At 72.1% G+C, this 84,670-nt stretch carries 79 protein-coding genes and 4 pseudogenes; 52 read left to right on the top strand and 31 right to left on the bottom strand.

All coding sequences use genetic code 11. The features are described 5' to 3' along the window. Positions 1-84 (top strand): annotated as a pseudogene (locus ACH5AO_RS34570) (transposase); the annotation flags it as partial. A 7-nt stretch (positions 85-91) separates the two neighbouring features. Here the strand turns inward: ACH5AO_RS34570 and ACH5AO_RS34565 are convergent. Then, a complete protein-coding gene (locus tag ACH5AO_RS34565) occupies positions 92-571 on the bottom strand; it encodes a hypothetical protein (protein WP_398931704.1) in 480 nt (159 codons plus the stop codon). Between the two features lie 486 nt (positions 572-1,057). Here ACH5AO_RS34565 and ACH5AO_RS34560 point away from each other — a divergent pair, with 486 nt between their 5' ends. Further along, positions 1,058-1,342: a DUF397 domain-containing protein gene (locus ACH5AO_RS34560; RefSeq protein ID WP_398931701.1), complete on the top strand. Its 285-nt coding sequence runs from the start codon at positions 1,058-1,060 to the stop codon at positions 1,340-1,342. A gap of 170 nt (positions 1,343-1,512) precedes the next feature. Here the strand turns inward: ACH5AO_RS34560 and ACH5AO_RS34555 are convergent, their stop codons facing one another. Beyond that, on the bottom strand, positions 1,513-2,031 hold the full coding sequence (locus tag ACH5AO_RS34555) for an ATP-binding protein (RefSeq protein WP_398931699.1): 519 nt from the start codon (positions 2,029-2,031) through the stop codon (positions 1,513-1,515). Positions 2,032-2,407: 376 nt separating this feature from the next. Here ACH5AO_RS34555 and ACH5AO_RS34550 point away from each other — a divergent pair, with 376 nt between their 5' ends. The 5 genes and pseudogenes from ACH5AO_RS34550 (at position 2,408) to ACH5AO_RS34530 (ending at position 7,338) form a co-directional block, all read left to right on the top strand. Continuing rightward, on the top strand, positions 2,408-3,232 hold the full coding sequence (locus tag ACH5AO_RS34550; protein ID WP_398931714.1) for a helix-turn-helix domain-containing protein: 825 nt from the start codon (positions 2,408-2,410) through the stop codon (positions 3,230-3,232). Between the two features lie 99 nt (positions 3,233-3,331). Continuing rightward, entirely contained in the window at positions 3,332-4,792 is a 1,461-nt protein-coding gene (locus ACH5AO_RS34545; protein ID WP_398931697.1) for an aldehyde dehydrogenase family protein, read from the top strand. Positions 4,793-4,854: 62 nt separating this feature from the next. Next, positions 4,855-5,496 carry a PadR family transcriptional regulator gene (locus ACH5AO_RS34540; protein ID WP_398931695.1) on the top strand — a complete coding sequence of 214 codons (642 nt, stop codon included), beginning with the start codon at positions 4,855-4,857 and terminating at the stop codon, positions 5,494-5,496. 74 nt (positions 5,497-5,570) lie between these two features. After that, positions 5,571-6,574 (top strand): annotated as a pseudogene (locus ACH5AO_RS34535) (ATP-binding cassette domain-containing protein). Positions 6,575-6,579: 5 nt separating this feature from the next. Further along, complete coding sequence (locus tag ACH5AO_RS34530; protein WP_398931712.1) at positions 6,580-7,338, top strand: ABC transporter permease; 759 nt, start codon at positions 6,580-6,582, stop codon at positions 7,336-7,338. Between the two features lie 7 nt (positions 7,339-7,345). Here ACH5AO_RS34530 and ACH5AO_RS34525 read toward each other — a convergent pair whose 3' ends face one another. Beyond that, positions 7,346-7,672, bottom strand: a complete 327-nt coding sequence (locus tag ACH5AO_RS34525; RefSeq protein ID WP_398931693.1) for a hypothetical protein — start codon at positions 7,670-7,672, stop codon at positions 7,346-7,348. Then, positions 7,669-7,980: a hypothetical protein gene (locus ACH5AO_RS34520; RefSeq protein WP_398931691.1), complete on the bottom strand. Its 312-nt coding sequence runs from the start codon at positions 7,978-7,980 to the stop codon at positions 7,669-7,671. The genes ACH5AO_RS34525 and ACH5AO_RS34520 overlap by 4 nt, the downstream gene beginning before the upstream one ends. A gap of 121 nt (positions 7,981-8,101) precedes the next feature. On the opposite strand from ACH5AO_RS34520, the pseudogene ACH5AO_RS34515 reads away from it, so the two are divergent. From ACH5AO_RS34515 to ACH5AO_RS34505, 3 genes and pseudogenes are all read left to right on the top strand, one after another. Continuing rightward, positions 8,102-8,896 (top strand): annotated as a pseudogene (locus tag ACH5AO_RS34515) (Scr1 family TA system antitoxin-like transcriptional regulator). Continuing rightward, complete coding sequence (locus tag ACH5AO_RS34510) at positions 8,889-9,110, top strand: DUF397 domain-containing protein (RefSeq protein WP_398931689.1); 222 nt, start codon at positions 8,889-8,891, stop codon at positions 9,108-9,110. Before ACH5AO_RS34515 ends, ACH5AO_RS34510 begins: the two are co-directional and overlap by 8 nt. 236 nt (positions 9,111-9,346) lie before the next feature. After that, positions 9,347-10,546, top strand: coding sequence for an RNA-guided endonuclease InsQ/TnpB family protein (locus ACH5AO_RS34505; RefSeq protein WP_398931687.1), 1,200 nt, complete (start codon positions 9,347-9,349; stop codon positions 10,544-10,546). Positions 10,547-10,701: 155 nt separating this feature from the next. Here ACH5AO_RS34505 and ACH5AO_RS34500 read toward each other — a convergent pair whose 3' ends face one another. Further along, a complete protein-coding gene (locus tag ACH5AO_RS34500; protein WP_398931685.1) occupies positions 10,702-11,979 on the bottom strand; it encodes an ion channel protein in 1,278 nt (425 codons plus the stop codon). A 101-nt stretch (positions 11,980-12,080) separates the two neighbouring features. Here ACH5AO_RS34500 and ACH5AO_RS34495 point away from each other — a divergent pair, with 101 nt between their 5' ends. The 3 genes from ACH5AO_RS34495 to ACH5AO_RS34485 all read left to right on the top strand — a co-directional run bounded on the left by ACH5AO_RS34495 (position 12,081) and on the right by ACH5AO_RS34485 (position 14,493). Further along, the gene (locus ACH5AO_RS34495) at positions 12,081-12,842 is read left to right on the top strand and encodes a MerR family transcriptional regulator (RefSeq protein WP_398931683.1); all 762 of its coding nucleotides are present in this window, start codon (positions 12,081-12,083) and stop codon (positions 12,840-12,842) included. A 189-nt stretch (positions 12,843-13,031) separates the two neighbouring features. Continuing rightward, positions 13,032-13,901, top strand: coding sequence for a DedA family protein (locus ACH5AO_RS34490; protein WP_398931681.1), 870 nt, complete (start codon positions 13,032-13,034; stop codon positions 13,899-13,901). 82 nt (positions 13,902-13,983) lie between these two features. Continuing rightward, positions 13,984-14,493 carry a hypothetical protein gene (locus tag ACH5AO_RS34485; protein WP_398931679.1) on the top strand — a complete coding sequence of 170 codons (510 nt, stop codon included), beginning with the start codon at positions 13,984-13,986 and terminating at the stop codon, positions 14,491-14,493. Between the two features lie 130 nt (positions 14,494-14,623). On the opposite strand, the gene ACH5AO_RS34480 is transcribed toward ACH5AO_RS34485, so the two are convergent. Both ACH5AO_RS34480 and ACH5AO_RS34475 read right to left on the bottom strand, forming a co-directional pair. After that, positions 14,624-16,318 (bottom strand): threonine/serine exporter family protein, encoded by a 1,695-nt coding sequence (locus tag ACH5AO_RS34480; protein ID WP_398931677.1) that lies wholly within the window; start codon positions 16,316-16,318, stop codon positions 14,624-14,626. A gap of 153 nt (positions 16,319-16,471) precedes the next feature. After that, positions 16,472-16,963, bottom strand: a complete 492-nt coding sequence (locus tag ACH5AO_RS34475; protein WP_030828087.1) for an inorganic diphosphatase — start codon at positions 16,961-16,963, stop codon at positions 16,472-16,474. 79 nt (positions 16,964-17,042) lie between these two features. On the opposite strand from ACH5AO_RS34475, the gene dacB reads away from it, so the two are divergent. The 6 genes from dacB (at position 17,043) to folE (ending at position 24,883) form a co-directional block, all read left to right on the top strand. Continuing rightward, on the top strand, positions 17,043-18,659 hold the full coding sequence (dacB, locus tag ACH5AO_RS34470) for a D-alanyl-D-alanine carboxypeptidase/D-alanyl-D-alanine-endopeptidase (protein WP_398931675.1): 1,617 nt from the start codon (positions 17,043-17,045) through the stop codon (positions 18,657-18,659). Between the two features lie 264 nt (positions 18,660-18,923). Then, the gene (locus ACH5AO_RS34465) at positions 18,924-20,057 is read left to right on the top strand and encodes a zinc-dependent metalloprotease (RefSeq protein WP_398931673.1); all 1,134 of its coding nucleotides are present in this window, start codon (positions 18,924-18,926) and stop codon (positions 20,055-20,057) included. Positions 20,058-20,252: 195 nt separating this feature from the next. After that, positions 20,253-21,278 (top strand): tRNA lysidine(34) synthetase TilS, encoded by a 1,026-nt coding sequence (gene tilS / locus ACH5AO_RS34460; protein ID WP_398931671.1) that lies wholly within the window; start codon positions 20,253-20,255, stop codon positions 21,276-21,278. Positions 21,279-21,346: 68 nt separating this feature from the next. Continuing rightward, positions 21,347-21,907: a hypoxanthine phosphoribosyltransferase gene (gene hpt / locus ACH5AO_RS34455; RefSeq protein WP_398931710.1), complete on the top strand. Its 561-nt coding sequence runs from the start codon at positions 21,347-21,349 to the stop codon at positions 21,905-21,907. A gap of 188 nt (positions 21,908-22,095) precedes the next feature. After that, entirely contained in the window at positions 22,096-24,135 is a 2,040-nt protein-coding gene (ftsH, locus tag ACH5AO_RS34450; protein WP_398931668.1) for an ATP-dependent zinc metalloprotease FtsH, read from the top strand. Positions 24,136-24,277: 142 nt separating this feature from the next. Then, positions 24,278-24,883, top strand: coding sequence for a GTP cyclohydrolase I FolE (gene folE, locus ACH5AO_RS34445; protein ID WP_398931666.1), 606 nt, complete (start codon positions 24,278-24,280; stop codon positions 24,881-24,883). 403 nt (positions 24,884-25,286) lie between these two features. Here the strand turns inward: folE and ACH5AO_RS34440 are convergent, their stop codons facing one another. The 5 genes from ACH5AO_RS34440 to folP form a co-directional block, all read right to left on the bottom strand. Then, on the bottom strand, positions 25,287-25,775 hold the full coding sequence (locus ACH5AO_RS34440; RefSeq protein ID WP_398931664.1) for a DUF3180 domain-containing protein: 489 nt from the start codon (positions 25,773-25,775) through the stop codon (positions 25,287-25,289). 60 nt (positions 25,776-25,835) lie between these two features. After that, positions 25,836-26,447 carry a 2-amino-4-hydroxy-6-hydroxymethyldihydropteridine diphosphokinase gene (gene folK / locus ACH5AO_RS34435; protein WP_398931662.1) on the bottom strand — a complete coding sequence of 204 codons (612 nt, stop codon included), beginning with the start codon at positions 26,445-26,447 and terminating at the stop codon, positions 25,836-25,838. After that, positions 26,444-26,803, bottom strand: a complete 360-nt coding sequence (gene folB / locus ACH5AO_RS34430) for a dihydroneopterin aldolase (RefSeq protein ID WP_361741840.1) — start codon at positions 26,801-26,803, stop codon at positions 26,444-26,446. Before folB ends, folK begins: the two co-directional genes overlap by 4 nt. Positions 26,804-27,059: 256 nt before the next feature. Further along, positions 27,060-27,563, bottom strand: coding sequence for a nuclear transport factor 2 family protein (locus ACH5AO_RS34425; RefSeq protein ID WP_217128848.1), 504 nt, complete (start codon positions 27,561-27,563; stop codon positions 27,060-27,062). Next, complete coding sequence (folP, locus tag ACH5AO_RS34420; protein WP_398931659.1) at positions 27,560-28,474, bottom strand: dihydropteroate synthase; 915 nt, start codon at positions 28,472-28,474, stop codon at positions 27,560-27,562. Before folP ends, ACH5AO_RS34425 begins: the two co-directional genes overlap by 4 nt. A gap of 559 nt (positions 28,475-29,033) precedes the next feature. On the opposite strand from folP, the gene ACH5AO_RS34415 reads away from it, so the two are divergent. Continuing rightward, positions 29,034-30,362 carry a hypothetical protein gene (locus tag ACH5AO_RS34415; RefSeq protein ID WP_398931657.1) on the top strand — a complete coding sequence of 443 codons (1,329 nt, stop codon included), beginning with the start codon at positions 29,034-29,036 and terminating at the stop codon, positions 30,360-30,362. 174 nt (positions 30,363-30,536) lie between these two features. Here ACH5AO_RS34415 and ACH5AO_RS34410 read toward each other — a convergent pair whose 3' ends face one another. Together ACH5AO_RS34410 and ACH5AO_RS34405 are read right to left on the bottom strand one after the other, a co-directional pair. After that, positions 30,537-31,871, bottom strand: coding sequence for a PH domain-containing protein (locus ACH5AO_RS34410; RefSeq protein ID WP_398931655.1), 1,335 nt, complete (start codon positions 31,869-31,871; stop codon positions 30,537-30,539). Further along, positions 31,868-32,407: a PH domain-containing protein gene (locus tag ACH5AO_RS34405; RefSeq protein WP_398931653.1), complete on the bottom strand. Its 540-nt coding sequence runs from the start codon at positions 32,405-32,407 to the stop codon at positions 31,868-31,870. Before ACH5AO_RS34405 ends, ACH5AO_RS34410 begins: the two co-directional genes overlap by 4 nt. Positions 32,408-32,438: 31 nt before the next feature. Between ACH5AO_RS34405 and ACH5AO_RS34400 the strand changes: the two genes are divergently transcribed. Further along, positions 32,439-33,590 carry an NADH-quinone oxidoreductase subunit D gene (locus tag ACH5AO_RS34400; RefSeq protein ID WP_398931651.1) on the top strand — a complete coding sequence of 384 codons (1,152 nt, stop codon included), beginning with the start codon at positions 32,439-32,441 and terminating at the stop codon, positions 33,588-33,590. Here the strand turns inward: ACH5AO_RS34400 and ACH5AO_RS34395 are convergent. Beyond that, entirely contained in the window at positions 33,555-34,604 is a 1,050-nt protein-coding gene (locus ACH5AO_RS34395; RefSeq protein WP_398931649.1) for an SAM-dependent methyltransferase, read from the bottom strand. The two genes, ACH5AO_RS34400 and ACH5AO_RS34395, sit on opposite strands and share 36 nt — an antisense overlap. A gap of 141 nt (positions 34,605-34,745) precedes the next feature. Here ACH5AO_RS34395 and ACH5AO_RS34390 point away from each other — a divergent pair, with 141 nt between their 5' ends. The 3 genes and pseudogenes from ACH5AO_RS34390 to ACH5AO_RS34380 form a co-directional block, all read left to right on the top strand. Further along, positions 34,746-35,948, top strand: a complete 1,203-nt coding sequence (locus ACH5AO_RS34390) for a sensor histidine kinase (RefSeq protein WP_398931647.1) — start codon at positions 34,746-34,748, stop codon at positions 35,946-35,948. Positions 35,949-36,023: 75 nt separating this feature from the next. Then, on the top strand, positions 36,024-36,695 hold the full coding sequence (locus tag ACH5AO_RS34385; RefSeq protein WP_073936742.1) for a response regulator transcription factor: 672 nt from the start codon (positions 36,024-36,026) through the stop codon (positions 36,693-36,695). 10 nt (positions 36,696-36,705) lie between these two features. Next, positions 36,706-36,930 (top strand): annotated as a pseudogene (locus ACH5AO_RS34380) (ATP-binding protein); the annotation flags it as partial. 18 nt (positions 36,931-36,948) lie between these two features. On the opposite strand, the gene ACH5AO_RS34375 reads toward ACH5AO_RS34380, so the two are convergent. Further along, a complete protein-coding gene (locus ACH5AO_RS34375; protein WP_398931645.1) occupies positions 36,949-38,055 on the bottom strand; it encodes a DUF5937 family protein in 1,107 nt (368 codons plus the stop codon). 137 nt (positions 38,056-38,192) lie between these two features. Continuing rightward, positions 38,193-39,413: a threonine aldolase family protein gene (locus ACH5AO_RS34370; protein ID WP_398931643.1), complete on the bottom strand. Its 1,221-nt coding sequence runs from the start codon at positions 39,411-39,413 to the stop codon at positions 38,193-38,195. Positions 39,414-39,659: 246 nt separating this feature from the next. Here ACH5AO_RS34370 and ACH5AO_RS34365 point away from each other — a divergent pair, with 246 nt between their 5' ends. The 10 genes from ACH5AO_RS34365 (at position 39,660) to ACH5AO_RS34320 (ending at position 48,127) form a co-directional block, all read left to right on the top strand. After that, on the top strand, positions 39,660-40,616 hold the full coding sequence (locus tag ACH5AO_RS34365; RefSeq protein ID WP_398931641.1) for a Rossmann-like and DUF2520 domain-containing protein: 957 nt from the start codon (positions 39,660-39,662) through the stop codon (positions 40,614-40,616). Between the two features lie 70 nt (positions 40,617-40,686). After that, entirely contained in the window at positions 40,687-41,685 is a 999-nt protein-coding gene (gene panC, locus ACH5AO_RS34360; RefSeq protein WP_398931638.1) for a pantoate--beta-alanine ligase, read from the top strand. Beyond that, on the top strand, positions 41,682-43,388 hold the full coding sequence (locus tag ACH5AO_RS34355; protein WP_398931635.1) for an L-aspartate oxidase: 1,707 nt from the start codon (positions 41,682-41,684) through the stop codon (positions 43,386-43,388). The genes panC and ACH5AO_RS34355 overlap by 4 nt, the downstream gene beginning before the upstream one ends. A gap of 5 nt (positions 43,389-43,393) precedes the next feature. Further along, positions 43,394-44,368: a carboxylating nicotinate-nucleotide diphosphorylase gene (gene nadC, locus ACH5AO_RS34350; RefSeq protein WP_398931708.1), complete on the top strand. Its 975-nt coding sequence runs from the start codon at positions 43,394-43,396 to the stop codon at positions 44,366-44,368. Between the two features lie 8 nt (positions 44,369-44,376). Beyond that, positions 44,377-45,174, top strand: coding sequence for a type III pantothenate kinase (locus tag ACH5AO_RS34345; RefSeq protein ID WP_398931633.1), 798 nt, complete (start codon positions 44,377-44,379; stop codon positions 45,172-45,174). Between the two features lie 562 nt (positions 45,175-45,736). After that, entirely contained in the window at positions 45,737-46,297 is a 561-nt protein-coding gene (locus ACH5AO_RS34340; protein ID WP_398931631.1) for a hypothetical protein, read from the top strand. 27 nt (positions 46,298-46,324) lie between these two features. After that, a complete protein-coding gene (locus ACH5AO_RS34335) occupies positions 46,325-46,501 on the top strand; it encodes a hypothetical protein (protein WP_398931629.1) in 177 nt (58 codons plus the stop codon). 146 nt (positions 46,502-46,647) lie between these two features. Further along, entirely contained in the window at positions 46,648-47,049 is a 402-nt protein-coding gene (locus tag ACH5AO_RS34330) for a BlaI/MecI/CopY family transcriptional regulator (protein WP_398931627.1), read from the top strand. Between the two features lie 9 nt (positions 47,050-47,058). Continuing rightward, positions 47,059-47,592 carry an amino-acid N-acetyltransferase gene (locus ACH5AO_RS34325; RefSeq protein WP_398931625.1) on the top strand — a complete coding sequence of 178 codons (534 nt, stop codon included), beginning with the start codon at positions 47,059-47,061 and terminating at the stop codon, positions 47,590-47,592. A gap of 199 nt (positions 47,593-47,791) precedes the next feature. Next, positions 47,792-48,127 carry an Lsr2 family protein gene (locus tag ACH5AO_RS34320; protein ID WP_004928054.1) on the top strand — a complete coding sequence of 112 codons (336 nt, stop codon included), beginning with the start codon at positions 47,792-47,794 and terminating at the stop codon, positions 48,125-48,127. On the opposite strand, the gene ACH5AO_RS34315 is transcribed toward ACH5AO_RS34320, so the two are convergent. Beyond that, positions 48,106-48,840 carry an SCO3374 family protein gene (locus ACH5AO_RS34315; RefSeq protein WP_398931623.1) on the bottom strand — a complete coding sequence of 245 codons (735 nt, stop codon included), beginning with the start codon at positions 48,838-48,840 and terminating at the stop codon, positions 48,106-48,108. The two genes, ACH5AO_RS34320 and ACH5AO_RS34315, sit on opposite strands and share 22 nt — an antisense overlap. Positions 48,841-49,271: 431 nt before the next feature. Between ACH5AO_RS34315 and ACH5AO_RS34310 the strand changes: the two genes are divergently transcribed. Continuing rightward, positions 49,272-51,797, top strand: coding sequence for an ATP-dependent Clp protease ATP-binding subunit (locus ACH5AO_RS34310; RefSeq protein WP_361741896.1), 2,526 nt, complete (start codon positions 49,272-49,274; stop codon positions 51,795-51,797). Positions 51,798-51,895: 98 nt separating this feature from the next. Here the strand turns inward: ACH5AO_RS34310 and ACH5AO_RS34305 are convergent, their stop codons facing one another. Next, a complete protein-coding gene (locus ACH5AO_RS34305) occupies positions 51,896-52,534 on the bottom strand; it encodes an HAD family acid phosphatase (RefSeq protein WP_398931621.1) in 639 nt (212 codons plus the stop codon). Positions 52,535-52,975: 441 nt separating this feature from the next. On the opposite strand from ACH5AO_RS34305, the gene ACH5AO_RS34300 reads away from it, so the two are divergent. Further along, complete coding sequence (locus ACH5AO_RS34300) at positions 52,976-53,674, top strand: M23 family metallopeptidase (RefSeq protein ID WP_398931619.1); 699 nt, start codon at positions 52,976-52,978, stop codon at positions 53,672-53,674. A 19-nt stretch (positions 53,675-53,693) separates the two neighbouring features. On the opposite strand, the gene ACH5AO_RS34295 is transcribed toward ACH5AO_RS34300, so the two are convergent. Beyond that, the gene (locus ACH5AO_RS34295) at positions 53,694-54,290 is read right to left on the bottom strand and encodes a TetR/AcrR family transcriptional regulator (protein WP_398931617.1); all 597 of its coding nucleotides are present in this window, start codon (positions 54,288-54,290) and stop codon (positions 53,694-53,696) included. 137 nt (positions 54,291-54,427) lie between these two features. On the opposite strand from ACH5AO_RS34295, the gene ACH5AO_RS34290 reads away from it, so the two are divergent. The 3 genes from ACH5AO_RS34290 to ACH5AO_RS34280 all read left to right on the top strand — a co-directional run bounded on the left by ACH5AO_RS34290 (position 54,428) and on the right by ACH5AO_RS34280 (position 57,065). Further along, a complete protein-coding gene (locus tag ACH5AO_RS34290) occupies positions 54,428-56,014 on the top strand; it encodes an MDR family MFS transporter (protein ID WP_398931616.1) in 1,587 nt (528 codons plus the stop codon). A gap of 109 nt (positions 56,015-56,123) precedes the next feature. Beyond that, on the top strand, positions 56,124-56,561 hold the full coding sequence (locus ACH5AO_RS34285; protein ID WP_398931614.1) for a helix-turn-helix transcriptional regulator: 438 nt from the start codon (positions 56,124-56,126) through the stop codon (positions 56,559-56,561). 60 nt (positions 56,562-56,621) lie between these two features. Next, positions 56,622-57,065 carry a VOC family protein gene (locus ACH5AO_RS34280; RefSeq protein ID WP_366812873.1) on the top strand — a complete coding sequence of 148 codons (444 nt, stop codon included), beginning with the start codon at positions 56,622-56,624 and terminating at the stop codon, positions 57,063-57,065. A 10-nt stretch (positions 57,066-57,075) separates the two neighbouring features. Here the strand turns inward: ACH5AO_RS34280 and cseC are convergent, their stop codons facing one another. The 5 genes from cseC to ACH5AO_RS34255 all read right to left on the bottom strand — a co-directional run bounded on the left by cseC (position 57,076) and on the right by ACH5AO_RS34255 (position 61,740). Continuing rightward, positions 57,076-58,422, bottom strand: coding sequence for a two-component system sensor histidine kinase CseC (gene cseC / locus ACH5AO_RS34275; RefSeq protein ID WP_398931612.1), 1,347 nt, complete (start codon positions 58,420-58,422; stop codon positions 57,076-57,078). A 9-nt stretch (positions 58,423-58,431) separates the two neighbouring features. After that, positions 58,432-59,130, bottom strand: coding sequence for a two-component system response regulator CseB (gene cseB / locus ACH5AO_RS34270; RefSeq protein ID WP_398931610.1), 699 nt, complete (start codon positions 59,128-59,130; stop codon positions 58,432-58,434). Positions 59,131-59,272: 142 nt separating this feature from the next. Then, complete coding sequence (locus ACH5AO_RS34265) at positions 59,273-59,926, bottom strand: hypothetical protein (RefSeq protein WP_398931608.1); 654 nt, start codon at positions 59,924-59,926, stop codon at positions 59,273-59,275. After that, positions 59,914-60,465, bottom strand: coding sequence for a SigE family RNA polymerase sigma factor (locus tag ACH5AO_RS34260; RefSeq protein WP_398931606.1), 552 nt, complete (start codon positions 60,463-60,465; stop codon positions 59,914-59,916). The genes ACH5AO_RS34265 and ACH5AO_RS34260 overlap by 13 nt, the downstream gene beginning before the upstream one ends. Before the next feature lie 339 nt (positions 60,466-60,804). Further along, positions 60,805-61,740: an A/G-specific adenine glycosylase gene (locus tag ACH5AO_RS34255; RefSeq protein ID WP_398931604.1), complete on the bottom strand. Its 936-nt coding sequence runs from the start codon at positions 61,738-61,740 to the stop codon at positions 60,805-60,807. A gap of 992 nt (positions 61,741-62,732) precedes the next feature. Between ACH5AO_RS34255 and ACH5AO_RS34250 the strand changes: the two genes are divergently transcribed. Next, positions 62,733-63,614, top strand: coding sequence for a hypothetical protein (locus ACH5AO_RS34250; RefSeq protein ID WP_398931602.1), 882 nt, complete (start codon positions 62,733-62,735; stop codon positions 63,612-63,614). A 127-nt stretch (positions 63,615-63,741) separates the two neighbouring features. Here ACH5AO_RS34250 and disA read toward each other — a convergent pair whose 3' ends face one another. Both disA and radA read right to left on the bottom strand, forming a co-directional pair. Further along, a complete protein-coding gene (gene disA / locus ACH5AO_RS34245; protein WP_398931600.1) occupies positions 63,742-64,866 on the bottom strand; it encodes a DNA integrity scanning diadenylate cyclase DisA in 1,125 nt (374 codons plus the stop codon). Between the two features lie 81 nt (positions 64,867-64,947). Continuing rightward, the gene (gene radA / locus ACH5AO_RS34240) at positions 64,948-66,357 is read right to left on the bottom strand and encodes a DNA repair protein RadA (RefSeq protein ID WP_398931598.1); all 1,410 of its coding nucleotides are present in this window, start codon (positions 66,355-66,357) and stop codon (positions 64,948-64,950) included. Positions 66,358-66,647: 290 nt separating this feature from the next. On the opposite strand from radA, the gene ACH5AO_RS34235 reads away from it, so the two are divergent. Next, positions 66,648-68,384, top strand: coding sequence for a hypothetical protein (locus ACH5AO_RS34235; RefSeq protein ID WP_398931596.1), 1,737 nt, complete (start codon positions 66,648-66,650; stop codon positions 68,382-68,384). 49 nt (positions 68,385-68,433) lie between these two features. Here the strand turns inward: ACH5AO_RS34235 and ACH5AO_RS34230 are convergent, their stop codons facing one another. Further along, positions 68,434-69,216 carry a hypothetical protein gene (locus ACH5AO_RS34230; protein ID WP_398931706.1) on the bottom strand — a complete coding sequence of 261 codons (783 nt, stop codon included), beginning with the start codon at positions 69,214-69,216 and terminating at the stop codon, positions 68,434-68,436. 184 nt (positions 69,217-69,400) lie between these two features. On the opposite strand from ACH5AO_RS34230, the gene ACH5AO_RS34225 reads away from it, so the two are divergent. The 4 genes from ACH5AO_RS34225 to ilvD all read left to right on the top strand — a co-directional run bounded on the left by ACH5AO_RS34225 (position 69,401) and on the right by ilvD (position 73,983). Beyond that, positions 69,401-70,342, top strand: a complete 942-nt coding sequence (locus ACH5AO_RS34225) for a Ppx/GppA family phosphatase (protein ID WP_398931594.1) — start codon at positions 69,401-69,403, stop codon at positions 70,340-70,342. Positions 70,343-70,414: 72 nt separating this feature from the next. After that, positions 70,415-71,254 carry a sugar phosphate isomerase/epimerase family protein gene (locus ACH5AO_RS34220; protein ID WP_398931592.1) on the top strand — a complete coding sequence of 280 codons (840 nt, stop codon included), beginning with the start codon at positions 70,415-70,417 and terminating at the stop codon, positions 71,252-71,254. Beyond that, complete coding sequence (locus ACH5AO_RS34215) at positions 71,251-72,018, top strand: TetR family transcriptional regulator (RefSeq protein ID WP_398931589.1); 768 nt, start codon at positions 71,251-71,253, stop codon at positions 72,016-72,018. The genes ACH5AO_RS34220 and ACH5AO_RS34215 overlap by 4 nt, the downstream gene beginning before the upstream one ends. Before the next feature lie 111 nt (positions 72,019-72,129). Then, on the top strand, positions 72,130-73,983 hold the full coding sequence (gene ilvD, locus ACH5AO_RS34210; RefSeq protein WP_398931587.1) for a dihydroxy-acid dehydratase: 1,854 nt from the start codon (positions 72,130-72,132) through the stop codon (positions 73,981-73,983). 184 nt (positions 73,984-74,167) lie between these two features. On the opposite strand, the gene ACH5AO_RS34205 is transcribed toward ilvD, so the two are convergent. Beyond that, the gene (locus ACH5AO_RS34205) at positions 74,168-76,297 is read right to left on the bottom strand and encodes a serine/threonine-protein kinase (RefSeq protein WP_398931585.1); all 2,130 of its coding nucleotides are present in this window, start codon (positions 76,295-76,297) and stop codon (positions 74,168-74,170) included. Between the two features lie 182 nt (positions 76,298-76,479). On the opposite strand from ACH5AO_RS34205, the gene ACH5AO_RS34200 reads away from it, so the two are divergent. The 6 genes from ACH5AO_RS34200 to proC all read left to right on the top strand — a co-directional run bounded on the left by ACH5AO_RS34200 (position 76,480) and on the right by proC (position 81,450). Beyond that, positions 76,480-76,797 carry an SH3 domain-containing protein gene (locus ACH5AO_RS34200; RefSeq protein WP_398931583.1) on the top strand — a complete coding sequence of 106 codons (318 nt, stop codon included), beginning with the start codon at positions 76,480-76,482 and terminating at the stop codon, positions 76,795-76,797. A 441-nt stretch (positions 76,798-77,238) separates the two neighbouring features. Then, complete coding sequence (locus ACH5AO_RS34195) at positions 77,239-77,775, top strand: EamA/RhaT family transporter (protein WP_398931581.1); 537 nt, start codon at positions 77,239-77,241, stop codon at positions 77,773-77,775. 227 nt (positions 77,776-78,002) lie between these two features. Continuing rightward, entirely contained in the window at positions 78,003-78,785 is a 783-nt protein-coding gene (locus tag ACH5AO_RS34190) for a class I SAM-dependent methyltransferase (RefSeq protein WP_398931579.1), read from the top strand. A 32-nt stretch (positions 78,786-78,817) separates the two neighbouring features. Continuing rightward, entirely contained in the window at positions 78,818-79,609 is a 792-nt protein-coding gene (locus ACH5AO_RS34185; RefSeq protein WP_398931577.1) for an ABC transporter ATP-binding protein, read from the top strand. Then, entirely contained in the window at positions 79,606-80,382 is a 777-nt protein-coding gene (locus ACH5AO_RS34180) for an ABC transporter permease (protein WP_398931575.1), read from the top strand. The genes ACH5AO_RS34185 and ACH5AO_RS34180 overlap by 4 nt, the downstream gene beginning before the upstream one ends. Positions 80,383-80,637: 255 nt before the next feature. Beyond that, positions 80,638-81,450 carry a pyrroline-5-carboxylate reductase gene (proC, locus tag ACH5AO_RS34175; protein ID WP_398931573.1) on the top strand — a complete coding sequence of 271 codons (813 nt, stop codon included), beginning with the start codon at positions 80,638-80,640 and terminating at the stop codon, positions 81,448-81,450. A 28-nt stretch (positions 81,451-81,478) separates the two neighbouring features. Here the strand turns inward: proC and ACH5AO_RS34170 are convergent, their stop codons facing one another. Beyond that, entirely contained in the window at positions 81,479-82,063 is a 585-nt protein-coding gene (locus tag ACH5AO_RS34170; protein ID WP_398931571.1) for a cysteine hydrolase family protein, read from the bottom strand. Positions 82,064-82,138: 75 nt separating this feature from the next. Between ACH5AO_RS34170 and ACH5AO_RS34165 the strand changes: the two genes are divergently transcribed. Continuing rightward, a complete protein-coding gene (locus tag ACH5AO_RS34165; RefSeq protein ID WP_398931569.1) occupies positions 82,139-83,143 on the top strand; it encodes a GlxA family transcriptional regulator in 1,005 nt (334 codons plus the stop codon). On the opposite strand, the gene trpS is transcribed toward ACH5AO_RS34165, so the two are convergent. After that, entirely contained in the window at positions 83,074-84,108 is a 1,035-nt protein-coding gene (gene trpS / locus ACH5AO_RS34160; RefSeq protein WP_398931566.1) for a tryptophan--tRNA ligase, read from the bottom strand. The two genes, ACH5AO_RS34165 and trpS, sit on opposite strands and share 70 nt — an antisense overlap. Positions 84,109-84,670: the final 562 nt, after the last annotated feature.

The following is an 84,670-nucleotide window of genomic DNA, read 5'->3' as shown; positions in this document are numbered from 1 at the left end:
ATCCGCCGCTACATCATCTGGCGGAACAAGCACGCCGCCGATCAACGGCTACGCGAGGTCGTCGCCAGGGCGAACGTTGCCTGATGCGGCACTAGGAGCCCAGCCCTTCCGTCGGCAGCCCCGTCGGGAGGGAGTCGCCCTCGGCCTTGGTGTACGTCTCGGTGCCGAGGGCGCCCTCCCAGGTGACCTCCAGGGAGTCCCCGTCGACGGAGCCGACCGTGCCGTTCGCCCGCTCCTCGGTGCCGTCGCCGCACTTCAGGCGGATCGAGTGGGTTCCGGCCCGCTCCCGCGCGGTGCCGCTGCACACGGTGCCGCCCGTGGCGAAGAGGGCGGCCTCCTCGCCGTTGACCATCAGGACCACGGCCTTGCCGCCTGCCGTGGTGAGCCAGCTGCCCTCCAGCTCGCTCGCCGGGGCCGCGCTCGCGCCGGAGCCCCCGGTGCCGCCGCCGGAGTCCGCGGTCGCCGTGGTGGACGGGGTGGGACCGGCCGTGGAGTCGTCCGAGCCGCCGGAGCCGCCTCCGCCGCACGCGGTCAGCAGGAGCGTGCCGGTCAGCCCCGTGGTCACGGCCACGGCCGCGACCCGAGCGCGTCGGGAGCGCGCCCCGCGCGATGACGGCGATGCGGACCGGTACGTCACCGAAGCCTCCGAAGTCACTGCGAGCCCCCTGGCTGTGGCCGGCCCCGTCAGCCGGACGACAGCCGCCAGCTAACAGGACCCGCCCGGCACCTCACCAGCCTCCGTGACACACCTCGCACCGCATGTTCACGAAGGACCGGCGGGCCGGCGCGCACGGGAACGACGCCCGCGGAACGTGGAGGGCACACAAGGGAACACGGTGGAACACAAAGGCTCCCGCGTGCGTCTCTCAGGGAGCGGGGTTCGGCGAAACGTCCGTCGAAACGAGTACCACTCGGCCGTCGAGGCTGTAACCGGGGGAACACTCCGCGTGCACGTGCATCTGCTCGCGCATATGCACGTGAACGAAGCTATGATCCCGGTCAGTTGACCACTGCATCAATGGCCGTACCAGCCAGTGCACCAGCGGGGGAGCGACCTGTGGACCACGATGTGTACGACGGTGACGTGTACGACGGTGCCGACGCGTCCGGCGTGTACAACGGCATGACGGCCACCGGGCTGGACGGTGTGGTCTGGCAGAAGAGCCGGCACAGCAACTCGCAGGGTTCCTGCGTGGAGTTCGCCCGGCTGCCCGGCGGAGAGGTGGCCGTGCGCAACTCCCGCTTCCCCGACGGTCCCGCGCTCGTCTACACCCGCGCGGAGATCGAGGCCATGCTGCTGGGCGTGAAGGACGGCGAGTTCGACCACCTGGTGGCCGGCTGACCGGTGGCGCCGGGGCGCTCCGGAAGGGACGGAGCGGTTCGGGAGGCGCCGGCGTGCTCCGGAGGGGACGGAGTGGCTCAGGGGACGCCGACGTGCTTCGGAAGTGACCCGAGTGGCTCAGGGGGCGCCCACGCGCGTAGAACCGCGGCGCCCGGAAGCGCCGCGGTTCGTCATGCGCCGGGACGGAGGCGGCCGACGGAGCGCGGGAGCCGGAACAGGGCCCAGACCACCTTGCCGCTCGGCACGTCGGCCATCGGGTGCCAGCCCCAGCTGTCGCTGAAGGACTCGACCAGGAACAGCCCCCGGCCCGACTCGGCGGAGGAGTCACCCGGCGCGCGGGCGACGGGGCTGTCGTCGCTGGGGTCGCGCACCGCGCACACCAGCCGCTCGGTCCACCGCATCAGGTGCAGCCGCACCGGCAGGTCCGGTACCGCCGACCGCGGGGCGCCGGCCGGCAGACCGTGCCGCAGGGCGTTGGTGACCAGTTCGGAGACGACCAGGCACACGTCGTCGAAACGGTCACCCAGGCCCCACTGGTCGAGGGTCGTGCGGGTGAACCGCCGGGCGTCCCGGACCGCTTCGTGACGGGCGGGGAGGGCGCAGGAGGCGGCATCGGACGCGGCCGCGAGGTTCAGCGGCGGAAGGCCCTGCCGTAACGGCTCGAGCATGGTCGATCCATTCGTCCCCATGCGAGGCACTCCCGGGAATTCGCGGTCGTAGCGAGGCGGCGGTGGTGCGGAGACCATGGTTTCGGATGCGTACAGCAGATGCAAGGGCAGATGCACGTGCAGCTGACCGAAATCGTCCCTGCCGTACTGGTTTGTTGGCCAATTTTTCCGTCATCTTCCGGTCCTCTTCCGGCTGTTCCCTTGCCTCCTCGTTGCTCCTCCCTTCTCCCTCCGTGCCCGTTCCGTACTCCTTCCCGGCCGGAGCCCCGGCCGGATTCCGTTTCCGTAATCGGGCGAGTACTGCTCGAAGTGTTTTAGTGGCAGACTGCGGGCCCTGAAGACGTTGGGGAGGCTGGCGAACGTGAGCGCGGGAGAGCCGGGATCGGTGGTGCGGCGCATGCTGCTCGGATCACAACTCAGGCGACTGCGTGAGGCGCGGGGGATCACGCGTGAGGCGGCGGGCTACTCGATCCGCGCCTCCGAATCGAAGATCAGCCGGATGGAACTGGGCCGGGTGAGCTTCAAGACCAGGGATGTCGAGGATCTGCTGACGCTGTACGGCATCACGGACGAGCAGGAGCGCCTGTCGCTGGTCTCCCTCGCCAAGGAGGCCAATGTGGCGGGCTGGTGGCACAGTTACTCGGACGTGCTGCCGAGCTGGTTCCCCACGTACGTGGGCCTGGAGGGGGCCGCCTCGCTGATCCGGGCGTACGAGGTGCAGTTCGTGCACGGCCTGCTGCAGACCGAGGAGTACGCCCGCGCGGTGGTGCGCCGCGGCATGAAGGGGGCGAGCGACGAGGACGTCGAACGGCGGGTGACGCTGCGCCTGGAGCGGCAGAAGTACCTGGTCTCGGAGAACGCCCCCGAGTTCCACGTCGTCCTCGACGAGGCCGCCCTGCGCCGGCCGTACGGCGACCGCGCGGTGATGCGCGGCCAGCTCCAGCACCTCATCGACGTCTCCGAGCGGCCCAACGTCCGGCTGCAGGTCGTGCCGTTCAGCCTCGGCGGGCACTCCGGCGAGTCGGGCGCGTTCACCATCCTCAGCTTCCCCGAGTCCGACCTGTCGGACGTCGTGTACCTGGAGCAGCTCACCAGCGCGCTGTACCTCGACAAGCCCGAGGACGTGGCCCAGTACGAGAAGGCGCTCAAGGAACTCCAGCACGACAGCCCGGGCCCCGCGGAGAGCCGGGACCTCCTGCGGGGACTGCTGCACATGTCCTGAGCACGCCACAACTCACGTGAAACACAAGTACGATGACGTTCGATCAGATCACGCGGTCGATCAGTGCTCCGCTGGTGCAGCAAGGGATCGAGGGATCACATGTCGTCGTACTTCACCGACCTGGCTCAGCAGTACATCGACGGTGAGTGGCGCCCGGGCACCGGTTCCTGGGACATCATCGACTTCAACCCGTACGACGACGAGAAGCTCGCGTCGATCACGACGGCCACGGTCGACGAGGTCGATCAGGCGTACCGGGCGGCCGCCCGCGCGCAGAAGCAGTGGGCGGCGACCAACCCGTACGCGCGCCGCGCGGTGTTCGAGAAGGCGCTCAGGCTGGTCGAGGAGCGCGAGGAGGAGATCTCCGAGGCGATCGTCGCCGAGCTCGGCGGCACCCGCCTGAAGGCCGCCTTCGAGCTGCACCTCGCCAAGGAGTTCCTGCGCGAGGCGGTCCACCTGGCGCTGCGCCCCGAGGGCCGGATCGTCCCCTCGCCGGTGGACGGCAAGGAGAACCGCGTCTACCGCGTGCCCGTCGGCGTCGTGGGCGTGATCAGCCCGTTCAACTTCCCCTTCCTGCTCTCCCTGAAGTCGGTCGCCCCCGCGCTCGCGCTCGGCAACGGCGTGGTGCTCAAGCCGCACCAGAACACACCGGTCGTCGGCGGCTCCCTGGTCGCGAAGATCTTCGAGGACGCGGGCCTGCCCGGCGGTCTGCTCAACGTCGTCATCACCGACATCGCGGAGATCGGCGACGCCTTCCTGGAGCACCCGGTGCCGAAGGTCATCTCCTTCACCGGTTCGGACGCGGTCGGCCGCCACGTGGCCACCGTCTGCGCCTCCCTCTTCAAGCGCTCGGTCCTCGAACTCGGCGGCAACAGCGCCCTGGTGGTCCTCGACGACGCCGACCTCGACTACGCCGTGGACGCGGCCGTCTTCAGCCGGTACGTCCACCAGGGCCAGGTCTGCATGGCCGCCAACCGCGTCCTGGTCGACCGGTCGGTCGCCGACGAGTTCACCGAGAAGTTCGTCGCCAAGGTCGGGTCCCTCAAGTCCGGCGACCCGCGCGACCCGGAGACGGTCGTCGGCCCGCTGATCAACTCCCGGCAGGCGGACGCCGTGTCCGGCGTGGTCGAGCAGGCGCTCGCGGAGGGCGCCACCGCCCTGGTCCGGGGCGCGCGCAGGGACAACCTGGTCGAGCCGTCCGTCCTCACCGGCCTGCCCGCCGACTCGGCCCTGCTGCGGCAGGAGGTCTTCGGGCCCGTCGCGTTCCTCGTCCCGTTCGACGGCGAGGAGGAGGCCGTGCGCATCGTCAACGACACCCCGTACGGCCTGAGCGGCGCCGTGCACACCGGTGACGTCGAGCGCGGGGTGAACTTCGCCAAGCGGATCGACACCGGCATGTTCCACGTGAACGACGGCACCGTGCACGACGAGCCGATCGTCCCCTTCGGCGGCGAGAAGCACTCGGGCATCGGCCGGCTGAACGGCGACGCCATGCTGGACGCCTTCACCACGGTGAAGTGGATCTCGGTGCAGCACGGCCGGAGCGGCTTCCCGTTCTGAGCGGGCCTCGAGCGGGCAGGGTGGCCCCCGGGACAGGCCCTCTGGGGGCCTAGGCTGGGCACATGTCAGTGATCCGTCTCCTGGTGCTCGGCGCGGTGCGCCAGCACGGGCGGGCCCACGGGTACCAGGTGCGCAACGACCTGGAGTACTGGGGCGCGCACGAGTGGTCCAACGCCAAGCCCGGCTCGATCTACCACGCGCTGAAGCAGATGGCGAAGCAGGGGCTGCTGCACGCGCACGAGATCGCGCCGTCCACGGCCGGCGGCCCGCCGCGCACGGAGTACGAGATCACCGAGCAGGGCACCGAGGAGTACTTCCGGCTGCTGCGGGAGGCCCTGACCTCCTACGACCAGAAGCCGGACGTGCTGTCGGCGGGGCTCGGGCTCATGGTCGACCTGAAGCGCGAGGAGGCGCTGGCGCTCCTCGAACAGCGGATGCGTTCCATCGGGGAGTGGCGCAAGGCCGTCACCGAGTACTACGTGCCCGAGGACGGCCCCGGTCAGCTGGGCCACATCGGGGAGATCATGGACTTCTGGATCCACTCCGCCGACACCGGCGCCGAGTGGACCCGCGCCCTCATCGAGCGCATCCGGGGCGGCGCCTACACCTTCGCCGGAGAGGGCGAGCCGTTCGTCGGCGTCCTGGCCGAGGGCGAGGAGAACCCGTACGGGACGGGGGAGCGGCATCCCGGGGACGACCGTTAATCAAGTTTGACTAGAGGAGGGCGCGGGTATACGGTCCGGGCTGGTAGTCAAATTTGACTGGCGAGGGAGTTTCTGTGTCCGACGCGGCGATCACCGTCGAGGAAGCACACAAGACATACAAGGGCGGTGGCAGCGGACCCGCACTGGACGGGCTCGACCTCACGGTCGCGCGCGGCACGGTGCACGGAGTGCTCGGCCCGAACGGCGCGGGCAAGACCACCCTGGTGAGGATCCTGGCCACCCTGCTGCGGCCCGACGCGGGCCGGATCGAGGTGGCGGGACACGACGTCGTGCGCGAGGCGTACGCCGTACGGCCGCGCATCGGCCTGCTCGGCCAGCACGCGGCGCTCGACGAGGAACTCGGCGGCCGGCAGAACCTGGAGCTGTTCGGCCGGCTGCACCACCTGGGCGCGCGACGCGCACGCGCGCGTGCCGACGAACTGCTGGAGCGCTTCGAGCTCTCCGGCACCGGACGCAAGGCGGTCAGGCAGTACAGCGGCGGCATGCGCCGCCGGCTGGACCTCGCCGCCTCCCTGATCACCGAACCGGAGGTGCTCTTCCTGGACGAACCGACCACGGGCCTCGACCCTCCCCCAGTTCTCGGCTTCGCTCGAACCGGGGGGACCCCCATGGCCGCGCGGAGGTGTGGGACTCCGTCCGCTCCCTGGTCGGCGGCGGTACGACGGTCCTGCTCACCACCCAGTACCTGGAGGAGGCCGACCAGCTCGCCGACCGCATCTGTCTGGTGGACGCCGGCCGGGTCGTCGCCGACGGCACGCCGGACGAGCTCAAGGCGGCCGTCGGCGGCGACCGCATCGACGTCGTCCTGCGCGACGCCGGACACCTGGGCGCGGCCGCCGCCCTGCTGCCCGTACCGGAGGACGCGGTCACCGTGGACCCCGACCGGCGGCTGCTCAGCGCCCCCGTCACCGACCGCATGGCCGCCCTGGCCGGGGTCGTCCGCGCGCTGGAGGAGGCTGGCGTCGAGGCCGAGGACATCGCCCTGCGCAGGCCCACGCTCGACGAGGTGTTCCTGCGGCTGACCGGGCACGACGACCGGGTGAAGGAGGCCGCGTGACCACCATGACGTACGCCCTGACCGACTCCTGGACCATGACCCGCCGCGAACTCGCCCGCTGGGGGCGGCAGCCGGTCGCGGTGGTGGTGAACCTGGTCTTCCCGGTGATGCTGCTGCTGATGTTCGGCTACCTGGTCGGCGGCGGCCGGGGCGTGAGCGGCGACTACCTCGACTTCCTGGTGCCCGGCATGCTCGCGCTCACCATGGCCTTCGGCCTGGAGGGCACGATGATCGCCGTCACCCGGGACCTCGACAAGGGCGTCATCGACCGCTTCCGCTCCATGCCCATGGCCAACGGCGCGGTCCTGGTGGGCCGTTCCGCCGCCGACATGCTCCAGTCGGTGCTCGGCCTGGCGGCGCTCCTCGCCGTCGCCGCCGCGCTCGGCTGGCGCGCCCAGGGCGGCCCGGCGGGCTTCCTGGGCGCCGTGGGACTGCTGCTGCTGTTCCGGTTCGCCATGCTGTGGATCGGCATCCACTTGGCGCTGGTCGCCGGGAAACCGGAGCTGGTGCAGGCCGTGCAGATCCTGGTCTGGCCGGTCGGCTTCCTGTCCAACGCCTTCGCCGCTCCCGAGTCCATGCCGGACTGGCTGGGCATGGTCGTCGAATGGAATCCCCTGTCCCGGACCGCCACCGCCGTGCGCGATCTGTTCGGCGGCCCCGGCGGCGAACCGGGCCACGTGGGGGCCGCCGTCGTCTGGCCGCTGGTACTGCTGGCGGTGTTCTTCCCGCTGGCGGTACGCCGCTTCGCGCGGCTCAGTCGGTGAGGGGACCTCAGCCACCCGGATTCGTACCGGCGTCGAGATCCGTGTACACGCGCAGGCGGGCGCCCCTGCTCTCCGCGATGCGGCACACGTCGGTCAGGGACTCGCCCATGCGGGCGAGGAGGTAGCGGAGCTGGACGGCGGTCACGCGCTCCTCGTCGTGGAGCATGTCGGCGAGGTGGGTGAGCAGATCGGCCGCCATGTCGAGCTGGACGCCCTCGGCGATGTCGGCGGCCCGGGAGAGGCGTCCACTGCCGTCGGTCAGGAGGTAGCAGGGCTTGCCTTCGGGGCTCGGCCAGGGCAGGAGGCGGGCGGGGGTGAGGGCGTGGTGCGTCATGTGGTCAGTCCCAGGCGGTGAGTCGGGTACGGGGGCAGGTGGACGCCCTGAGGGGCGATCAACAGGGAACAGCGCCGGGCTTGTCGGCGCCGTTCCCGCTCCCGGCGCTCGTGCGCGATGACATAGGGGCGTACGAGGCTGTGGTCCTCGCCGCGGAGGGGGCGTGCGCCGAGCCGGCGCGGGGCCGGGCCCTCGGCGGGCGGGGGCGGGAGGTCGTATCCGTCCCGTGCGTCGAGCCGGCGTCGTCCGGTGGCGGGGGCGATGAGGCCGAGCAGCGGTTCGAGGAGACGGGCGATGAGGCCGAGCATGGGATGACTCCGTGATCGATGTCGCTCTCTGTGGTGATCCGCATACAGAGTGGAACGGCCCGTATTAGGCTCGCCAGGGGGTTCGGGGTGACGGAGCATTTGTCACAGAGGGGTTGATCTCGTGGGCACCAACTACGGCGACTGACTCAAGGAACAGCGCGAGGCGGCCGGGCTGACGCAACAGCAACTGGCCGAGGCCGCGGTCATGACTCGAACGCACATCGCGCACATCGAGGCGGGGCGCCGGGTGCCGTCACGGGAGGACGCGCGGCGGCTGGACAACGCGCTGAACACGGGAAATGTACTGAGTCGCTTCCTGCCGCAGGAGGAAGCGGCGGTCGCCGACTACTTCGAGGCGGCCCGGCTGCTCGAACAACAGGCGGTGATGATCCGGGAGTTCGCCCTGTCGTTCGTCCCGGGCATCCTGCAGACGGAAAGGTACGCGCGTGCGGTTCTGAGCACGTCGTTCCCTCCGGTGAGTGAAGAGGAATGTGACAGGCTCGTTGTCACACGCCTTGAGCGGGCGAAGGTACTGGATGACCCGGTCACGCCCGTAGTGTGGGCGCTGCTGGACGAGGCGGTCCTACGGCGGGTCGTGGGTGGCCCGGAAGTCATGGCGGAGCAGATCACACATCTGGTTCGGCTGGTCGAGCGGCGCCGCGTACGGGTGCATGTGGTCCCCTACGGAGTTGGTGCGTATCAGCTACTCCAGGGCTTGGTCACGCTGATGTCCTTCGAGGACCAACCACCCTTGGCGTACTCGGAGGGCGTCCAAGTGGGCAAGGTGCACGACTCTCCGTCTGTGGTCACACGCCTTGAGGGAGCCTACGATCTGGCACTGAGCGACGCGCTGTCACTCAAGGAGTCCGTCGCCATGATGCAGGCGATTGCGAAGGAGTACGGACGTTGTGACTGAGCCCCTCATAGCGGATGGTGCCTTGCTGGGTGGTTGGCGGAAGTCGTCGTACAGCGGCCCGGAGGGTGGCAGCTGCCTCGAAGTGCTAGATGGCCACCCTGCGGGAGTTCCCGTACGCGACTCCAAGAACCCCCACGGGCCCGCCTTGATCATTCCGGGGTCCGCCTGGTCGGCGTTCGTCACGGCGGTCAGGAGCGGCGGCTTCCCCTCCTGACCAGGGCGCCATGGGCGTGTCGGGCAGCCGGTGCCTGGGCGGCGCCTCGGTCATCGGGTCTCTCCTTCGTGGATACCCCTGCCTTCAGGCAGGGGTGGGGGTACCTCCCGCTTGCGGGGGAGAAACGAAGCTCCTGCGGAGCAGGGAAGGAAAAGCCGGTTAGCCGCCAGGGCGGACCGGTGTCCACCCTCAACTGCCCGCACTCCGTCACAAACTGATGGAGTAGTAGGTGAACCGTGAAGACCCCCCACGTGAAGCGGGCGTTCAAGTACCGCTTCTATCCGACCGATGCGCAGGCAGCCGAGCTGTCGCGCACGTTCGGCTGCGTGCGGAAGGTCTACAACCTCGCCCTCGCGGCGCGCACGGAAGCATGGACGCGGCAGGAACGGGTGAACTACAACCAGACGTCGGTGATGCTGACGGCCTGGAAGAAGACCGAGGAACTCGCGTACCTCAACGAGGTCTCCTCCGTCCCGCTCCAGCAGGCCCTGCGGCACCTTCAGACGGCGTTCACCAACTTCTTCGGCAAGCGCGCCAAGTACCCGCGCTTCAAGTCGCGGAAGAAGTCGCGGAAGTCGGCGGAGTACACCACCAGCGCGTTCCGGTTCCGCGACGGGAACATAACTCTGGCGAAGATGGCGGAGCCGCTCGACATCGTGTGGTCCCGTCCGCTCCCCGAGGGTGCGTCCCCGTCCACGGTGACCGTGTCCCAGGACGCGGCCGGACGCTGGTACGTGTCTTTGCTGTGCGAGGACCCGTCCGTCCAGCCGCTCCCCGCCGCCAACGCGGCCGTCGGCATCGACGTCGGGCTCGACCACCTGCTGACCCTCTCGACCGGCGAGAAGGTCTCCAACCCTCGGCATGAGCGACGTGACCGCGTCCGCCTCGCCAAGGCCCAGCGGCAGCTTGCCCGCAAGGCCAAGGGCGACGGAGCGAACCGGGCCAAGGCCCGCCGGAAGGTCGCGAAGGTCTACGCCCGGATCGCCGACCGCAGGCGTGACCACCTGCACAAGCTCACCACTCGGCTCGTTCGTGAAAACCAAACGATCGTGATCGAGGACCTCACCGTCCGGAACATGGTGAAGAACCGGAGCCTGGCACGCGCCATCAGCGATGCGGCGTGGTCGGAGTTTAGGAGCATGCTGGAGTACAAGGCCCAGTGGTACGGCCGCGAAGTGATCGCGATCGACCGCTGGTTCCCCTCCTCCAAGCTGTGCTCGACCTGCGGCACCTTGCGGGACAAGATGCCGCTGAACGTCCGCACCTGGACGTGTGACAGCTGTGGGACGACCCATGACCGGGACGTGAACGCGGCGAAGAACATCCTGGCCGTCGGGCTGACGGCGTCTGTCTGTGGAGCCGGTGTAAGACCTCAACGGAGTACTCCGGGCGGGCAGTCGGCGATGAAGCAGAAACCCCTACGGCGCGAGCCGTAGGAATCCCCCTCCTTCAGGAGGGGGAGGAAGTCAAGTCCCCGACCGGATTGGCCGGCCCCAGGAAGGGATTGACGGACACGGGGCGCTCGTCGTGCTGCGGGCCTTTGTGGAGTGGCACGGGGTCTCCTTGGTCTCGGGGGTGGGGAGGGGGAAGGTCATCGCACGGCTGTCCCGTCCTCCCGGAGCTGCATCAGCGGGCGGCCCGTCACCAGCAGCCAGGCCGGCAGCGAGGCGACGCACAGGAGGACGAGGATCCCGGGGGAGGCGACCAGGACGGCGGCGACGAACAGGCTCACCCAGCCCTGCCGGGTGATGGCCAGCAGGATCCCCAGCACCCCCGCCGACACGCCCACCGCCGGCTGCACCCCGGGCACCAGCGCGTGCGCGCACAGTCCGAGCGCGGTGCCGACGAACACCGCCGGGAAGATCCGCCCGCCCCGGAAGCCGCAGGACGCGGCGACGAGCAGCGCGGCCAGCTTCACCACCGTCATCGTGGCGAACCCGCCCGCCGACCAGCCGTCGGGATCGCGCGCCAGCTCCGCGATCTCGTCGAGCCCTTTGAACAGCGTCAGGTGCCCGCCCAGTGCCGCCAGGGCGCCCAGCACCACGCCACCGGCAGGGAGCATCAGCATCGGGTGCCGCAGCCGCGCGAAGACCCCATGGACGTACGGGAAGGCGTACACGGCGCACAGGCCGAGCAGCGCGCCCACCGGGGCCACCACGAGGGACGCCAGCAGGTCGCCCCAGCCGGGCCGCCCGAACGGCGGCAGACGCAGGTCGAAGCTCGGCTCCGACACCAGCGTCACGGTGAGCGCACCGGCCCCGGCGGCGGCCAGCGGCGCGAAGAGGCTGTCCCACAGCCGCCCCTTGATCCGCTGCCCGGCCAGCGCCTCGGAGATGACCAGTGCCGCGGCCACCGGCGTACCGAACAGCGCGCCGATCGTCCCGGCCTCCGCCAGCGCCACCCAGCCGCGTTCCTGGGTCTGCGGGAAGAACCTGAGGCCCGCCCAGACCGCCAGCGAGACGTTCACGGCGATGATCGGGTTCTCGGGCCCCAGACTGGGCCCGCCGGCCAGCACGAACGCGGTCGCCAGCAGCAGCCCCGGCAGCACCGCGGGCGGCAGTACCGGCGCGTCGAGACCGGTGGTCGCCGGATCGGGGCCCGCGTGACCCGGTACCTTCCACACGACCAGTCCGACCACGATCCCGGTGGCGACGAGCACCACGAACATCCACGGCACGGAGTACCCGCCGACACCGAGGGAGTCCGGCAGGTCCTGCCAGAGCACGTCCTGCAGCCCCTCGGCCACCGTGCTCACCCCCACCAGGATCAGACTGGTCACCACGCCCACGACCAGCGCGGGGACGACGGTCGGCAGCAGGGCGCGTGCCGGAGCGGCGGGGGGTGCCTGCTGCGAGCTGTCCTGGGCCACGCGCACACGATAAACGGACAAGCCAGACGAATCCGTCACCGGCTTGCACCTCACGCCACGTGAGGTCCCAGGCTGGAGCGCGTACCCAGAAGGGAGCGGAAGTGAGCTACTCCGTGGGACAGGTGTCCGACTTCGCCGGTGTCACCGTGCGCACCCTGCACCACTACGACGACATCGGCCTGCTCGTGCCCAGCGAGCGCAGCCACGCGGGGCACCGGCGTTACAGCGACGCCGACCTCGACCGGCTGCAGCAGGTCCTGTTCTACCGCGAGCTCGGCTTCCCGCTCGACGAGGTCGCCGTCCTGCTCGACGACCCGGACGCGGACCCGCGCGCGCACCTGCGCCGGCAGCACGAACTGCTGACCGCCCGGATCGAGAAGCTGAGGAAGATGGCGGCGGCCGTGGAGAACGCCATGGAGGCACGCAAGATGGGGATCAACCTCACGCCCGAGGAGAAGTTCGAGGTGTTCGGGGACAAGGACCCCGAGCAGTACGCCGAGGAGACCGAGGAACGCTGGGGCGACACCGAGGCGTACGCCGAGTCGCAGCGCCGCGTCGCCCGGTACACCAAGGAGGACTGGAAGCGCGTCCAGGCCGAGGTCGACGACTGGCAGGAGCGGTACACCGCCCTGGTGGCCTCCGGGGGACGGCCGTCAGACGAGGTCGCCATGGACCTCGCCGAGGAACACCGGCAGCACATCAGCAAGTGGTACTTCGAGGTGCCGTACGAGATGCACATGTGCTTCGGGGAGATGTACGTCTCCGACGAGCGGTTCAAGGCGTACTACGACTCCATGCGGCCCGGCCTCGCCGAGCACCTCAAGGAGGCGATCGTCGCCAACGCCGCGCGGCACACCTCCTGAGCGTCGTGGCCCGGCTCACATCCGGGCCACGACCTGCGGGTTGTCTCCCGCACCACGGCTCACAGCTTTCTCCGGGGCGGGGGACAGGGCATCCTGGGTACCCCCGCGGAACCTGGGTCCCGACGGCTGCGTTCATAATTTGGGCAGCCAGCCCAGCCCTTACCCCCCAGCTGCAGGAGCCACATCCCCGTGACCACGCTTGCGCTCGGCCCTGAGTGGCTGAGCCCGGACTACCTGATCGAGACCTTCAGCCTCCCCGGCATCCTGCTGATCGTCTTCGCGGAGTCCGGACTCTTCGCGTTCCTGCCCGGTGACTCCCTGCTGTTCACGGCGGGTCTCTTCGTGGCCGAGGGCAACTACATCAGCCAGCCGCTGTGGCTGGTGTGCACGCTGATCGTGATGGCCGCCGTCATCGGCGACCAAGTCGGTTACATGATCGGCAAGTTCTTCGGACCCAAGCTGTTCAACCGGCCGAACTCCAAGCTCTTCAAACAGGAGAACCTGGAGAAAGCGCACGAGTTCATGGAGAAGTACGGCCCCAAGGCGATCGTCCTGGCCCGCTTCGTCCCGATCGTGCGCACGTTCGCCCCCATCGTGGCCGGCGCCGGCCGCATGAAGTACCGCACGTTCTTCGTGTACAACCTCATCGGCGGTATCGCCTGGGGCAGCGGTGTCACCCTCGCGGGCTACTGGCTCGGGCAGATCGAGTTCATCAAGACCAACGTCGAGCCGATCCTCGTCCTGATCGTCCTGATCTCCGTGGTACCGATCATCATCGAGTACCTGCGCGAGCGCGGGAAGAAGAAGCGCGCCGCCGCCGAGGCCCCGGCCGCCGCCCCCGCCCCGCAGCAGCCCCAGTACCCGGTCATGGACGACGCCACGACCCAGCTGCGCCGCATCACCCCGACCGCCCCGCAGCAGCCCCAGCAGCCCCGGCAGCAGCACTACGGCAACCAGGGGTACCCGCAGCAGGGCTACCAGCAGCAGCCCCAGCAGCCGTACGGCAACGACCAGTACTACGACCAGAACCAGCAGCAGCCCTACAACCGCGGCTACTGAAGCGCCCCGAAGGGGGCGCCCGCGCTGAGGAGCGGGTCGGAAGCGCTCCGGGTCCGGCCGGCGTGAAGGGGTGGGGGCGGAGTTGCGGAGTTACCGATATGTCGGACCGGCCGCGCTGAAAGCCGCCGTCCGGCCCGGTGACGGCGGGCGCCGGATCGGCTCGGCGGCCGACTTCGGCGACTGGATCACGGAGCGATCGGCGGCTGAGCTGACCGAACCGTTCACCTTCGTGGTCGGCACGGACGGTGTGCTCCGGCTGGCACCGCGGCGGAGCGAGCACGTGGCCTGTGCCGGTGGAGACGTGGTTCTGGGCGCCGGAGAGATCGGCTTCGTGCGCGAGGCGGACCGGTGGGCCGTGAGCGAGGTCAGCAACCAGTCCACCGGGTACTGCCCGGACGTCGGCTCCTGGGCGGCGGTCGCCCGCGCTCTGGACGCCGCGGGGATCCGGCGGCCCTCCGGCTTCACCCACGAGGTGGTGTTCCGGCGGTGCCCCGACTGCCAGGAGCACAACATCGTGCGTGAGGACGACTTCGTCTGCGTCTTCTGCGGCAGCGATCTGCCCGCGGCGTGGAACGTGGATCCCACCGTGTGACGGGCGAAGGGCCCCGCCACTCGTCGACGTCGACAACGGCTCCGGCACCGCCACCGCTCGTCCGTGAGATCTCCCCCCGGCCCGTGAACAGTGATCGTTCACAGCCCGGGATCCACTCTCGGCACACGGCCTAGAAGCCCCGCGTCCGCTTCGCCGCCCGGCGCTTCTCCGCGGACCCGATCCGCAGGAAGATCCGCGAGATCTCCGACCCGAGGTTCACCCCGATCGCGATGGCCATGGACAGGGCCACCGCCTTCGTGAGGGAGGTCAGCCCCGATTCGACCTCGTTCTGGGCGATGCCCAGCAGGCCGAAGTACGTGGCGGAACCGGGCAGCAGCGGCCCGATCGCCGCCGTGGTGTACGGCAGCGCGGACGCGAACCGGTACCGGGCCAGCAACTGTCCGAACAGGCCCACGAGGCCCGCCGCCGCGGTCGTGGAGACCACCGGGGAGATGTCGCCCGTGTAGTGCATCGCGCCGTACACCACCCAGGCGACCCCGCCGTTCAGGGTCGCCATCAGCACGGTGGACCGTTCCTGCTGGAGCAGCACCGCGAAGGCCAGGGACAGCACCATCGACGCGGCGATCTGCCACAGCGGGTCGTCGGAGACGCCGAGCGCCGCGTCCGGGTTCAGCCTGGCGCCCAGCTGCACGCCGAAGTACAGCACCGTCAGCACCCCGGCCACGATGCCCACGAAGAAGTACAGGACCTCCAGCAGACGCGCGGACGCCGTGATGTAGAAACCGGTCAGGCCGTCCTGCACACCGGCCACCAGCGCCCGTCCGGGCAGCAGGGCGAACAGCCCACCGGTGATCACCGCGGACGCCTTCACGTCCACGTGCGCCAGCGTCAGCGCCACCCCGATCGCGGCCGGCGGCATCGCGGCCACCGTGAACTGGTAGAACTCCGGCAGTCCGCGCCCCGCGCACAGCCAGGCCAGCCGGTCGCCGAGCATCGCGCCCACCGCGGCCGACACGAACACCAGGAAGCCACCGCCGACGAGCACCGACGCCGCACCCGCAAGCAGCCCGCTCGCCGCGGTCAGCGCCCAGCCGGGGTACGGGTGCCGGTTGCGGCGGATCTCCGCCAGCCGGCGGTAGGCCTCCTCCAGGGAGACGTGCGCCTCGTCGTCGCTGAGGTCGTCCACCAGCTGGTAGACGGCGGCCAGCCGGGTGTAGTCGGGGCTGCGGCGCCGCACCGTGCGCGACGCGGTGACCGGGTCGTCGACCAGGGACGGCTGGTGGGAGATCGACAGCAGGGTGAAGGTGACGTTGGGCTCGCAGCGGTCCAGACCGTAGGAGCGGCACACGGCGAACATCGCCGCCTCCACGTCCTCGGCGCCCTCGCCGCCCGCCAGCAGCAGCTCGCCGATGCGCAGGGTCAGGTCGAGCACGCGCGGCACGGCCGGCCCGGCCTCGTCGTGCCGCTGCACCGGCTCCGGCGCCGGCCGCTCGGTCACCGGCATGCGCAGCATGGTGCGCATCCGGTCCTGCCACGGCACGTCCTTGGCCAGGCTGACCAGCGGGATCCCGCTCGCCGGGGTGAACGCCGCCGACTGCTCCGCGCTGTAGGTGCTCGGCGTGCTGAACGCCGACCCCTCCGTCCCGTCCGGGGGCGGCGGGGACACCTCCAGGCCGTCGGGAACGGCGAACTCGGAGGTCGTCTCGGACTCCGTACCGGTCGCCGGGACGGCCAGCCCCTCGGGGACGGCGAACTCGGAGGTCGTCGACGACTCGGCCTCGGCCGGCGCCGCGACACCGGAGGGAGGAGTGAACGCGCTCCTCGCCTCGTCCGACTGCGGCTTGCGGTCCTCCGCGTCCCTCACCTGCTCCGCTCTCCCTTTACGACACCGTCCGCGACACCCGTCCGCGACACCGTCCGTAAACCTGCCCCGTACAGCCTCAGTATGCGCACGCACGGCAGAACGGGCCGCACGCGCGCGCGTGCGGCCCGTTCTGCCGTGCGGCGGCGGGAGGGCTCAGTGGCCGCCCGTCTCCTTGAAACGCTTGTAGGACCGCTCGATCTCCGCCTCGGCGTCCACCCGGCCGACCCAGTTGGCGCCCTCGACCGACTTGCCCGGCTCCAGGTCCTTGTAGACCTCGAAGAAGTGCTGGATCTCCAGGCGGTCGAACTCGGACACGTGGTGGATGTCCCGCAGGTGCTCCACGCGCGGGTCCGTCGACGGGACGCACAGCAGCTTGTCGTCGCCGCCGGCCTCGTCCGTCATCCGGAACATGCCGATCGCGCGGCAGCGGATCAGGCAGCCCGGGAACGTCGGCTCGTCCAGGATGACCAGCGCGTCCAGCGGGTCGCCGTCCTCGCCGAGGGTGTTCTCGACGAAGCCGTAGTCGGTCGGGTAGGCGGTCGAGGTGAAGAGCCGACGGTCCAGGCGGATCCGACCCGTCTCGTGGTCCACCTCGTACTTGTTCCGCGAACCCTTCGGGATCTCGATCGTGACGTCGAACTCCACCGGACGCTCCTCCATGATCAGCACATAGTTCTGGTGGTTAAGTGTCCCTCACGCAGGTGTGTGATCGCGAAAGGGGCTGGTGGTCGTGCCAGAGCTGAGGCCTTGGCGGGCCGCGGGACCGCATGTCGCGCGGATCGCGGACGCCGTACGGCCGCGTCTCGCCCGGGCCGCGGAGACCGTACGGCCGCGTCTGGCGCGCGTCGCCGAGGCCGTCGGGCCCCGGTCCGCGCGGCCGGACCGGCCGGGATCACCGCGGGTCCCGCGGCCGAAGACCTGGCAGTTCACCGCGACCGCCGCCACCGCCGGTCTGGCGCTGGCCGCGGGTGTGGTGACCGCCGCCGGTCCCTGGGACTCCGCGGGCCAGCGTACGGCCGAGCGGGACCGGGCCGTGGCCTTGGAAGCCGCGCGTGGCGCAGATCACGGCGGCGGCCGCGCCCACGCCGGTACGCCGCCCCACGGGTCCCAGGCCGCCCCGCCGGCCGTCCCCGTGCTCACCGGCCTCGACGGCACCGCCGCCACCGTGAGGTCGGCACCCGGCGGCGAGGCCCTCGGCACCGTTCTCGACCCGCTGCTGGGGGATCCCGCGCTCGGCAGCCGTTCCGCCGCCGTGGTCGACGTGGCCACCGGCGAACGGCTCCACGCCACCGGCTCCGGGAAGGCGCTCGTCCCCGCCTCCACCACCAAGATCGCCACCGCCGTCGCCGCGCTCTCCGCGATGGGCGCCGACCACCGCATCACCACCCGCGCGGTGTACGAGCCCGACACCGAGGAGGTCGTCCTGGTCGGCGGCGGCGACCCCACGCTCACCGCGCGGGAGGACGCCGGGGAACTCGCGAGCCTGCGCGACCTCGCCGAGCGCACCGCCGCCGCCCTGGCCAAGCGCGGGGTGCGCGAGGTGACGCTGTCGTACGACACGACCCTCTACGAGGGCGCCACGCTCCACCCGATCGGGGTCAACCCGAACATCGCCGCCGTCACCCCCCTCATGGTCGACGAGGCCCGCACCGACGGCTCCACCAGCGGCCCGGCGCCGCGGGTCGCGGACCCGGCGGCCGACGCCGCGCGGAGGTTCGGCGAACTGCTGGGGGAACACGGGGTCAAGACCACGCCGCCCGGCCCGTCGAAGGCCACCACCCGCGCCTCCACCCTCGCCGCGGTCTCCTCGCCCCCGCTGGCCGCCCTCGTCGAGCGGATGCTGACCCACAGCGACAACGACCTCGCCGAGGCCCTCGCCCGCCACACCGCCCTGGCCACCGGCGAGAGCGCCGACTTCGCCGGCGCCGGTGCGGCGATCACCGCCCGCCTGGAGCAGCTCGGACTGTCCACGAAGGGCGCGGACATCAAGGACGGCAGCGGCCTCGACCGGCGCGACAAGCTCACCGCCGACCTCCTCACCGACCTGCTCGTCAAGGCCGGCGACCCGACCCACCCCGAGCTGCGCCCCGCCCTCACCGGCCTGCCCGTCGCCGGCTTCACCGGTACCCTCGCCGGCCGCTACACCGACGGCGCGGCCGGTGTCGTACGCGCCAAGACCGGCACGCTCACCGGCGTGAACACCCTGGCGGGCACGGTCGTCGACAAGGACGGCCGCCTGCTGGCCTTCGCCTTCCTGGCGAACGGCACCACCGACCCGACAGCGGCCCAGTCGGCCCTCGACAAGGCGGCCACGGCCCTGGCGGAGTGCGGCTGCCGCTGACCCCTTCAGGGGCGCGGGGACCAGTAGGGGCGCGGGGAACTGCGCAAGGGGGTCTGGGGCGGAGCCCCCAGGGACGATGGAGGTACCTCCCGCTCGAGCGAAGCCGAGAGCGGGGGAGGGAAGGGGCGGCGGGGGGCGAGAAACCGAGAGCTACGAGGAACGGCCCGCGCCCGCCGGTCACCCACCCCGGCGCCGACGCTCCCGGACCACCTCGGTCACCTCGCCGTCCTGCCCGAAACCGGGCCACTCACGTACCGTTGACGCATGACGAGCATCGGTGGTGCTGCCTCTTCCGGGATGGTCGACTGGAACCTCGCGGTCGCGACCGCGACCCGCCTCATGCGGCCGGGCCCCGACGTGAGCCGCGACGAGGCCAGGGCCGTCGTCGCGGAACTGCGCCGGCACGCGAAGGCCTCGGAGGAGCACGTCCGGGGCTTCACTCGTCTGGGCACCGAGGAGACCCACGACACCCCCGTCCTCGTCGTCGACCGCCCCGGCTGGGTCCGGGCCAACGTCGCCGGCTTCCGCGAACTGCTCAAACCGCTCCTCGACAAGATGCAGGAACGACGCGGCACCGGCCCCGGCAACGTGGTCCTCGGCGCCGTCGGCGGCAAGGTCACCGGCGTGGAGCTGGGCATGCTGCTGTCCTTCCTCGCCTCCCGCGTCCTCGGCCAGTACGAGACCTTCGCCCCCGCCACCCGCGACCTCCCGGCCGGTGCGAACGGCGGCGGCCGGCTGCTGCTCGTCGCCCCCAACATCGTCCACGTCGAACGCGAACTCGACGTCGAACCGCACGACTTCCGCCTGTGGGTGACCCTCCACGAGGAGACCCACCGCACCCAGTTCACCGCCGTGCCCTGGCTGAGGGACCATCTGGAGGGGGAGATCCAGTCGTTCCTGGGGGAGACCGACGTCGATCCCATGACCGTCCTGGAACGCGTCCGCGAAGCCGCCCAGTCCCTCGTCGGCGGCCGCCCCGAGGGCGAGGAGGGCGACGACGGGCACTCCCTCGTCGAACTCGTGCAGACCCCCGCCCAGCGCGAGATCCTCGGCCGCCTCACGGCCGTGATGTCCCTCCTGGAGGGGCACGCCGACTTCGTGATGGACGGCGTCGGCCCCCAGGTCGTGCCGAGCGTCGCCGAGATCCGGGAGAAGTTCCAGCAGCGCCGCGCCAAGGGCGCCTCCCGCCTCGACATGGCCCTGCGCAAGCTGCTCGGCCTGGACGCCAAACTCCGTCAGTACCGCGACGGCGAACGCTTCGTGCGGGCCGTCGTCGAGGAGGTCGGCATGGACGGCTTCAACCGGGTGTGGACCTCGCCCAACACGCTCCCCACCAAGGCGGAGATCGCCAAACCGGCGGACTGGATCACCCGGGTGCACCGCAAACCGGAAGCCTGAGCACCGCGCACCGTCATGCTCCGCGCACGGCCGACGGCAGACAAACGCCCCTCCAATCACCCGTCCGAGGGACCGTGAGCCCTGAGTAGGCGTGCAATGCTCGGGGAACGGCCCGGTTCTGTCACCATCTACACACTCTGAGTGACCGAACCTCGGGCTCAGCCCCCCCCGACAATTTCATGAAGGGAACCGGACATGGGTCCCCATCCTGCGGTCGCGGCGATACGTCTGGCGGTCCGCCGCGTCCTGAACGACATCCTCGACGACCACGGCCGGGCCCCCGGCCGCACACCGCACGAACGGCCCCCCTCGCCGCTCGTGCTCGTGGCCTGCTCCGGCGGCGCGGACTCCATGGCGCTCGCCTCCGCCCTCGCCTTCGAAGCCCCCCGCCTCGGCGTCCGCGCCGGCGGCGTCACCGTCGACCACGGCCTCCAGGCGGGTTCCGACCTGCGCGCCGCCGAAGTCGCCTCCCGCCTGCGCGAACTCGGCCTCGACCCCGTCGAGTCCGTCGCGGTCACCGTCGGCCGCGACGGCGGACCCGAGGCCGCCGCCCGGGACGCCCGCTACGCCGCCCTGGACGCCGCCGCCGAACGGCACGGCGCCGCCGCCGTCCTGCTCGGCCACACCCGCGACGACCAGGCCGAGACCGTCCTGCTCGGCCTCGCCCGCGGCTCCGGCATCCGCTCCCTGTCCGGAATGGCCGCGGTCTCGGGGGCCGGCGGCCGTTACCGGCGCCCCTTCCTCCAGCTCGACCGGCAGACCGCCCGCAAGGCCTGCATGGTCCAGTCCCTGCCCGTCTGGGACGACCCGCACAACGCCGACCCCGCCTACACCCGCTCCCGGCTCCGCCACGAGGGCCTGCCCGCCCTGGAGAAGGCCCTCGGCAAGGGCGTCGTCGAGGCCCTCGCCCGTACGGCCCAGCTCTCCCGCGACGACGCCGACGCCCTCGACGCCTGGGCCGGCCGGGTGGCGGCCGGCGTCCGCGACGCCGACGGCCGACTGGAGTGCGCCGCGCTGCACGACCTGCCGCCCGCCGTGCGCCGCCGGGTGCTGCGCCGGGCCGCCATCGAGGCCGGAGCGCCGGCCGGTTCGCTGTTCGCCCGCCACATCGAGGAGGTCGACCGGCTGATCACCGGCTGGCGCGGTCAGGGGGCCATCAATCTCCCCGGCCGGGTCGTCGCCCGTCGGCAGGGTGGCAGACTGGTGATTCGGCAGGGCTGAATCCGGACCCCACCGACCCGTACGAGCCGCGGGACGGACCGGACCGGCCGGTGGGACGACCGAAAGTGATGCGGGTGGACGCGAAAGACATGGGTGCCGACCTCGAGAAGGTGCTCATCACCAAGGAAGAGATCGACGCCAAGCTGGCGGAGCTGGCGGCGAAGATCGACGCGGAGTACGCGGGCAAGGACCTGCTGATCGTCGGCGTGCTCAAGGGCGCGGTGATGGTGATGGCGGACCTCGCGCGGGCGCTGTCCACCCCCGTCACGATGGACTGGATGGCCGTGTCCTCGTACGGGGCGGGCACCCAGTCCTCCGGTGTGGTGCGGATCCTCAAGGACCTCGACACCGACATCAAGGGCCGGCACGTCCTGATCGTCGAGGACATCATCGACTCCGGACTGACCCTGTCCTGGCTGATCTCCAACCTCGGCTCGCGCGAGCCCGCCTCCCTCAAGGTGTGCACGCTGCTGCGCAAGCCCGACGCCGCCAAGGTCGCCATCGACGTGGAATGGGCCGGCTTCGACATCCCCAACGAGTTCGTCGTCGGCTACGGCCTCGACTACGCCGAGAAGTACCGCAACCTCCCGTTCGTCGGTACGCTCGCGCCCCACGTCTACGGCGGCTGAACCTCGGGGCCCGGTCCGCCGTACGGTGATCGGGAACCCCGGCGGGCTCCGCGGCGTTGGAGCATGCGTGGACGCGATCGCCGGCTGTCCCTCGCAGCTTCGGGGGACAATGCTGGGGTACCGTCCGAAGAACAGTCTTTATCAAACTCACTATGGCAGGAGGGACGGGGCGGCACCGCTCCGTATGGATGGACGTGAAGCGATACTTCCGTGGGCCGGTCATGTGGATCGTGCTGGCCGTCCTCGCCGTGGTCGTGTTGATGCAGGTCGTCGGCTCGTCCGGCGGCTACAAGACGGTGGACACCGGCGAGGTCGTCCAGGCGATCAACGAGAACAAGGTCGAGTCGGCCAAGCTGACCACCGGTGACGAGCAGACCATCAAGGTCCAGCTCAAGGACGGCGTCGAGGTCAAGGACAGCTCGAAGATCCAGGCGAGCTACATCGGTGACCAGGGCGTCACCATCGCCAGCACCCTGCAGGACAAGTTCCAGAACAAGCAGATCCCGGACGGCTACACGGTCTCGCCGTCCAAGCAGAACCCGTTCGTGAGCATTCTGCTGTCCCTGCTGCCCTTCGTCCTCATCGTGGTCGTCTTCCTGTTCCTGATGAACCAGATGCAGGGCGGCGGCTCCCGCGTCATGAACTTCGGCAAGTCCAAGGCGAAGCTCATCACCAAGGACACCCCGAAGACGACGTTCGCCGACGTCGCGGGATCGGACGAGGCGGTGGAGGAGCTCCACGAGATCAAGGAGTTCCTGCAGGAGCCGGCGAAGTTCCAGGCCGTCGGGGCGAAGATCCCCAAGGGCGTCCTGCTCTACGGCCCGCCCGGTACGGGCAAGACCCTGCTCGCGCGTGCCGTCGCGGGCGAGGCCGGTGTGCCGTTCTACTCGATCTCCGGTTCCGACTTCGTCGAGATGTTCGTCGGTGTCGGTGCCTCCCGGGTCCGTGACCTGTTCGAGCAGGCCAAGGCCAACGCCCCCGCGATCGTCTTCGTCGACGAGATCGACGCGGTCGGCCGCCACCGCGGCGCCGGCCTCGGCGGTGGTCACGACGAGCGCGAGCAGACCCTGAACCAGCTCCTCGTCGAGATGGACGGCTTCGACGTCAAGGGCGGCGTGATCCTCATCGCCGCGACGAACCGGCCCGACATCCTCGACCCGGCGCTGCTGCGTCCCGGCCGCTTCGACCGCCAGATCGCGGTCGACCGCCCCGACATGCAGGGCCGTCTCGAGATCCTCAAGGTGCACCAGAAGGGCAAGCCGGTCGCCCCGGACGTCGACCTCTCGGCCGTCGCCCGCCGCACCCCCGGCATGACCGGTGCCGACCTGGCCAACGTGCTCAACGAGGCCGCGCTGCTGACCGCGCGCAGCGATCAGAAGCTGATCGACAACAAGATGCTGGACGAGGCGATCGACCGTGTGGTCGCGGGCCCGCAGAAGCGGACCCGGATCATGTCGGACAAGGAGAAGAAGATCACCGCGTACCACGAGGGCGGACACGCCCTGGTCGCGGCGGCCTCCCCGAACTCCGACCCCGTCCACAAGATCACGATCCTCTCCAGGGGCCGTGCCCTCGGCTACACGATGGTGCTCCCGGACGAGGACAAGTACTCGACCACGCGCAACGAGATGCTGGACCAGCTCGCCTACATGCTGGGCGGCCGCGCGGCCGAGGAGCTCGTCTTCCACGACCCGACCACCGGTGCCGCCAACGACATCGAGAAGGCCACCGGTGTGGCCCGCGCGATGGTCACGCAGTACGGCATGACCGAGCGGCTCGGCGCCATCAAGTTCGGCGGCGACAACACCGAGCCGTTCCTCGGACGTGAGATGGCCCACCAGCGCGACTACTCGGAAGAGGTCGCCGCGCTGGTCGACGAAGAGGTCAAGAAGCTCATCGAGACCGCGCACAACGAGGCGTGGGAGATCCTCGTCGAGAACCGTGACGTCCTCGACAACCTGGTCCTGGCCCTCCTGGAGCGGGAGACGCTGGGCAAGGAGGAGATCGCCGAGATCTTCGCGCCGATCGTCAAGCGCCCGCCCAGGCCCGCCTGGACCGGCTCCTCCCGCCGTACGCCGTCCACCCGTCCGCCGGTCCTCTCCCCCAAGGAGCTGGCCCTGACGAACGGGGCGAACGGCGCGACGCCGGCCATCACCACCGCCAAGAGCACCGCGGCGGACCCCGCCCCGGCTCCGGAGCGGACCCCGGAGGAACGCCCCGAGAGCTGATCCCGAGGCTCCCGGTGGCCCCACCGGGCCCGGAATGGATGCCGCGCCCCCCTGGTTCTAGCCTGGGGGGCGCGGCATTTCACGTACCCGCAGTTGAGACGCGTGCCCCTCACGCGTGAAGACACAGGAACGAGGCACCCAGATGACCGACCCCGTGACGCTGGACGGCATGGCCCCCGTCGGAGAGTTCGACGAGAAGCGGGCCGAGAACGCCGTGCGCGAGCTCCTGATCGCGGTCGGTGAGGACCCGGACCGGGAGGGCCTGCTGGAGACTCCCGCGCGGGTGGCGCGGGCGTACCGGGAGATCTTCGCGGGGCTGTGGCAGAAGCCCGAGGACGTGCTGACGACGACGTTCGACCTCGGCCACGACGAGATGGTGCTGGTCAAGGACATCGAAGTCCTGAGCAGCTGTGAGCATCATCTGGTGCCGTTCGTCGGGGTCGCCCACGTCGGTTACATCCCATCGGTCGACGGCAAGATCACGGGCCTTTCGAAACTGGCTCGGCTCGTGGACGTCTACGCCCGGCGCCCGCAGGTGCAGGAACGACTCACCACGCAGATCGCGGACTCCTTGATGGACATCCTGGAGCCGCGTGGGGTGATCGTGGTCGTGGAGTGCGAGCACATGTGCATGTCGATGCGGGGAGTGCGGAAGCCCGGGGCGAAGACCATCACGTCGGCCGTGCGGGGGCAATTGCGCGACCCCGCCACCCGCAACGAGGCGATGAGCCTGATCATGGCGCGCTGACGCGGCGTGCGCCGATACGGGTGTGCCTGAGCGGGTGTGCCCGAGGACGTGGGCCGGCGCGGGCGGGTCCGGGGCTCCGCGTTGTCTCGGACGGGCTTCGGGTTCCGGGCCGGCGTGGGTGTGTCCGGGATTCTGGACCGATGCGGGCTTGCTTGAGGCTCCGTGGTGATGCGGGTGTGTTTCGCGTTCCGGATCGGCGTGGGTGCGTCCGGGGTTCTGGACCGATGCGGGTGGGCCTGAGGTGGTGGGCCGAGGCGGGTGGGCTTCGCGTTCCGGACTGGCGTGGGTGCGTCCGGGGTTCTGGACCGATGCGGGCGGCCTGAGGTTCCGTGGTGGTGCGGGTGGGCTTCGGGTTCCGGGCCGGTGTGGTGCGTCCGGCGCCCCGGACCGATGTGGGCGCGTCTCAGGCCGCCGGTGCCGTGCCCGGGCCGCCCGTGTCGTCGTCCTCCGGGAGCTTGCAGACGCGCTCCAGGAAGATGGCCGCCGCTATGACGCCGATGCCCGCCAGGACCGAGAGGCCGGCGTAGATGGCCTGGTCACGGCGGGCGGGGATGTCCAGGGACTCCAGCAGGAAGACGCCCGTGCCGCCGTACACGCCGGCGACGAGCGCGGCCACCAGGGCGCTGGCCTGCCCGAACACGACCGCGCGGGCCGCCATCAGGGGGTCGACCCCCTTGGCGCCGGCCTGCCGCTCGCGCTGGGCCTTGAGGCGGGCGCGGAGGGACAGCGCGGTGGCCGCGAGGACCACCGCGATCAGGGCGAGGACGATGGGCGCGGCCACGGGCACGCTCGGCAGCGTGCCCAGCGAGTTCCAGAGGCGGGCGCCGGCCCAGGACAGGATGCCGGCCACGACGAAGACGCCTGCCAGCACCCTGATGCGCAGTTCTTTCACGGTGTCCCTTCGCGTTCCCCCGGACGGTGCCCCGGAATGTGGTCGTCTCGACCTTAACGGCTACTCGGGCAGCCGGAGTTCCAGGTCGGCGCGGGGCGTGACGCCCTCGCGGGTGACCGCGTCGAGGAGATCGGCGACCGGGCCGCGGCCGGGGAGTTCCGCCTCGGGGTCGACGTCGTGCCAGGGGGCGAGGACGAAGGCACGCTCGTGGGCGCGGGGGTGCGGGAGCGTGAGGTGCGGGTCGTCGGAGTGGAGGTCCGCGTAGGAGACGATGTCCACGTCCAGGGTGCGCGGGCCCCAGCGCTCGTCCCGGACCCGGTGGAAGGCCTCCTCGACCGCGTGTGCCCGCTCCAGCAGGGAGGACGGGGGCAGGGTGGTCTTCAGGACCACGACCGCGTTGAAGTACGAGGGCTGGCTGCCGGGCTCGACGCCCCACGGCTCCGTCTCGTAGACGGGGGAGACGGCCTTGACCCGGATGCCCGGGGTGTCCTCCAGGGCGTCGACGGCCCCCTGGAGGGTCTCCAGGCGGTTGCCGAGGTTGGCGCCGAGGGAGACCACGGCCCGTTTCGGATTGTGCAGGGTGGTGTCGGCGGCGTCGACCCGCTCGACCACGGAGGCGGGGACGGGCTGGACGGTCGGATCGGTGTGGCCCCGGTCGGACGGCCTGGTCATACGCGGCTCCGGGTGATGGTGACGGTCACGTCGTCGAAGGGCACGGTGATCGGCGCGTCCGGCTTGTGGACGCACACCTCGACCTCCTGCACCACGTCGTGCTTCAGACAGACCCGGGCGATGTGCTCGGCGAGCGTCTCGATGAGGTCGACGGGCTCGCCCTGGACGACCGCCACGACCTCTTCCGCCACGATGCCGTAGTGCACGGTCTTCGTCAGGTCGTCGTCGGCCGCGGCCGGCCGGGTGTCCAGGCCGAGGACGAGGTCCACGATGAAGGTCTGGCCCTCCTCGCGTTCCTTGGGGAACACACCGTGGTGCCCGCGGGCCTTCAGGCCGCGCAGCGCGACACGATCCACGCGAATCACTCCTGCAGTCGTCGGTCCGGCCGGTCGGTGCCTGTGCGGGCGGCACACCGGTCTGCACTTGAATCTACCCGCGGGCACCGACAGCGCCGGTGGCCCGGGGCGCGGGTACGGGCCGGTGGCCGGGGAGGTCACCGCCCGTTTCCCCCGGCGAGGCCGGGGGTTCACGGCGGGGCGGCCCCTGCCCGTCCCGCCGTGAGGCCGGCCGCTTCCGGTGAGGGGCGACGGGCCCTGGGGTCCGTCTACCCGTTCAGGCCGGAGTGTCGTCGTCCTCGTCGTCCTCTTCCTCGGCGAGCACCGGGGAGGCGTGGTGGGACCAGAGCTTCCAGCCGGACGGGGTGCGCCGGAACACGTTGGTGGCGACGACGAGCTGGCCGACCAGGGGGCCGAGTTCCTCACCGGCCTCGGGGGCGGGGCCACCGCTGAGGATGTTCTCGGTGCAGGTCACCAGGGCGGTGTCGCCGGTGACGGAGACGTGCGTGTCGGTGAGGAAGAACTGGATGTAGTCGGTGTTCGCCATGATCAGGGCGTACGACCTGAGCACCTCGCCGCGTCCGGTGAGCACCGGCCAGCCGGGGTGCACGCAGGAGACCACGCCGGTGTCCGCGGGGTCGTGGTACGACTCGTCGACGCCGAGGTCGCCGGGGGTCAGCCAGAGCGACGCGACCTCTTCGAAGTCGCCCCTCTCGAGTGCCTCGTAGAAGGCGGTGTTGGCGGCCTCGACGTGCTCGACGTCGGTGTGGGGCGCGCTCACCGGGCTCCTTCCGCGCCGTGCGCGCCGGGTGCGAGGGGTGCGGTGTCCGCCGTGCGCGCCTGCGTGATGGCGCGGGCGACCCGTACGGCGTCCGCGGTGGCGCGCACCTCGTGCACGCGGACCGCCCAGGCGCCGGCCTGTGCGGCGAGGGCGGAGACGGCGGCGGTGGCCGCGTCGCGTTCCCGCGCGGGTGGGGGCGCGCCGTCCGGGCCGGCCAGGACGTGGCCGAGGAACCGCTTGCGGGAGGCGGCGACGAGGACGGGGTGGCCGAGGGCCAGGACGCGGTCGAGGCGGGCGAGGAGGGCCAGGTCGTGGCCGGCACCCTTGGAGAAGCCGAGGCCGGGGTCGACGATCACGCGGTCGGCGGCGATTCCGCCTTCCAGGACGGCCTCCACGCGCGCGTGGAGTTCTTCGGCGACCTCCGCGACCACGTCGGCGTACACGCCCTTGATGGTGTCGCCCTCCAGGAAGCCGCGCCAGTGCATGACGACGAAGGGGGCGCCGGCGGCGGCGACGACGGGGATCATGGCGGGGTCGGCGAGTCCGCCGCTGACGTCGTTGACCAGGGCGGCGCCGGCCGCGAGGGACTGTTCGGCGACGGAGGCGCGCATGGTGTCGACGGAGATCGTGACGCCCTCGGCGGCGAGGCCGCGGACCACGGGGATGACGCGCTTGAGTTCCTCGGCCTCGTCGACGCGGGTGGCGCCGGGCCGGGTGGACTCGCCGCCGACGTCGACCAGGTCGGCGCCCTGGGCGACCAGGTCGAGGCCGTGCTTGACGGCGGTCGTCGTGTCGAACCAGCGGCCGCCGTCGGAGAAGGAGTCAGGGGTGACGTTCACGACCCCCATGACCGCGCAGCGGTCCCGGTGAGGAAGGCCCGCGACCTGGCGGGGTCCGCTGTGGTTGCTCATATGTTCAGCGTAGGCCCAGCGAGGGGCGAGGGGGTGCCCCGGGCCTGACGGGGCGGCCGGGGCTCCTCCGGGGCACGGACACGGGGTGCCCGGGCCCCGCGGCCGGCCGTGGCGGGGGAGGGGTTCCGGCCGTCCACCGCCGCCTCGTCGCCGGGTTCCCGGACGTCCGGTCCGGGTCCCCCGGGGCTGTGCCTCGCCGCCGTCTCCGGGCGGCCCGTGGCGGCGGAGGACGGGGAGCGCGCCCCGGCCGGCAGCGCGCCCCGCGGTTCCGCGTGGGGTCTTCGCGCCGGCGCCGATGCGGGCCTCCGGTGACATCGCGCCCTTCGGGGCGGTGTTTCGGGGGAGGGATTCACCGCGCGGGCGAGACAGCCGGGGAAACGGGAGTTCGCCGGGTGAAGTTCGGAGGACGGTTCGCGCGGGAATAAATGATCTTGATGATTGGGCAATGCGTCTATTCACGTGGGGCGTGCGTTCCTGATGCCTTGTGAAAGCCTCGGTACAGCTTTGTTTTTACGGGGCGGGGCACCAACATTCGCCTACGCGCGGTAAGTTTCTGGCCATGCCACGTGGACGTCACCGCCATTCCCCGCCCCTGCACAGGATGCTGCCCCCATCGGCGATCGCGGGCGTGTCCGTCGTCTGCGCCCTGGGGCCCTGGGTGTTCACGCAACCGATGGTGCTCCGTGTCCTGGCCGCGGCCGCCGCGGCCACGGCGATCGGCGGCGCCGTCGTCATGCGGTACTGGGACACCCAGGCGGGCAAACGCGTCGCCGAACTCACGCGCGCGCGTACGAGCGACGAATGGCGTTTCGAGGAGCGGATCGCCGAACTGGAGTCCGACCTCGAGGAGTCGCGCGAACTGCGGACGAAACTGGAGCAGCGGTTGCGCGCCAAGCGCGCGGAACTCGCCGGGCTGCGCAACGAGCACGCGGCTCTGCTGCGGCGGTACGCCGCGTCGGAGGTCGACCGAGCGAGCGTCCTGGAGGAGCGCCGGGTGCTCGAGATAGAGGCCTCGGCTCCGGCCCACGCCCTGCCCGCGGGACCGTCGGAGGCACCCGACGACGCGGAGGAGCCCGTGGCGGAGGCGTCCGTGGCGGTGGCGTCCGGGACGCCGGAGCAGGACGAGACCGTCACCGGAGAGGCGCCGGCGGCCCCCTCGGTCTTCTCGCCGCAGGGATCGAAGCTGTTCCTGCGCGCCGACGCGGCGTTGACGAAGCTCGCGGGCGATGCGAACGCGGCGGACGCTGCGGAGGACGGCGTCGGCACGGACGTACGGACCGACGAGGCGTCCGGCCCGGCCGACGACGCCCGGACCGGTGGCACGCCGGAGGGTGACGGCTCCCCGGAGGACGACGACGCTCCCACGGGCCCCGAGGACGACGGTTCCCCGAAGGGTGAGGACACCCCCGAGGGTCCCGAGGACGACGGCCCCGAGCCCACGAGGCGTTCCGAGCAGGAGAGGGCGCAGGAGGGCGAGGCCGAGGGACGGACCGGGGTGGCCGACGAGCACGAGCGCACGACCGCCTCCCCCGCGTCGGACGCTTCCCCTGCCCAGTCCGTGCGGCAGCCCTCCGGGCACTTCACCGTGCCGACGGCGGTGGCGGTCGTACCGCAGACCGCACCGGTACGGCGACCGGTGTCCGAGGGCGGTTTCGACTTCTTCGGGACGAAGAAGGACACGGGCGGTGCCGCCCTGGACGCCGTGCAGAACGAGGACCTCGCCGACGTCGTCGGCCAGGAGGCGCTCGCGCTGCACAAGGCGGACGCCGAGGCGCGGTTCAAGCCCGCCGACGAGGAGGCGCGCGGTGTCGGCCAGGTCATCGACCTGACGGCGCACGACGAGACGGAGCACATCGACGTCGAGGGCCTGCGCAGCGCGAGCGCCTGAACCGCCGGCCACCCCGACGGGCCCCGCGCACACCGCCGGGGCCCGTCGGCGTTCCGCCGCGCCCGTACGCGTCCGCACGCGCACACCGCGCGGAACGCCGACCGGGACGGGCTCCCGCGACCGGCGCACGGTCTTCGGTCCTTCCCCGCCCCCCGTGCACCGTGCCCGTGCGGGTCAGGCCATCCAGCGGTCCGGGCGGGCGTCCCTGCGGCCGGTGCGGGAGCGCTCCGCCTGGGAGCGCAGGAGGGCGGCCGCCTCCGCGGCGTCCCTCAGGCGGGCCGTCACCGACTTGTTCGCGCCGGTGTCCACGTGGACGTCCGCGACGCCCAAGGCCCGCCGCCAGGGGCCCTGGACCAGCCGTACGCTCTGCACCTTGGCGTGCGGCACCAGGGACAGGCCGCGTCGCAGCAGTCCGTGGCGGGTGACGAACACCGCGTCGGTGACGGCGAGTCCGTAGCCCCGCCACCACAACGGAACGCGCCACCGCGCGCGGCGCGGCGGCCGGGAGAGCGCCTCGCGCGGGGGCACGCCCACCCCGGGCAGCACCCGCGCGACGACCGACTCGGCGAGCTCGCGCGGAGCGACCGGCAGCAGCAGGGAGTTGGACGAACCCGCCACGTCCAGCTCCACCCGCACCCAGCCCCGCCGCCGCCACAGCAGCGGCTCGACCAGCCGTACGGTCTGCACGCGCCCCGGCGGCACCGTCTCGTGCGCCCGGTCCAGCAGCCCGTGGTCGATGCGCAGCCCGTCGGGCGACTCGCCCAGCGTCCAGTCGTACTCGGCGACGAACCGGCCCACACTGCTCGCGCCCGCGGCGCCGAACAGCGGCACGGCCGCGGCGAGCACCGTCCACAGGCTGTGGGTGGCCGTCCACAGCAGCGGCACCACGACGGCGGCGACGATGAGCCAGCCCCAGGTCGCCCCGGTCAGCAGCAGGGAGACGGCGAGGACGCCCGGCGGCACCCGCAGCATCTGCCGGGACGGCGCCTCGCCCACCTCGTGCGCGGTCTCCGGTGCGAAACCCGCCGCCCGCGCGAGGAGTTCCGCGCGCAGCGCACGCGCCTCGTCGGCGCCCAGGAAGGCGAGTTCGTCCTTCTTGTCGGTGCCTATGACGTCGATCCTGAGCTTCGCCACGCCCGCCACCCGCGCGAGCAGCGGCTGGGTGACGTCGATGGCCTGGATCCGCTCGAGCCGGATGTGCGCGGTGCGCCGGAACAGCAGCCCGGTCCGGATGCGCAGCTCGCCCCCGGTCACCGCGAAGTGGGTGAACCACCAGGTCAGGAAGCCGTAGAGGGCGGCCGCCGGGATGAGCACGGCGAGACCGATCAGCAGGGTGGTGGTCGTCAGCCGGGTCAGCTGGCGCTGCGCCTGGTCGGGGTCGTGCAGCGCCCACCCGATCAGCACCGCGACGGGCGCCCACGCCCGCCTGAGCGGTGTGACGGGGTGCAGCCGCCTCTCGGTCACGGGCGGCCGGCCGGGTGCGTCCCCGTGGACGTCGGGGGCCGTCACAGCCCCGCCGATCGGGCCTCGCCGAGCTCGGTGAGCCGGTCGCGCAGCCGTTCCGCCTCGGCCGGGTCGAGGCCGGGGATGGTGGCGTCGGTCGCCGCCGCGGCCGTGTGGAGCTGCACGCTGGCCAGCCCGAAGTGCCGTTCCACGGGCCCGGAGGTGACCTCGACCAGCTGCATCCGCCCGTACGGCACGACCGTCTCCTCGCGCCACAGCACGCCCCGGCTGATCAGCAGGTCGTCGGCGCGCTCCGCGTACCGCCAGGAACGCCAGTTCCGCTCCAGCATCACCCAGCCCCAGACCAGCAGGGCCAGCGGCAGCAGCGCGAAGGCGGCCCAGCCGGGCCCGGCCAGCAGCCCCGGTACCAGCGCGGTGGCCAGGGTCAGCAGCCCCAGCCACATCACCAGCAGCAGCCGCCGCATCCGCAGCAGCCCCGGGGGCAGCGCGATCCACGCCGGTCCCTCGCCGTCCCGGTCCGCCGGTCCGCCCGTTCCCGCCGTCCCCGCCGTCCCCGTGTCGTGCGGGCTCCCCGTCTCCATGGGCCCAGCGTACGTAGGGGAGACTGTGTTCATGACTCCTACGACGGAGACCATGGTCGGTATCGGCGGCGCGGCGGAGAGCACCGACATGGTGCTCAACATCGGACCCCAGCACCCGTCCACGCACGGCGTGCTGCGGCTGAAGCTCGTCCTGGACGGCGAGCGCATCGTCCGCGCGGAGCCCGTGATCGGCTACATGCACCGGGGTGCGGAGAAACTGTTCGAGGCCCGCGACTACCGCCAGATCATCATGCTGGCCAACCGCCACGACTGGCTGTCGGCGTTCTCCAACGAGCTGGGCGTGGTCCTCGCCGTGGAGCGGATGCTCGGCATGGAGGTCCCCGAGCGCGCGGTGTGGCTGCGCACGCTGCTCGCGGAGCTGAACCGGGTGCTCAACCACCTGATGTTCCTCGGCTCCTACCCGCTGGAACTGGGCGGCATCACCCCGATCTTCTACGCCTTCCGGGAGCGCGAGGAGCTCCAGCACGTCATGGAGGAGGTCTCCGGCGGGCGCATGCACTACATGTTCAACCGCGTGGGCGGCCTCAAGGAGGACCTCCCCGCCGGATGGACCACGCGTGCGCGCGGCGCCGTCGCCGACGTCCGCTCCCGCATGGACCGCTTCGACGACCTGGTGCTCGGCAACGAGATCTTCCGCGGCCGCACGCGCGGCGTCGGCGTACTGTCCCCCGACGCCGTGCACGCGTACGGCGTGAGCGGGCCGATCGCGCGCGGCTCCGGCGTCGACTTCGACCTGCGCCGCGACGAGCCGTACCTCGCCTACGGCGAACTGGGCGACGTCCTGAAGGTGGTGACCCGCGCGGAGGGCGACTGCCTCGCCCGCTTCGAGTGCCTCCTGGAGCAGACCCACAACGCCCTCGACCTCGCCGACGCCTGCCTCGACCGGCTCGCCGAGCTGCCCCCGGGCCCGGTCAACCAGCGGCTCCCGAAGGTGCTCAAGGCGCCCGAGGGGCACACGTACGCGTGGACCGAGAACCCGCTCGGCATCAACGGCTACTACCTGGTCAGCAAGGGCGAGAAGACCCCGTACCGGCTGAAGCTGCGCTCGGCGTCGTACAACAACATCCAGGCGCTCACCGAACTGCTGCCGGGGACGCTGGTCGCGGACATGGTGGCGATCCTCGGGTCAATGTTCTTCGTCGTCGGGGACATCGACAAATAGGTCCCGTACGTCCGCGTCCCCCACCGGCTGCACCAGCCACCCGAAGTCGCCGAGTCCGCCCGGCGCGGTGAGTTCGGCGGCCTCGCCGGCGCCCGCGAGGGCGCGCACGTACCCGGCCGGGTCGGTGGACGCCAGCGTGAGCGGGGGGCGTGCGCCGCTGAGGCCCAGGGCGCGCAGGGCGTCCCGCTGGGTCAGCAGGCGCGTGCCGGGGAGCGCGCAGGCCGCGGCGCACGCGTCCAGGGCGACGTGCGCGGTGAGGTCGCACGACCCGTCCGGCACGGGCGTCGTCTCCCGCCCCTCCCGGAACGCGGTGAGCGTCCCGAACGGCGGCCGCGCGGCGGCCGTGTGCGCGTAGTCCACGGCGACGGCGAGCCCCCGCGCGAGCGTGCCGACGGCCGATGCCCAGGCCCGGTCCCGGGGCAGCCCGATCTCCGCGCGGAGCCCTTCCGCGGCACCCAGCGGCCACCACCGTGCCAGCCACGCGGCCTCCGCGCCCGCGACCGGCTCCCCGAGCCGCTCCGTCCCGTCCTCCCGCACCAGCACCAGCCGCGGCATGCCCGAGGGGTCCACCTCGGCGACGTCCACGGGCACGTTGTCCAGCCACTCGTTGGCGAAGAGCAGTCCCGTGATCCCCTCCGGGGGCTCGGCCCGCCACTCGATCCGGTGATCCAGTCCGGCGGGCCGCCCGGCGAGCTCGACGGCGTACGCGCGCACGCGCGGCGCCACGCCGGCGGGCAGCGCGGCGAGGACGCCGGTGACCAGCTCGCCCCGCCCGGCCGCCATGTCCACGAAGTCGAGCACCGCCGGCCGCCCCAGCGCCTCGTCGACCCGGCACAGCAGCCGCGCCACCGCGCGGGCGAACAACGGCGAGGCGTGCACGGACGTACGGAAGTGCCCGGCCGGGCCCGCGCCGGGCCCGCGGTAGAAGCCGCCAGGACCGTACAGGGCGTCCTGGGCCGCCGCCCGCCAGCCCCGCCCACCGCCCTCCACGGCCCCTGCCGTCACCGGTTCCACACCTCCGCCGTCACCCTCGTCACCGGCCCAGGTTAAGCGCGCGGACGTGCCGGCCCTCCACCTTGCGGAGTACACGCGCCGACCGGGGATCGGTCCTCCGGTTGACCCCTGCACGCATTTCGCTTCCCTACGCTGGGTTACGTGCAGCTCCTCTACGATTTCCTCCGCAGACACCCGACGTGGGTCGACGGCTTCTGGGCCGTGGTCCTGTTCGGGATTTCGGTCCTCGGCGGGGTGACCATGGCGGAGTCCCGGGGGGAGGAGCTGCCCGCGCTCACCGTGCCGGTCGTGCTGCTGCTGTCGCTGGTCGTCGCGCTGCGCCGCCGGATGCCCGAGCGGATGCTGGTCCTCGCCCTCGTCGTGGGCGCGGGGCAGCTGATCACGGACGTGGCGGTACTGCCCGCCGACTTCGCCCTGCTGGTGATCGTCTACACGGTCGCGGCGGTCGGGGCGCGCTGGTCCTCCCGTCTCGCGCTCTCCGCCGCCCTGGTCGCGGCCCCGCTGGCACAGTTGCGCTGGCCCGACCCCGAGGCGAGTACGGCGCAGAACATCGCCATAGCGATCTTCCAGGCGGTGCCGTTCGCCCTCGCCTGGGTGCTCGGCGACTCCATCCGCACCCGCCGCGCGTACTTCGCACAGCTGGAGGAGCGGGCCGCCCGGCTGGAGAAGGAGCGCGAGGCGCAGGCCAAGGTCGCGGTCGCCGCCGAACGCGCCCGGATAGCCCGCGAGCTGCACGACGTCGTCGCCCACAACGTGTCGGTGATGGTGGTGCAGGCCGACGGCGCCGCCTACGTCCTCGACGCCGCCCCCGACCAGGCCAAGAAGGCCCTGGAGACGATCTCCTCCACCGGCCGCCAGGCCCTCGCCGAGATGCGCCGCCTGCTGGGCGTGCTGCGCACCGGCGAGCACCAGGAGGCCGGGGAGTACGTGCCGCAGCCCGACGTGCGGCAGATAGAGGACCTCGTCGAGCAGTGCCGGGGGTCCGGACTGCCGGTGGACTTCAAGGTCGAGGGCACTCCGCGCCCGCTGCCCAGCGGCGTCGAGCTCACCGCGTACCGCATCGTGCAGGAGGCGCTCACCAACACCCGCAAGCACGGCGGGCCCAACGCGGGCGCCAGCGTGCGCCTGGTGTACTTCGACGACGGTCTCGGCCTCCTCGTGGAGGACGACGGCAAGGGCGCCCCGCACGAGCTGTACGAGGAGGGCGGCTTCGACGGGCAGGGCCACGGCCTGATCGGCATGCGCGAGCGGGTCGGTATGGTCGGCGGCACCCTGGACGCGGGCCCGCGTCCCGGCGGAGGATTCCGCATCAGTGTGCTGCTGCCGCTCAAACCCGCGCATTGACGCCCACGCACGCCCCCTGTTGACACCTGTCACACCCCCCTGCGACGACCTGACGACCGAATGGAAGAGGCCCCGATGACGATCCGCGTGATGCTCGTCGACGACCAGGTGCTGCTGCGCACCGGGTTCCGGATGGTGCTCGCCGCCCAGCCGGACATGGACGTCGTGGCGGAGGCGGGCAACGGGGTCGAGGCCCTGGAGGTGCTGCGGTCCACCGCCGTCGACGTGGTGCTGATGGACGTCCGCATGCCCAAGCTCGACGGCGTGGAGACGACCCGCCGGATCTGCGCGGACACCGACCCGCCGAAGGTGCTGATCCTCACCACCTTCGACCTCGACGAGTACGCCTTCTCCGGGCTGAAGGCGGGCGCGTCCGGCTTCATGCTCAAGGACGTGCCGCCGGGCGAACTGCTCGCCGCGATCCGCGCGGTGCACAGCGGCGACGCCGTGGTCGCCCCGTCCACCACCCGCCGGCTCCTGGACCGGTTCGCGCCGATGCTGCCCAGCACGGGCAAGCAGCCCGAGCACAAGGAGCTGGAGCGCCTCACCGAGCGTGAGCGGGAGGTCATGGTGCTGGTCGCGCAGGGCCTGTCCAACGGCGAGATCGCGGCCCGCCTGGTGCTGTCCGAGGCGACCGTGAAGACCCACGTGGGGCGCATCCTGACCAAACTGGGCCTGCGCGACCGCGTACAGGTGGTCGTCCTCGCCTACGAGACGGGTCTGGTACGGGCCGGCGGACACGGCTGAACGGACGGCCCCGCGTCGGGAGAGCTGGGCGGTGCGGCGACTCGACCACTGCCTGGAGCGGCTGAGCGAGCCGGAGTTCGCCGAGCACCTGTGGACGGACCACACCACGGTGCCGAAGACGGCGGACCGCATCGCCGTCCTGGCCGGACTGACCCTGCTCCCCGATCATGAGGGCCGGCTGCGGACCCGGCTGCGGCAGGCGGGCGTGGGCGTCCGCCACATCCGCTTCGACTGACGGACACCGTACGCGCCGTCAGCGCAGGATCCCCTCCAGGAAGTCGCCGCCGAGCCGGGCCACCACCGCCACGTCCAGCTGGTGCAGCACGTACCGCCCACGGCGGCGGGTGGTGACCAGGCCGGCCTTCTTCAGCACACCCAGGTGCCGGGATATCTCCGGCGCCGTCATGCCGTGCATCCGGACCAGCTCGCCGGTGGTGTACGCGCTGCGGGCGAGGTTGCGGCACAAGCGCATGCGGACCGGGTGGGACAGCGCGGTCATCCGCAGGGCCAGCTGCTCGACCGTCGGCGGGGCGGTCGGCTCGGCGGAGCCGACCGGGTAGTGCAGCACCGGCTGCCAGCCGTGCCGGTGCAGCACCATCAGGTGCGGCCGGCCGAGACCGGTCGGGATCAGCAGCAGCCCGCCGTCACCCGTGGCCGTACGCCCCTCGCCCAGCTTGTCGACGGTGATCCGCCCGGCGGCCTCGTCGAGCGTCACCGCGGGCGACACCGCCGCCAGCGCCTCGGCCAGTCCCTTGCGCCGGAGCAGGTCGGTCTTGAGGCGGGTGTCCGCGGCGAGCTGATGCCGCAGCCGGGACCACGCCTCGGCGAAGAACGCCTCGTCGCAGTCCCGCAGGAACTGCCGCAGCCAGGTCCTGATCCGCGGCGGGTCGGCGAGCAGCCGCTCGGTGAACTCCGCCTGGCGCGGCCCCCGCGCGGCGGCCAGTTCCAGCGAGCGGCGCCGCAGTTCTCCGTCGGTGAGCGGGCCCGCGCCCGGAGCGCCGTAGGGAAGCGCGCAGGTGAACTCCAGGGCGGCGTCCACGAACTGCTCGTCGGAGAGCTTGTCCAGCAGGTCCAGTTCCTCGTCGAGGGTCCCGCCCGGGAGCGTCGTGCGGCCCGGCAGGCCGGCGCTCGGCAGGAACAGGTCGGAGAACGTCGTGCGCCACAGGAAGTCGGCCTCGCACATCCGGTCCGCGAGGTGCGGGTCCAGCCGCGCGGTCACACCCGTCACCCAGCCCTGGAGCCCCGGGTGGTGCCCCGGTTCGGACAGCGTGTGCAGCGCCATGCCGAGCTCGGCGAGGGGCGAGGGCACGACGGCGACGCGCTCCTGCCGGAGACCGGCGATGTCTATGTCCACGCTCATGCATCACATGATGCAGGGGTTTGTCGCCCCCGCCGCCCCTTCCCGTTCCCGTCCCCCGGGGGCGCTGCCTCCGGACCCCCGCTCCTCAAACGCCGGAGAGGCTGTCCTTTCAGCCCGTCCGGCAGAAATTCAGCCCCTCAGGCCGCCCGCAGCCGCCGCGCGAACTCCTCCGCCGCCTCCCGCACGTCCCCGACGCTCCACTCCAGGCCGTCGGACCGCACGTACACCTCCGTGGCGGACACCCCCGGCCCCTTCGGGTCCCAGGAATTGGCGAAGAGCATCGCCCCCGTCTCCTCCGCCGCCGCGATCGCCGCCTCGGCGACCACATCCGCCTCGTACGGCAGCCACACCTGGAAGTCGTGGGTGTGTGGCACCTCCGGGTGGACGCGGAACCAGGGCAACCCCCCTGCCTCCAGGCCCTCGCGCAGCGCGGCGGCCACCACGCGCGCGTGCCGGACGTACTCCGGCAGCCGGGGCAGCTCCCGGTCCAGTCCGATCAGCGCCGACAGCGCGGTCGGGAACTGCTGGAACACGTTGCCCCCGTACCGGTGCCGCCAGGCCTTCGCCTCCTCCACCAGCGTCGAGGGACCGGCGAGGGCCGCGCCGCCGAACGCGCCGAGGGACTTGTAGAACGACACGTAGACGCTGTCCGCGAGGCCCGCGATCTCCTCCAGCGGCCGGCCGAAGTGCTCGGCGCACTCCCACAGCCGGGCCCCGTCGACGTGCACGACCGCCTCGCGTTCCCGCGCGGCGGCCACCACCTCGGTCAGCTCCTCCCACATGGGCAGCACGAAACCGGCGTCCCTGAGCGGCAGCTCCAGCATCAGCGCCCCGAAGGGCTCCTCGAAGTCGCGCACCTCTTCGGCGGTGGGAAACCGGGGCTCGCTCGTCAACCGCACCGGCCGCAACCCGCTGACCTGGCTGAACGCGTTCCGCTCGTGCACCTCGGGGTGGCTGAGCGGGTGCAGCGCGACCGCAGGGTCGCCGGTGCGGCCGGCCCAGCAGCGCAGCGCCACCTGCTGGGCCATCGTGCCGGTCGGGAAGAACGCGGCGGCCTCGGTGCCGAGCAGACCGGCGACCCGCTCCTCCAGGGCCTCGACGACACCGTCGCCGTAGACGTCGGACGTCTCGTCGAGGTCGTACACGCTCCCCGCGTCCTCCAGCAGCGCCAGCCGCTCCCGGAGCGGGGCGAGGAAGCCGAGGCGCGCGAGCACGCGCGGGGCGCCGCGCCAGGCGGCGATCCGCCGTTCGCGCAATGCCGGCCGCGACGCGCCGTCCGCCTCCGGGCCGGGCTCCCGCTCGTCCCGCACCGCCGTGGTGTCGTTCGTACCGTCCGTATCACTCATGCGCGCGATCATCCCGCGCCCCGTCCGCGCGGACACCCCCCGGGTCCGTACGCGCAGGTCCGTACGCGCAGGCCCGTACGCGCGGAGGTCCACGCCGCACGCGCGCGTGCCGCACCATTTCCGCACGCGCGTGTGCCACGACGGCGCACGGAAACCCACAGCCTGTGGACAACCGGCCGCCCCCGGAACCGATCGCGTTAACATGACGAGAAATCGTCCGGTACCCCGAGCGGACTGGAACGGGAAGGCCGCCGTCGCGTGAACACAACCCCACAGCCAGATCCCCGAAGCCGCCCCGCGCGGCTCACCGTCGGCGTCGTCGGCGCCGGACGCGTGGGTCCCGTCCTGGCCGCGTCCCTCCAGCTCGCCGGGCACCGCCCGGTGGCCGTCTCCGCCGTCTCCGACGCCTCCCGCAGGCGCGCCGAGCGGATGCTCCCCGACGTGCCGGTGGTGCCGCCCGCCGAGGTGCTCCAGCGGGCCGAGCTGGTCCTGCTGACCGTCCCGGACGACGCCCTGCCCGAGCTGGTCGCCGGACTCGCCGACACCGGCGCGGTGCGGCCGGGCCAGCTGCTGGTGCACACCTCCGGGCGGTACGGCGCGAAGGTCCTCGACCCCGCCCTGCGGGCCGGCGCCCTGCCGCTCGCCCTGCACCCCGCGATGACGTTCGCCGGCACCCCCGTCGACGTGCAGCGCCTCGCCGGGTGCTCCTTCGGCGTCACCGCCCCCGAGGAGCTGCGGCTGGCCGCCGAGGCCCTCGTCGTCGAGATGGGCGGCGAGCCGGAATGGATCGCCGAGGAGAACCGCCCGCTCTACCACGCGGCCCTCGCCCTGGGCGCCAACCACCTGGTCACCCTGGTCGCCCAGTCCCTGGAACTGCTGCGCACCGCCGGTGTCGAGGCCCCCGACCGGATGCTCGGCCCGCTGCTCGGCGCCGCCCTGGACAACGCCCTGCGCTCCGGCGACGCGGCCCTCACCGGCCCGGTCGCGCGCGGCGACGCGGGCACGGTCGCCGCGCACGTCACCGAGTTGCGCCGGCACGCCCCGGGGGCCGTCGCCGGCTACCTGGCGATGGCCCGCGCGACCGCCGACCGCGCCCTCGCCCACGGCCTGCTGAAACCGGAACTCGCCGAGGACCTCCTCGGAGTGCTCGCCGACGGAGCCGGCGGAGCCGCCGGGGCCGACGGCACCGGAAGCACCCCGGGGGAGGACCGATGAGCGACACGCCCCCGCACCCCGCCCACCCCACCCCCGCGACGACGCGCGCGTCCCGGAACGGAGTCACCCGATGACCGCCACCCTGCTGCGCACCGCCGCCGAACTGCACGCACGCGCGCGTACCGGCCGCCGCGCCGTCGTGATGACCATGGGGGCCCTGCACGAGGGCCACGCCACGCTGATCCGCACCGCGCGGGGCATCGCCGGCCCCGACGGCGAGGTCGTGGTCACCGTCTTCGTCAACCCGCTGCAGTTCGGCGCGGGCGAGGACCTGGACCGCTACCCGCGCACCCTGGACGCCGACATCGAACTCGCCGGACAGGCGGGCGCCGACGCCGTCTTCGCCCCGTCCGTGGACGAGGTCTACCCGGGCGGCGAACCCCAGGTCCGCGTCACGGCCGGCCCCATGGGCGAACGCCTGGAGGGCGCCGCCCGCCCCGGCCACTTCGACGGCGTGCTCACCGTCGTCGCCAAACTGCTCCACCTCACCCGCCCCGACGTCGCCCTGTACGGCCAGAAGGACGCCCAGCAGCTCGCCCTGATCCGCCGCATGGTGCGGGACCTGAACTTCGGCGTCGAGATCGTCGGCGTACCCACCGTCCGCGAGGAGGACGGGCTCGCCCTGTCCAGCCGCAACCGCTACCTCTCGCCCGCCGAACGGCGCACCGCGCTCGCCCTGTCCCAGGCCCTGTTCGCGGGCCGCGACCGGCACGCCGCCCAGCAGGCGCTGCGCGCGCGGGCCAGCGAGGTGCCCGCCACGCGCGCGCGTGCCGAGGCGCTCAGCGCCATAGGGGAGTCCCGCGCGGCGGCCGACGCGCACGCCGTCGCCACGACCGCCGGCGGCCCGGCGGCCGTCCGCACCGCCGCCCGCCTGGTCCTCGACGAGGCCGCCCGCCTCACGCCGCCCCTCGACCTGGACTACCTGGCCCTGGTCGATCCCTCCGACTTCACCGAGATCGGCGACGACTTCACCGGAGAGGCCGTCCTCGCGGTGGCCGCCCGCGTGGGCGCCACCCGCCTGATCGACAACCTCCCCCTGACCTTCGGAACCTTCGGAGCCGCCTCGTGACCACCACAGGCATACGACTGCACGCGCCCGCGCCCGGATGGTCCATCGACGCGGACGTCGTGGTCGTCGGCTCCGGCGTCGCCGGCCTCACCGCCGCCCTGCGCTGCGAGGCCGCCGGCCTGACGACGGTGGTCGTCACCAAGGCCCGCCTCGACGACGGCTCCACCCGCTGGGCCCAGGGCGGCATCGCCGCGGCCCTCGGCGAGGGCGACACCCCCGAGCAGCACCTGGACGACACCCTGGTCGCCGGCGCGGGCCTGTGCGACGAGGAAGCGGTCCGCATCCTCGTCACCGAGGGCCCCGACGCCGTACGCCGCCTCATCGAGACCGGCGCGCACTTCGACGAGTCGGCCGACGGCGACCTGGAACTCACCCGCGAGGGCGGCCACCACCGCCGCCGCATCGCCCACGCGGGCGGCGACGCCACCGGCGCGGAGATCTCCCGCGCCCTCGTCGAAGCGGTCCGCGCACGCGGGATGCGCACCATCGAGAACGCCCTCGTCCTCGACCTCCTCACCGACGCCGACGGCCGCACCGCCGGCGTCACCCTGCACGTCATGGGGGAGGGCCAGCACGACGGCGTGGGGGCGGTCCACGCGCCCGCCGTGGTCCTGGCGACCGGCGGCATGGGCCAGGTCTTCTCCGCGACCACGAACCCCGCCGTCTCCACGGGCGACGGCGTGGCCCTCGCCCTGCGCGCGGGCGCCGAGGTGAGCGACCTCGAATTCGTCCAGTTCCATCCCACGGTCCTCTTCCTCGGCCCGGACGCGGAAGGCCAGCAGCCGCTCGTCTCCGAGGCGGTACGCGGCGAGGGCGCCCACCTGGTGGACGCCGACGGCGTGCGCTTCATGCGGGGACAGCACGAACTGGCCGAACTCGCCCCGCGCGACATCGTCGCCAAGGGCATCATGCGCCGCATGCGGGAGCGGGACACCGAGCACATGTACCTCGACGCCCGCCACTTCGGCGCCGAGATGTGGGAACACCGCTTCCCCACGATCCTCGCCGCCTGCCGCGCGCACGGCATCGACCCGGTCACCGAGCCCGTACCGGTCGCCCCGGCCGCCCACTACGCCTCCGGAGGCGTCCGCACCGACTCCCACGGCCGCACCACCGTGCCCGGCCTGTACGCGTGCGGCGAGGTCGCCTGCACCGGCGTGCACGGCGCCAACCGCCTCGCCTCCAACTCCCTCCTCGAGGGGCTGGTCTACGCCGAGCGCATCGCCGCCGACATCGCGCGCGCCGGAACCCCCCACCCCCGCGTGCCGCAGCCGCTCCCCGCCACCGAGCGCCCCGCCCACCCCCTCCTCCCCCCGGAGGCCCGCTTCACCATCCAGCGGATCATGACCCGGGGAGCGGGCGTCCTGCGCTCCGAGGCGTCGCTCTCCGAGGCCGCCGACCGGCTCCACCACCTGCACGCCGAAGCGCGCGACGCCCTCGACGAGAACGGCAAGACCGCCGAGCCCGGCGTCGACACCTGGGAGGCCACCAACCTCCTGTGCGTGGCCCGCGTCCTGGTCGCCGCCGCACTGCGGCGCGAGGAGACCCGCGGCTGCCACTGGCGCGAGGACCGTCCCGAGCGCGACGACACGGCCTGGCGCCGCCACATCGTCGTACGGCTGAATCCGGACCGATCGCTGGCGGCGCACACCACCGACGGCACAGACTTCCCCCCGACCCTCCCCCAGGCCCAGGAGCAGTGACAGCAGTGACCACCCCCGACCTCCCCCTCGTTCCCTCCGGCGGCTGTGGCGACGGCTGCGCCTGCGGCGCCGACGAGGAGACCTACCTGGAGTGCGGCCTCGACCCCGCGCTCGCCCAGCTCCTGGCCGACGTCGGCCTCGACCCCGTCGAGGTCGAGGACATCGCCAACGTGGCCCTCCAGGAGGACCTGGCCCACGGCGTGGACGTGACGACGGTCGCGACCATCCCGGAGGACGCCGTCGCCACCGCCGACTTCACCGCGCGGGAGGCGGGCACGGTGGCGGGCCTCAGGGTCGCCGAGGCCGTCATGTCGATCGTCTGCACGGAGGAGTTCGAGGTCGAACGCCACGTGGAGGACGGCGACCGCGTGGAGGAGGGCCAGAAGCTCCTCTCGGTCACCACCCGCACGCGCGACATCCTCACGGCGGAACGCAGCGCCCTGAACCTCCTGTGCCGCCTGTCGGGCATCGCGACCGCCACGCGCGCGTGGGCGGACGTCCTCGAGGGCACCAAGGCGAAGGTCCGCGACACCCGCAAGACCACGCCCGGCCTGCGCAGCCTGGAGAAGTTCGCCGTGCGCTGCGGCGGTGGCGTCAACCACCGCATGTCCCTCTCGGACGCGGCCCTGGTCAAGGACAACCACGTGGTGGCCGCCGGCGGTGTCGCCGAGGCCTTCACCGCGGTCCGCGAACGCTTCCCCGACGTCCCGATCGAGGTCGAGGTCGACACCCTGCACCAGCTCCGCGAGGTCCTGGACGCCGGTGCCGACCTGATCCTGCTGGACAACTTCACGCCCGGCGAGTGCGCGGAGGCGGTGGCCCTCGTCGACGGCCGCGCCGCCCTGGAGGCCTCGGGCCGCCTCACCCTCACCAACGCCAAGGCCTACGCCGACACGGGCGTCGACTACCTGGCCGTGGGCGCCCTCACCCACTCCTCGCCGATCCTCGACATCGGCCTCGACCTGCGAGCGGCGGAGTAGGACCGGCCATGCTGCTGACGATCGACGTGGGCAACACCCACACCGTCCTGGGCCTCTTCGACGGCGACGACATCGTCGAACACTGGCGCATCTCCACGGACGCGCGCCGCACGGCCGACGAACTCGCGGTCCTCCTCCAGGGCCTGATGGGCATGCACCCGCTGCTGGGCGACGACCTGGGCGACGGCATCGACGGCATCGCGATCTGCGCGACGGTCCCGTCCGTCCTGCACGAACTCCGCGAGGTCACCCGCCGCTACTACGGGGACGTGCCGGCGGTGCTGGTCGAGCCGGGCGTGAAGACGGGCGTGCCGATCCTCACCGACAACCCCAAGGAGGTCGGCGCGGACCGCATCATCAACGCGGTCGCGGCGGTCGACCTCTACGGCGGCCCGGCGATCGTCGTCGACTTCGGCACGGCGACGACGTTCGACGCGGTCTCCGCGCGGGGGGAGTACGTCGGCGGCGTCATCGCCCCCGGCATCGAGATCTCCGTCGAGGCGCTCGGCGTCCGCGGCGCGCAGCTGCGGAAGATCGAGGTGGCGCGCCCTCGCAGTGTGATCGGCAAGAACACGGTCGAGGCGATGCAGTCCGGCATCATCTACGGATTCGCCGGTCAGGTCGACGGTGTGGTCAACCGGATGGCCCGCGAGCTGGCGGACGACCCCGAGGACGTGACGGTCATCGCGACGGGCGGGCTGGCGCCGATGGTGCTGGGCGAGAGCTCGGTCATCGACGAACACGAGCCGTGGCTGACGCTGGTGGGGCTGCGCCTGGTGTACGAACGCAACGTGTCACGTCTGTGACGCGCGGCGCCTGCGAGGCCTGGTGCTTCGCGGGTGCCCTGTGCTGCTGCGGGCCGGTGCTTCGCGGGTGCCCCGTGCTGCTGTGAGCCCGGTGTTCCGCGGGTGCCCCGGCGTGGGTGTGGGCCGGGGGGTGTTCGCGCGGCCCGGCGCTTGCGGGGTACCCCCACCGCCCACCCGTGCCGCCCCAGCGGCGCGGCTGCCCGCGGCTGACGCGGCGGGCGGCTGCCCGCGGGAGCAGCGGGACGGCTGCCCGCGGCTGACGCGGGGAGCGGCGGCGGTAGCGGTCGGCAGGCGCGTACGGCGGGAAGGGGGCGGGGCGGGGGTGGCCGCCCCGCAGTGGCCGGCGCGTCCGCGCCCCCGACCTCACCGGGAAACGTGATCCGCGCCGGTCCGAGGACGGACACCCCCGACACGGCCCCGACCCACCCACCGGCCGTGGGCGCTGCGCCCGCCCCCACCGGACCGAACGATGCGCCGCAGGCATCCCGCCCACCCGGGTGGCACCCGACGCCACACCAGCACCACACGTCGCGTTTGTCTGATTAGCGCGTATCGTCGGGGCATGCCCACGCCCTACGGACCCCGCGGCGGCATGGCGTTCGGCGCCGAGGAGCTGCGCGTGCTCCGCCGAGCTCTCGCCCTCGCCCTGTACCCCACCTCCACCCCCACCTCCACCCTGGCCGACGACCTCCGGGACTGCCTCCGCCTCGCCGCGGACCTCGACGAGGCGACGCGGGAAAGCGCCCGGCTGCGCGCCTTCCTCCTGGCCGACCTCGGCCGCTACCGCGCCGCCCTCCCCGGCACCGCCGTCGGCTACCTCGCGCTCCTCGAGGAGGCGCTGGGCGCCGGATACCGCCCCCACGCCGACGACCTGGCCGCCCTCCGGGCCCTGCGCGGCAACCCCACCGCCGCCGCCCTCCTGCACCGCTGCCGGCGCACCCTCCTCCTGGCCCTCCCCGGAGGCCGCGCGGCCACCGAGGACCCGCAGAAGAATCCGAACCCGTCCCGGAAGCCCTCCACCCCCGCCCCTCACCCCGCCCGCCCCATCCCCACCCCCGGCGAGGTCTTCCCCCGCCGCAAACCCGCTCCACCCCCGCCGGACCGGCACCTGGCCGTCGGCTGACGGCCCCCGCTGTCCTACCCTGGATCCATGGACTACGTCTCCGCGCTCCTCCCCCCGGCCGTCATGGCCGTCTTCTTCATCGGCGTGATCCGGGTGATCGTGAAGACCCAGGGCGGCGCCAACAAGACCAAGGAGGACGCCGCGGTCGACGCGGCCCTCGCGCGGACACAGGGCCCCCGGCCGACCCCCGAGAACGAAGCCTGACCCCAGCCACCCCCTCCCGGCCCCCGGCCTCCCGGCGTACGACCCAAGGTCGTACGCCCTTTTTGTGCACGTTTTCTGATGATCACGCCCCTCCGGCACGCCATTGTCGTGATCCGCCACTATTGTTCTGAGTTGTGCCTCGCCCATTGGGAGAACTCGAAGACGCGGTCATGACGCGGGTGTGGAAGTGGAACCGCCCGGTGACCGTTCGGGAAGTCCTGGAAGATCTTCAGAAGGAGCGGTCCATCGCGTACACCACGGTGATGACCGTTTTGGACAATCTCCATCAGAAGGGCTGGGTGCGCCGAGAAGCGGAAGGCAGGGCCTATCGATATGAGGCGGTCTCCACTCGCGCCGCCTACGCCGCCGCGCTGATGAACGAAGCGTGGTCGCAGAGTGACAACGCCGCCGCCGCTCTCGTCGCGTTCTTCGGCATGATGAGCGAGGAACAGCGTCGGGCTCTCACCGACGCGGTCCGCATCGTCCAGCTCCCGGAAACCCCCGCCGACGAGAACCCCGGCTCCACAGAGGGCCGGAGCGGACGATAGCGTCCGCACATGTCCGCAGACAGCCCTGAAGCCCCCGCAAAAGCCATCACGGTCCGGCGGGCCCGCACCAGCGATGTCCCCGCCGTACGCCGGCTCCTTGACGCCTACGTCCGCGGGCGCATCCTGCTCGACAAAGCAACGGTGACGCTTTACGAGGACATCCAGGAGTTCTGGGTGGCGGAACGGGACGACAACGCGGAGGTGGTCGGCTGCGGCGCCCTGCACGTGATGTGGGAAGACCTCGCGGAAGTCCGCACTCTCGCCGTGAAGCCGGGCCTGAAGGGCGCGGGCGTCGGGCACCGGTTGCTGGAGAAGTTGCTGGAGACCGCCCGCTGGCTCGGCGTTCGCCGCGTATTCTGCCTGACCTTCGAAGTGGACTTCTTCGGCAAGCACGGCTTCGTGGAGATCGGTGAGACACCCGTCGACACCGATGTGTACGCGGAGTTGCTGCGCTCCTATGACGAGGGTGTCGCGGAGTTCCTCGGCCTCGAACGCGTGAAACCGAACACCTTGGGCAACAGTCGGATGCTTCTGCATCTGTGATCTGTGGGCGGTGCCCTATGTCCGAAACGCGCATGTTTCCGTGCCGGATGCGGGCGGCGGGTCTCCCCCAGGGGTTTGTGTTTTTACGGCAAAAGCGGTTTGCTTTCCGGAGTACTGCAGTACCGCATATAACAAGGGGCGGCGATACGGCGGACGCCGGCACACCCCGGCCCTCAAGTTATCGATGAAAGGAAATCCGGTGGCACAGAAGGTTCAGGTCCTTCTTGTCGACGACCTCGACGGCGGCGAGGCGGACGAGACCGTGACGTTCGCGTTGGACGGCAAGACGTACGAGATCGATCTCACCACCGCCAACGCGGACAAGCTCCGCGGCCTTCTCGACCCTTACGTGAAGGGCGGTCGTCGTACGGGAGGCCGTGCTTCGGGCGGTCGCGGAAAGGCGCGTGCTTCTTCCGGCGGCAGCCAGGACACTGCGGCCATCCGCGCGTGGGCGAAGGAGAACGGTTACGAGGTCAACGACCGCGGCCGCGTTCCCGCGTCCATCCGCGAGGCCTACGAGAAGGCCAACGGCTGACCGTCGGCCCGTACCGCGGCGACCGCATGCGCGCGCCGCAACCGGACTCGGTGGATCTGCGTCGCCACCGTGTCCACCAGCCGCACGAGATCCGGGGGGCCGTCACCGTCCCCCCGTGCACCACTCCTCGTGCCCATCGCCGACAGCGTCGGCAGCGAGGCCTCGGCCTCGTGTCCCGGCTCGGGGGGCCGCAGCCACACGGCGGCCCCCTGCGATCCACCACGGCCCAGGGGCAGCGGCCGGGCGGTGGGACCGTCCTCACCACCGGCACGGGCACCTGCACCTGCAGCATCGGCACCGGCACCAGTAACGGCACCCGCACCGGCGCCAGGGGGCCAGGGAGCGTCCATGAGCCCTCCCGCGCCGATCGCCACCAGGTCCAGCTCCAGCGCGCCCCAGTCCAGCCACTCCAGCAGCCCCGGCACCTCCTCCGCGCCGCCCGCCGCCACCAGCAGCCGCATCCGGCCGTCCCGCAGGGCCACCGGGAACCCCCGCCCGAGCCCTCCCGAGCGTTCCAGGTGCTCCAGCGCCGCGCGTCCCGCCTCCGCGGGCACGTCCAGGACGTCGAAGCGCACCCCCACCGCCAGCCGCACCGGCACCCCGGGCACCGTGGGCCACCCCAGCGCGTTCTCGTACCAGAGCCGCACCTCGTCGTCGCCCGGCGTGAGCGACCGGTCGGGGAACGGCACTGCGGGGGCGACGGACCGGACCATGCCCGGCGCAACGCTCCGGCACCCTTCGGGTTACGCTGGGTGTTCACGCGTGAGCGTGGAGTATCGAACAAGGGGGCGCGCGGGGGTGCGGGGAAGCGCAAGGTTGTTCGCCCGTAGCGGAGGGAACCCGTGCACGCGGCATGGACTGTCCGTAGCAGCGGGTAAGACATCCCTAGTGGGAGGGGGCGACACGCAGGGCGGGACGTCTTCCGTTCGCCATGGGCGTACTGGCGAAGGGGGTAACTGCCTGGCCTGCGGGAACATCGTCTCGCACCATCGGGTTGGAGCAGATGTCGGCGTGAGCGGGGTCAGGAGGCCATCGACGGTGTCGGCAGTTGGAATGAGCGGTCCCCGCTTGCGGGACTAAGCTGCGGAAGGACAGGGAGGGGAAGTTCCCCCCACTGCCTGACCGCTCTGAGGAGCGATTAACGATGTTCGAGAGGTTCACCGACCGCGCGCGGCGGGTTGTCGTCCTGGCTCAGGAAGAAGCCCGGATGCTCAACCACAACTACATCGGCACCGAGCACATCCTCCTGGGCCTGATCCACGAGGGTGAGGGTGTCGCCGCCAAGGCCCTTGAGAGCCTCGGGATTTCGCTCGAGGCGGTCCGCCAGCAGGTGGAGGAGATCATCGGGCAGGGCCAGCAGGCCCCGTCGGGTCACATCCCCTTCACCCCCCGTGCCAAGAAGGTCCTGGAGCTGTCGCTCCGCGAGGCCCTTCAGCTGGGCCACAACTACATCGGCACGGAGCACATCCTGCTCGGCCTGATCCGTGAGGGCGAGGGCGTCGCCGCCCAGGTCCTGGTCAAGCTGGGCGCCGACCTCAACCGGGTGCGGCAGCAGGTCATCCAGCTGCTCTCCGGTTACCAGGGCAAGGAGACCGCCACCGCCGGCGGTCCTGCCGAGGGCACCCCCTCCACGTCCCTGGTCCTCGACCAGTTCGGCCGGAACCTCACCCAGGCCGCTCGTGAGTCCAAGCTCGACCCGGTCATCGGGCGCGAGAAGGAGATCGAGCGGGTCATGCAGGTGCTGTCCCGCCGTACCAAGAACAACCCGGTGCTGATCGGTGAGCCCGGCGTCGGCAAGACCGCCGTCGTCGAGGGTCTCGCCCAGGCCATCGTCAAGGGCGAGGTGCCCGAGACCCTCAAGGACAAGCACCTCTACACCCTGGACCTCGGTGCCCTGGTCGCCGGCTCCCGCTACCGCGGTGACTTCGAGGAGCGCCTGAAGAAGGTGCTCAAGGAGATCCGCACCCGCGGCGACATCATCCTGTTCATCGACGAGCTGCACACGCTGGTCGGTGCGGGTGCCGCCGAGGGCGCCATCGACGCCGCGAGCATCCTCAAGCCGATGCTGGCCCGTGGTGAGCTGCAGACCATCGGCGCCACCACGCTGGACGAGTACCGCAAGCACCTGGAGAAGGACGCGGCCCTGGAGCGCCGCTTCCAGCCGATCCAGGTCGCGGAGCCGTCCCTGCCGCACACGATCGAGATCCTCAAGGGCCTGCGCGACCGTTACGAGGCGCACCACCGCGTCTCCATCACGGACGAGGCCCTGGTGCAGGCGGCGACGCTCGCCGACCGGTACATCTCGGACCGCTTCCTGCCGGACAAGGCGATTGACCTGATCGACGAGGCCGGCTCGAGGATGCGCATCCGCCGGATGACCGCGCCGCCGGACCTGCGCGAGTTCGACGAGAAGATCGCCGGCGTCCGCCGCGACAAGGAGTCCGCGATCGACTCGCAGGACTTCGAGAAGGCCGCCTCCCTGCGCGACAAGGAGAAGCAGCTCCTCGCCGCCAAGGCCAAGCGGGAGAAGGAGTGGAAGGCCGGCGACATGGACGTCGTCGCCGAGGTCGACGGCGAGCTGATCGCCGAGGTCCTCGCCACGGCCACGGGCATCCCGGTCTTCAAGCTGACCGAGGAGGAGTCGTCCCGCCTGCTGCGCATGGAGGACGAGCTCCACAAGCGGGTCATCGGCCAGAACGACGCCGTCAAGGCGCTGTCGAAGGCGATCCGCCGCACCCGTGCGGGTCTGAAGGACCCGAAGCGCCCCGGTGGCTCGTTCATCTTCGCCGGCCCGTCCGGTGTCGGTAAGACCGAGCTGTCCAAGGCGCTGGCGGAGTTCCTCTTCGGCGACGAGGACGCGCTGATCTCCCTCGACATGTCGGAGTTCAGCGAGAAGCACACGGTCTCCCGCCTCTTCGGTTCGCCCCCCGGCTACGTGGGCTACGAGGAGGGCGGCCAGTTGACGGAGAAGGTGCGCCGCAAGCCGTTCTCGGTCGTCCTCTTCGACGAGGTCGAGAAGGCCCACCCGGACATCTTCAACTCGCTGCTGCAGATCCTGGAGGACGGTCGCCTGACCGACTCCCAGGGCCGGGTCGTGGACTTCAAGAACACGGTCATCATCATGACGACCAACCTCGGCACCCGGGACATCTCCAAGGGCTTCAACCTGGGCTTCGCCGCCGCGGGCGACACGAAGACCAACTACGAGCGCATGAAGAACAAGGTCTCGGACGAGCTCAAGCAGCACTTCCGGCCCGAGTTCCTCAACCGCGTCGACGACGTGGTGGTCTTCCCGCAGCTCACGCAGAGCGACATCCTGCGGATCGTCGACCTGATGATCGGCAAGGTGGACGAGCGTCTGAAGGACCGGGACATGGGCATCGAGCTCTCCCAGTCCGCCAAGGAGCTGCTGTCCAAGAAGGGCTACGACCCCGTGCTGGGCGCCCGGCCGCTGCGCCGGACCATCCAGCGGGAGATCGAGGACAGCCTCTCGGAGAAGATCCTCTTCGGCGAGCTGCGTCCCGGTCACATCGTGGTCGTGGACACCGAGGGCGAGGGCGAGTCCCAGACCTTCACCTTCCGCGGTGAGGAGAAGTCGGCCCTGCCCGACGTCCCGCCGATCGAGCAGGCGGCCGGCGGAGCCGGCCCGAACCTGAGCAAGGACGCGTAGCCGCCGCGCTCGGCCCGAACGGAAGAAGGGGTCTGCCCCGGGACACACGTCCCGGGGCAGACCCCTTTTCCGCGACCGCGGCCGCGACCGCGGCCGGTTCAGGAGAGCTGACCGTCGTAGTCCGGCAGCTTGAACGTCTTCTCGGCGTGGCCGCCCGACAGGTCGGTCGCGCTGTTGCCGATGTTGGCGATGATCGTGTAGCCCTTGGCCTCGATGTCGACGCGCTGAGCGGTCTTGTAGTCGGCGACGTTCCTGAACAGGTCGAAGAACCCGCGGACGTACAGGCCGGCGGACTCGTAGCCGGCCTGGTCGAGGTTCCACTCGGTGGGCGCGTGGATGATGCCCGGGCGGGCGGTCACGAAGAACACGGCGACGCCGTGCTCCTGGGCGTACTCCGCGGCCTCCAGGACCGGCTCGTTGGCGGGCTGCGGGAAGCTGAACCCGAAGTCGGTCTCCAGCGCGGTGTTGTCGACGTCGAGGACGATCGCCTGCTTCTCGCCCGGCGCGGCGTCACCGATCCGCTGCTTCAGGTAGGGCAGGGCCTGGTCCATGACCGCCCGGCAGTCCCGCTGCCAGGTGTCGTGGTCGACGTCCGCCGCCGCGGTGGCGGACGCCACCGGGGAAACGGCCGGTGCGGCAGGGGTCGTGGCTTCGGCCGGTGCGGCCAGGGCCACCAGGGCGGCCGCGGAGACGGCGGTGACCGATGCGCGGATCGGCCAGGAGCGTCGGCTTCTCATCTCGTGGGGGTCCTCTCACGTCCGTGACGCTGCCAACGTGTCGTGTGCATGCTCGTCTGCGAGGGTGACGCGAGGTGAACCGTAGGGTTACCGAACGGTAGGCGCCTAGAGGCGTGCGCCACATTCCTGGAATGGCCGAACCCTGCCGCCGGTGACATGCCACACAGGCGCTTTGTCCGGTACTAGGCGGAATAGTGGCGAAACTGCTCGCGCAAAACAGACATTTACCCCATCTCTCTGATCAATCAGCTCTAAATAGGGGGTTTCGCCCGGCAGGTATGGTGCGTCAAGAGATGTACATCTCAGTGCGCATCTACGAGCTTTCGTCGTAAATCACGCCTTTGCGCCGTTATGTCCGGAGGGGCTACCAATGAATCACCACCGAGGCGCGGATCCGTCCGCCGGGTGGTTTTCCTCTGTCCCCCTCCTGATGAGGTGTGTATGTCCCAGCGCGTCACGTCCCGTTCCTCCCGCACCGCGTCCCTGATCCGCACCCGTGCGGCCGTGCTGGCCGCCGGACTGGGGGCCTCGGTCGTCATGGGAGCCGGGGTCGCGGCCGCCGTCGACACCACGGCTGCGTCCGGCGCCGCCGGCGCCGTCCAGGCGCAGGCCACCGCCCAGGCCCAGGCCGCGAAGGCCCAGGCCGCTCAGGCCGAGAAGGCCGCCCAGGCGAAGGCCGCCCAGGCCGCGAAGGCCGCCCGGGCCGCCGCCGAGAAGCAGGCGTCCTGGATCGACCCGGTCAAGAGCTACCGGCTGTCCGCGAGCTTCGCCCAGAACGGCGGCATGTGGGCGCACAAGCACAGCGGCCAGGACTACGCCGTCCCCACCGGCACCACCGTGATGGCCGCGCACGGCGGCACCGTCGTCAAGGCCGGTCCCAACGGCGCCGGCGACGGCCCCGCCTACGGCAACGCGATCGTCGTCAAGCACGGCAACGGCACGTACTCCCAGTACGCCCACCTGTCGCGGGTCGACGTGAAGATCGGCCAGATCGTCAAGACCGGCCAGAAGATCGCCCTGTCCGGCAACACCGGCAACTCCAGCGGACCCCACCTGCACTTCGAGATCCGCACCACCCCGAACTACGGCTCCGCCGTGGACCCGGTGAAGTTCCTGCACTCCAAGGGCGTGACCGTCTGACCCGCACGGGCGGACGGCGCTAGGCGCCCCCGGACCCCCGGTGGGCCTGGGTGATCAGATCGATGGCGACCTCGAGGACGGCCTTGCGCTTCTCCTCGGGGTCGCTTTCGACGTCCTGGAGGACGTGCATCCCCGCGTGCATGGTGAACAGGGCGCTGACGCAGCGCACCTGGTCGACCAGGTCGGCGTCCGGGTCCATGAGGATGTCGCGCAGCCCGAGCATGCGGGTCTTGAACATCTCGCCGATGCGCAGCTCGCGGACCGTCGCCTGGTTCTCCTGCATGAAGCGGAAGAGGGGGGCCGCGCCCGCCAGCGCCTCGCTGTACCGGCGGATGATCTCCTGCTTGGTCTCCAGCGAGTGCGGCTGTCCCCGCCCCCACTCGATCAGTTCCTCCATCGGCCGCGAGAGGTCCTCGAAGATGCCGACGAGGATCTCTTCCTTCGTCTTGAAGTGGTAGTACAGCGCGGCCTTGGTGACGTCCAGGCGCCCGGCGATCTCGCGCAGCGATGTCTTCTCGTAGCCCTGCTCGGCGAAGAGTTCGAGCGCCACGTCCTGGATGCGCTGGCGGGTGTTCCCGCGGCGCCGCTGTTTGGTGCCGTCCATGGTGCCGCCCATCCTCCTACTCGACCCCTCTTGACGAAAACTTACTTGACGCCCGGCTAGTTGCGCGACTACCTTCCCAGTGCAGTGAACTAGCCGGTCGGCAAGTAAGTAGCGGTGGTCACACGACCGTGGCCGGGGGAGAAGGAATCATGGCGGACACACCAGCGGCGGGGGCCGTGGAGACGGACGGCGGCAAACAGCCGAGGAGCGTGCGGGTGGTCCTGCTCGCGCTCATGATCGCGATGATGCTCGCGATGCTCGACAACATGATCATCGGCACCGCGATGCCGACGATCGTGGGCGAGCTGGGCGGACTGGAGCACCTGTCCTGGGTGGTCACCTCATACACCCTGGCCACCGCGGCCGCCACCCCGGTCTGGGGCAAGCTCGGCGACATGTACGGCCGCAAGGCCACCTTCATGACATCGATCGTGATCTTCCTGATCGGCTCCGCGCTCAGCGGCATGGCCCAGGACATGGGCCAGCTGATCGCCTTCCGCGCGGTGCAGGGCCTGGGCGCCGGCGGCCTGATGGTCGGCGTCATGGCGATCATCGGCGACCTCATCCCGCCCCGGGAGCGCGGCAAGTACCAGGGCATGATGGCCGCCGTGATGGCGCTGGCCATGATCGGCGGACCCCTGGTCGGCGGCACCATCACCGACAACTGGGGCTGGCGCTGGGCCTTCTACATCAACCTGCCGCTCGGCGCGATCGCGCTGGCCGCCGTCGGCGCCGTACTGCACCTGCCGAAGAAGCGGGCCAAGGCCGGCATCGACTACCTCGGGGTCGCGCTGCTGACCGTCGGCATCACCGCCGTCGTGCTCGTCACCACCTGGGGCGGCACGGAGTACGCGTGGACCTCCGCGCGGATCATGGAGCTGACCGGTCTGGGCGTCGCGTCCCTCGTGGGCTTCGTGTTCTGGCAGACCAGGGCCGCCGAGCCGGTGGTGCCGCTGCACATCTTCCGCAGCCGCAACTTCACGCTGATGTCCGTCATCGGCTTCATCACCGGCTTCGTGATGTTCGGCGCGACCCTCTTCCTGCCGCTCTACCAGCAGGCCGTACAGGGCGCCTCCGCCACCAACTCCGGCCTGCTGCTCCTGCCGATGCTCGGCGCGATGCTCATCACCTCGATGGTCGCGGGCCGGGTCACGACCAACACCGGCCGGTACAAGGTCTTCCCCGTCCTCGGCAGCGCCCTGATGATCGTCGGCCTGTACCTGCTGTCCACGATGGACACCGGGACCTCCCGCCTCACCTCCGGTGTCTTCATGGCCGTGGTCGGTCTCGGCATGGGCTGTCTGATGCAGATCACCATGCTGGTCGCGCAGAACAGCGTCGAGATGAAGGACATGGGCGTGGCGTCCTCGTCCACCACCCTGCTCCGCACCCTCGGCTCGTCCTTCGGCGTCGCGATCATGGGCGCGCTGTTCAACAACCGCGTCCAGGACGTCATGGCCGAGAAGGCCGGCGCGCTGGGCTCCAAGGTGACCGAGCAGTCCGCCCAGCTGGACCCCGCGCGCCTGGAGAAGCTGCCGGAGGCGGCCCGCGAGGCCTACCAGTACGCGGTGTCCTCGGGCATCCACTCGGCGTTCCTCCTGGGCGCCGTGGTCGCGGTGCTCTCGCTGGCGGCGGCGGTCTTCGTCAAGGAGGTCCCGCTGAAGGGCGCGGGCCCGAAGAAGGACGGCACCGACGACGGCGCACCGGCGGCGATGACGGTGAGCGAGCCCGTCTGACCCTCCTCCCGAGCGGCACGAAGCCCCCGGCGGCGCACCCGCGCTTCCGGGGGCCTTCCCGTGCGCCGGGCCGGACCCGTTGTCAGACCCCCGTGCCACCATCGGGCACATGGACAAGGTGCGGCAGCTGAGGCTGGCCAAGGACGCGATGGACCGGGACTGGGCCGACCCGGACCTCGACCTGGCCGCGGTCGCCGCGCACGCCGGATACTCGCGCTTCCACTTCATACGCGCCTTCCGGGAGAGCTACGGCGAGACGCCGGGCCAGTACCTCACGCACCGCCGCATCGAGCGCGCCGAGGACCTGCTGCGCACCGCGAACCTGTCGGTGACGGAGATCTGCCACCTGGTCGGCTTCAGCAGCCTGGGCACGTTCTCGGCGCGGTTCAAGACCCGCACCGGCCTCACCCCCAGCGAGTACCGCATCCGGCACGTGGGCCGCGGCGCCGCCCTGATCCCGGGCTGTTACGCGATGCACTGGCTCGGCGGACACCGCCCCGCTCCGGACAGGGCCGCGGGACGGCGCAATTCCGGAGAAGCGGGCTGACGACGGCGCCGCCTACGGTGACAGTGCACCGGAGGAACGGCAGCGAAACGGGAGTACGTCATGATCAAGGGGCTCGCCATCACCACCGTCTGGGTCCTCGACCAGGACCGGGCGAAGGAGTTCTACACCGAGAAGCTGGGCCTTGAGGTCCGCACCGACATGACCCTGGGCGAGGGCGGCATGCGCTGGCTCACCGTCGGCTCGCCGAAGCAGCCCGACGTCGAGCTGACCCTGATGGTCCCCGGCGCGGGCATGGACCCCGAGTCCGCCGAGATGATCAAGAAGCTGGTGGCCAAGGGAGCGCTCGGCCCCGGCGTGCTGACCACCGACGACATCCACGGGGACTACGCCGAACTCAAGGACCGCGGGGTCGAGTTCATCCAGGAACCGCAGGAGCGCCCGTACGGCACCGAGGCACTGTTCCGCGACGACTCGGGCAACTGGTTCTCCTTCACCCAGCCCCGCGAGGGCGGCCTCGACACGGACAAGGACTGGTCCTGCTGAACCGATCCCCCTACTGGGCCAGCATGGGATAGCTCCCGGTGTTCGTCGGCGCGTGCTCGGGCAGCCACAGCACGGCGACCGCGCCCTCGGCCGGCGCGTCGTCCGGCGCCCCCGCCGGCCGTACGTTGCGGAAGGTCAGCCGCGCGCCCAGCACCCGGGCCTGGCCCGCCGCGATGGTCAGGCCCAGCCCGTGGCCGCAGCCGGCCCGGTCGGCGCTGCCGGTGCGGAAGCGGCTCGGCCCCTCGGCGAGCAGGGTCTCGGGGAAGCCGGGCCCGTGGTCGCGGACCCGGACGACCCGGCCCTCGACGCTCACCTCGATGGGCGGCCTGCCGTGCCGGGCGGCGTTGGCGAGCAGGTTGAACAGCACCCGCTCCAGGCGCCGCGGGTCGGTGGTGACCTCCGACTCGTGCACCACCCGCACCGTGGCGTCCGGGTCCTTCGCCCTGACCCGCCGGGTGACGAACTCGCCCAGCAGGATGTCCTGCAGTTCGGCCCGCTCGGAGGCGCTGTCCAGCCGGGCCACCTCCAGGACGTCCTCGACGAGGGTGCGCATCGCCTTGGCCCGGTCCAGCACCAGCTCGGTCGGCCGGCCCGGCGGCAGCAGTTCGGCGGCGGTGAGCAGACCGGTCACGGGGGTGCGCAGCTCGTGCGCGATGTCGGCGGTGACCCGGCGCTCGGCCTCCAGCCGCTGCCGCAGCGCGTCCGCCATGGCGTCCACCGCGCTGGCCAGGTCGTCGGTCTCGTCGCGCACCACCCCGCCGATGGCCTCGCGCACCCGGACGTCCGTCTCGCCCTTGGCGACCCGGTTGGCGGCCGCGGCCGCCTTCCGCAGCCGCCGCGACAGATGCCCGCCGATGAACACCCCGAGCGCGCTGCCGCCCAGCACGACCGCGCTGGAGCCGATCACCAGGGCCTGGTCGAGGTCCTTGAGGATGTTCGAGCTGCGGTCCGTGAAACCGGAGTGCAGGGACATCACGTGCCCGTTCTTCAGAGGCACCGCCGCCCAGATGTCCGGCGCCCCGCCCGGCCGCGCGGCCACGTAGGTCGCCCGCCGGCCGGCCTCGGCCTTCTCCCGCAGCTCCTTCGGCAGCTCCGGGTCGTCGATCTTGGTGTTGGGGAAGTTCAGCCGCCCCGACAGCTCGTAGTTGCGCTGGGCGATCATGATGCGCTCGTCCGCCAGGTCGCGCGCGTTGTCCAGCATCGACACCCGGGCCGCGTTGTGCACGACCAGGCTCAGCGCGACCGCCACCAGCGCCCCGACCAGCGCGATGGCGGCGCTGAGCTTCCACCGCAGACCCGTGCCTATGCCCGCCCGGTCGACGCACGCCGCCACCAGGCGCCGGAAGTGCCTCCGCATCGTCTTCTCTCAGGCCTTCAGTTTGTAGCCGAAGCCGCGGACCGTCTCGATGCGGTCCTGGCCGATCTTCGTGCGCAGCCGCTGCACGTGGACGTCGACGACCCGGGTGTCACCGCCCCACCCGTACTCCCACACCCGTTCGAGCAGCCTGTCGCGGGAGAGCACGGTACCCGGCGCCGCGGAGAACTCCAGCAGCAGCCGCATCTCGGTCGGCGTCAGCGCCACCGGCTTCCCCGCCCGGCGCACCTCCATGCCCCCGGTGTCGACCTCCAGTTCGCCGAAGGCCAGCACGCCCCCGTCGCCCGGTCCCGCCGCGTCCTCCCGGCCGCCGTTCGCGCGCTCGAAGCGGCGCAGCACCGCGCGGATCCGGGCCACGAGCACGGCACTGTCGAACGGCTTGGTCACGTAGTCGTCGGCGCCCGCCTCCAGGCCCAGCACCACGTCGATGGCGTCGGCCCGCGCCGACAGCATGATCACCGGCACGGTCGACTCGTCCCGGATGCGCCGGCACAGACTGACCCCGTCGAGCCCGGGAACCATCACGTCGAGCAACGCGATGTCGGGGCGGTCCGTGCGGAACGCCTCCAGGCCCGACAGCCCGTCGGGCATCGCGGTGACCGCGAAGCCGTCCCGCTCCAGGGCGAGCTGGGTGGCCTCGCGGATGACGTCGTCGTCCTCGACGAACAGGACGTGGGTCTGGTCTGCCATCCCGGTGCTCTCAGTCCTCGTGTGATCTCGGATCGGTGCGCGCGTGCTTGTCTCGTCCACCCCGGGGACGCGGGGGCCGCGCCGCGGGTTCACCCGTTCATCGGTGCGGGCGGCCCCGCCGGTTCACGCCGTGGGCCATGTCTCAGCCGGCGGGCACCGGTGACGGTTCCGTACCGGAGACCTGTCCGTAGTCGTTGTGGGTGCGGTACTCCTCGGCGAACCGGCCCGGACCCCAGCGGTACGTGATCACGTTCTCCCCGGACGGGCTCGACACCGGGTCGCCCCGGTCGTACACCTGCTTGGTCACCACCAGGTCCCCGCGGTCGATCTCCGCGTACACCGGGGGCTCCTCGGCCGAGAACACGTTCACGTACGAGCCGCCCTGCTCGCGGTACACGTACGAGCCGACGCCCACCGCGTCCCCGCAGGTCAGCACGTTGACGACGACGTCGTCGACGGCGCCTCGGGTGAGGTTTCCGTAGCTCACGTCGACGGGGTACTCGTCGGCGACGCACGGCTTCAGCGTCCGCTTGACCTCCGCCGAGACCGCCGGATCGGCCTTGACCAGCCGGACCGCGTCCACCCGGTCGGGGGTCCGCGAGGGCTGCGCCGAGGCCGTGGCGGGGGCGCTCGCCACGGCCTCCGCGTGCGCCGGGCCCTCGTCCCGCGCGCCGGTGCCGCCCGTGCCGCAACCGGCGGCGAACAGACCGGCGGCGGCGAGCACGGCCGTCGCCGTACCCGCCGCCCGGGCGGTGCTCCGGGCCCCCGTGGGCCCCGCGCAGGTCAGGCCGCGCAACGCTCCCGCTCCTCACGCTCCAGCGCGCGTGCGTCCAGATCGCGTGCTTCCAGCTCCTCGCGGAGCCGGGCGAGCGCCCGGTGCAACGTGCTCTTGACCGTTCCGGCCGACATGCCGAGGGCGGCGGCCGTCTCCTCCGTGGACATCTGCTCCCAGTGTCGCAGCACCACGACACTGCGCTGCTTCGGGGCGAGGACCTTCATGACGTCCATCAGCAGGGCGCGGTCGGCGTGCTGCTCGGTGGAGTCGTCCACGCAGGCGTCCGGGAGCTGCTCGGTGGGCACCTCCTCCAGCTTGCGGGCCCGCCACCACTCCGTCCGCGTGTTGATCATGACTCGGCGCAGGTAGGCGTCGGCCAGCCGCTTGTCCTCGATGGTCTCCCAGCGGCCGTACGTCCGGACCAGCGCGGTCTGCAGCAGGTCCTGCGCGTCGACGGGGTCCGGGACCAGGCGGCGGGCGCTGCGCAGCAGCGCGTCCTGCCGGGTGCGGACGTACTCCTCGAACGCGAGCACCTCGCCCCGCACCGTGTCCTGCGTCATGGTGAACCGCCTCCCGCTCCCCGTACCGGCCCGCCCGCGCGGGCCGGTTGTCCTGCCGTGTTCCGTAGTCGCGTGCCCTTGTCGAGCACGTGATCGAAGGTACGGAGGCGTTGTCACGGCGCTGTCCGAAGCAGCCTGCGGGAAGCCCTCGGCTGTCCGTCGGTTGTGTAACGGAAGGAGGAACGGGGTAAAGCGGGCCCCCGATTGGGGGCGTTACGGCCCGATATGGCCGGCCGTACCGATGAGGTGTGTGTGGACCGGCTGTACCCGACGTCGGATGTATGTGTGAACCGGCCGTACCCGACCTCGGACGTGTGCGTGGACCGGCCGTACGGGACGTCAGGTCATCGGCAGCCGGTACAGACCGCCCGGCAGCGGCTCCACCAGACCGTCGGCGACCAGACCGTCCAGCGCGCGGGCCCGCTGTACCGGCTCGTGCCACACCCGGTCCAGCGCGGCCTGCGGCACCGGACCGTGCGCCTCCCGCAGCACGGCCAGCAGCCGCCCGCGGACCTGGCGGTCCGTGCCCGCGTACGTCTGGCCCCGGCGTGGCGGGCCGTCGTGGGCGGGCTTGCCCGCCAGCCGCCAGGCGCACTGCGCGGCGATCGGGCAGCGCTGGCACGACTCGTTCTTCGCCGTGCACACCAGCGCGCCCAGCTCCATGGAGGCGGCGGCCCACCGCGCGGCGGTCGCGGCGTCCTCCGGCAGCAGCGCGCGGGCCAGCCGGCGCTCGGCGGCGGTGGTGGCGTTCGGCGGGTACTGCGTACCGGTGACCGCGCGGGCGAACACCCGGCGCACGTTGGTGTCCAGCACCGCGTGCCGCTGCCCGTACGCGAACGACGCCACCGCCGCGGCCGTGTACTCCCCGATGCCGGGCAGCGCCAGCAGCTGGGCGTGGTCGGCCGGTACGTCGCCGCCGTGCCGTTCCGTTATGGCGACGGCGGCACCGTGCAGCCGGAGCGCGCGGCGCGGGTAGCCGAGCCGGCCCCAGGCGCGGACCGCCTCACCGGGCGCCTCCGCGGCGAGGTCGGCGGGGCGCGGCCAGCGGGCCAGCCACTGCTCGTAGACGGGCAGGACCCGGTTCACCGGGGTCTGCTGCAGCATGAACTCGCTGACCATCACCCCCCACGCGCCGGCCTCCGGGCGCCGCCACGGCAGGTCCCGGGCGTGCTCGTCGAACCAGTCGATGACGGGGGAGTGCAGCGGCTCACCGGGAGCACGCTCGGACGCGGAATCGGCGGCGGTGCCGTACGGGGGCTTCGTGGGAGCAGTCATGGCCCTTCGATCCTCCCACGCCGGTACCCGCCGGTGGTGGGAGCGCCACGGCCATGGCCTCCCGCAGGGTGACGGCACACCTGACGATCGGCAGCGGTGCCACGCTCCCGTCCGCTCGTGGCGCCGGGAGCGTGGAACGTGCCCGTCCCGCCGCGTCCGGCCGGGGCCGCCCGCTCCGGGCGGTCCTCTCCCCACCGGCGGTCACCCCCGGACCGACGGCCACGGCCTCCCCGCCTCCGGCACGGCGGGGAGACCCGGCCGAAGCTGTCGCGGTACGGCCCGCCGCTGACCGGCGATGGGGCGGACGGTTTCGCGAGGGGGGCCAGCGGGAGGCGAAGCGGTGGCGGGTGAGGACCTGCACCGGGATCGCCCGGCAGCGGAGGAGGGAGGGGATCGGCCGGCGCCTTCGCCGCACGCGTCCACGCCGCCCGTGCCCTCGACGACGCCGACGGCTTCCCGCCGAAGTCCGGCGACCGTACGAACTCACCGCGCGGGCAAGGGCGGTGGCGGACGGTGCCGACCGGCTCGGCACGCCCGGTCGTACGACGGTGAAGGCGACGACCGGACGAGCGCGCCGGACCGGCGCGAGCGCCGAGGGGCCCGCGACCGTGGCGTGGTCGCCCGGGAACGACCGGTCACCGTACGACGGACACTCCTTGGCCGCACCGGACTTGAACACCTCACCGCGGCATGCGTACGCCACAGTCGTGGCCAGAGGTGCAAGGGCCGCGATCGCGAACGCCCGGCTGTCCGCTCGCCGCGTCCCCACCGGCCGGCCGCGAACAGCACGACGAACACCAGCAGTCCACGAAGTCCATGGTCACGCACGGTAGGCGAGGTGTCGATACGGTCACACCCCGCGATCGTCGTGTGCCGTACCTGACGAAGGACAGGGCGCGCAGGACTCTCACCGGAATGATGATCCGGAAAAGTTGGGCCCGGAGCGGCGGGTGGGACAAGTTAACGCGCCGATCTCTCGTACAGTTTGCGCCGTGGGATCTCTGCGCAATCCGGTCGGGCCGCTTCCCTCCACCATCTACTGGCGGCGGAGGGCCGTACTGCTGTCCGTGCTGGCCCTGTTGGGGTTGTTGATCACCTGGGTGGTGGTCTCCGGCGGCGGGGGCGGCGGCCGTGACAACGGGGCCAACGGCAAGAATCCCGCGCCCTCCATCACTCCGGGACCGTCGGGTTCGGGGCCGGCGATCAGTCAGGCGCCGGGCGGGCGCGACGAGTCGGGGAGCGGGAGTTCCGGCGGGTCGGGCGATTCCGGTGGTACCGGCGGCTCCGGTGGTTCCGGTGGCTCGTCGTCCGGGTCCGGTGGCGACGGGGCCAACGGCGATCCCGCGGACTCCGGTGGCGCCGGGGGATCGGGCGGTGGTGCCGGGGGCAGCGCGGGCGGTGGCCTTGAGGGCGGTACGTCGGCGGGGGTCGGCGCGGGTGACGCGCTGCCGGCCGGATCGGGGTCCTCACTGCCCAACTGCACCGCGAACGCCGTGAAGTTCACTCTGCGCAGTTCCCGCAACACCTATGAGCCGGGGCAGACGCCCACGTTCCTGCTCACCGCGCGGAACATCTCCGGTGGCGACTGCAAGGTCGATCTCGGGCCGGACAACGCGGTGTTGACGATCACCCCGGCAAGCGGCGACGACGCGTACTGGGCGTCGGACGACTGCCCGAAGGGTGCGCGGAGCCTGGTGTTCCGGGTGCCGGCGGAGGACAGCATCACCTACACCGTGAAGTGGGACCGCAAGGCGAGCGCGCCGGAGTGCGCGACGCCCGAGGCCGGGGCGGCCGGCGCGGGGACCTACCTGGTGGAGGCGAAGGCACCGGGCTTCGAGAAGGTGCGCACGTCGTTCGTGCTGAAGGCGGACTAGCCGGCCGGGGCCGGTGCCGGGCGGGAGTGTCGCGCGGCCCGGCGCTTGCGGGGTGCCTCCCCCAGTGCCTTCAAGCCAGGCCTTCAAGGCACTGGGGGAGGCACGATGGCCCGCAGTCGCGACGACCCTAGACGTACCGCTCGAGGATCGAGCTCTCCGCCAGCCGCGACAGTCCCTCGCGCACGCTCCGCGCCCGCGCCTCGCCGACCCCGTCCACCGTCTGCAGGTCGTCGACGCTCGCGGCGAGCAGCTTCTGCAGCCCCCCGAAGTGCTCCACCAGCCGGTCGATGATCGCGCCCGGCAGCCGCGGCACCTTCGCCAGCAGCCGGAAGCCGCGCGGGGACACCGCGGAGTCCAGGGTCTCGGGCGAGCCGGTGTACCCCAGCGCGCGGGCCACCGTCGGCAGCTCCAGCAACTCCGCGTGCGTGAGCACGTTCAGCTCGTGCAGCGCCTCGTCGACCGTGCGGGAGCGCTTGGCGGTGGGCTCGGGCACGTAGTCCCGTACGACCAGTTCGCGCTCCGGCTCCACGCCCGCGATCAACTCGTCGAGCTGAAGGGCGAGGAGACGGCCGTCGGTGCCCAGTTCGACCACGTATTCGGCGATTTCGGTGGCGATGCGGCGCACCATCTCCAGTCGCTGCGCGACCGCCGAGACGTCCCGGACGGTCACCAGGTCCTCGATCTCCAGCGCCGACAGCGTGCCCGCGACCTCGTCGAGACGGAGCTTGTAGCGCTCCAGGGTGGCCAGCGCCTGGTTGGCGCGGGACAGGATCGCCGCCGAGTCCTCCAGGACCCGCCGGTGGCCGTCGACGTACAGCGCGATCAGGCGCATCGACTGGGAGACGGAGACGACCGGGAAACCGACCTGCTTGGAGACGCGGTCGGCGGTGCGGTGCCGGGTGCCGGTCTCCTCGGTGGGGATGGTCGGGTCCGGCACCAGCTGGACGCCCGCCCGCAGGATCTTGGACAGGTCGGACGACAGCACGATGCCGCCGTCCAGCTTGCACAGCTCGCGCAGCCGGGTCGCGGTGAACTCGACGTCCAGCACGAAGCCGCCGCTGCACAGTGCCTCGACGGTCTTGTCGGAACCGAGCACGATGAGACCGCCGGTGTTGCCGCGGAGCACGCGCTCCAGGCCGTCACGCAGGGCGGTGCCGGGTGCCACGGCGCTCAGCGAGGCGCGCATCAGGCCATCGGAACCGGCACTCCCACCGGACTTTCCGGGAGTCGCCGCCCGGTCGTTGGCTGCCACTGCACTCCTCCGGTCGCAGGTTCTGGGGCGCCTTCGCTCCGCACACTCGGTTCGTACGGACGGGCGAGACCTGGGCAAAGTCTACCGGCGGTCCTCCGTCTCCCGTGGGGCCTCTCGGCGACGGGAGCGCGGAAGGACCCGCAGCGCGTCCCCTATGTCCGCCACTTCCAGCACCTTCATGCCCGGCGGGACCTTGCCGGGATCGCCCGGTACCAGGGCGTGCGTGAAGCCCAGGCGGTGCGCCTCGGCGAGCCTGCGCTGGACACCCGTGACCCGTCTCACCTCACCGGCGAGGCCGACCTCGCCGATCGCGACCAGGTTCTTCGGCAGCGGGGTGTCGCTCGCCGCCGACGCCAGCGCGAGCGCGACGGCCAGGTCCGCGGCCGGTTCCGAGAGCTTCACCCCGCCCACCGTCGCGGAGTAGATGTCCCGTTTGCCCAAAGCGCTGATCCGGCCGCGCTGTTCCAGCACCGCCAGCATCATCGACACGCGTGAGGTCTCCAGGCCGGACGTGGTGCGCCGGGGCGAGGGGATCTGCGAGTCGACCGTGAGCGCCTGCACCTCGGCGACCAGGGGGCGGCGGCCCTCCAGGGTGACGGTCAGGCAGGTGCCCGGGACCGGTTCGTCACGACGGGTCAGGAAGAGTCCGCTGGGGTCCGCCAGGCCCGTGATGCCCTCGTCGTGCAGCTCGAAGCAGCCCACCTCGTCCGTGGTGCCGTAGCGGTTCTTGACGCCGCGCACCAGACGCAGGCGCGCGTGCCGGTCGCCCTCGAAGTGCAGGACGACGTCCACCAGGTGTTCCAGCAGGCGCGGCCCGGCGATCGCGCCGTCCTTGGTGACGTGGCCCACGAGGAGCGTGGACATCCCGCGCTCCTTGGAGGCCCGGATCAGCGCGCCGGCCACCTCGCGGACCTGCGCCATGCCGCCCGGGGCGCCGTCGATCTCCGGGGACGCCACCGTCTGCACCGAGTCCATGATCAGCAGGGACGGCTTCACCGCGTCCAGGTGGCCGAGCACGGCGGACAGATCCGTCTCGGCGGCGAGGTACAAGTGGTCGTCGATGGCGTGGATGCGGTCGGCGCGCAGCCGGACCTGGCTCGCCGACTCCTCCCCGGTGACGTACAGCGTGCGGTGCTCCTCGCTCGCCGACTTGGCCGCCACGTCCAGCAGCAGCGTGGACTTGCCCACGCCCGGCTCACCCGCGACCAGCACCACCGCGCCGGGCACCAGGCCGCCGCCGAGCACCCGGTCCAGCTCGGGCACGCCGGTGGAGCGGGCGGTGGCCTGACGGCCGTCGACCTGGCCGATGGGCAGGGCGGAGGTGGTGACCCGCCCGGGCGCCGTCGTACGGACCGCGGGCGCGCCGTACTCCTCGATCGTCCCCCAGGCCTGGCACTCGGGGCAGCGACCGAGCCACTTGGCCGTCTGCCAGCCGCACTCGGTGCAGCGGTAGGACGGTCGGTCCTTGGTGGTCTTGGTACGGGCAGCCATGTGGAAACGGTAACGGCACCCACTGACAACGGGACGTCCGCGCCCTCGCACGCCGCACGGGGCCGGGCGTCCCCGGTCCCTCCGGGGGCCCGGAAGCCCGTCCGGGGCCCTGGGGGAGTCCGGGGGGCGAGGCCGTCCGGGCCGGAACGGGGTCCGCGGCGGCGGCCCGGGGAGCCGGCGAACGGGAAGCGAAAGGTTCCTGTCTCCGATAGAGGGATCGTTTCACCCGTACGGATTAAAAGTGCGCAGGGCTCCCGAAGGTGCCGCCCCGCGCCGCCTACGGTCGCCGGATGACGAGCAGCGGCCCGGAGACCTCGACCCGCACGAGCGGACCCCACCGGACGCACCGGGAAGTGCGCGACCGCGGGGCCGCGCGCACGCTGGCCCAGCGGCCGGCCACCCGCTACGAGTCCGAACTGGACGGCCTGTTCACCTACTGCCTGTCCGTGCTGTGCGACCACGACGCGGCGACCGCCGCCCTGGCCGACGTCCTCGTGCTCGCGGAACGCCGCGGGCGGCACCTCCCCGAGGAACTCGGGAGCCACAGGGCCTGGCTGTACGCCCTGGCCCGCTGGGCGTGTCTGCGCGAGCTGGCCGAGGCCGGGCGGGAACGCCGGGGCACCCGCGCGGGGGGCCGCCCCGGCCGGCGGCGGGCGGCCGGGGCCGCCACCGTCCCGCCCGTCTCCGAGGACGTCCGGCGGCAGCGCCGCCGCGAACTGGCCGAGCTGGCCTGGCCGGAGGCCGCCGGCACCACGCCCGAGCAGCGCGAGGCGCTCGAACTCGCCGTGCGCCACCACCTCGCCGCCCACGAGGTCGCCGCCGTGCTCGGCATGCAGCCGACCACCGCGCGCGAACTGCTCGCCGCCGCGGCCTGCGAGGTGGAACGCACCCGCGCGGCGCTCGCCGTCGTCGAGGCCGGTGCCTGTCCGGGCGTGGCGCACCTCACCGGCGACCGGCAGTTCGTGCTCAGCGCGACCCTGCGCCGCGAGCTCGTCCGGCACGTCGACGACTGCCCGCGCTGCCGCCGCACCGCCGGACGGGCCGTTCCCGGCCGCTGGCCCGGCACCAGCGTCACGCCGGACGCGCTGCCCCTCGTCCCGGCGCCCGGAGCGGCCCTGCACGCCGCCATGGCGCACCACCCGCGCGTGCGCGGCGGCGGGCCCCGCTTCGACCGGCGCGGTTTCCCGATGAACCCCAAGGACCGCGTCGCCCGGCGGGACCGGCTGCGTGCGCGTGCCGTCACGACGACGGTCGTCGCCACCGTCGTCGCCGCCCCGGTGTTCGCCCTGTGGGCCGCCTACCGGAGCACCCCGGTGGGCGAGGCCCAGGACGGCCGTACGGCCTTCGCGCGGGAGGACGGCGGCACCCTCGATCTCGAGGGCGAGGGGGCGGGCGGCTACGAGAGCGCCGGCAACGCGAGCACCCGGCCCGGCATCCGATTCGGTGAGGACGGCGAGCCGGACGTGTCCGTGGAGGTCGTGAGCGTCGCCGGAGCCGAGCGCGAGGACGCCGCCGCGCTGGACGTCAGGGCCGGCCACAGCGGCGACACCACGCTGATCACCCTGACCGCGACGGGCTCCGAACCGGTCCGCTGGTCCGTGTGGACGGGAGCGTCCTGGCTCTATCCGAGCAGGTCGTCGGGCACGCTCGCGCCCGGCGAGTCGGTGACGGTCAGGGTGTACGTCGACCAGCTGCGCGAGCCCTCCGGCCACTGGAGCGCGACCGTGGCGATCTCACCCGCCGGTTCCGCCGTGACCATCGACGGCCACGGCCCCGCACCGTCCACCCCGGGCGGCGGCCCGCCCTCCGGCCGTCCCGGCGGCCCGGGCACCGCGCACCCCGGCACACCGAGCGGCCCGCCCGCGTCGTCGCCCGGCCCGGAGCGGGAGCCCACGGCACCGGCGCCCTCGCAGCCCGCTCCGGAGGACCCGCCGTCCTCACCCGGCCCGGACCCCACGACGGGCGGCCCCACCCCCTCCGACCCGGTGACGACCGGCCCCGAGGAGTCGGCGCCGCCCACCGGGTGAGGCGCCCCGAGCCCGGTCCCGCCCGCCCGGTCCCGCCCGTCCGGGGACGTCAGGCGGGGTCCGCCGGATGCGGGGCCAGCAGGGGCAGCCGCGAGGCCAGCCGCTCCTCGCACAGCTCGGCCAGACGGTCGTAGCCCGCCTTGCCCATCAGCTCGGTCAGCTCCGCGCGGTAGGAGACGTACACCGGGTCCCCGGCGCCGTGCGCCGAGGTGGCCGAGGTGCACCACCAGTGCAGGTCGTGGCCGCCGGGGCCCCAGCCCCGGCGGTCGTACTCACCGATCGACACCTGCAGCACGCGCGTGTCGTCGGGCCGGTCGATCCAGTCGTAGGTCCGCCGGACGGGCAGCTGCCAGCACACGTCCGGCTTGGTCTCCAGCGGCTCCCGGCCCTCCCTCAGGGCGAGGATGTGCAGCGAGCAGCCCATGCCGCCCGCGAAGCCCGGCCGGTTCTGGAAGATGCACGAGCCCTGGAACGGACGGGTCTGACGGTCGCCGTCCTCGTCCTCGGAGACCCAGCCGTTCCGCGTGCCCTCCGCGTGGTGCTGCCAGATGTCCGGTGTGAGCCTCGCCACGTGCTCGGCGACCCGCTTCTCGTCGTCCTCGTCCGAGAAGTGCGCGCCCAGGGTGCAGCAGCCGTCGTCCGCGCGGCCCGCCTGGATGCCCTGGCAGCCGCTGCCGAAGACGCAGTTCCAGCGAGAGGTCAGCCAGGTCAGATCGCAGCGGAAGACCTGCTCGTCGTCGGCCGGATCGGGAAACTCCACCCACGCGCGGGCGAAGTCGAGCCCCTTCTCGTCGTCCACCGGCGCCGGTCCCGGCGCCCGCGGTGCTGTCATCCGCGAAGAACCCTCGGCCGGTCCGGCCTCCTTGTTCTTCCTGGCCTTCTTGTCCGTCTTGTCGTCCTTCGCCTTTTTCGTCTTTGGCACCCGTCCAGGGTAAGTCGCCCACGCCCCCGCCGGGACCGGCCCGGTCACCGCGGGCAGGGCATCACACCGCGCGGCGGGCAGTAGCGTTCGGTGCATGAGACTCGGTGTCCTCGACGTGGGTTCGAACACGGTGCACCTGCTGGTGGTGGACGCGCACCCCGGCGCGCGCCCGCTGCCCGCGCACTCGCACAAGGCGGAACTGCGCCTCGCCCAGCTCCTCGACGCCGACGGGGCCATCGGCGCCGACGGGATCGACCGGCTGGTCGCGGTCGTCCACGACGCGCTCCGGGCGGCCGAGGACAAGGGCGTCGAGGAACTGCTGCCGTTCGCGACCTCCGCGGTGCGCGACGCGTACAACGCCGACGACGTGCTCACGCGCGTGTGCGAGGAGACCGGGGTCGAACTGCAGGTGCTCAGCGGCGACGAGGAGGCCCGGCTCACCTTCCTCGCCGCCCGCCGCTGGTTCGGCTGGTCGGCCGGGAAACTCCTCGTCATCGACATCGGCGGCGGCTCCCTGGAGATCGCCTACGGCATGGACGAGGAGCCCGACGCCACGGCGTCCCTGCCGCTCGGCGCCGGCCGGCTCACCGCCGCCCGGCTGCCCGGCGACCCGCCCGAGCCGGACGACGTGCGCGCGCTGCGCCGCCACGTCCGCACCGAGATAGCCCGCACGGTCGGGGAGTTCAGCCGCTTCGGCGCACCCGACCACGTGGTGGCCACCTCCAAGACCTTCAGGCAGCTCGCCCGCATCGCCGGCGCCCCCGGCTCCGCCGAGGGCCTGTACGTCCAGCGCGAGCTGAAACGGGAGTCCCTGGAGGCCTGGGTGCCCAGGCTTGCCGCTATGGCCGCCGCCGAGCGCGCCGAACTGCCCGGCGTCTCCGAGGCCCGCGCGGGCCAGCTGGTCGCCGGGGCCCTGGTCGCGGAGGGCGCCATGGACCTGTTCCGCGTGGAACGCCTGGAGATCTGCCCCTGGGCCCTGCGGGAGGGCGTGATACTCCGCAGACTGGATCACCTGGGCCAGGGACGGAGGCCCTGAGCCCATGACAAACACCACAACGGCGAACGGGCACCCCGCACCCACCCGGCCCCACCCCGTAATCTGAGGCTCGTGGCAGAACCAAGGGACGTAGTCCGCATCCCGGATGCGAAGGTCGCCCTGTCGACGGCCTCCGTCTACCCGGAGTCGACGGCGACGGCCTTCGAGATGGCCGCACGCCTCGGGTACGACGGCGTCGAGGTCATGGTGTGGACCGATCCGGTCAGCCAGGACATCGAGGCGCTGCGCAGACTCAGCGACTACCACCGCATCCCCGTCCTGGCCGTCCACGCGCCCTGCCTGCTCATCACGCAGCGCGTGTGGTCCACCGACCCCTGGACCAAGCTCCAGCGCGCCCGGGCCGCCGCCGAGAAGCTGGGCGCCGGCACGGTCGTCGTCCATCCCCCCTTCCGCTGGCAGCGGCAGTACGCCCGCGACTTCGTGGAGGGCGTCTGGCGGATGGCCGGCGAGACGGACGTGCGGTTCGCGGTGGAGAACATGTACCCCTGGCGCTACCGCGACCGCGAGATGCTCGCGTACGCCCCCGACTGGGACGTCACCAAAGAGGACTACCGCCACTTCACGATCGACCTCAGCCACGCCTCGACCGCCCGCACCGACGCCCTGCAGATGATCGACCGCATGGGCGACCGCCTCGGCCACGTCCACCTCGCCGACGGCAAGGGCTCCGCCAAGGACGAGCACCTGGTGCCCGGCCGCGGCGACCAGCCCTGCGCCGAGGTGCTGGAGGGCCTCGCGTCGCGCGGCTTCGACGGCCATGTCGTCATCGAGGTCAACACCCGCCGGGCCATGTCGAGCGCGGAGCGCGAGGCCGACCTGGCCGAGGCGCTGGCGTTCACCCGTCGGCACCTGTCCTCCGCCGCCTCCGCCATCGAGGTGCCACGGCGATGACCGGCCGCACCGCGAGCGACGGCCCGGACGTCTCCGCGCGGGACGACTCCTCCGCGCGGGACGGTGCTTCCGCGTGGGACGGCGCCTCCACGCACAGCGACGACGCCTCCGCGCGGGACGCCGTTTCCGCGCGCAGCGACGGCACCCTCACGCGGAGCACCGGCACCGGCACCGCCCGGCGCCGCGGCCGTCCGCCCCGTACGGAATCGGCCGGCACCCGGGACCGCATCCTCGACGCGGCCCGCGAGGAGTTCTCCGCGCGGGGGTACGAGAGGACGTCCGTCCGGGGCATCGCCAAGTCGGCCGGGGTCGACTCCGCGCTGGTGCACCACTACTTCGGCACCAAGGAGCAGGTGTTCGAGGCAGCCGTGGAGGTCGCCTTCGCGCCGGCGTTCACCGTGCGGGACACGATCCTCGACGGTCCCGTCGAGGAGGCCGGCGAGCGGATGACCCGCATGATCATCGGCCTCTGGGAGAGCCCGGTCACCCGGGCCCCGCTGCTCGCGATCGTCCGCTCCGCCGTGAACAACGAGATCGCGGCCGGTGTCTTCCGCCGCCTGATCGCCGGCCAGCTGCTGCGCCGGATCGCCGGGCGGCTCGACGTCCCCGACCCGGAGCTGCGCGCCGAGCTCGCCGCCGCGCAGCTGGTCGGGATCGCGATGCTCCGGTACGTGATCAAGGTGGAGCCGCTGGCCTCGGCGGACGCCGAGCAGATCGTCGAGCGGGTGGCACCGGTGGTGCAGGGGCACCTCACCGGGCGCTGACACCCCTCCGGAGCGAGACACCTGTCCCGAAATCCGGACACCTCGTCCCGCCCTCTGGATGACCGGCGTACGCTCGACGACAGTCATAACTCTCCGAAGGAGCGAGCGACGATGCCCGAGCTGAGGTCCCGCACAGTCACCCACGGCCGCAACATGGCGGGCGCCCGCGCCCTTATGCGCGCCTCCGGTGTACCGGGTGCGGACATCGGCCGCAAGCCGATCATCGCGGTCGCCAACAGCTTCACGGAGTTCGTCCCCGGCCACACCCACCTGGCCCCGGTCGGCCGGATCGTCAGCGAGGCGGTCACCGCGGCCGGCGGCATCCCGCGCGAGTTCAACACCATCGCCGTCGACGACGGCATCGCGATGGGCCACGGCGGCATGCTGTACTCCCTGCCCTCCCGCGACCTGATCGCGGACAGCGTGGAGTACATGGTGGAGGCGCACCGCGCGGACGCCCTGATCTGCATCTCCAACTGCGACAAGATCACCCCGGGCATGCTCAACGCGGCCCTGCGGCTGAACATCCCCACGGTCTTCGTCTCCGGCGGTCCGATGGAGTCCGGCCGTGCCACCCTGGTCGACGGCACGGTGCGCACGCTGGACCTGGTCGACGCGATGTCGGAGGCGGTCAACGAGAAGATCTCCGACGCGGACATCCTCCGCATCGAGGAGAACGCCTGCCCGACCTGCGGCTCCTGTTCCGGCATGTTCACCGCCAACTCGATGAACTGCCTCACCGAGGCGATCGGCCTCTCCCTCCCCGGCAACGGTTCGGTCCTGGCCACCCACACCGCCCGCAAGGCGCTCTACGAGAACGCCGCCCGCACGGTCCTGGACCTGACCCGCCGCTACTACGAGCAGGACGACGACTCGGTCCTGCCCCGCAGCATCGCCACCCCCGCCGCCTTCGAGAACGCCATGGCGCTCGACATCGCCATGGGCGGGTCCACCAACACGATCCTGCACCTGCTGGCCGCCGCCCAGGAGGCGGAGGTGCCGTACGGCCTCACCGAGATGGACGCCCTCTCGCGCCGCGTCCCCTGCCTGGCCAAGGTCGCGCCCAACGTCGCCAAGGACCGCACGTACTACATGGAGGACGTGCACCGCGCGGGAGGCATCCCCGCCCTCCTCGGCGAGCTGCACCGCGCGGGCCTGCTCAACGAGGACGTCCACTCCGTCCACAGCCCGTCCCTGGCCGACTGGCTGAAGACCTGGGACATCCGCGGCGGCTCCCCGTCGCAGGAGGCCGTGGAGCTGTGGCACGCGGCCCCCGGCTGCGTCCGCTCCGCCGAGGCCTTCTCCCAGTCCGAGCGCTGGGAGACCCTCGACGAGGACGCCGAGGGCGGCTGCATCCGCTCCGTCGAGCACGCGTACTCCGAGGACGGCGGCCTGGCGGTGCTGCGCGGCAACCTCGCCGTCGACGGCTGCGTGGTGAAGACGGCCGGCGTCGACGAGTCCATCTGGACCTTCGAGGGCCCGGCGGTCGTCTGCGAGTCGCAGGAGGAGGCCGTCGAGAAGATCCTCACCCAGCAGGTCAAGGAGGGCGACGTCGTCGTCATCCGCTACGAGGGCCCCAAGGGCGGCCCCGGCATGCAGGAGATGCTCTACCCGACGTCGTACCTGAAGGGCCGCGGCCTCGGAAAGGCCTGCGCCCTGATCACCGACGGCCGCTTCTCCGGCGGCACGTCCGGCCTGTCCATCGGCCACGCCTCCCCGGAGGCGGCCTCGGGCGGCACCATCGCCCTGGTCGAGGACGGCGACCGCATCCGCATCGACATCCCGAACCGCTCGATCGAGCTGCTGGTCGACGACGCGGAACTGACCCGCCGCGAGCAGGCCCTGAACGGCCGGTACGCTCCGAAGAACCGCGACCGCAAGGTCTCCGCCGCCCTGAAGGCGTACGCGGCGATGGCGACCAGCGCGGACAAGGGCGCGGTGCGGGACGTCAGCAAGCTGGGCTGAGCCCCACCGGGCCGTGAGCAGGGCAGGGCCGCTTCCGCACCGCGGGGGCGGCCCTCGCCGTCGGCGGGGCACCGGACCCCACCCGCCCACGGCGGACACGGTCCCGGCGGACGCGGACGGGCCGTCCGTGCCCGGCGTCCCCTGTGCCGGCCCCCCGTTCCCGGTCGGCCGGCCGCCCGGAAGCTCACCAGGCGGCCGGGTCGTCCCCCGACACGCCGAACACGGTGCCGTCGGGCGCGCCGGCGTAGACGTGACCGTCCGCGAGCACCGGCGTGGGCAGCGAGTCGGGGACCCGGTCGGCGTCGGTGCCGAGCCGCGGCCGGGTCTGCCCGAGGAGTTCCCCCGTGCGGGCGTCGACGCCCAGCAGCCGCCCGTCGGGAGCGGTGACGTACACGTGCCGTCCGTCGGAGACGGGCTCCGAGCCCCGGCTCACGCCCGTCTCCAGCCGCCACCGCTGCCTGCCCGCCGCCATGTCGACGGCCGCCAGCGAGCCGCCCGCGCCCATGAGGTACACGGTGTCCCCGTGCACGCCGACCTCCGCCTGCGCGACGGGCACGGGCAGCGTCACCCGGTGGGTGTCCCCGGTGCCGGGCGTGTAGCGGAGCACGGCCTTCGCGTCCCCGTAGGCGGCGCCCTCGACGATGAGGTACACGTCCCCGTCCGCCGCTCCCACCGGCGTCAGCGTCCCCTCCAGTTCCGCGTCCCACCGCACGTCACCCGTCGCCGGATCCACCGAGGTGACCCGGGTCCTGTTCCCGTCCCCGGACGGACTCGCCGCGTACGCCGACGATCCGCCCGCCCCGCCCGTCTCCTCCGGCTCCACGGCGAACGAGGAGAAGTACGGCACGGCCTGCCCCGGAATCCGGTGGGACCACATGGTCTCGCCGGAGGCACTGTCCACGCCCGTGACCGTCCCGTCGGAGCGGGTCAGCAGGAGCATGTCGCCGACCGCCCGCACCCCGTCGTACTCGGGCGGGTCCTCCTGCCACACCGGCTCGCCCGTGGCCGGATCGAGCGCCTCCAGGCCGCCGACCAGGTCGAGGGAGGGCTGGACGAGGCCGCCCGACAGGACCGGCGGTTCGCTCCGCGTCGTCCCGTCGACGTCGTGCCGCCACAAGGTGCGGCCGTCGGCCGGATCGAGGGCGAAGACCCGGCCGGGCAACGCGCACAGCAGTTTCTCCGCCCCGTACGAGCACTGGGGCATGCCGCCGGCCTCCGGGGCGGGCACCGCCTCCCACACGCCGAAGCCGCCAGACGCGCTCCGCGCGGCGGTGGTCTTCCGCGCCGGTTCCGCACCGCCGAACACCTGCACCGAGGCGAGCCCGCCGAGCACGGCGAGGCAGAGCACCCCGGCCACCAGGACCGTCCTCCTGCCGAGGCGCCGCGCGGACCGCTTCGCGGGCGCGTCCGCCAGGGGCTCCGGCGCGGCCTCCTCCGGCGCCTCCCGCGTCCGCTGCGCCGGTACGAACACCTGCGTGTCGTACGCCGCCGACACCGACCGCAGCTCCCGCATCAGCTCGTCCGGCGTGGGCCGGTCGTCGGGCTCCTTGGCGAGACACCGCAGCACCAGCGGCGCGAGCGACTCCGGTACGCCGGTCAGGTCGGGCTCGTCGTGCACGACCTGGTAGGCGACGACGTACGGGCTGTCGGAGTCGAACGGACCACGCCCCGTCGTCGCGTGCACCATGAGCGACCCGAGCGCGAACACGTCGGCCGCGGGGCCCACCTCCCGGGGCCGCCGGAACTGCTCGGGCGCCATGAACGGCGGCGTGCCGATCAACTTCCCCGTCTCGGTGCGCAGTTCGCTGTCCTTCGGCCGGGAGATGCCGAAGTCGATGACCTTCGGCCCGTCCTCGGCGAGCAGCACGTTGCTCGGCTTCAGATCCCGGTGCACGACCCCGACCCGGTGGATGTCGCGCAGCGCCTCCGCGAGCCCGGCCATCAGCCGACGCGACTGGTCCGGGTCCATGGGCCCGTTCCGTTTCACTTCCTCGGAGAGCGTCGGACCCGGGATGTACAGGGTGGCCATCCACGGCCGCCCGCCCTCCGGATCGGCGTCGACGACCGGCGCCGTGAAGGCCCCGCTCACCCGCCGCGCCGCGGCCACCTCCTGCCGGAACCGCCCCCTGAACTCGGGATCCATGGCGTACCGGGCGTGTACGACCTTCACCGCGACCCGCATCCCGGAGGTGCTCCGGGCCAGATGCACGACCCCCATGCCGCCCGAGCCCAGACAGGATTCCAGACGGTAGTGACCGGCATATTCCGGAAGTTCCGCTTCCGCGCTCGCTCCGGCGTTCCGCTGCGACGCCATGGAACCACCCCCGTGTTGTTCTTCCGCGCGCGCGATACTCGGAGCCTAGTCGATGGCGGCTGGGGGACCGAGGCGGCGTGCCAGCCTCACGCACGAATGACGAACTGGTGTTTCATTATGGGTTCCAGGGGAATCAACGTGACCCCACGACAGTCGTGGGGTGCAACGGGGGAGGTTTTCTCATGTCTGTCGACCAGACCCGGGACATCGCGGGCGGGGACGAGACGGCGACGGTGACGGCGGCCGCGGCCGCCCGCTCCTACCCGGTCGCTCCGGGCTACCGGCTCAACGTCCGCAGCGGCCCCGGCACCAACTACTCCGTCGTCCGGGTCCTGCCCGAGGGCGCCGAGGTCCGGATCAGCTGCCAGGCACCGGGCACGCAGGTGTCGGGCCCGTACGGCACCTCCAACATCTGGGACAACATCGGCAGCGGCCAGTACGTCTCCGACGCCTACGTGCGCACCGGCAGCGACGGGTACGTGGCCCCGCGTTGCGGGTGACGTTCCTTCTCCGGGGAGGCACCGGCCGGGAGAGCCGAGCACGGGCTCACCGGCCGGCGTCCCCGGGGAGCGCGAGCATCACGACCAGGTCCTCGCTCCGGGGAGTCCACGGCCTTCGCCGAGGAGCCGTCGGGAGAACCGCGAAGGGCGCAACGGAACCGACGGGGGCCAAGAGCACCTGCAACAGCGGTGAGGGCGGCGATCGTGCCGAGGCGGCCGCCTCCTCCCGCACGGTCGGTGTGGAGGGACGCCAAGGACGTCGCCCGCCCCGTCCCGGGCCGGCCGTCGGCAGGAACGCCTGGGGTCTCTTCGCCGGACGCGCCGTCGAAGGGACCCGCTGAGCCGACGCCGTACGACCGTGTCCCGGGACTCCGCCCGGAGCTCCGGGACACGGCCGTGCACGACCGGCCCGCGGTGGGGCCGACGGGGGAGGGGGCCCGGATGCGCACCCGGGGGAGGAGTCACAATCGACCCGTGAGCGCAGCAGAGAACGACCCGAACGGCACCCCGGCCACCCCCACCGGCCCTCGGCCCGAGCCCATCCGCTTCTTCGGCACGACCTGGGTCGACCACTCCGGCGGCTACACCGCCCGCCGCATCGGCGTCGCCGTCGGCTCCCTCGCCGCCGCGGCAGCCGCCTGCCTCGTCCTGCGCATCGCCTACGACGGGCTCCGGATCGCCGACGTCGGCAGCTTCGTCTCCCTGCTCATGGTCGTGATGTTCGCGATCTGCAGCTCGCTCGCCTTCCGCCACACCTGGTCCGCCTTCACCACCCGCCCCGACCCCGACCGCCAGGCCTCCCTGCGCGGCCTGCTGGCCATCGGCTTCGTCGGCTCGCTCCTCGCCTACTTCTTCCGCACCTTCACCGAGGCCCCGGGCGAGAAGCTCCACCGCGCGGAGTACGACAAGGCCCGCGCGGAGTACGAGAAGCGCACCACCCGCCGCTCGGGCAACCCGTCGAAGAAGCGCCGCCGCTAGGGGCTGCCCGACGGGCCGGCCGCACGACGGAACCCGGTGACTTCCGGGCGGGTACCGCGCCGCCGGGAACCACCGCCCCCGGAAGCCTTCCCGGTCCCGAGAGCCCGGTGGCTCACCGGGCGGCCCCCGGCCCGCACCGACAACCGTGCCGTCGGCAAAAGGCCCGGCAGCCGCCCGTACCACCGGAAACCACCTGCGCGCCGAAGCCACCCGGCCACCATGGCCGTATGACGACACCCGGGGCCGACCGCCTCACCCGAGCCCACTCCTTCAACGCCGCCGCAGCCCGGTACGCCGCCAACCGCCCCTCCTACCCGTCCGCCCTCTTCGACACGATCGAGGAGCTGACCGGCCGCCCCCTGGCCGGTTCCCGGGTCGTGGACGTCGGCGCCGGTACGGGCATGGCGGCCGCCCGTCTGCACGCGCGCGGCGCCGACGTGATCGCCGTCGAGCCCGGTGACGGCATGGCGGCCGAGTTCCGCCGCACCCTCCCCGACGTGCCGCTCGTCCGGGGCGACGGCAACGCCCTCCCCCTCGCCGGCCACAGCGCCGACCTCCTCACCTACGCCCAGGCCTGGCACTGGACCGACCCGGCCCGCGCCGTCCCGGAGGCGGTACGGGTCCTGCGGCCGGGCGGGGCGCTCGCCCTGTGGTGGAACATTGACGCGCTCGACGTGCCCTGGATCGCCGAGGAAGCCGAACGCACCGCACGCCACTTCGGCGTGAACCTCGCCGCCGAACGGCGCGACACCAACGCCCGAGCCGCCGACCCCACCGGCCTCCTGCGCTTCACCCGCCGGGAGATCCGCTGGAGCCGCCGCGTCCCGGTCGACACCCACCTGGCCAACCTCGCCAGCCACTCGGTCCTCCTCGTCCACGCCGACCGCGCCGCCGCCTTCCTCGCCGAGCAGCGCGAGTACCTCACCGCCGCCTTCCCCGACGGCACCGTCGAGGAGACCTACGACGTCGTCCTCCTCCTCGCCATCACGCCCCCGATCCCGACGGCTTGACGCCTCCCGACCCCGGGAGGAGTATTCATCACATGATGAATTACTCCTCCCGCCCACCGGAGGAACCGGCCGTCCACGCCCGGGACCTCACCGTCGTCCGAGGCACCCGCACCGTCCTGCACGGCCTCGACTTCACCGTCCCGCGCGGTCAGATCACCGGCCTCCTCGGCCCCTCCGGCTGCGGCAAGTCGACCCTGATGCGGGCCGTCGTCGGCACCCAGGCCAAGGTCATCGGCACCCTGGACGTCCTCGGCCACCCCGCCGGCCACCCCACCCTGCGCACCCGCGTCGGCTACGTCACCCAGGCCCCGTCCGTCTACGACGACCTGACCGTCCGCCAGAACCTCGACTACTTCGCCGCGATCCTCGACCCCGGCCGGGCGGCCGCCGACCGCCGCCACGAGAACGTCACCCGCGCCATCGCCGACGTCGACCTCACCACCCACGCCGACGCCCTCGCCGGCAACCTCTCCGGCGGCCAGCGCAGCCGCGTCTCCCTCGCCGTGGCCCTCCTCGGCAGCCCCGAACTCCTCGTCCTCGACGAACCCACCGTCGGCCTCGACCCCGTCCTCCGCCGCGACCTGTGGCAGCTCTTCCACACCCTCGCCACCGAACGCGGCGCCACCCTCCTGATCTCCTCCCACGTCATGGACGAGGCCGAACGCTGCCACCGCCTCCTGCTCATGCGCGCCGGCGAGATCCTCGCCGACGACACCCCCGACGCCCTGCGCACCCGCACCGGCTCCGACACCGTCGAGGACGCCTTCCTCCGCCTGGTCGACGAGGCGACCGCGGCAGGCCGTACGAAGGAGACGACCCGATGAGCACGACCACCCCCGCCCCCGCCCCGGCGCGCGCCCTCAACGCCTCCCGCACCACCGCCACCGCCGCCCGGGTCCTGCGCCAGCTCCGCCACGACCCGCGCACCATCGCGCTGCTGCTCCTCATCCCCTGCGTGATGCTGTTCCTGCTCCGCTACGTCTTCGACGGCAGCGCACGCACCTTCGACGGCATCGGCGCGTCGCTCCTCGGCATCTTCCCGCTGATCACGATGTTCCTGGTCACCTCGATCGCCACCCTGCGCGAACGCACCTCCGGCACCCTCGAACGACTCCTCGCCCTGCCGCTGGGCAAGGGCGACCTGATCGCCGGCTACGCCCTCGCCTTCGGCACCCTCGCGATCGTCCAGTCCGCCCTCGCCACGGGCCTCGCCGTCTGGTTCCTCGGCCTCGACGTCACCGGCAGCCCTTGGCTGCTCCTCCTGGTCGCCCTGCTCGACGCCCTCCTCGGCACGGCCCTCGGCCTCTTCGTCTCGGCCTTCGCGGCCTCCGAGTTCCAGGCGGTCCAGTTCATGCCGGCGGTGATCTTCCCCCAGCTCCTCCTCTGCGGCCTCTTCACCCCGCGCGAGAACATGCACCCGGCCCTGGAGGCCCTCTCCGACGTCCTCCCCATGTCCTACGCCGTCGACGGCATGAACGAGGTCCTGAAGCACACCGACATGACCGCGGCCTTCGTCCGCGACACGGCGATCGTCGCGGGCTGCGCCCTGCTGGTCCTGACCCTGGGCGCGGCGACGCTGAAACGCCGGACGGCATGAACAGCCCGTCCGGCGTTTGAGGACGAGGCCCGTCAAGGGCCGAAAGGGGGTCCGGGGGCACAGCCCCCGGGGGCGATGGGGGTGCCTCCCGCTCGAGCGAAGCCGAGAGCGGGGGAGGAAAGGGGCGGCGGGGGCGAAAAACTCACGACGACACCCCACCGCCGACATCCCGCCCACCGGACACCCCACCCCCACCCGCCCCCGGGATGCGAGGATGCCCACAGGACGACGCACCCCCGGAGGGCACCCCCAGCCATGACCCAGAAAGTCGCAGTCCTCGGCACCGGCAAAATCGGCGAAGCCCTGCTCAGCGGAGTGATCCGCGCCGGCTGGGCCCCCACCGACCTCCTCGTCACCACCCGCCGCCAGGAACGGGCCGACGAACTCCGCACCCGCTACGGAGTCACCCCGGTCTCCAACCAGGAAGCCGCCAAGACCGCCGACACCCTGATCCTCACGGTCAAACCGCAGGACATGGGCACCCTCCTCGACGAACTCGCCCCCCACGTCCCCGCCGACCGCCTGGTCATCAGCGGCGCGGCCGGCATCCCCACCGCCTTCTTCGAGGAACGCCTCGCCACCGGCACCCCGGTCGTCCGCGTCATGACCAACACCCCCGCCCTCGTCGACGAGGCCATGTCGGTCATCTCCGCCGGAAGCCACGCCACCGCCGACCACCTCGCCCACGCCGAGGAGATCTTCGGCGCCGTCGGCAAGACCCTCCGCGTCCCCGAGTCCCAGCAGGACGCCTGCACCGCCCTCTCCGGCTCCGGCCCGGCGTACTTCTTCTACCTCGTCGAGGCCATGACCGACGCCGGCATCCTGCTCGGCCTGCCCCGCGACAAGGCCCACGACCTGATCGTCCAGTCCGCGATCGGCGCCGCGACGATGCTCCGCGACAGCGGCGAACACCCGGTGAAGCTCCGCGAGAACGTGACCTCCCCCGCCGGCACCACCATCAACGCCATCCGCGAACTCGAGAACCACGGCGTACGGGCCGCCCTCATCGCCGCCCTCGAAGCCGCCCGCGACCGCAGCCGCGAACTCGCGAGCGGCACCAAGGACTGACGGCCGGCCCGAGCCCCCGCGCGGGGGCTCACTTCGCCGCGGTCAGGACGTCCTCCGTCGTCACCACCGTCGCGAACCCGCCCCCGTGCAGCGACACCGCCGACGCACGCGCCAGCTCGTCCGCGCTCTGCCGCCAGCCGAAGGGCCCCTCCAGGTCGAAGGTGTACGTCGCGTCGAACGCGACCACCACCTCGTATCCGAGGTTCCCGCCCATCCGCGCCGTCGTCTCGACGCACATGTTCGTCTGGATCCCGGCCAGCACGACCTGCGAGATCCCCGCCTCCCGGAGCCAGGCGCCCAGGTCGGGCGTCCCGAGGAACGCCGAGTTCACACTCTTGGTGACCAGCAGCTCGGCCCCGCTTCCCTTCCCGCGCCGCCGCTCCACGTACTCCTTGAACCCGTTGCCCTCGTACCCGGTCCGCAACGGCGACCCGGGCTTGACCGAGTCGTGCCGCACGAAGACGACCGGCCGACCGGTCGACTGCCATACGTCGACGAGGGCGGCGATGTTGTCGTCCGCGGCCGGGTTGTTCCGCGGCCCCCAGAAGTCGACCTCCTCGAAGCCCTTCTGCACGTCCACGACCACCAGTGCTGCGTTCTGCGCGATGTCCATGCCCACGATCGTGCCGCCCGGCAGCACCGGCTCCCAGAGGTCCGAAAGTCAGCGGTCGATGGTTTACTGCCACCCATGGCAGCCCCCTACCGCGTGGCCCTGGTCGCCTTCCCCGGCATCCGCGCCTTCGACGTCTCCGTCATCACCGAGGTCTGGGGCCCCGACCGCACCGACCGCGGCGCCCCCGCCTTCGACCTGCACCGCACCGCCACCGACACCACCCCCGTCCCCATGCGCGGCGGCCTCACCCTCCTCCCCGACCGCCCCCTCACCTGGCTGACCGACGCCGACCTGATCGTCGTCCCCGGCCTCGACGACCACCTCACCCCCGCACCACCCCCGGTCCTCGACGCCCTCCGCCAGGCCCACGCACGCGGCACCACCATCGCCGCCCTCTGCGGCGGCGCCTTCACCCTCGCCCAGGCCGGACTCCTCGACGGCCGTCGCGCCATCACCCACTGGAACCTGATCGACCTCTTCCGCGCACACCACCCCCACGTCACCGTCGTCCCCGACGCCCTGTTCATCGAGGACGGCAACATCTGGACCGCGGCCGGCACCGCCGCCGGCATCGACCTCTGCCTCCACCTCATCCGCCTCGCCCACGGAGCCGAGGCCGCCGCCACCATCGCCCGCTCCATGGTCACGGCCCCCTTCCGCACCGGCACCCAGGCACAGTTCATCGAGCACCCCACCCCGCGCGCCGACCGCGACGCCGACGCCCTCGCCGCCGTACGCGAGCACGCCCTGCGCCATCTCCACGAACCGCTCACGGTCACCGACCTGGCCGCCCACGCCGGCATGTCCCCGCGCACCTTCGCCCGCCACTTCACCGCGGCCACCGGCACCACCCCGCTGCGCTGGCTCCTCGACCAGCGCATCGCCGCGGCCCAGCGCCTCCTGGAACGCACCGACCTCCCCATGCCCGAGGTCGCCCGCCGCGCGGGCTTCGGCAGCGAGGTCACCATGCGCCAGCACTTCGCATCGCGCCTCGCCACCAGCCCCCGCGCCTACCGGGCCGCGTTCAGCACGGGCACCCCGGTGTCCGAACCCGCCGGCAACAAGCCGATCGCCCGATAAGCGGCATCAACGGTCGGCCGGGCCATGCCCCGCGCCCGCTCCGCACCGTCCCGCAGCACCCCCTCCACATAACCGGGATCCGCGCACAACTCCTGGTGCCTCTCCCGCACGGGCCTCAGCACCTCGACCACGGCCTCCGCCGCATCCCTCTTCAAAGCGCCGTACGACTCGTACGCACCGGCCAACGCCTCCGGGTCCCCGCCCGAGCACGCGGCGAGGATCTCCAGCAGGTTCGCCACCCCCGGCCGCGCCTCCCTGTCGTACACGACGTCCCGCCCGCTGTCGGTCACCGCCCGCATGACCTTCTTCCGCGCCACGTCCGGCTCGTCCAGCAGATAGACGATCCCCGGCCCCGTGTCGTCGCTCTTGCCCATCTTCGACAGGGGGTCCTGCAGATTCATCACCCGCGCAGCCACCGACGGATTCGTCGCCCGCGGCACCACGAACGTGTACCCGTACCGCTGGTTGAACCGCACCGCGAGATCCCGCGCCAGCTCCACGTGCTGCGTCTGGTCGTGCCCGACCGGCACCTCGTCCGTCCCGTACGCCAGGATGTCGGCCGCCATCAGCACCGGATACGTCAGCAGTGACAGCCGCACGCTCCCGCCCCGCCGCTGTTCCCGCGCGGCCTTCTCCTTGTACTGGATCATCCGCCGCATCTCGCCGTCCGCGGCCACGCACTCCAGCAGATACGACAGCCGCGCGTGCTCGTCCACGTGGCTCTGCACGAACACCGTGCACAGCGCAGGGTCCAGCCCGGACGCCAGCAGCAGCGTCGCCGCCTGCCGGCTCAGCCTGCGCACCCGCGCGGGATCGTGGTGCACGGTCAGCGCGTGCAGATCGACGACGCAGAACAACGCGTCCGCCTGGTGCTGGTCGACCGCGGCCCACTGCCGCATGGCTCCCAGGTAGTTCCCCAGCGTCAGGTGTCCGGTCGGCTTGATCCCACTGAAGACCCGTGTCATCTCTTCTCTTCTCCGTCTCCGGTCCGGGGCCGCCGTCCCCGGCCGGCCGCCCCTCGGAGTCCTGGAGGGAGAAACAGAAACGGCCGCCGAGGCGGCGGCCGTCGAGTGCGCACGTAAGGGGGCGGCCGCCGTCAGGCGGCCCACCAGAACTGGCTGTACGTACGCGTCGTCATGCGGACCACAGTACGCCCGGAGGGTGGGACGAGGCAGCGAGTTGACACACCCCGGCCGGATCCGTACTGTTCTCCGAGTTGTCCGACGTGAGCGCCGACTCCGGTCGGTCCCCGGACAGCCATTCCGCGAGTACCACCACTGTTCGAGACAGCAGTCTGTCTGCTGTCGCGTCCTTGCGTGCGTATTCGCGAAATGAGGAATCCGCGCCCGAAAGGGAGCAGATCCCCGATTAGGTCGGGGAACAGGAATCCGCTAAAGTCTCACTCGTCGGAACGGCCCAACGGCCGCGAAGGCAACCCGCTCTGACCGGGAATCAGGCCCGAAAGGATCTGATAGAGTCGGAACCGCCGGAAAGGGAAACGCGGAAGCGGAACCCCGGAAAGCACCG

Origin of the sequence: Streptomyces sp. NPDC018964 (assembly GCF_044390325.1) — a bacterium.
In the GTDB taxonomy this organism is placed as follows: Bacteria; Actinomycetota; Actinomycetes; order Streptomycetales; family Streptomycetaceae; genus Streptomyces.
Note: the sequence above shows the minus strand (reverse complement) of the source record. Positions and strands in the feature narration are given on the sequence as shown.

Excerpts from the sequence above, each read along its gene's own strand:
- ACH5AO_RS34555 (WP_398931699.1), bottom strand. The coding sequence starts at position 2,031 with ATGGGGACGAATGGATCGACCATGCTCGAGCCGTTACGGCAGGGCCTT.
- ACH5AO_RS34550 (WP_398931714.1), top strand. The coding sequence starts at position 2,408 with ATGCTGCTCGGATCACAACTCAGGCGACTGCGTGAGGCGCGGGGGATC.
- ACH5AO_RS34545 (WP_398931697.1), top strand. The coding sequence starts at position 3,332 with ATGTCGTCGTACTTCACCGACCTGGCTCAGCAGTACATCGACGGTGAG.
- ACH5AO_RS34540 (WP_398931695.1), top strand. The coding sequence starts at position 4,855 with ATGTCAGTGATCCGTCTCCTGGTGCTCGGCGCGGTGCGCCAGCACGGG.
- ACH5AO_RS34530 (WP_398931712.1), top strand. The coding sequence starts at position 6,580 with ATGACGTACGCCCTGACCGACTCCTGGACCATGACCCGCCGCGAACTC.
- ACH5AO_RS34525 (WP_398931693.1), bottom strand. The coding sequence starts at position 7,672 with ATGACGCACCACGCCCTCACCCCCGCCCGCCTCCTGCCCTGGCCGAGC.
- ACH5AO_RS34520 (WP_398931691.1), bottom strand. The coding sequence starts at position 7,980 with ATGCTCGGCCTCATCGCCCGTCTCCTCGAACCGCTGCTCGGCCTCATC.
- ACH5AO_RS34465 (WP_398931673.1), top strand. The coding sequence starts at position 18,924 with ATGACGAGCATCGGTGGTGCTGCCTCTTCCGGGATGGTCGACTGGAAC.
- tilS (WP_398931671.1), top strand. The coding sequence starts at position 20,253 with ATGGGTCCCCATCCTGCGGTCGCGGCGATACGTCTGGCGGTCCGCCGC.
- hpt (WP_398931710.1), top strand. The coding sequence starts at position 21,347 with ATGCGGGTGGACGCGAAAGACATGGGTGCCGACCTCGAGAAGGTGCTC.
- ftsH (WP_398931668.1), top strand. The coding sequence starts at position 22,096 with ATGGACGTGAAGCGATACTTCCGTGGGCCGGTCATGTGGATCGTGCTG.
- folE (WP_398931666.1), top strand. The coding sequence starts at position 24,278 with ATGACCGACCCCGTGACGCTGGACGGCATGGCCCCCGTCGGAGAGTTC.
- folK (WP_398931662.1), bottom strand. The coding sequence starts at position 26,447 with ATGACCAGGCCGTCCGACCGGGGCCACACCGATCCGACCGTCCAGCCC.
- folP (WP_398931659.1), bottom strand. The coding sequence starts at position 28,474 with ATGAGCAACCACAGCGGACCCCGCCAGGTCGCGGGCCTTCCTCACCGG.
- ACH5AO_RS34415 (WP_398931657.1), top strand. The coding sequence starts at position 29,034 with ATGCCACGTGGACGTCACCGCCATTCCCCGCCCCTGCACAGGATGCTG.
- ACH5AO_RS34405 (WP_398931653.1), bottom strand. The coding sequence starts at position 32,407 with ATGGAGACGGGGAGCCCGCACGACACGGGGACGGCGGGGACGGCGGGA.
- ACH5AO_RS34400 (WP_398931651.1), top strand. The coding sequence starts at position 32,439 with ATGACTCCTACGACGGAGACCATGGTCGGTATCGGCGGCGCGGCGGAG.
- ACH5AO_RS34385 (WP_073936742.1), top strand. The coding sequence starts at position 36,024 with ATGACGATCCGCGTGATGCTCGTCGACGACCAGGTGCTGCTGCGCACC.
- ACH5AO_RS34375 (WP_398931645.1), bottom strand. The coding sequence starts at position 38,055 with ATGAGCGTGGACATAGACATCGCCGGTCTCCGGCAGGAGCGCGTCGCC.
- ACH5AO_RS34370 (WP_398931643.1), bottom strand. The coding sequence starts at position 39,413 with ATGATCGCGCGCATGAGTGATACGGACGGTACGAACGACACCACGGCG.
- panC (WP_398931638.1), top strand. The coding sequence starts at position 40,687 with ATGACCGCCACCCTGCTGCGCACCGCCGCCGAACTGCACGCACGCGCG.
- ACH5AO_RS34345 (WP_398931633.1), top strand. The coding sequence starts at position 44,377 with ATGCTGCTGACGATCGACGTGGGCAACACCCACACCGTCCTGGGCCTC.
- ACH5AO_RS34340 (WP_398931631.1), top strand. The coding sequence starts at position 45,737 with ATGCCCACGCCCTACGGACCCCGCGGCGGCATGGCGTTCGGCGCCGAG.
- ACH5AO_RS34335 (WP_398931629.1), top strand. The coding sequence starts at position 46,325 with ATGGACTACGTCTCCGCGCTCCTCCCCCCGGCCGTCATGGCCGTCTTC.
- ACH5AO_RS34325 (WP_398931625.1), top strand. The coding sequence starts at position 47,059 with ATGTCCGCAGACAGCCCTGAAGCCCCCGCAAAAGCCATCACGGTCCGG.
- ACH5AO_RS34315 (WP_398931623.1), bottom strand. The coding sequence starts at position 48,840 with ATGGTCCGGTCCGTCGCCCCCGCAGTGCCGTTCCCCGACCGGTCGCTC.
- ACH5AO_RS34310 (WP_361741896.1), top strand. The coding sequence starts at position 49,272 with ATGTTCGAGAGGTTCACCGACCGCGCGCGGCGGGTTGTCGTCCTGGCT.
- ACH5AO_RS34305 (WP_398931621.1), bottom strand. The coding sequence starts at position 52,534 with ATGAGAAGCCGACGCTCCTGGCCGATCCGCGCATCGGTCACCGCCGTC.
- ACH5AO_RS34300 (WP_398931619.1), top strand. The coding sequence starts at position 52,976 with ATGTCCCAGCGCGTCACGTCCCGTTCCTCCCGCACCGCGTCCCTGATC.
- ACH5AO_RS34295 (WP_398931617.1), bottom strand. The coding sequence starts at position 54,290 with ATGGGCGGCACCATGGACGGCACCAAACAGCGGCGCCGCGGGAACACC.
- ACH5AO_RS34290 (WP_398931616.1), top strand. The coding sequence starts at position 54,428 with ATGGCGGACACACCAGCGGCGGGGGCCGTGGAGACGGACGGCGGCAAA.
- ACH5AO_RS34285 (WP_398931614.1), top strand. The coding sequence starts at position 56,124 with ATGGACAAGGTGCGGCAGCTGAGGCTGGCCAAGGACGCGATGGACCGG.
- ACH5AO_RS34280 (WP_366812873.1), top strand. The coding sequence starts at position 56,622 with ATGATCAAGGGGCTCGCCATCACCACCGTCTGGGTCCTCGACCAGGAC.
- cseC (WP_398931612.1), bottom strand. The coding sequence starts at position 58,422 with ATGCGGAGGCACTTCCGGCGCCTGGTGGCGGCGTGCGTCGACCGGGCG.
- cseB (WP_398931610.1), bottom strand. The coding sequence starts at position 59,130 with ATGGCAGACCAGACCCACGTCCTGTTCGTCGAGGACGACGACGTCATC.
- ACH5AO_RS34260 (WP_398931606.1), bottom strand. The coding sequence starts at position 60,465 with ATGACGCAGGACACGGTGCGGGGCGAGGTGCTCGCGTTCGAGGAGTAC.
- ACH5AO_RS34255 (WP_398931604.1), bottom strand. The coding sequence starts at position 61,740 with ATGACTGCTCCCACGAAGCCCCCGTACGGCACCGCCGCCGATTCCGCG.
- radA (WP_398931598.1), bottom strand. The coding sequence starts at position 66,357 with ATGGCTGCCCGTACCAAGACCACCAAGGACCGACCGTCCTACCGCTGC.
- ACH5AO_RS34235 (WP_398931596.1), top strand. The coding sequence starts at position 66,648 with ATGACGAGCAGCGGCCCGGAGACCTCGACCCGCACGAGCGGACCCCAC.
- ACH5AO_RS34230 (WP_398931706.1), bottom strand. The coding sequence starts at position 69,216 with ATGACAGCACCGCGGGCGCCGGGACCGGCGCCGGTGGACGACGAGAAG.
- ACH5AO_RS34225 (WP_398931594.1), top strand. The coding sequence starts at position 69,401 with ATGAGACTCGGTGTCCTCGACGTGGGTTCGAACACGGTGCACCTGCTG.
- ACH5AO_RS34215 (WP_398931589.1), top strand. The coding sequence starts at position 71,251 with ATGACCGGCCGCACCGCGAGCGACGGCCCGGACGTCTCCGCGCGGGAC.
- ilvD (WP_398931587.1), top strand. The coding sequence starts at position 72,130 with ATGCCCGAGCTGAGGTCCCGCACAGTCACCCACGGCCGCAACATGGCG.
- ACH5AO_RS34205 (WP_398931585.1), bottom strand. The coding sequence starts at position 76,297 with ATGGCGTCGCAGCGGAACGCCGGAGCGAGCGCGGAAGCGGAACTTCCG.
- ACH5AO_RS34200 (WP_398931583.1), top strand. The coding sequence starts at position 76,480 with ATGTCTGTCGACCAGACCCGGGACATCGCGGGCGGGGACGAGACGGCG.
- ACH5AO_RS34195 (WP_398931581.1), top strand. The coding sequence starts at position 77,239 with ATGCGCACCCGGGGGAGGAGTCACAATCGACCCGTGAGCGCAGCAGAG.
- ACH5AO_RS34190 (WP_398931579.1), top strand. The coding sequence starts at position 78,003 with ATGACGACACCCGGGGCCGACCGCCTCACCCGAGCCCACTCCTTCAAC.
- ACH5AO_RS34185 (WP_398931577.1), top strand. The coding sequence starts at position 78,818 with ATGATGAATTACTCCTCCCGCCCACCGGAGGAACCGGCCGTCCACGCC.
- ACH5AO_RS34180 (WP_398931575.1), top strand. The coding sequence starts at position 79,606 with ATGAGCACGACCACCCCCGCCCCCGCCCCGGCGCGCGCCCTCAACGCC.
- proC (WP_398931573.1), top strand. The coding sequence starts at position 80,638 with ATGACCCAGAAAGTCGCAGTCCTCGGCACCGGCAAAATCGGCGAAGCC.
- ACH5AO_RS34170 (WP_398931571.1), bottom strand. The coding sequence starts at position 82,063 with ATGGACATCGCGCAGAACGCAGCACTGGTGGTCGTGGACGTGCAGAAG.
- ACH5AO_RS34165 (WP_398931569.1), top strand. The coding sequence starts at position 82,139 with ATGGCAGCCCCCTACCGCGTGGCCCTGGTCGCCTTCCCCGGCATCCGC.
- trpS (WP_398931566.1), bottom strand. The coding sequence starts at position 84,108 with ATGACACGGGTCTTCAGTGGGATCAAGCCGACCGGACACCTGACGCTG.